The 111,965-nt window shown below is 70.7% G+C and carries 109 protein-coding genes and 5 pseudogenes (2 of these 114 running past the window's edge); 56 read left to right on the forward strand and 58 right to left on the reverse strand.

Annotated features, from left to right (window positions below):
* The 4 genes in view from FHS34_RS10970 to glyA are tightly spaced (at most 10 nt apart) and all read right to left on the reverse strand, a layout consistent with a single transcriptional unit that may run on beyond the window.
* Positions 1 to 1,687 carry the 5' portion of a sarcosine oxidase subunit alpha family protein gene (locus FHS34_RS10970; protein ID WP_184963682.1) on the reverse strand. Its footprint begins 1,175 nt before the window's first position, so the window shows 1,687 of its 2,862 coding nt (coding positions 1–1,687); it begins with the start codon at positions 1,685 to 1,687; its stop codon lies beyond the left edge, outside the window.
* Positions 1,684 to 1,980 carry a sarcosine oxidase subunit delta gene (locus tag FHS34_RS10975; RefSeq protein WP_184963684.1) on the reverse strand — a complete coding sequence of 99 codons (297 nt, stop codon included), beginning with the start codon at positions 1,978 to 1,980 and terminating at the stop codon, positions 1,684 to 1,686. The genes FHS34_RS10970 and FHS34_RS10975 overlap by 4 nt, the downstream gene beginning before the upstream one ends.
* A 10-nt stretch (positions 1,981 to 1,990) precedes the next feature.
* Positions 1,991 to 3,211 carry a sarcosine oxidase subunit beta family protein gene (locus FHS34_RS10980; RefSeq protein WP_184963686.1) on the reverse strand — a complete coding sequence of 407 codons (1,221 nt, stop codon included), beginning with the start codon at positions 3,209 to 3,211 and terminating at the stop codon, positions 1,991 to 1,993.
* Positions 3,208 to 4,533, reverse strand: coding sequence for a serine hydroxymethyltransferase (gene glyA / locus FHS34_RS10985; RefSeq protein ID WP_184963688.1), 1,326 nt, complete (start codon positions 4,531 to 4,533; stop codon positions 3,208 to 3,210). Before glyA ends, FHS34_RS10980 begins: the two co-directional genes overlap by 4 nt.
* A 95-nt stretch (positions 4,534 to 4,628) precedes the next feature.
* Here glyA and FHS34_RS10990 point away from each other — a divergent pair, with 95 nt between their 5' ends.
* Positions 4,629 to 5,288 (forward strand): GntR family transcriptional regulator, encoded by a 660-nt coding sequence (locus FHS34_RS10990; protein ID WP_184963690.1) that lies wholly within the window; start codon positions 4,629 to 4,631, stop codon positions 5,286 to 5,288.
* 73 nt (positions 5,289 to 5,361) lie between these two features.
* On the opposite strand, the gene FHS34_RS10995 is transcribed toward FHS34_RS10990, so the two are convergent.
* From FHS34_RS10995 to FHS34_RS11015, 5 genes are all read right to left on the reverse strand, one after another.
* Positions 5,362 to 5,871: a DUF3592 domain-containing protein gene (locus FHS34_RS10995; protein ID WP_184963692.1), complete on the reverse strand. Its 510-nt coding sequence runs from the start codon at positions 5,869 to 5,871 to the stop codon at positions 5,362 to 5,364.
* A 197-nt stretch (positions 5,872 to 6,068) separates the two neighbouring features.
* A complete protein-coding gene (locus tag FHS34_RS11000; RefSeq protein WP_184963694.1) occupies positions 6,069 to 7,304 on the reverse strand; it encodes an MFS transporter in 1,236 nt (411 codons plus the stop codon).
* A gap of 134 nt (positions 7,305 to 7,438) precedes the next feature.
* Positions 7,439 to 8,617, reverse strand: a complete 1,179-nt coding sequence (locus FHS34_RS11005; RefSeq protein ID WP_184963696.1) for a hypothetical protein — start codon at positions 8,615 to 8,617, stop codon at positions 7,439 to 7,441.
* A 265-nt stretch (positions 8,618 to 8,882) separates the two neighbouring features.
* Positions 8,883 to 9,473 carry a cysteine hydrolase family protein gene (locus FHS34_RS11010; protein WP_184963698.1) on the reverse strand — a complete coding sequence of 197 codons (591 nt, stop codon included), beginning with the start codon at positions 9,471 to 9,473 and terminating at the stop codon, positions 8,883 to 8,885.
* Positions 9,474 to 9,723: 250 nt separating this feature from the next.
* Positions 9,724 to 10,131 (reverse strand): hypothetical protein, encoded by a 408-nt coding sequence (locus FHS34_RS11015; RefSeq protein ID WP_184963700.1) that lies wholly within the window; start codon positions 10,129 to 10,131, stop codon positions 9,724 to 9,726.
* 174 nt (positions 10,132 to 10,305) lie between these two features.
* Between FHS34_RS11015 and FHS34_RS44370 the strand changes: the two genes are divergently transcribed.
* The 7 genes from FHS34_RS44370 to FHS34_RS11050 all read left to right on the forward strand — a co-directional run bounded on the left by FHS34_RS44370 (position 10,306) and on the right by FHS34_RS11050 (position 19,518).
* Positions 10,306 to 10,527, forward strand: a complete 222-nt coding sequence (locus FHS34_RS44370; RefSeq protein ID WP_425579029.1) for an Lsr2 family DNA-binding protein — start codon at positions 10,306 to 10,308, stop codon at positions 10,525 to 10,527.
* Between the two features lie 169 nt (positions 10,528 to 10,696).
* Positions 10,697 to 11,143 (forward strand): winged helix DNA-binding protein, encoded by a 447-nt coding sequence (locus tag FHS34_RS11025; protein WP_184963703.1) that lies wholly within the window; start codon positions 10,697 to 10,699, stop codon positions 11,141 to 11,143.
* Positions 11,144 to 11,276: 133 nt separating this feature from the next.
* Positions 11,277 to 11,777, forward strand: coding sequence for a GNAT family N-acetyltransferase (locus FHS34_RS11030; protein ID WP_184963705.1), 501 nt, complete (start codon positions 11,277 to 11,279; stop codon positions 11,775 to 11,777).
* Between the two features lie 480 nt (positions 11,778 to 12,257).
* A complete protein-coding gene (locus FHS34_RS11035) occupies positions 12,258 to 12,914 on the forward strand; it encodes a histidine phosphatase family protein (protein ID WP_225817338.1) in 657 nt (218 codons plus the stop codon).
* 211 nt (positions 12,915 to 13,125) lie between these two features.
* Positions 13,126 to 13,779, forward strand: a complete 654-nt coding sequence (locus FHS34_RS11040; protein WP_184963707.1) for a response regulator — start codon at positions 13,126 to 13,128, stop codon at positions 13,777 to 13,779.
* Positions 13,776 to 14,873 (forward strand): sensor histidine kinase, encoded by a 1,098-nt coding sequence (locus FHS34_RS11045; protein WP_184963709.1) that lies wholly within the window; start codon positions 13,776 to 13,778, stop codon positions 14,871 to 14,873. The genes FHS34_RS11040 and FHS34_RS11045 overlap by 4 nt, the downstream gene beginning before the upstream one ends.
* 376 nt (positions 14,874 to 15,249) lie before the next feature.
* Positions 15,250 to 19,518 carry a discoidin domain-containing protein gene (locus FHS34_RS11050; protein WP_184963711.1) on the forward strand — a complete coding sequence of 1,423 codons (4,269 nt, stop codon included), beginning with the start codon at positions 15,250 to 15,252 and terminating at the stop codon, positions 19,516 to 19,518.
* A gap of 174 nt (positions 19,519 to 19,692) precedes the next feature.
* Here the strand turns inward: FHS34_RS11050 and FHS34_RS11055 are convergent, their stop codons facing one another.
* Complete coding sequence (locus tag FHS34_RS11055) at positions 19,693 to 20,295, reverse strand: TetR/AcrR family transcriptional regulator (protein WP_184963713.1); 603 nt, start codon at positions 20,293 to 20,295, stop codon at positions 19,693 to 19,695.
* Positions 20,296 to 20,445: 150 nt separating this feature from the next.
* Here FHS34_RS11055 and FHS34_RS11060 point away from each other — a divergent pair, with 150 nt between their 5' ends.
* The 3 genes from FHS34_RS11060 to FHS34_RS11070 all read left to right on the forward strand — a co-directional run bounded on the left by FHS34_RS11060 (position 20,446) and on the right by FHS34_RS11070 (position 23,406).
* Entirely contained in the window at positions 20,446 to 21,540 is a 1,095-nt protein-coding gene (locus FHS34_RS11060; protein WP_184963715.1) for an NAD(P)/FAD-dependent oxidoreductase, read from the forward strand.
* A 15-nt stretch (positions 21,541 to 21,555) separates the two neighbouring features.
* Positions 21,556 to 22,548, forward strand: a complete 993-nt coding sequence (locus tag FHS34_RS11065; protein ID WP_184963717.1) for an aldo/keto reductase — start codon at positions 21,556 to 21,558, stop codon at positions 22,546 to 22,548.
* Between the two features lie 261 nt (positions 22,549 to 22,809).
* Positions 22,810 to 23,406 (forward strand): class I SAM-dependent methyltransferase, encoded by a 597-nt coding sequence (locus FHS34_RS11070; RefSeq protein ID WP_184963719.1) that lies wholly within the window; start codon positions 22,810 to 22,812, stop codon positions 23,404 to 23,406.
* A 112-nt stretch (positions 23,407 to 23,518) separates the two neighbouring features.
* Here the strand turns inward: FHS34_RS11070 and FHS34_RS11075 are convergent, their stop codons facing one another.
* The 3 genes from FHS34_RS11075 to FHS34_RS11085 form a co-directional block, all read right to left on the reverse strand.
* Positions 23,519 to 23,920: a YunG family protein gene (locus tag FHS34_RS11075; protein WP_184963721.1), complete on the reverse strand. Its 402-nt coding sequence runs from the start codon at positions 23,918 to 23,920 to the stop codon at positions 23,519 to 23,521.
* A gap of 98 nt (positions 23,921 to 24,018) precedes the next feature.
* The gene (locus FHS34_RS11080) at positions 24,019 to 24,675 is read right to left on the reverse strand and encodes an HD domain-containing protein (protein ID WP_184963723.1); all 657 of its coding nucleotides are present in this window, start codon (positions 24,673 to 24,675) and stop codon (positions 24,019 to 24,021) included.
* Between the two features lie 165 nt (positions 24,676 to 24,840).
* The gene (locus FHS34_RS11085) at positions 24,841 to 25,209 is read right to left on the reverse strand and encodes a nuclear transport factor 2 family protein (protein ID WP_184963725.1); all 369 of its coding nucleotides are present in this window, start codon (positions 25,207 to 25,209) and stop codon (positions 24,841 to 24,843) included.
* A 279-nt stretch (positions 25,210 to 25,488) separates the two neighbouring features.
* On the opposite strand from FHS34_RS11085, the gene FHS34_RS11090 reads away from it, so the two are divergent.
* Complete coding sequence (locus tag FHS34_RS11090) at positions 25,489 to 25,773, forward strand: hypothetical protein (RefSeq protein WP_184963727.1); 285 nt, start codon at positions 25,489 to 25,491, stop codon at positions 25,771 to 25,773.
* A gap of 83 nt (positions 25,774 to 25,856) precedes the next feature.
* On the opposite strand, the gene FHS34_RS11095 is transcribed toward FHS34_RS11090, so the two are convergent.
* The gene (locus FHS34_RS11095; protein ID WP_184963729.1) at positions 25,857 to 26,975 is read right to left on the reverse strand and encodes a hypothetical protein; all 1,119 of its coding nucleotides are present in this window, start codon (positions 26,973 to 26,975) and stop codon (positions 25,857 to 25,859) included.
* Positions 26,976 to 27,180: 205 nt separating this feature from the next.
* Positions 27,181 to 27,549, reverse strand: a complete 369-nt coding sequence (locus FHS34_RS11100; RefSeq protein ID WP_184963731.1) for a hypothetical protein — start codon at positions 27,547 to 27,549, stop codon at positions 27,181 to 27,183.
* Positions 27,550 to 27,805: 256 nt separating this feature from the next.
* On the opposite strand from FHS34_RS11100, the gene FHS34_RS11105 reads away from it, so the two are divergent.
* Positions 27,806 to 29,497, forward strand: coding sequence for a tetratricopeptide repeat protein (locus FHS34_RS11105; protein ID WP_184963733.1), 1,692 nt, complete (start codon positions 27,806 to 27,808; stop codon positions 29,495 to 29,497).
* A 69-nt stretch (positions 29,498 to 29,566) separates the two neighbouring features.
* The gene (locus FHS34_RS11110; RefSeq protein ID WP_184963735.1) at positions 29,567 to 30,115 is read left to right on the forward strand and encodes a putative immunity protein; all 549 of its coding nucleotides are present in this window, start codon (positions 29,567 to 29,569) and stop codon (positions 30,113 to 30,115) included.
* Between the two features lie 3 nt (positions 30,116 to 30,118).
* Here FHS34_RS11110 and FHS34_RS42485 read toward each other — a convergent pair.
* Positions 30,119 to 30,247: pseudogene (locus FHS34_RS42485) on the reverse strand (endonuclease/exonuclease/phosphatase family protein); the annotation flags it as partial.
* A gap of 295 nt (positions 30,248 to 30,542) precedes the next feature.
* On the reverse strand, positions 30,543 to 31,118 hold the full coding sequence (locus tag FHS34_RS11115; protein ID WP_184963737.1) for an AMIN-like domain-containing (lipo)protein: 576 nt from the start codon (positions 31,116 to 31,118) through the stop codon (positions 30,543 to 30,545).
* Positions 31,119 to 31,342: 224 nt separating this feature from the next.
* On the opposite strand from FHS34_RS11115, the gene FHS34_RS11120 reads away from it, so the two are divergent.
* The gene (locus tag FHS34_RS11120) at positions 31,343 to 32,923 is read left to right on the forward strand and encodes a hypothetical protein (RefSeq protein ID WP_184963739.1); all 1,581 of its coding nucleotides are present in this window, start codon (positions 31,343 to 31,345) and stop codon (positions 32,921 to 32,923) included.
* A gap of 74 nt (positions 32,924 to 32,997) precedes the next feature.
* On the opposite strand, the gene FHS34_RS11125 is transcribed toward FHS34_RS11120, so the two are convergent.
* Both FHS34_RS11125 and FHS34_RS11130 read right to left on the reverse strand, forming a co-directional pair.
* On the reverse strand, positions 32,998 to 33,627 hold the full coding sequence (locus FHS34_RS11125; protein ID WP_184963741.1) for a TetR/AcrR family transcriptional regulator: 630 nt from the start codon (positions 33,625 to 33,627) through the stop codon (positions 32,998 to 33,000).
* A 30-nt stretch (positions 33,628 to 33,657) separates the two neighbouring features.
* Positions 33,658 to 34,104 (reverse strand): MarR family winged helix-turn-helix transcriptional regulator, encoded by a 447-nt coding sequence (locus FHS34_RS11130; RefSeq protein ID WP_184963743.1) that lies wholly within the window; start codon positions 34,102 to 34,104, stop codon positions 33,658 to 33,660.
* 83 nt (positions 34,105 to 34,187) lie between these two features.
* Here FHS34_RS11130 and FHS34_RS11135 point away from each other — a divergent pair, with 83 nt between their 5' ends.
* Positions 34,188 to 34,871, forward strand: coding sequence for a hemerythrin domain-containing protein (locus tag FHS34_RS11135; RefSeq protein ID WP_184963745.1), 684 nt, complete (start codon positions 34,188 to 34,190; stop codon positions 34,869 to 34,871).
* Between the two features lie 782 nt (positions 34,872 to 35,653).
* On the opposite strand, the gene FHS34_RS11145 is transcribed toward FHS34_RS11135, so the two are convergent.
* Positions 35,654 to 36,307 carry a hypothetical protein gene (locus FHS34_RS11145; RefSeq protein WP_184963749.1) on the reverse strand — a complete coding sequence of 218 codons (654 nt, stop codon included), beginning with the start codon at positions 36,305 to 36,307 and terminating at the stop codon, positions 35,654 to 35,656.
* Positions 36,308 to 37,130: 823 nt separating this feature from the next.
* Here FHS34_RS11145 and FHS34_RS11150 point away from each other — a divergent pair.
* A complete protein-coding gene (locus FHS34_RS11150) occupies positions 37,131 to 37,604 on the forward strand; it encodes a VOC family protein (RefSeq protein WP_184963751.1) in 474 nt (157 codons plus the stop codon).
* Between the two features lie 34 nt (positions 37,605 to 37,638).
* Here FHS34_RS11150 and FHS34_RS11155 read toward each other — a convergent pair whose 3' ends face one another.
* The 3 genes and pseudogenes from FHS34_RS11155 to FHS34_RS11165 form a co-directional block, all read right to left on the reverse strand.
* Positions 37,639 to 38,574: a DUF5996 family protein gene (locus FHS34_RS11155; RefSeq protein ID WP_184963753.1), complete on the reverse strand. Its 936-nt coding sequence runs from the start codon at positions 38,572 to 38,574 to the stop codon at positions 37,639 to 37,641.
* 401 nt (positions 38,575 to 38,975) lie between these two features.
* Positions 38,976 to 40,389: pseudogene (locus FHS34_RS11160) on the reverse strand (PHP domain-containing protein); the annotation flags it as partial.
* 140 nt (positions 40,390 to 40,529) lie between these two features.
* On the reverse strand, positions 40,530 to 40,961 hold the full coding sequence (locus FHS34_RS11165) for a LysR family transcriptional regulator (protein ID WP_184963754.1): 432 nt from the start codon (positions 40,959 to 40,961) through the stop codon (positions 40,530 to 40,532).
* A gap of 140 nt (positions 40,962 to 41,101) precedes the next feature.
* Here FHS34_RS11165 and FHS34_RS11170 point away from each other — a divergent pair, with 140 nt between their 5' ends.
* The gene (locus FHS34_RS11170; protein ID WP_184963756.1) at positions 41,102 to 41,890 is read left to right on the forward strand and encodes an alpha/beta fold hydrolase; all 789 of its coding nucleotides are present in this window, start codon (positions 41,102 to 41,104) and stop codon (positions 41,888 to 41,890) included.
* 17 nt (positions 41,891 to 41,907) lie between these two features.
* Here the strand turns inward: FHS34_RS11170 and FHS34_RS11175 are convergent, their stop codons facing one another.
* Positions 41,908 to 42,204, reverse strand: a complete 297-nt coding sequence (locus FHS34_RS11175) for a hypothetical protein (RefSeq protein WP_184964286.1) — start codon at positions 42,202 to 42,204, stop codon at positions 41,908 to 41,910.
* A 125-nt stretch (positions 42,205 to 42,329) separates the two neighbouring features.
* On the opposite strand from FHS34_RS11175, the gene FHS34_RS11180 reads away from it, so the two are divergent.
* Positions 42,330 to 42,932, forward strand: a complete 603-nt coding sequence (locus FHS34_RS11180; RefSeq protein ID WP_184963758.1) for an O-methyltransferase — start codon at positions 42,330 to 42,332, stop codon at positions 42,930 to 42,932.
* A 458-nt stretch (positions 42,933 to 43,390) separates the two neighbouring features.
* Entirely contained in the window at positions 43,391 to 44,371 is a 981-nt protein-coding gene (locus FHS34_RS11185; RefSeq protein WP_184963760.1) for a polyprenyl synthetase family protein, read from the forward strand.
* A 27-nt stretch (positions 44,372 to 44,398) separates the two neighbouring features.
* Here the strand turns inward: FHS34_RS11185 and FHS34_RS11190 are convergent, their stop codons facing one another.
* Entirely contained in the window at positions 44,399 to 45,190 is a 792-nt protein-coding gene (locus FHS34_RS11190) for an SDR family NAD(P)-dependent oxidoreductase (protein ID WP_184963762.1), read from the reverse strand.
* Positions 45,191 to 45,368: 178 nt separating this feature from the next.
* Here FHS34_RS11190 and FHS34_RS11195 point away from each other — a divergent pair, with 178 nt between their 5' ends.
* Positions 45,369 to 45,968, forward strand: coding sequence for a TetR/AcrR family transcriptional regulator (locus FHS34_RS11195; RefSeq protein ID WP_184963764.1), 600 nt, complete (start codon positions 45,369 to 45,371; stop codon positions 45,966 to 45,968).
* 123 nt (positions 45,969 to 46,091) lie between these two features.
* Here FHS34_RS11195 and FHS34_RS11200 read toward each other — a convergent pair whose 3' ends face one another.
* From FHS34_RS11200 to pdxR, 5 genes are all read right to left on the reverse strand, one after another.
* Positions 46,092 to 47,042 (reverse strand): NmrA/HSCARG family protein, encoded by a 951-nt coding sequence (locus FHS34_RS11200; protein ID WP_184963766.1) that lies wholly within the window; start codon positions 47,040 to 47,042, stop codon positions 46,092 to 46,094.
* 174 nt (positions 47,043 to 47,216) lie between these two features.
* Positions 47,217 to 47,681: a MarR family winged helix-turn-helix transcriptional regulator gene (locus FHS34_RS11205; RefSeq protein WP_184963768.1), complete on the reverse strand. Its 465-nt coding sequence runs from the start codon at positions 47,679 to 47,681 to the stop codon at positions 47,217 to 47,219.
* 86 nt (positions 47,682 to 47,767) lie between these two features.
* Positions 47,768 to 50,890 carry an amidohydrolase family protein gene (locus tag FHS34_RS11210; RefSeq protein ID WP_225817339.1) on the reverse strand — a complete coding sequence of 1,041 codons (3,123 nt, stop codon included), beginning with the start codon at positions 50,888 to 50,890 and terminating at the stop codon, positions 47,768 to 47,770.
* Positions 50,891 to 51,041: 151 nt separating this feature from the next.
* Positions 51,042 to 51,983, reverse strand: a complete 942-nt coding sequence (locus FHS34_RS11215) for a DUF6924 domain-containing protein (RefSeq protein WP_184963772.1) — start codon at positions 51,981 to 51,983, stop codon at positions 51,042 to 51,044.
* Positions 51,984 to 52,092: 109 nt separating this feature from the next.
* Positions 52,093 to 53,502: a MocR-like pyridoxine biosynthesis transcription factor PdxR gene (gene pdxR / locus FHS34_RS11220; RefSeq protein ID WP_184963774.1), complete on the reverse strand. Its 1,410-nt coding sequence runs from the start codon at positions 53,500 to 53,502 to the stop codon at positions 52,093 to 52,095.
* Between the two features lie 46 nt (positions 53,503 to 53,548).
* Here pdxR and FHS34_RS11225 point away from each other — a divergent pair, with 46 nt between their 5' ends.
* Complete coding sequence (locus tag FHS34_RS11225) at positions 53,549 to 54,763, forward strand: MFS transporter (RefSeq protein ID WP_225817340.1); 1,215 nt, start codon at positions 53,549 to 53,551, stop codon at positions 54,761 to 54,763.
* A 65-nt stretch (positions 54,764 to 54,828) separates the two neighbouring features.
* Here the strand turns inward: FHS34_RS11225 and FHS34_RS11230 are convergent, their stop codons facing one another.
* Positions 54,829 to 55,176: a YciI family protein gene (locus FHS34_RS11230; protein WP_184964290.1), complete on the reverse strand. Its 348-nt coding sequence runs from the start codon at positions 55,174 to 55,176 to the stop codon at positions 54,829 to 54,831.
* A gap of 103 nt (positions 55,177 to 55,279) precedes the next feature.
* Between FHS34_RS11230 and FHS34_RS11235 the strand changes: the two genes are divergently transcribed.
* The 3 genes from FHS34_RS11235 to FHS34_RS11245 all read left to right on the forward strand — a co-directional run bounded on the left by FHS34_RS11235 (position 55,280) and on the right by FHS34_RS11245 (position 57,241).
* Positions 55,280 to 56,149, forward strand: a complete 870-nt coding sequence (locus FHS34_RS11235) for a LysR family transcriptional regulator (RefSeq protein WP_184963776.1) — start codon at positions 55,280 to 55,282, stop codon at positions 56,147 to 56,149.
* A gap of 96 nt (positions 56,150 to 56,245) precedes the next feature.
* Positions 56,246 to 56,446, forward strand: a complete 201-nt coding sequence (locus FHS34_RS11240; protein ID WP_184963778.1) for a hypothetical protein — start codon at positions 56,246 to 56,248, stop codon at positions 56,444 to 56,446.
* Positions 56,447 to 56,728: 282 nt separating this feature from the next.
* Positions 56,729 to 57,241 carry a GNAT family N-acetyltransferase gene (locus FHS34_RS11245; RefSeq protein WP_184963780.1) on the forward strand — a complete coding sequence of 171 codons (513 nt, stop codon included), beginning with the start codon at positions 56,729 to 56,731 and terminating at the stop codon, positions 57,239 to 57,241.
* Here the strand turns inward: FHS34_RS11245 and FHS34_RS11250 are convergent.
* The 3 genes from FHS34_RS11250 to FHS34_RS11260 all read right to left on the reverse strand — a co-directional run bounded on the left by FHS34_RS11250 (position 57,174) and on the right by FHS34_RS11260 (position 60,593).
* Positions 57,174 to 57,626, reverse strand: a complete 453-nt coding sequence (locus FHS34_RS11250) for an ATP-binding cassette domain-containing protein (protein ID WP_372478549.1) — start codon at positions 57,624 to 57,626, stop codon at positions 57,174 to 57,176. The two genes, FHS34_RS11245 and FHS34_RS11250, sit on opposite strands and share 68 nt — an antisense overlap.
* 73 nt (positions 57,627 to 57,699) lie before the next feature.
* Positions 57,700 to 58,092, reverse strand: coding sequence for a hypothetical protein (locus tag FHS34_RS11255; RefSeq protein ID WP_184963781.1), 393 nt, complete (start codon positions 58,090 to 58,092; stop codon positions 57,700 to 57,702).
* The gene (locus tag FHS34_RS11260) at positions 58,092 to 60,593 is read right to left on the reverse strand and encodes a DUF4132 domain-containing protein (RefSeq protein WP_184963783.1); all 2,502 of its coding nucleotides are present in this window, start codon (positions 60,591 to 60,593) and stop codon (positions 58,092 to 58,094) included. The genes FHS34_RS11255 and FHS34_RS11260 overlap by 1 nt, the downstream gene beginning before the upstream one ends.
* Before the next feature lie 273 nt (positions 60,594 to 60,866).
* On the opposite strand from FHS34_RS11260, the gene FHS34_RS11265 reads away from it, so the two are divergent.
* Positions 60,867 to 61,589, forward strand: coding sequence for a DinB family protein (locus FHS34_RS11265; RefSeq protein WP_372478550.1), 723 nt, complete (start codon positions 60,867 to 60,869; stop codon positions 61,587 to 61,589).
* Between the two features lie 174 nt (positions 61,590 to 61,763).
* Positions 61,764 to 61,946, forward strand: a complete 183-nt coding sequence (locus FHS34_RS11270) for a hypothetical protein (protein ID WP_184963787.1) — start codon at positions 61,764 to 61,766, stop codon at positions 61,944 to 61,946.
* A gap of 24 nt (positions 61,947 to 61,970) precedes the next feature.
* On the opposite strand, the gene FHS34_RS11275 is transcribed toward FHS34_RS11270, so the two are convergent.
* Positions 61,971 to 62,471: a DUF3566 domain-containing protein gene (locus FHS34_RS11275; protein ID WP_225817342.1), complete on the reverse strand. Its 501-nt coding sequence runs from the start codon at positions 62,469 to 62,471 to the stop codon at positions 61,971 to 61,973.
* A 756-nt stretch (positions 62,472 to 63,227) separates the two neighbouring features.
* Here FHS34_RS11275 and FHS34_RS11280 point away from each other — a divergent pair.
* Positions 63,228 to 63,392: pseudogene (locus FHS34_RS11280) on the forward strand (sigma factor); the annotation flags it as partial.
* 108 nt (positions 63,393 to 63,500) lie between these two features.
* Here the strand turns inward: FHS34_RS11280 and FHS34_RS11285 are convergent.
* A pseudogene (locus FHS34_RS11285) lies at positions 63,501 to 64,175 on the reverse strand (SDR family oxidoreductase); the annotation flags it as partial.
* Positions 64,176 to 64,205: 30 nt separating this feature from the next.
* On the reverse strand, positions 64,206 to 65,435 hold the full coding sequence (locus FHS34_RS11290; protein WP_184963791.1) for an RCC1-like domain-containing protein: 1,230 nt from the start codon (positions 65,433 to 65,435) through the stop codon (positions 64,206 to 64,208).
* A gap of 347 nt (positions 65,436 to 65,782) precedes the next feature.
* Between FHS34_RS11290 and FHS34_RS11295 the strand changes: the two genes are divergently transcribed.
* From FHS34_RS11295 to FHS34_RS11305, 3 genes are all read left to right on the forward strand, one after another.
* Positions 65,783 to 66,652: an alpha/beta hydrolase family protein gene (locus tag FHS34_RS11295; protein ID WP_184963793.1), complete on the forward strand. Its 870-nt coding sequence runs from the start codon at positions 65,783 to 65,785 to the stop codon at positions 66,650 to 66,652.
* Between the two features lie 533 nt (positions 66,653 to 67,185).
* Positions 67,186 to 67,926: a class I SAM-dependent methyltransferase gene (locus tag FHS34_RS11300; protein WP_184963795.1), complete on the forward strand. Its 741-nt coding sequence runs from the start codon at positions 67,186 to 67,188 to the stop codon at positions 67,924 to 67,926.
* A 174-nt stretch (positions 67,927 to 68,100) separates the two neighbouring features.
* Positions 68,101 to 68,472 (forward strand): peptidase inhibitor family I36 protein, encoded by a 372-nt coding sequence (locus FHS34_RS11305; RefSeq protein WP_184963797.1) that lies wholly within the window; start codon positions 68,101 to 68,103, stop codon positions 68,470 to 68,472.
* Between the two features lie 27 nt (positions 68,473 to 68,499).
* Here FHS34_RS11305 and FHS34_RS11310 read toward each other — a convergent pair whose 3' ends face one another.
* The 3 genes from FHS34_RS11310 to FHS34_RS11320 form a co-directional block, all read right to left on the reverse strand.
* Positions 68,500 to 69,540, reverse strand: coding sequence for a LacI family DNA-binding transcriptional regulator (locus FHS34_RS11310; RefSeq protein ID WP_184963799.1), 1,041 nt, complete (start codon positions 69,538 to 69,540; stop codon positions 68,500 to 68,502).
* 173 nt (positions 69,541 to 69,713) lie between these two features.
* Entirely contained in the window at positions 69,714 to 71,471 is a 1,758-nt protein-coding gene (locus FHS34_RS11315; protein ID WP_184963800.1) for a discoidin domain-containing protein, read from the reverse strand.
* Positions 71,472 to 71,515: 44 nt separating this feature from the next.
* Complete coding sequence (locus FHS34_RS11320; protein WP_184963802.1) at positions 71,516 to 72,589, reverse strand: DUF1996 domain-containing protein; 1,074 nt, start codon at positions 72,587 to 72,589, stop codon at positions 71,516 to 71,518.
* Between the two features lie 296 nt (positions 72,590 to 72,885).
* On the opposite strand from FHS34_RS11320, the gene FHS34_RS11325 reads away from it, so the two are divergent.
* A complete protein-coding gene (locus FHS34_RS11325) occupies positions 72,886 to 74,688 on the forward strand; it encodes a pectate lyase-like domain-containing protein (protein ID WP_184963804.1) in 1,803 nt (600 codons plus the stop codon).
* A gap of 165 nt (positions 74,689 to 74,853) precedes the next feature.
* On the opposite strand, the gene FHS34_RS11330 is transcribed toward FHS34_RS11325, so the two are convergent.
* On the reverse strand, positions 74,854 to 75,384 hold the full coding sequence (locus FHS34_RS11330) for a tetratricopeptide repeat protein (protein ID WP_225817343.1): 531 nt from the start codon (positions 75,382 to 75,384) through the stop codon (positions 74,854 to 74,856).
* A 152-nt stretch (positions 75,385 to 75,536) separates the two neighbouring features.
* Between FHS34_RS11330 and FHS34_RS11335 the strand changes: the two genes are divergently transcribed.
* From FHS34_RS11335 to FHS34_RS11345, 3 genes are all read left to right on the forward strand, one after another.
* A complete protein-coding gene (locus FHS34_RS11335) occupies positions 75,537 to 75,908 on the forward strand; it encodes an ArsR/SmtB family transcription factor (protein ID WP_184963809.1) in 372 nt (123 codons plus the stop codon).
* Between the two features lie 416 nt (positions 75,909 to 76,324).
* Entirely contained in the window at positions 76,325 to 77,017 is a 693-nt protein-coding gene (snpA, locus tag FHS34_RS11340; protein WP_184963811.1) for a snapalysin, read from the forward strand.
* A 164-nt stretch (positions 77,018 to 77,181) separates the two neighbouring features.
* Positions 77,182 to 77,433, forward strand: coding sequence for a hypothetical protein (locus tag FHS34_RS11345; protein ID WP_372478551.1), 252 nt, complete (start codon positions 77,182 to 77,184; stop codon positions 77,431 to 77,433).
* A 30-nt stretch (positions 77,434 to 77,463) separates the two neighbouring features.
* On the opposite strand, the gene FHS34_RS11350 is transcribed toward FHS34_RS11345, so the two are convergent.
* Both FHS34_RS11350 and FHS34_RS11355 read right to left on the reverse strand, forming a co-directional pair.
* Positions 77,464 to 77,820 carry a hypothetical protein gene (locus FHS34_RS11350; protein ID WP_225817344.1) on the reverse strand — a complete coding sequence of 119 codons (357 nt, stop codon included), beginning with the start codon at positions 77,818 to 77,820 and terminating at the stop codon, positions 77,464 to 77,466.
* 117 nt (positions 77,821 to 77,937) lie between these two features.
* Positions 77,938 to 78,552, reverse strand: coding sequence for a TetR/AcrR family transcriptional regulator (locus FHS34_RS11355; protein WP_184963813.1), 615 nt, complete (start codon positions 78,550 to 78,552; stop codon positions 77,938 to 77,940).
* 104 nt (positions 78,553 to 78,656) lie between these two features.
* Here FHS34_RS11355 and FHS34_RS11360 point away from each other — a divergent pair, with 104 nt between their 5' ends.
* Complete coding sequence (locus FHS34_RS11360) at positions 78,657 to 79,601, forward strand: beta-ketoacyl-ACP synthase III (protein WP_184964296.1); 945 nt, start codon at positions 78,657 to 78,659, stop codon at positions 79,599 to 79,601.
* Between the two features lie 73 nt (positions 79,602 to 79,674).
* Here the strand turns inward: FHS34_RS11360 and FHS34_RS11365 are convergent, their stop codons facing one another.
* A complete protein-coding gene (locus FHS34_RS11365; RefSeq protein WP_184963815.1) occupies positions 79,675 to 80,259 on the reverse strand; it encodes a hypothetical protein in 585 nt (194 codons plus the stop codon).
* 844 nt (positions 80,260 to 81,103) lie between these two features.
* On the opposite strand from FHS34_RS11365, the gene FHS34_RS11370 reads away from it, so the two are divergent.
* Positions 81,104 to 82,063: an N-acetylmuramoyl-L-alanine amidase gene (locus FHS34_RS11370; RefSeq protein ID WP_184963817.1), complete on the forward strand. Its 960-nt coding sequence runs from the start codon at positions 81,104 to 81,106 to the stop codon at positions 82,061 to 82,063.
* Positions 82,064 to 82,199: 136 nt separating this feature from the next.
* Here FHS34_RS11370 and FHS34_RS11375 read toward each other — a convergent pair whose 3' ends face one another.
* The 4 genes from FHS34_RS11375 to FHS34_RS11390 form a co-directional block, all read right to left on the reverse strand.
* Positions 82,200 to 82,796: an HD domain-containing protein gene (locus tag FHS34_RS11375; RefSeq protein ID WP_184963819.1), complete on the reverse strand. Its 597-nt coding sequence runs from the start codon at positions 82,794 to 82,796 to the stop codon at positions 82,200 to 82,202.
* A 229-nt stretch (positions 82,797 to 83,025) separates the two neighbouring features.
* Positions 83,026 to 85,374, reverse strand: coding sequence for an ABC transporter permease (locus tag FHS34_RS11380; protein WP_184963821.1), 2,349 nt, complete (start codon positions 85,372 to 85,374; stop codon positions 83,026 to 83,028).
* A complete protein-coding gene (locus FHS34_RS11385) occupies positions 85,371 to 86,063 on the reverse strand; it encodes an ABC transporter ATP-binding protein (protein ID WP_184963823.1) in 693 nt (230 codons plus the stop codon). Before FHS34_RS11385 ends, FHS34_RS11380 begins: the two co-directional genes overlap by 4 nt.
* Complete coding sequence (locus FHS34_RS11390) at positions 86,060 to 86,584, reverse strand: PadR family transcriptional regulator (protein ID WP_184963825.1); 525 nt, start codon at positions 86,582 to 86,584, stop codon at positions 86,060 to 86,062. Before FHS34_RS11390 ends, FHS34_RS11385 begins: the two co-directional genes overlap by 4 nt.
* A 261-nt stretch (positions 86,585 to 86,845) precedes the next feature.
* Between FHS34_RS11390 and FHS34_RS11395 the strand changes: the two genes are divergently transcribed.
* The 5 genes from FHS34_RS11395 to FHS34_RS11420 all read left to right on the forward strand — a co-directional run bounded on the left by FHS34_RS11395 (position 86,846) and on the right by FHS34_RS11420 (position 92,443).
* Positions 86,846 to 87,490, forward strand: a complete 645-nt coding sequence (locus FHS34_RS11395; protein WP_184963827.1) for a dihydrofolate reductase family protein — start codon at positions 86,846 to 86,848, stop codon at positions 87,488 to 87,490.
* A gap of 245 nt (positions 87,491 to 87,735) precedes the next feature.
* A complete protein-coding gene (locus FHS34_RS11400; RefSeq protein WP_184963829.1) occupies positions 87,736 to 87,978 on the forward strand; it encodes a hypothetical protein in 243 nt (80 codons plus the stop codon).
* Between the two features lie 99 nt (positions 87,979 to 88,077).
* The gene (locus tag FHS34_RS11405; protein WP_184963831.1) at positions 88,078 to 88,641 is read left to right on the forward strand and encodes a GNAT family N-acetyltransferase; all 564 of its coding nucleotides are present in this window, start codon (positions 88,078 to 88,080) and stop codon (positions 88,639 to 88,641) included.
* A 68-nt stretch (positions 88,642 to 88,709) separates the two neighbouring features.
* On the forward strand, positions 88,710 to 89,600 hold the full coding sequence (locus tag FHS34_RS11410) for a S41 family peptidase (RefSeq protein ID WP_184963833.1): 891 nt from the start codon (positions 88,710 to 88,712) through the stop codon (positions 89,598 to 89,600).
* A 425-nt stretch (positions 89,601 to 90,025) separates the two neighbouring features.
* The gene (locus tag FHS34_RS11420) at positions 90,026 to 92,443 is read left to right on the forward strand and encodes a macro domain-containing protein (RefSeq protein ID WP_225817345.1); all 2,418 of its coding nucleotides are present in this window, start codon (positions 90,026 to 90,028) and stop codon (positions 92,441 to 92,443) included.
* Between the two features lie 55 nt (positions 92,444 to 92,498).
* Here the strand turns inward: FHS34_RS11420 and FHS34_RS11425 are convergent, their stop codons facing one another.
* Together FHS34_RS11425 and FHS34_RS44155 are read right to left on the reverse strand one after the other, a co-directional pair.
* Positions 92,499 to 92,666, reverse strand: a complete 168-nt coding sequence (locus tag FHS34_RS11425; RefSeq protein ID WP_221508777.1) for a hypothetical protein — start codon at positions 92,664 to 92,666, stop codon at positions 92,499 to 92,501.
* Between the two features lie 253 nt (positions 92,667 to 92,919).
* Positions 92,920 to 93,348, reverse strand: a pseudogene (locus FHS34_RS44155) (SAVMC3_10250 family protein); the annotation flags it as partial.
* A 313-nt stretch (positions 93,349 to 93,661) separates the two neighbouring features.
* Here FHS34_RS44155 and FHS34_RS11430 point away from each other — a divergent pair.
* The 3 genes from FHS34_RS11430 to FHS34_RS43425 all read left to right on the forward strand — a co-directional run bounded on the left by FHS34_RS11430 (position 93,662) and on the right by FHS34_RS43425 (position 95,175).
* Positions 93,662 to 93,814: a hypothetical protein gene (locus FHS34_RS11430; protein WP_221508778.1), complete on the forward strand. Its 153-nt coding sequence runs from the start codon at positions 93,662 to 93,664 to the stop codon at positions 93,812 to 93,814.
* Positions 93,815 to 94,342: 528 nt separating this feature from the next.
* Positions 94,343 to 95,044 (forward strand): bleomycin resistance protein, encoded by a 702-nt coding sequence (locus FHS34_RS11435; RefSeq protein WP_184963839.1) that lies wholly within the window; start codon positions 94,343 to 94,345, stop codon positions 95,042 to 95,044.
* Positions 95,041 to 95,175, forward strand: coding sequence for a hypothetical protein (locus tag FHS34_RS43425; RefSeq protein WP_263978355.1), 135 nt, complete (start codon positions 95,041 to 95,043; stop codon positions 95,173 to 95,175). Before FHS34_RS11435 ends, FHS34_RS43425 begins: the two co-directional genes overlap by 4 nt.
* Positions 95,176 to 95,394: 219 nt before the next feature.
* Here the strand turns inward: FHS34_RS43425 and FHS34_RS11440 are convergent, their stop codons facing one another.
* From FHS34_RS11440 to FHS34_RS11450, 3 genes are all read right to left on the reverse strand, one after another.
* Positions 95,395 to 96,198: a hypothetical protein gene (locus tag FHS34_RS11440; RefSeq protein WP_221508780.1), complete on the reverse strand. Its 804-nt coding sequence runs from the start codon at positions 96,196 to 96,198 to the stop codon at positions 95,395 to 95,397.
* 91 nt (positions 96,199 to 96,289) lie between these two features.
* Complete coding sequence (locus FHS34_RS11445) at positions 96,290 to 96,745, reverse strand: hypothetical protein (protein ID WP_225817346.1); 456 nt, start codon at positions 96,743 to 96,745, stop codon at positions 96,290 to 96,292.
* Between the two features lie 76 nt (positions 96,746 to 96,821).
* Positions 96,822 to 97,385: a dihydrofolate reductase family protein gene (locus tag FHS34_RS11450; protein ID WP_184963841.1), complete on the reverse strand. Its 564-nt coding sequence runs from the start codon at positions 97,383 to 97,385 to the stop codon at positions 96,822 to 96,824.
* Positions 97,386 to 97,786: 401 nt separating this feature from the next.
* Here FHS34_RS11450 and FHS34_RS11455 point away from each other — a divergent pair, with 401 nt between their 5' ends.
* Positions 97,787 to 98,149 carry a hypothetical protein gene (locus tag FHS34_RS11455; RefSeq protein ID WP_184964365.1) on the forward strand — a complete coding sequence of 121 codons (363 nt, stop codon included), beginning with the start codon at positions 97,787 to 97,789 and terminating at the stop codon, positions 98,147 to 98,149.
* Between the two features lie 412 nt (positions 98,150 to 98,561).
* On the opposite strand, the gene FHS34_RS11460 is transcribed toward FHS34_RS11455, so the two are convergent.
* From FHS34_RS11460 to FHS34_RS11470, 3 genes are all read right to left on the reverse strand, one after another.
* Positions 98,562 to 99,119, reverse strand: a complete 558-nt coding sequence (locus tag FHS34_RS11460) for a DUF4232 domain-containing protein (RefSeq protein WP_225817347.1) — start codon at positions 99,117 to 99,119, stop codon at positions 98,562 to 98,564.
* Positions 99,120 to 99,700: 581 nt separating this feature from the next.
* Positions 99,701 to 100,801, reverse strand: coding sequence for a M23 family metallopeptidase (locus FHS34_RS11465; protein WP_184963843.1), 1,101 nt, complete (start codon positions 100,799 to 100,801; stop codon positions 99,701 to 99,703).
* A gap of 275 nt (positions 100,802 to 101,076) precedes the next feature.
* Positions 101,077 to 101,826, reverse strand: a complete 750-nt coding sequence (locus FHS34_RS11470; protein WP_184963845.1) for a hypothetical protein — start codon at positions 101,824 to 101,826, stop codon at positions 101,077 to 101,079.
* 373 nt (positions 101,827 to 102,199) lie between these two features.
* On the opposite strand from FHS34_RS11470, the gene FHS34_RS11475 reads away from it, so the two are divergent.
* The 4 genes from FHS34_RS11475 (at position 102,200) to infA (ending at position 105,464) form a co-directional block, all read left to right on the forward strand.
* Complete coding sequence (locus FHS34_RS11475; protein ID WP_184963847.1) at positions 102,200 to 103,021, forward strand: peptidoglycan-binding protein; 822 nt, start codon at positions 102,200 to 102,202, stop codon at positions 103,019 to 103,021.
* 109 nt (positions 103,022 to 103,130) lie between these two features.
* Positions 103,131 to 104,063 (forward strand): hypothetical protein, encoded by a 933-nt coding sequence (locus tag FHS34_RS11480; protein ID WP_184963850.1) that lies wholly within the window; start codon positions 103,131 to 103,133, stop codon positions 104,061 to 104,063.
* A 388-nt stretch (positions 104,064 to 104,451) separates the two neighbouring features.
* On the forward strand, positions 104,452 to 105,243 hold the full coding sequence (locus tag FHS34_RS11485) for a GNAT family N-acetyltransferase (protein WP_184963852.1): 792 nt from the start codon (positions 104,452 to 104,454) through the stop codon (positions 105,241 to 105,243).
* On the forward strand, positions 105,240 to 105,464 hold the full coding sequence (gene infA / locus FHS34_RS11490; RefSeq protein ID WP_031047878.1) for a translation initiation factor IF-1: 225 nt from the start codon (positions 105,240 to 105,242) through the stop codon (positions 105,462 to 105,464). The genes FHS34_RS11485 and infA overlap by 4 nt, the downstream gene beginning before the upstream one ends.
* 150 nt (positions 105,465 to 105,614) lie before the next feature.
* On the opposite strand, the gene FHS34_RS11495 is transcribed toward infA, so the two are convergent.
* Both FHS34_RS11495 and FHS34_RS11500 read right to left on the reverse strand, forming a co-directional pair.
* A complete protein-coding gene (locus FHS34_RS11495; protein ID WP_184963854.1) occupies positions 105,615 to 106,322 on the reverse strand; it encodes a DUF4232 domain-containing protein in 708 nt (235 codons plus the stop codon).
* Between the two features lie 377 nt (positions 106,323 to 106,699).
* Positions 106,700 to 107,257, reverse strand: a complete 558-nt coding sequence (locus FHS34_RS11500; RefSeq protein ID WP_184963857.1) for a hypothetical protein — start codon at positions 107,255 to 107,257, stop codon at positions 106,700 to 106,702.
* A 310-nt stretch (positions 107,258 to 107,567) separates the two neighbouring features.
* Between FHS34_RS11500 and pyrE the strand changes: the two genes are divergently transcribed.
* The 6 genes from pyrE to FHS34_RS11530 all read left to right on the forward strand — a co-directional run.
* Positions 107,568 to 108,095 (forward strand): orotate phosphoribosyltransferase, encoded by a 528-nt coding sequence (pyrE, locus tag FHS34_RS11505; protein WP_184963859.1) that lies wholly within the window; start codon positions 107,568 to 107,570, stop codon positions 108,093 to 108,095.
* Positions 108,096 to 108,442: 347 nt separating this feature from the next.
* Positions 108,443 to 109,516: an iron-containing redox enzyme family protein gene (locus tag FHS34_RS43780; RefSeq protein WP_184963861.1), complete on the forward strand. Its 1,074-nt coding sequence runs from the start codon at positions 108,443 to 108,445 to the stop codon at positions 109,514 to 109,516.
* Positions 109,517 to 109,649: 133 nt separating this feature from the next.
* A complete protein-coding gene (locus FHS34_RS11515) occupies positions 109,650 to 110,219 on the forward strand; it encodes an SMI1/KNR4 family protein (protein WP_225817348.1) in 570 nt (189 codons plus the stop codon).
* A 160-nt stretch (positions 110,220 to 110,379) separates the two neighbouring features.
* On the forward strand, positions 110,380 to 111,066 hold the full coding sequence (locus tag FHS34_RS11520; RefSeq protein WP_184963862.1) for an esterase/lipase family protein: 687 nt from the start codon (positions 110,380 to 110,382) through the stop codon (positions 111,064 to 111,066).
* Between the two features lie 168 nt (positions 111,067 to 111,234).
* Complete coding sequence (locus FHS34_RS11525; protein WP_225817349.1) at positions 111,235 to 111,558, forward strand: hypothetical protein; 324 nt, start codon at positions 111,235 to 111,237, stop codon at positions 111,556 to 111,558.
* A gap of 212 nt (positions 111,559 to 111,770) precedes the next feature.
* A protein-coding gene (locus FHS34_RS11530; protein ID WP_225817350.1) for a hypothetical protein crosses the window boundary here: on the forward strand, positions 111,771 to 111,965 show its start. 495 nt of this gene lie beyond the right edge of the window; the window shows 195 of its 690 coding nt (coding positions 1–195); its start codon is at positions 111,771 to 111,773; its stop codon lies beyond the right edge, outside the window.

Consider the following 111,965-nt stretch of genomic DNA (forward strand, 5'->3'; position numbering starts at 1 on the left):
CCCTGCGCTCCGGGTCGAAGAGGTCGCCTCGCTCCCGTCCGGCGAGGGCCGCGAAGGCGATCGGTGTGTACGGCGCCCGGTACGCCGTCGTGCCGATCTCCGCCGGCGAACCGCCGAGGGCCTCGGCGATCACGCCGATCGCGTTGACTCCGGAGGTCTTGCCCTGGTCGTTCGCCGTGCCGAGGGAGGTGTAGCGCTTGACGTGTTCGACGCCGCGCATGCCGGCGCCGGTGGAGCGCCAGACGTCGGCCACGGTGACGTCGCGCTGGAGGTCGACGAAGTGGGTGTCCCAGGCGGCGGGTTCGCCGTCGGGGGCGGGCACCAGCCACAGGGCACGCGTCGGCGCGACGGCGGACCGCGCGTCGGGGGCCGGCGGTACGGCCACCGGGAACCCGGCCTCCGTGGCGGCCCGCGCACCCGCCCGCGCCCCTTCGGCCAGACAGCCGTCGAGGTCGTACGTCCCCCGGGCCGCACCGACGACCCGCTGGTCGCGTACGGCGCCGTCGGGGACGAAGGCGACCAGGTCCTCGTCCCAGCGCAGCCGGCCCTGCCGCTGGCTGTGCAGGTGCACCACCGGGCTCCAGCCGCCCGAGACGGCGAGCAGGTCGCAGTCGAACGACCGTGGGGCGCCGGTGAGCCGACCGTCCGCGTCGAGCGCCTGGACGGTGACGCCGCTGAGCCGGCCCTCTCCCTCGGTGCCGACCACCGCGCTGCCGGTCCGCACCGGTACGCCGGTCACGGCGGCGACCTCGGCGGCCCGGGGAGACAGCCCGGGGCGTGCGTCCACGACCGCGGCGATGTCGATGCCGGCGGCGTGCAGGTCGGCGACGGTGTCGTAGGCGCTGTCGTTGTTCGTGCCGACCACGGCCCGCGAACCCGGCGCCACCGCGTACCGGTTGAGGTACGTGCGCACGGCCCCGGCGAGCATCACGCCGGGCCGGTCGTTGCCGGCGAAGACCAGGGGACGCTCGTGCGCGCCGGTCGCCAGAATCACCTGGCGGGCGCGGATGTGCCACAGGCGCTGGCGTGAGACGCCCGCTGGGGCCTCGGGGCCGAGGTGGTCGGTGCGCCGTTGCAGGGCGAGCACGTAGTTGTCGTCGTACGAGCCGAAGGCCGTGGTGCGCGGCAGGACGACGGCCTCGGGGGCGGCGTCGAGCGCCGCGCGGAACCCGGCGGCCCGTTCGAGGTCGTCCCGCGTGCCGGAGAGCAGTGAACCGCCGGGTTCGGGCTGGTCGTCGACGAGGATCACGCGGGCGCCGGAGCGGGCGGCCCCGGCCGCGGCAGCGAGTCCGGCCGGGCCGGCGCCGACCACGAGGACGTCGGTGTGGACGTACTTCTTGTCGTAGACGGCGGGGTCGGGGGCCGGGTCGAGCCGTCCCATCCCGGACAGCGTGGTGGCGGACAGGCCGTCGTACAGCTCCACCGTCGTGGCCGGCAGCATGCCCTCCGAGCACGGGCCGTCGAGCTGCACCAGGGCATTGGGCTCCTCGACGCCCGCGGCGACGACGCCTCGCGGGCGGCCGCGGTAGAGCGACGGGGCGGCCTGGACGAGCCCGTTGGCCAGCATGGCCGAGGCGACGGTGTCGCCGGGGTGTCCGGTCAGCTCCCGCCCGTCGACGGTGAACCGCAGCACGGTGCCGCGGTCGACGCGGCCGCCGTGCCGGAGCCGGAACTGCTGGTCGGTCATCGGTTCCCTCCGGCCTGTGGCGGTGCGGGGCGGGGCCCGTCGAGCCGGTAGACGGCGAGCACCTCGTGGGTGGCGGTGTCGCGCAGGACGTTGAACCAGCGGCGGCAGCCGGTGCTGTGCACCCAGCGCTCGGCGAAGGGGCCCTTGGAGTTGTCGCGGTAGAAGACGTATGCGGCCCACTGCTCGTCGGAGAGGTCCGCGGGGCTCTCGGGGTGGGGAACGTGGGCCTGTCCCCCGTAGTGGTACTCGGTCTCGTCACGCGGACCGCACCACGGGCAGCTGATCAGCAACACGGTGTCCTCCTCAGTGGGCCACGGCCGCCGCGCCGTGTTCGTCGATCAGGGCGCCCGTCGTGAAGCGGTCGAGGGCGAAGGGCGCGTTCAGCGGATGCGGCTCGCCCGTGGCGACGGTGTGCGCGAAGGTCCAGCCGGCGGCCGGGGTGGCCTTGAACCCGCCGGTGCCCCACCCGCAGTTGACGAAGAGGTTCTCGACGGGGGTGGTGCCGATGATCGGGGAGGCGTCCGGGGTGACGTCGACGATGCCGCCCCAGGTGCGCAGCACGTGCGCGCGGGCGAAGACGGGGAACAGTTCGACGGCGGCGGCCATCTGCTGCTCGATCACGTGGAAGGAGCCGCGCTGTCCGTAGCCGTTGTAGGCGTCGACTCCCGCGCCCATCACCAGCTCGCCCTTGTGCGCCTGGGAGACGTAGACGTGCACGTGGTTCGACATGACCACGGTGGGGTGTACCGGCTCGTGCAGTTCGGAGACCAGGGCCTGCAGCGGATGGGACTGCACCGGCAGCCGGAACCCGGCCCGCTCGGCGAGAACGCTGCTGTGTCCGGCGGCCGCGAGTCCGACCCGGCCGGCGAGGACGCGGCCGCGGTTGGTCTCGACGCCCACGACCCGGTTGCCGTCCTTGAGGAAGCCGGTGACCTCGCAGCCCTGGATCAGGTCCACGCCCATCTCGTCGGCGCGGTGGGCCAGCGCCCAGGCGACGTGGTCGTGCTTGGCGATGCCGGCCCGCGGCTGGAAGGTGCCGCCGAGGACCGGGTACCGGGTGCGGGGCGAGATGTTGAGGATGGGACAGACCTCGGCGACCTCGTCCGGTTCGAGCCACTCGGCGTCGACTCCGTTGAGGCGGTTGGCTCCCACGCGGCGCACGCCCTCGCGGACGTCCTGGAGGGTGTGGGCGAGGTTGAGGACGCCGCGCTGGCTGAACAGGAAGTCGTAGTCCAGCTCCGCCGGGAGCCCCTCCCACAGTTTGAGGGCGTGCTCGTAGATCGCCGCGCTCTCGTCCCAGAGGTAGTTGGAGCGGATGATCGTGGTGTTGCGCGCCATGTTGCCGCCGGCCAGCCAGCCCCTCTCCAGGACGGCGACGTCGGTGATGCCGTGGTTCTTGGCGAGGTAGTAGGCGGTCGCCAGCCCGTGGCCTCCGGCACCGACGATGACGACGTCGTAGGAGGAGCGCGGCTCGGGGTTGCGCCAGAAGAAGTCCGGGTGCTCCGGCAGCGGCTGGGCGATCATGCCGCGTCTCCGTTCGGGCGGGACAGGTGGGGGTAGAGGGGGAAGGCGGCGGCGAGCTTCTCGACGCGGTCTCGCAACAGCCCCGCCCGCTCGTCGTCGAGCCGCTCGGCCTTCAGTGCCTGGGCGACGACGTCGGCGGCCTCCCGGAACTCCGTCGCGCCGAAACCGCGGGTGGCCAGGGCCGGGGTGCCGATCCGCAGACCGGAGGAGATCATCGGCGGGCGCGGGTCGAAGGGCACCGCGTTGCGGTTGACGGTGATGCCGACGCGGTGCAGCCGGTCCTCGGCCTGCCTCCCGTCGAGCGCGGAGTTCCGCAGGTCGACGAGGACCAGGTGCACCTCGGTGCCACCGGTCAGCACCGTGATCCCGGCCTCGGCCACGTCGTCGGCCAGCAGCCGGCCGGCGAGGATGCGGGCGCCCTCCAGGGTCCGCCGCTGGCGCTCCTTGAAGTCCTCGCTCGCCGCCATCTTGAAGGCGACCGCCTTCGCGGCGACGACATGCTCCAGCGGTCCGCCCTGCTGCCCCGGGAAGACCGCGGAGTCGATCTTCTTGGCCAGGCCGGCACGGCTGAGGATCACGCCTCCGCGCGGGCCGCCGAGGGTCTTGTGCGTGGTCGTCGTGACGACGTCGGCGTACGGCACCGGGTTCGGGTGGAGGCCCGCGACCACCAGCCCGGCGAAGTGGGCCATGTCCACCATCAGGTAGGCGCCCACCGCGTCGGCGATCCGCCGGAACGCGGCGAAGTCCAGCTGCCGGGGGTAGGCCGACCAGCCGGCCACGATCAGCTTGGGCCGGTGCGCGAGAGCGAGCTGTTCGACCTCGTCCATGTCGATGCGCATGTCGGACTCGCGCACGTGATAGGGGACGACGTCGTACAGCTTGCCGGAGTAGTTGACGCGCATCCCGTGGGTCAGGTGCCCGCCGTGCGCGAGGTCGAGGCCGAGGATCGTGTCCCCCGGCTCCAGCAGCGCGAACATCGCGGCCGCGTTGGCCTGGGCGCCCGAGTGCGGCTGCACGTTCGCGGCCTCGGCGCCGAACAGGTCCTTCACCCGGGCCACGGCCAACCGCTCGACGGCGTCGACGTGTTCGCAGCCACCGTAGTACCGGCGGCCCGGGTAGCCCTCGGCGTACTTGTTGGTCAGCACCGAGCCCTGGGCCTCCATGACCGCGGCCGGGGTGAAGTTCTCCGAGGCGATCATCTCCAGCGTCGACTGCTGACGGCGCAGCTCGGCGTCCACCGCGGCGGAGACGTCCGGGTCGACCGCGTGGAGCGGGAGGGAGAGAGGGGAGGCGAGAGTGCTGATCGACGGGGTGGTCGCCATCTGTGCACCATCCTGAGAGCCGTCTAATGGGCAACTGATATATCAGCCTGTGCGGTAAGGTATGGGAGCTCGACGGCCAGGTCAAGGGGGCATCCATGATGGCAACCGTGCCCGGAGGTGAGGAGCTCTCCCTCGCCGAGCGCGCCTACCGCGCCATCCGCGACCGGCTCGTCATGCTCGAGATCCGCCCCGGCGCGCCGATCAACGAGGAGCAGCTGGCCCAGTCCCTCGGCGTCGGACGGACCCCGGTCCGCGAGGCGCTGAAGCGGCTGCAGTACGAGCGCATGATCACCACCTATCCCCGGCGCGGCACCTTCGCCACCGACGTCAACATCACCGACCTGGCCCACATCTCCGAGGTACGGCAGGAGCTGGAGCCGCTGGCCGCCGCCCAGGCGGCGCGACGGGCGACGGCCACGGACCGCGCGGCCCTGACCGCGCTGCACCAGGAGCTGGACGGCGCGGGGGCCTCCGGTCAGCACCCCGCCGAGCTGATGCACCTGGACCTGCAGGTCCACCGCGCCATCTACGCCGCCACGCACAACCCGTATCTGGAGGACACCCTCGTCCGCCACGACAACCTGGCGACCCGCATCTGGTGCCTGTTCGTCGACCGGCTCTCCGACATGGCCGGCCATGTCGAGGAGCACGGACCGTTGATCGAGGCGATCGTCGCCGGTGACCCGGACCGCGCGGCGCGGCTCGCCCGCAGCCACGTCGAGGGCTTCGAACGGGCCGTTCGCGCGGCCATCTGAGACATGGCCTACGGGGTGGTGACGGCCGCCGGCAGCCGGTCGTGACGCGCGCCGACGGTCGCGCCTCCCCCGCTCACCGGCCCAGCGCCGGGGACGGCCCCGCCGAGCGGGAGCGCCGTCGCGTCACCAGCGCCATGACCGTCCCGACCCCCGCGATCACGAGCCCGATCCCACCGAAGAGGAGGGGCAGCAGCCACAGCGAGGCGAACCCGTCGATGCGCGCGTCCCCGGGGGACTCCGCGCGGTAGAGCACCTCGACCCGGTCACCCTTCTCGTACGACGGCGGGTTGGTGCCCGTGGAGCTCCGGAACGTCCTCGGCGTGCCGTCCGCGGAGGTGAACTCGACCACCGGGTACGCCACGGGCCCGTCGTGCGTCCGCTTCCCGTGGGACATGCCGTGGTCGTCGTCGCGCCACTCCAGGGCCACCACAGTGCCCCGGGCGCGTTCCGCGTCGGCCAGGAACGAGATCGTCGTCCCCGCGAGGACCAGCCCGATGACCAGGAACACCGCCCCGAACGCGATCAACCCGAAGGTGATCCACCGGCGGGCACGCCGCCCCCGCACCTGCACCTGAACCCGCACGCCGTCCCTCTCACTCGACCGGGTGAGACAGTATCCCAGGTGTCCCGTCACCGTGCCGTCGCCCCGGGCGGCACCGCCCCGTTCACCGGGCCACCGCTCAACCCCCCTGACCGCAGGGCGGGTTCCGAGGAGGACCGCGCAAGGACCCGGCTCTCACGGGCGTGCTCCCGCCGCGGTACTCGACGGAGGCCCGCGTCTCAGCGGGCGCCGACGAAGCCGGGGCGGCCGGCGACGAGACCGACCAGCAGTTCGGGCACGGTGCACGCGATCAGGAGCAGGATCGGCGTGTTCCAGCTGCCGGTGAGCGTGTGCAGGAGGCCGAAGGCCGCGGGGCCGCATCCGGCGAGGAGGTACCCACCGGTCTGCGCCATGGCCGACAGGCGTGCCGCCGTGGCCGGGTCGGGTGAGCGGAGACCCAGGAGGGTCATGGCGAGGGGGAAGCCGGCGCCGATGCCGGCACCGAGGACGCCGGTCCACGCCCATGCGTCCTGGGGTGCGAGGAGGATGCCGGTGAGCCCGGCGGCTTTGAGGGCGATCACCGTGACGACGAGGGGGCGTTGATCGGCGGCCCTGGCCGCGGCGACGGGAACGGCCAGGCCGAAGGGGATGCCGATGGTGAGCATGACGGATGTCATCGCCCCGGCCACGGCCGTGGGGTAGCCCTCGTCGCTCATGATCTGGGGTGTCCACGCCACCAGGACGTAGAAGCACAGGGAGACAAGGCCGAGTAAGGCGGAGACGGCCCATGCGAGCGGGGAGTGCAGTACGGACGTCTGAGGCACCGGCGGCACCGTGGCGAGCGGGGTCGTGGCCGGCGGCTGCCGGCGGATACGGCGGGCCGCGAGAAGAGCCCAGGTGAGGGCCGCGGCCAGGGCGGGCGCGGCCCAGACGGCGAGGGCCGGGCGCCACCCGGTGGCGGTGCTGAGGGGCACGGCGAGGCCCGCGGCGAGGGCGCCGGTGGCGGCCATCAGGGTCATCGCGAGGCCGGTCATGGTGCCGACGCTGTCGCGGAAGTCGCGCTTGATGACCGCCGGCATCAGCACGTTGCCCAGTGCGATGCCCGCGCCGACGAGAAGGGTGCCGGTGAACAGCGCGACCGGGGTGGGCACGGTGCGGACGAGGACGCCCGCGAGGACGAGCGCGAGGGCGCCGGCCAGGACGGCCTCCGTGCCGGCGCGCCGGGCCAGAGAGGGGGCGACGGGGGCGAAGACGCCGAGGCACAGCACGGGAAGCGTGGTGAGGATTCCGGCCTGGGTGCCGGTCAGGTGGAGCGCGGCCTGGAGGGTGGTGAGGACGGGCGGGATGCCGGTGATCGCCGCGCGTAGATTCAGGGCCAGGAGGATGAGGCCTAGAAGGGTGAGGGCGTCGGCGCGGCGGCCGGGGCGCGGGTCCGGGGCGGTGCGGGTGCGTCTGGTCCTGGTGGTGGACGGCACGGGTCTTTCCCTGGGGTGAGGTGCTGCGCTGATCGGTCAGTGACATCGAGAAACGGCTCCCTCCGGGGCGCCGGTGCGGTGTGTGGTCCGCGTCGGTGTCCGGAGGGAGCCGTGACGGGGGTGCGGCTGTCGGGTCAGACTCCGACGGCGGCCTTCTGGGCCTGGTGCCAGGGGCAGGCGTCCTTGCCGGCCGCGAGCGCGGCGGCCGTGGCCGCCGTGGCGGCGGTGCCCTTGTAGGAGGCGGGGTTGGTGGTGCCGTTGGCACCGATCTGGTTGAGGATCTCCTCGGAGAGGAGGTCCTGGCGGCCCTTGAGGGCGGTGGCGATCTCGGCGTCGCTCGCGAAGACCATCTCGGCGGCGATGTTGTCCTGGACGATCCGGGCGAGGTTGTCCCGGGCGACGGCGATGGGATCGCTGAGCATCTCGGCGGTGGGCACGTCGATCAGGTGCGAGTCGACCTTGGACTGGTCCATGCACCGCTTGATGATGATGGACGCCTGGTTCAGGACGCTGGTGGTCCAGATGGAGAACACGACCACGTACAGCTCGCTCCAGGCGGCTTCCCCGAGCTTGGTGCGCCACTTCTTCAACTGGCCTTCGATGCCGTCGATCTGGGCCTTCGCCGAGAAGACCATGTTGGTGCGGATCTTCGGGTAGACCCTGCCGGAGAAGACGTCGTAGCCGGGGATGTCGAACGTCTGGTCGTGCAGGACGCCGTCTATGTAGTGGATCGCCTCGTCCAGGATGAACTTGCAGCTGTCGTGCAGGTCCTTGGGGAGGCCCGCGGCGGTGAGCTTGTCACGGGCCGTGGTGAGGGTGGTCCTGAAGTTGGTGAGCGGGGTGACCCAGGAGTGGTCCGACTGCCCCTTGGCGGCGACCATGTCGAGGTCGTGGGCGTCGATGCGGTCCCGGTTGGGGACGTTGGGGACCTGGTCGCTGAGGTACTGGGCGAGGATGGAGTAGATGCCCAGCGGAACGTGCGCGATGGACTTGGCCAGCTCGAAGTACTCGGGAACCGGCTGCACGGTGTCCGTCGTGCCGTTGTACAGGAGCGTGAACTGGCCGCCGGTGGCGGTGTTCGTGACGACGATCATCGGCGACAGCCGCTTGGACAGATCGGCCTTGAGCGCGGCGTAGTTGCTGCGCATGTCGGCGTTGACCTTGCGTATCGCGTCGCGGGCATCCTTCTGGGCCGCGCTCGACGTCGTGGGAGTGCCGAACTCGTCGGCCGCCAAGGCCTGGCCGGCGGTGCCGAAGGCGGCTGCAGCGCCGACGGCGGTCGCACCGGCGAGAACGGTTCTTCGTGTGGTCACGTGAGGTGTGTTCCTTCTGTTTCGAGGGGGCGCGGACCGACCCGCGCCCGCCACCACGTGACCGTATTTGTACGGGAGTTGACCGGGCTATTAGTGGATCACACGGTAGTTCCCGCCACACACTGTGTGATCACCGCTCATTTTTCACGAATGGAAGTTCCGCTTTCGTTACAGGCAAACGGAACATTACGTACCGATGGCCGCCGCGGGGACCGCGCACCGACGGCACGCGACGCCGGCCCCCGCGGCGGCGGTTCGACGTGCGTCAGCCGAGCTGGGCCGCCGACGGCACGACGACGCCGTACAGGTCGGCGATCGTGGCGAGCGCACCGAGGTGCACCGCCTCGGCGGACACCTCGGCCACGGAGGTCGGCAGCGGCCGGGTGGCGGAGGCGTCCGCCACCACGGTCGGCTGGTTGCCGCGCAGGAACGCGCCCTGAGCGGTGAAGGCAACGCACATGTGGGTCATGAACCCGGCGATCACCACGTCCTTGTTCCCGGCCTCGTCGACCAGATCGCCGAGTTCGGTGTCGAGGAACGCGTTCGGCTTGGTCTTCACCACGGTGACCTCGCCGTCGACCGGCGCGACCTTCGGGTGGATCTGGCCGATCTCCGCGCGGATGTCGTACGGGGTGCCCTCGCCACCGTCGTTGATGACGTGGATGACCTTCGCACCGGCCGCGCGGGCCTCGGCGAGCAGCTTGGCGCCGGCGTCGAGAGCGGCCTCCCAGCCGGTCAGCTCCATGACGCCCTGGGTGTAGGTGTTCTGGTAGTCGATCAGGATCACCGTGGCGGAGGCGAGCGACGCGGGAGTGTCATCGAACGAGTTGAGCTGGCGCAGGGTGGTCGTAGGCATGGCTGTACCTCAAGTCATATGTCTCGTGAAGGTCTTGGGCCAGGCGATCGCGGCCCGACAAGAACGCTACGCGGACGCACGATGCGTCAGCAATGCCGTCCAACTTGCAGAAACAGACATCGGTACGGGCGGGGGTACGGGTGGGGACCGTGCGGGAGCCGCGGTCACGCCGCGTCCGGTCCCGGCGTCGCCGGGACCGGACCGGTTCTTCCTGAGGCGGCCGAATGAGCGCGCAGCCGACAGGTACGCCTCAGGACACCGTCAGCGTGCACTCGTTCTCGGCCATGGCCCAGCCGGTCCGGTCGGCCACATGAAGGGTGACCGTGGTGGTCTGGGTGTGCGAGCGGGGGTGACCGGAAGGGCGGGGCCCCCTGCTCAGGACCTCGCGGGTGGACCACGCGCCCCTGGCGCCGGCCTTCCGCTTCACGTCACCGGTGCCGGCGGCACTGCCCAGACCGTACGGACCCTCGCCGGTGACCTCGTCCGGACCGTACTCGTCGACGACGCTGACATCGATCCGCGTGGTCACCGTCGCCCCGGGGGCATGTCCGGTGCTTCCCGCGGTGTACTCCACGCGCCAGGTGTCCGGGTCACACGCGAGCTTGAGCCGCGCCTTGACCGGCCCGGGGGCCGCCGAGGCCGTCCCAGCCGGCACCAAGGCGAAAACGGTCCCGAGAACAACGGGTCCCACGCCGAAACCGATCCGACGGAGCGGGGAAAGAGTCATGTTCCTCAGCGTATGAAGCAAGATCGTTCACCGGGTACCACCTGACGGGTGATAAACGGCAACCGCCCACCCGATCGGCTCCGCCGCACCGACGACCACGGCCCCGTGCCCCCTGATCACCGCCGTCGACCGGACCTCCCCCAGTGTCCGCCCTGTGAACTCCCCCGATGCCCCCGACGCCTTTACAAGCGGCTCTGTGACACGTACGGGCCCGACGTCAACGCCATCCGCACCTGGGCCCGCGCCAACGGGTACGACGTGCCGCCGCGCTGCCGTCTCCCCGCAAAGGTCAGGGCGGCCTGGGAGCGGGGGCACCCCGACGGATGAACGCGCCCCCGGTCGGCCGGTCCGCCGGTCCGCCGGTCCGCCGCAGCGGCGCGGCTGCGGGAGCGCGCCGGCTCCGTTGCCGATCACCCGACTCGAAATCTAGTAGCCATGTACATAGTAGCCATGTACTGTATGGCTTGTGAGCTTCGGAGAACGAGAAGGAGCAGCCATGACCACCACCGCACCCCACGTCAACGGCCGAGTCGTCGCCCTGGCGCACTACGCCTCGCGCGCGCTCCTGGAGGATGCCCTGACCCGGCACGGGGCCACGTTCAACCAGAGTGTGACGCTCCGCGTCGTCGCGGTCGCGGGCGGAGCCGTCGGCCGCGACGCGCTCGTCGCGGACGTCATCGGCTCGCTGAAGACCGACGAGTCGGTCGTGCACGGCGTCATCGCGGAGCTGACGGCCGCGAAGCTGCTGGAGGAGGACCCGGCGGAAGCGTCCGGGATACGGCTCACGGACGCCGGACGAGCGCTGTACGAAAGCACCGCCACCGAGTCCGCCGAGATCGCGGCCCGGCTGTACGCCGACATCCCGGCCGAGGACCTGGCGATCGCCGGCCGCGTGCTGACCCTGGTCACGGAACGGGCGAACGCCGAGCTGACCGAGGCATGAGGTGGTGTCACCGCTTGCCGCCGGTGCGGCGGTGCCGCACCAGCCGTCCTCGGCCCCTCTCCCGGCCCTGAGGGCGCCTCCCGGCGGCAGAAATCGGCGTGATCCCGGCATCCCGTCCGGGTAGAGTCGGGCGGTGCCCGAGCTGAAGCGGCTGCATGCCAGCCATGCCGAGGCGGTCCTGGCGTTCGAGCTGGCGAACCGCACCTATTTCGCCGCCTCGGTCCCCGACCGCGGTGAGGAATTCTTCGACCGGTTCACCGACCGGTTCAACGCCCTGCTGGCCGAGCAGAAGGCCGGCGTCTGCGCCTTCTACGTACTCGTCGCCGACGACGGCTCGATACTCGGCAGGTTCAACCTGGTCGACATCGAGCACCGCACCGCGCAACTCGGCTACCGGGTCGCGCAGCAGGTCACCGGCCGCGGCGTGGCCACCGCCACCGTCCGGGAGCTGTGCCGTCTGGCGGCGGACCGGCACGGACTGCGCACGGTGCGGGCGGCCACCGCCCACGACAACGCGGCCTCCCACCGGGTGCTGACCAAGGCCGGATTCGTCCCGATCGGCCCGGCCGACCCCGCCGACCTCGGCGGCAAGCGAGGCACCTGGTACCAGTGCGACCTCGCGTTCCTGCCGTAGCCCGCCGGGCGTCGCCGTTCGGCCGGCCTTTCCGGCCTCGGCGGCGGCGAGGCCGTGCGGCCGCCGTCCGCCGACGGCACGCTTCTCACCGGAACCGCGGCTGTCCGGCCCGGCCGCCGGGACGGTCCGGCACCCCACGTCGGAGCATCCGAAAAGTGGACGGTCCTACCACCTGGGGATACGCATCCCCCCCGCCTGGCGGGGGTACTCCGGCCACATGCCGGATGGTTGAACCACCATCGTTCCTGGAGGGTGGTGGTCAATGGGACAGTTCCCGGCTCAGGCCGGAGCCGTCCACGACGGAACTCCACTCGCCGTCACCAGCCGCGCGCGGGGGCGCAGCGGGACCGTCAGGTAAAGGGCCGTGTTCCCCAAGGGGTCGTCCGTACGCCGGGCGCCCTCCGGCGGGGACGCCGAAGTACCTGCCCCAGAGCCTGAACGGGGGCGATGTGCCGTCCCACCGGAGAAGGAGGTCGGATCGTGAGGGTGCGACTGACGATGCTGTGCGCGACCGCCACGGAAGGCAGCCGGGACCAGGTCTTCGGGGACGGTGCCCTGAGCGAGCACGACCGGCACGAGCTCGCGGCCGCGCGTGCGGCGCTTCCGCCGTACGCACGGGCCGTGCGGACGCCCTCGGTCCGCTGCGCGCAACTCGCCGAGGCGCTCGCCGTCGAAGCCACGCCCGAGAGTGCCTTGCGCGATCTCGACTACGGCGCATGGGACGGCCGCCCGCTCGAAGAGATCGCGGCCGAGGACCCCTACGGCCTGTCCTCCTGGCTGACCGATCCCGACGCCGCGCCGCACGGGGGCGAGTCCGTCCGCGAGCTCTGCCGTCGGACGGCGACGTGGCTGGACATGCTGCGCGGGGACACGGGCTCCGTGCTCGCGATCACCGAGTCCACCGTCGTCCGCGCCGCTCTGGTCCATGTCCTGTCCGCACCCGCCCGCGCCTTCTGGCATCTGGACGTGCCGTCCTTCTCCGCGGTGACGCTGACCATGCGCGACGGCGGCTGGAACGCCCGGTTCGGCCGCCTGGAGGTCCCGCAGCAGCGGCCGCCGGCCGATGGCTCTCCCCATGTCGCGGTGCTGACGATCCGCTCCACTCGACGCCACATGTGCCTCACCAGCCGACCCTGACCTCGCAAGGCGCTCTCGTCCCGGCCGCGCGCTCACAGCGGCGAAGTGATCAGCGCCGAGAGAGCCGAACGCACCGATACTGAGGACACGGAATCCACGCCGCCCACCCCGCGCCGGCCGTGTTCGTGCCGGTGCCGGGCGGTGCCCAGCGGCGCAGCCGCCCCCGGCGTGGTACGAATCGGACCAGGGTCCGACAGAGGCTGGAGCGCACGTGATCCGGGTACTGGTGGTCGACGACGAAGCCCTGATCCGAACGGGCTTCGGGCGTATCCTCGACGCCGCCGACGGGATCGAGGTCGTCGGGGCGGTGTCCGGCGGTGAGGCCCTTCGGACGGTGCGCGAGACGCACCCCGACGTCGTTCTGCTGGACATCCGCATGCCGGACGTCGACGGGCTCACCGTACTGGGCGAGATCCGCCGGCTGCCGGAGCCTCCCGTGGTGGCCATGCTGACCACGTTCGACATGGACGACTACGTGGAGACGGCACTGCGCTCAGGCGCCGCCGGCTTCCTCCTCAAGGACACGGATCCCGAGGCGCTGCCGCTGGCGGTGCAGAGCCTCGCCCACGGCGGCACGGTGCTGTCGCCCAAGGTCACACGCACGGTGGTGGACGGCTACCTGAGCGCGGGACCGCAGGAGCGCCGGCCGAAGTCGCTGGAAAGGCTGACCGACCGCGAGCGTGAGGTCCTCGTCCTCGTCGCCGAGGGCCTGTCGAACGCCGATATCGCGACCCGGATGCACCTGAGCACCGGCACGGTGAAGGACCACGTCAGCGCGATCCTCACCAAGCTGGAGGTGAGCGGCCGGGTCCAGGCCGCCCTCTTCGCCCAGCGGGCCGGACTCCTCGCGGAGGGAACAGGATGAACCGCCCGTCCCCGCTGCTCCTGGACGGCGTGGCGGTGGCCATGGCCCTCCTCGACGTGTGGGCTCACTGGGACATCAACGAGCCGTTGCGGATGGCCTGTGGCCTGGGCGCCGCCCTCGCCCTGCTGCTGCGCCGGCGCCACCCGCTGCTGACCTTCTTCCTCACGCTCCCGTCCGTGCTGCTGTCCGACGCGGTCTTCGCCTGCCTGGCCGCGCTGTACACGCTCGCTTCCCTGGGCCGCCCCCGGACGCTGCTGGTCGTGGGTGCCCTGGCCTTCGCCTTCAGTGACATCACGGCGCTGCCGTCGGCGAACCTGGACCTGACGCGTAAGTCGGCGCTCATCGCGTTCGGCTACAGCGCCGCCACGGCCGCCGCCGCCGTCTTCCTCGGGCAGCTCGTGCAGACCCGCCGCGACCTGTCACTGAGACTGGCCGAGATCTCCGAGGCGCGTGACCACCAGCAGCTGCTGACCGCCCAGGCCGCCCTGGCCAAGGAACGCGCGCAGCTCGCGCGGGAGATGCACGACGTCGTCTCCCACCAGGTCAGCCTGATCGCCGTGCGTGCCGGAGCCTTGCAGGTGGGCACGGGCGACCCGGACACCAAGGAGGCCGCGGCCACGATCCGCCGGCTGAGCGTGCAGACGCTGGACGAGCTGCGCCACATGGTCGGGGTGCTGCGCGCCTCCGGTGGGAACCCCACGGACCTGACGCCGCAGCCCGCGCTCACCGACATCCAGCGGCTGGCCGACAACTGCGGCATCGAGACCGAGCTGAGGATGGCCCTGCCCGAGGGACTCCCCCCCACCGTCCAGCGCGCGGTCTACCGCACCGTCCAGGAGGCGCTGACCAACACCCGCAAGCACGCTCCCGGGGCCACCGCGCGCATCGACCTGTTCCAGACCAACGGTTCCGTGCACGTCAGGGTCACCAACACCGCACCGACCCAGCCGCCCCTCCCGCTGCCCGGTGCGCACCACGGTCTGATCGGTCTCCGCCAGCGCGCCGAGCTCCTCGGCGGAACGATGACCTCCGGACCGACCGGCGACGGCGGCTACGAAGTCCGCGTGGTGCTGCCGGCCGAAGCGGCGGGGTGAGGCCGGCGGGGATCCGCCGACTGCAAGTCATCGCGTCACGATGCATGCGAACGCAAAAAGCTAGCCGAATGACGCAATTTCTCGATCTCCTTGTAGGGCACGGAATCCGGCGTGACCTGAGCCGGTTCACGGACGGGCGACGCTTCCGCCTCCTCTCGCGGCGGTGACACAGGGGTACCGGGCGAAACTTCTCCCGTCGCGACCGTGGACGTACGCGCGAGTGGTCTGCAATATTTCGATGAACTAATGCAAGAAGCTGCGCAGAGTTGATTCCTGTGCCCGCCGGCCTGACGCACCGCGCCACCGCTCCGCCCCGAAACGAGCCGCCCTCGCGTGCCGCAGCGGTACGTGAGCCCGCCGCAGGGAGTGACCCCGCATGACCCGATACAAACCCAGCTCGTGGAGAGTGCGCACAGCCACCGCCGCACTGACCTCCACCCTCATGGTTCTGGGGCTGCCCGCCCTCGACGCACACGCGGCCGGCGGCCCGGATGCCGCCGCCGGTGCGACGGCCCGGGCCGGCAGCGCCCTCGGCACGCACCCGGCCGCCAACGTCGACGACGGCGATGCCGGCACCTACTGGCAGGCCGGGACGAAGTCGGCCCAGTGGGTGCAGACCGACCTCGGGCGCTCCCGGCGCGTCCGGCAGGTCGTGCTGCGTCTGCCCGCCCACTGGGGGACCCGCAGGCAGACCCTCGCCCTCCAGGGCAGCGCCGACGGCAAGAGCTTCGCGACCCTCACGTCCTCGGCGACGTACGACTTCGGCCCCGGCAACGGCAACACGGTGAAGATCTCCTTCCCCGCCACCCTCGCCCGCTACGTACGGGCCGACTTCAGCGGCAACTCGGTCGGCGGCACCGCGCAGCTCGCCGAGATGCAGGTGCTCACGACGGACGCCTCGTCGCCGAACCTCGCCCTGGGAAAGCCCTTCACCGAGAGCGGGCACGCCGACGTGTACGGCGCCGCCAACGCCGGTGACGGCAACCGCTCGACGTACTGGGAGAGCAAGAACAACGCCTTCCCGCAATGGGTGCAGGTCGATCTCGGCTCCTCGGTCAAGGTCGACCAGGTGACACTGCGGCTGCCGAGCGGATGGCCGAGCCGCAGTCAGACACTCAAGATCCAGGGTTCGACCGACGACCGGAACTTCACCGACCTGACCGCGTCGAAGCCGTACACCTTCGACAGCGGTGACGACCAGTCGACGACCATCGGCTTCGACACCACCACGACGCGGTACGTGCGTGTGCTCTTCACCGCCAACACGGGCTGGCCCGCCGGACAGGTGTCCGAGCTGGAGGTGTACGGACCGGCGACCGGCGACACCCAGGCCCCCACCGCGCCGTCGAACCTCGGCTACACCGAACCCGGCACCGGGCAGATCAAGCTCACCTGGAGCGCGGCCGCCGACGACACGGGCGTCACCGGTTACGACATCTATGCCAACGGCGAACTCCGGGCGAGTGTGGCCGGGAACGTGCTGACGTACACCGACACCCAGCCCGCCGGCAGCGACATCACCTACTTCGTCCGTGCGAAGGACGCGGCGGGCAACGTCTCCTCCGACAGCAACAGCGTCACCCGCAAGGGGTCCGGCGGCGACACCCAGGCCCCCACCGCACCCGGCGCCCTCGACTACACGCAGTCCGGCGGCGACGTGTCGCTCACGTGGCAGGCGTCGAGCGACAACGTCAAGGTCACGGGCTACGACGTCTACGCCGACAACCGGCTCGTGAAGTCCGTCGCGGGGGACGTCACGACGTACACCGACAGCCCACCGGCGACCTCCACCGTCACCTACTACGTGAGGGCCAGGGACGCGGCCGGCAACATATCCGCGCCGAGCAACAGCGTCACCCGGCCCGGGTCGTCCGGCGGCAACCTCGCCCAGGGCAAGCCCATCGAGGCGTCGTCGGACGTCTTCACCTACCTCGCCGCCAACGCCAACGACGGCCTCACCAGCACCTACTGGGAGAGCGCGGGCGGTGCCTACCCCGCCACCCTCACCACCAGGCTGGGCGCCAACGCCGACCTCAGCAGAATCGTCGTCAAGCTCAGCCCGGACACGGCCTGGTCCACGCGCACCCAGAACATCCAGGTCCTCGGCCGCGACCAGGACGCGACCACCTTCACGACCCTGGCGGCGGCGAAGGACTACACCTTCTCCCCCGGCACCGGCAACACGGTGACCATCCCGGTCTCCGGCTCGGCCGCCGACATCCAGCTGAAGTTCACCGCGAACTCCGGCGCACCCGGCGCGCAGGTCGCCGAGTTCCAGGTGATCGGGACGCCGTCCGCCAACCCGGACCTCAAGGTCACCGGCATCACCAGCACGCCGGCCGCCCCGGTCGAGTCGGACGCCGTGAGCCTCACGGCGACCGTCATCAACAGCGGCAGCAAAGCGGCGAAGGCCACCGACCTGAACTTCACGCTCGGCGGCACGAAGGTCGCCACCACGGACGTCCCGGCCCTCGCGGCCGGTGAGTCAAGGACCGTCACGGCGGGCATCGGGGCCCGGGACGCGGGCAGCTACTCCGTCGGCGCCCAGGTGGACCCGTCCGACAAGGTGATCGAACAGGACGAGGCGAACAACGCCTTCACCCGGTCCGACGCCCTCGTCGTCAAGCCCGTGTCCAGCTCCGACCTGCTCGCCGCGCCGGTCTCCTGGACCCCGTCCAGCGCCTCGGCCGGCGACGAGGTCAAGTTCACCGTCGCGATCAGGAACCAGGGCACGACGGACTCGGCTTCCGGCACCCACAACGTGACCCTCGCGATCCTGGACGCCAAGGGCGCCACCGTGAAGACCCTCAGCGGGTCCTACGACGGCACCATCGCGGCGGGGCGGACGACCGCACCGGTCGCCCTCGGTTCCTGGACGGCCGGCAACGGCAAGTACACCGTCAGGACGGTCATCGCCGACGACGCCAACGAACTGCCGGTCAAGCGGGCCAACAACACCACGGTCCAGCCACTGTTCGTCGGCCGCGGAGCGGACATGCCGTACGACAGGTACGAGGCCGAGGACGGCACGCTCGGGGGCGGCGCCAAGATCGTCGGTCCGAACCGTACCGTCGGCGACCTCGCCGGCGAGGCGAGCGGCCGCAAGGCCGTGACCCTCACGGGCACCGGCCAGTACGTCGAGTGGACCACCCGCGCGGCGACCAACACCCTGGTCACCCGCTTCTCGGTCCCGGACGGCACCACCACGACGCTCGACGTCTACGTGGACGGTCAGTTCCTCAAGGCGATCGATCTCACCTCGAAGTACGCCTGGCTCTACGGCAACGAGACCTCGCCCGGGAACTCGCCCGGCTCCGGCGCGCCGCGGCACATCTACGACGAGGCGAACGTGCTGCTGGGCAGGACGGTCCCGGCCGGTTCGAAGATCCGGCTGCAGAAGGACGCGGCCAACACCTCCGGCTACGCCATCGACTTCGTCGACACCGAGCAGGCGACAGAGGCTCCGAACCCCGACCCGGCCGGCTACGCGGTGCCGGCGGGCTTCTCGCACCAGGACGTGCAGAACGCCCTCGACAAGGTCCGCATGGACACCACGGGCAAGCTGGTCGGCGTCTACCTGCCCGCCGGCGACTACGAGACCTCCGGCAAGTTCCAGGTCTACGGCAAGGCGGTCAAGGTCATCGGCGCCGGGCCGTGGTTCACCCGCTTCCACGCACCCTCGTCGCAGGAGAACACCGATGTGGGCTTCCGGGCCGAGGCCGGCGCCAAGGGCTCGACGTTCGCCGGGTTCGCCTACTTCGGCAACTACACCTCCCGCATCGACGGTCCGGGCAAGGTGTTCGACTTCTCGAACGTCTCTGACATCACCATCGACAACGTGTGGGCCGAGCACATGGTGTGCCTCTACTGGGGCGCCAACACCGACCACATGACCATCAGCAACTCCCGCATCCGGGACACGTTCGCCGACGGCATCAACATGACCAACGGCTCCACGGACAACCACGTCGTCAACAACGACGCCCGGGCGACGGGTGACGACAGCTTCGCCCTCTTCTCGGCCATCGACGCGGGCGGCGCCGACGAGAAGAACAACCTCTACGAGAACCTCACCTCGACCCTGACCTGGCGAGCGGCCGGCGTGGCCGTGTACGGCGGCTACAACAACACCTTCCGTAACATGCGCATCGCCGACACCCTGGTGTACTCCGGGATCACGATCTCCTCGCTGGACTTCGGCTACCCGATGAACGGCTTCGGGACCGATCCCACGACGATCGAGAACGTCTCCCTGGAACGGACGGGCGGCCACTTCTGGGGCTCGCAGGTCTTCCCGGCCGTCTGGGCCTTCTCCGCCTCCAAGGTCTTCCAGGGAATCCGCGTCAACGACGTCGACATCGACGACTCCACCTACGGAGGCGTCATGTTCCAGACCAACTACGTCGGCGGCCGGCCGCAGTTCCCGGTGAAGGACACGATCTTCACCGACATCTCCATCACCGGATCCAAGAAGAGCGGAGACGCCTTCGACGCCAAGTCCGGCTTCGGGATCTGGGCCAACGAACTGCCGGAACCCGGCCAGGGCCCGGCGGTCGGCGAGGCCACCTTCCGCAACCTGCGGATGAGCGGCAACGCCGAGGACATCCGCAACAGGACCAGCACATTCAAGATCAACATCGAGTAGCGCCGGCCAAGCCGGGTGGGGCGGGCCGTGTCCACGGCCCGCCCCCACGGGTTTTCCGCACGGGGCGTACGCATGGTGCGCCGGGCCACGTCGGGCTCCTCTCCGTACGGACGGAGCCGGGCCGACCCTCGATCGTGCCGGCCGGCCGCCTCTCCGCCCGGCTCGTGCGGAGGCCTACTTCTGTGGCGGCGCCGCCGTGGGCCGTTGTGGCCGGACGCTGAGGACCGCGTCGACGAGCTGGTCGGCGTACTCGCGGGTGACGGGTTCCCCGGAGACCAGAAGTCGGTACCACGGCGGCGAGATGAGGAGTTCCTCGAGCAGAGTCGGGTCCATGGCGGGGAGTTCACCGGCGTCCTGGGCGGCGATGATCCGCTGCCGGTTGCCGGCTTGGAGCGGCCGCTGGACCTTCTCCCGGAGCACGGTGGCGAGTTCGGTGTCGGTCTGGGCGGCGCCCAGCAGTCCGACCAGGAGCTGTCGGGCGTGCGGGTCGGTGAACAGGTCGGCGAAGCCACGGATCCATGTACGCAGGTCACGGACCATGTCCCCGGTGTCGGGGAGTTCGATGGCGGGCTCGACGAGCTTGTCGAGGACCACGTCGAGGAAGACCGCCCCCTTCGAAGGCCACCAGCGGTACAACGTCGGCTTCCCCACGCGGGCCCGGGTGGCGATCGCCTCCATCGTCACGGCGGCATAGCCCTGTTCCCTGCACAGGTCGCTGGCGGCTTGGAGGATCGCGTCGCGAGAGCGCGGCCCCCGGTCGGTTCGTGTGGCGGTCACTTCGCCAGTGTAACGCGAAACGTAACGTTCAGTTTTGACAGCACCCTTCGCGGCCGGTACAGTCCCGGCTTGAAACGTAACGTTACGTTTCAAATGCGGGGGGCGGCTCTGCCATAGCCCCCGGACACCATTCACTCGGGGAGGGCACACATGCGTCGGACAGTCGCGATCGTGGGCGGGGGCTACGGGGGCGCCGCAGTCGCCAAAGCGCTGGAGACGGAGGCCGACATCGTCCTCATCGACCCCCGGGAGGCGTTCGTCAACGCGGCGGCATCACTCAGGGCGCTGACCCGCCCCGACTGGGCGAGCAGCATGTTCTTCCCGTACTCCACGCTCATCGGCCGTGGCAGGGTGATCCGGGATCGCGCGGTCTCGGTGGACCCGCACGGTGTCACCCTGGCCTCGGGCGAACGGGTGGCGGCGGACTACCTGGTCCTGGCCACCGGATCCGGCTACGCCTACCCCGCCAAGCCGGTCTCCGACTCCATCGCCGAGGCCCTGGACGACCTTCGCCGGACGCACAAGGAACTGCGTGGAGCCGGCCGGGTGCTCATCCTCGGCGCCGGCCCGGTCGGCCTGGAACTCGCCGGAGAGATCAAGGACGTCTGGCCCGGCAAACACGTGGTCGTCGTCGATCCGGCCCGGGAACTGCTCCCGGGATTCGAGCCGGACATGGTCGACGACCTGCGCGGCCAGTTCGACGCCCTGGGCGTCGAACTGCGCCTCGGCACTGCACTGCGGACACCGCCGCACACCCGACCCGGCGAGGCCGCCGCGTTCACCGTGGCCACCGGTGAGGGGGAGGACATCACCGCCGACATCTGGTTCCGCGCCCACGGTACGAGCACGAACAGCGACTACCTCGCCGACGGCAGGCTCACGCGCCTCGACCGGCAGGGGCGGGTCCCCGTCACCGAGCTCCTCAACGTCGAGGGCCACTCCCACGTGTACGCGGTCGGCGACCTCACCGACGTCGCGGAGGCCAAGATGGCCGGCTACGCGATGCAGCACGCCGAGGTCGTCGCCAAGAACATCACCGCCCAGCTGAGCGGTGAACGCCCCACGGCCACCTACCGGCCGCTGCCCTTCCCCATGATCCTCCTCCCCCTCGGACCGACCGGCGGCGTCGGACAACTCCCCTCCGCCGACGGTCCGTTCACCGTCCCCCGGTCGACGGTCTCCGAGTACAAGGGCGCGGACCTGTTCACCGGCCGGTTCGTCGAGCAGTTCGGCCCCACCGCCTGAAAGGCTGACACACACATGGAATACACCCGCCTCGGCCGCAGCGGTCTCACGGTGTCCCGGCTGGTCCTGGGAACCATGAACTTCGGGCCGCAGACGCCGGAATCCGACAGTCACGCGATCATGGACCGGGCCCACGAGCACGGCATCAACTTCTTCGACACCGCGAACGTGTACGGCGTCACGCCGGGGGACGGCGTGACCGAAGAGATCATCGGAAGGTGGTTCGCCACCGGCGGCGGGCGACGCGACAAGACCGTGCTGGCCACCAAGGCGTACCTGCCGACGGGCGACGGTCCCAACGAGTCGTTCCTGTCCGCACTGCACATCCGGCGCGCGTGCGAAGCCTCGCTGCGGCGGCTCGGGACCGAGTTCATCGACCTCTACCAGATGCACCACATCGACCGGAACACTCCGTGGGAGGAGATCTGGGAGGCGTTCAGCGTGCTGCGCCAGCAGGGCAAAGTGCTGTACTTCGGCTCGTCCAATTTCGCCGGCTGGCACATCGCTCAGGCGCAGGAGGCCGCGCGGTCCCGCCACTTCCTCGGACTGGTGAGCGAACAGTCGCGGTACAACCTGATGACGCGCTGGGCCGAACTCGAGGTGCTGCCCGCGGCCCGTGCCTACGGCCTCGGCGTGATCCCATGGGGGCCACTGAACGGCGGCGTGCTCGGCGGCGTCCTCGCCAAGCGGAACCAGGGCGGCTCCCCGCGTGGCGGCTCGGGGCGCGCCGCCGAAACGCTGGGCCGGCACCGGGAGACCATCGAGGCGTACGAGAAACTCTGCGCCGGGATCGGGGAGCACCCGGCCCATGTCGGACTGGCCTGGCTGCTGGCGCAGGACGGTGTGACGGGCCCGGTCATCGGCCCGCGCACCACCGGACATCTCGACGGCTCGTTGCGCTCCCTCCGGTTGACGCTGGACGACGGCATCCTGGCCGAGCTGGACCGCCTGTTCCCGCCTCCGGCACCGAACGGAGCCAAGCCCGCCCCCGAGGCATACGCCTGGTGACCACGCCGCACGGCGCCGACGGATGAGGGACGCGCCGACGGGCTTCGCGGGTCGCGGCGAGTCGCGGCGAGTCGCGGCGAGTCGCGCCCACGTTCCCCAGGTTCTTCGCGTTGTATCCCACAGCACTCGCCTCTCCCGCGCTCATGCGGATGACCCGGGTCCCGCCCCGAGCATGAGAAGCAGCGCCTGCGAGACGAGCGCTGCCGCATCGGCAGTACGGCAGGGGCGACCACCACAACCGACACGACGAGGAGCAGTCACGTGGGCTACGTCCGCCGGGACGAGTGGGACCGGCACTACGCGCGGGACCGGGGCTTCCGCAAGGTCGGCCCGGACGAGAAGGCCCTGCTGGCCGAGCACGTTCCCGCCCCGGCCGACGGGCGGGCGCTGGACGTGGGGTGCGGTACCGGTGAACTCGCCGCCTGCCTCGCCGGACTCGGCTACCTTGTCGATGCCGTCGACTTCGCCGACAGTGCTCTCGTCCGCGCCCGAGCCGAGTGGGCGGATGCGAAGGACGTGCGCTGGCTGTGCCTGGACATCGCCCGCGACGACCCGGCCGAGCTGCGCGACGACGGATACGACCTGATCACCCTGCGCCTGGTCTACCCCTTCCTCGGTGACCGGCACCGGGTCCTGCACGCGCTCGCACGTCGACTGCGTCCGGGCGGCGCGATCGTGGTGATCACTCCCCTGGCCGCCACCACACCTGCCGAACGGCGCGGGATCGCCCTGGACGAGGACGAGATCGGACTGCTGGCCCAGGGGTGGCGGACCATGGAGCGGTTCGACACCGAGGGCCTGGCGGTCCTCGTCCTGCGTGATGCGCTGCGGGCGTTCACCGCGCACCGCACAGCATGAGGAGATCGTTCAGCTCCGCGGGTCCGCCGCCGGAGCAAGCCGGGTGAGCCTCCTCCCCGCACCGCGGACCACAGTGATCGCGACGTGCAGTCGACGCACGATCTCCGCTCGGTCAGGCGGCCGGCTCCGGCAGGTGACCGAGGTGCTTGACGACGCGTTCACGCAGAAGGAGGTACTCCTCCCCGCGACGGGGCAGGGGCCCCGTAGGGCGTTGGACCACGCGAGCTGCACTGACAGTCTGACCATGCTGGAACTGCTCGTGCGTCAGATCGAGTTCGACGCCCCTGGGCAGCCGATTCCACCAATGAAAGCCGCGCTGGTCCCCGTTGAGGTGGACCTCGCCAACCATGAGAACGCCGCCGAAGATGTCATTGACGATCAAGGCCGTGATGTCGCAGTGGCCCCAAGCCGGGTTGCTGGGCTGCCAGTCGGCCTGGTCGTCGGGCGAGCATGTGTCAGCAGCCCAACTGGCGCGCAGAGCTTTGTCGAGGACGAGCAGGTTCCAAGGGATCATGCCGGAAGCATCGCAGCCACCTCTGACAATGCGATCTCACGAGCACCGCAGGCCAGTGATCCGTGCCACGCACGCTCCCCGCGCCCGGGCGCCGCCCGTCACGCCGAGGATGGGCCGCCTCTCGACCAGCCGCGTGTCTCCCCCTCGTCGATGAGACGTCGTCCGGCCCGCCACAGCGAGGCGGACGCCTCCCCGATCACCGCCTTGCGGGCTCGGACGTCGTCGGCGGTGACGCCCGGGGTCCGCCATGTGCCGCCGCGGGCCATCCAGTTGAGGAGAAGCGGCTGCAGCCGGTCCATCGCCTTGGCGAATCTGGCCTCCGGAGTGCGGCGTTCCTCGAATTCGTCCCACAGAGCCCGCATGCGCCGGCCCTGGTCCGCCGGAAGCAGGCCGAAGAGCTCGTCGGCCGCGGCGACTTCCCGCTCATGCTGGTCGATCCCCGCGGCGGAGTCGTACAGCGGAGTGTCACCGGCGTAGATCTCCACCAGATCGTGCAGCAGGACGAGCTGAATCGTGTGCCCCACGTCGATGGGCTCGTCGGAGTGTTCGGCGAGGATCACGACCATCATCGCCAGATGCCATGAATGCTCCGCGTCGTTCTCACGGCGGTCCGCCGCCGCCAGAGGCGATTGGCGGAGGATCGTCTTGAGCTGGTCCACCTCCACGAGAAAGGTGAGCTGGGCGCGCAGCCTTTCGTCGAGGTCGTCGGGAAAAGGTGTCTTCTCCGCGAGCAGGTTCCGGCGTTCATCGCTCATGCGTTCATCGTGACACGCACCGGACGCCCGCCACCGCTCGGTGGCCACCGCGGTCCCCGCTCCGGCGCAGGGTGCGCCGTGCGTCGCGCTGCCCTGGGCGGGGCGTGCCCGGCAGCGCGACGGCGTCAGGGGTCGCGGTATCCGCACTCCGCCGGTGGCGAAGGTTCACGCCTCGGGGAGCCGGTCGAGGAAGCCGAGGACGGAGGTGATCCGCCCGTCCTCGCTCAGGGTGATCACATCCGACCCGGCGACCGGCGCGGAGCCGTCGGCGGTGGACACCAGCTCCCAGCTGAAGCGGGCGATGTGGTGGTTGCCGTCCGCATCCCCGGTCTGCCTGAACTCGAAGCCGGGGAACTGCTCGTGCGCGGCCTGGACGACCGCGGCGATCTGCTCGTGACCGCGCACGTCGGCCAGCGGGTCGGTGTAGGTGCCGTCCTCGGTCCACGCCGCGGCGACCGCCTTGGCGAGCGCGTCGGGGTCGGTGGCGTTCCACGCCTCGAAGTAGCGGGCGACGGCGGTGGTGTAGATCGACATGGTGGTACTCCGGTTCCTGTTGAAGTGCGTGGGGTTTCACATCACTTGGTCCAGGTCTTCGGGCCGGAGTGCGCCGGCCCGAGGACCCGATGGCTTCACCTTGCCCTGGGCCGCCCGGCGGCGCGATTACCAGCCAGGTAATGAGGATCCCGGCCGGGGAACGCGCGTGCGGAAACCCGGTTGGCCACCTGGCAACGTTCCTAGGTGCGCCACCACGGCCCGGGCCGTGCGCTACGGTGACATCCGGGAGACACGAGATCTGCGCGGCCGGAGGCGATCATGAGCGAGCAGCCGTGGACCATCGAACGCATCTGCGAAACCCTCGGCAATCCCGCCCTCGCCCAGCGCTTCCTCGGCCAGATCAACCGCGCACCGGCCCATGAACTCCTCACCGTTTTCGCGCGGTGGGAGCGCATCGCCAAGGACACCCTTGCCACCGCGCGGCGGGGTCACGGGATGGCAGAGGCCGAGTCCCACGGCGAGGACCCGGCAGCGGACTGGAACGACGCCACCGACCGGGTACTCGCCGAGGCCGACCGCATCCGCTCCCGCGGCGCAGCCTGATCTGCCGACGACCGCCGAGAAGCGGTTGATCTCGAGAACCCTTGACGCACGGTCGCACCCCCCTCCCCGGCCACCCCGCACGTCTAGGGTGCCTCGGTGAGCGTCGCGGACGGTTCCTCGCCGTTCTGAGCCTGACGCGCGCGCTCGGTCACCATGCGGGCGATACCGGACAGGACGGCCGAGTCGAGCTTGTCGTAACCGCCGCCGTAGGTGACCCGGATCACCACAGTCCCGGCACGGACAACCGTCGCCATCGCGTACGTGTATTCCGAGCCGGTGTACTCCTGGCGGGAGAAGGCGACGCTCTTGTCACCGAGTTGCTCCAAGGACATCGACGCGACGCTGTCACCGGAGCCGACGTTGTCGGCGCGCTGCTCGTAGCCCGTGGCCGCAGTGTCGACGGTCTCATACGCCTCGACCTGGATGGACGCCTGGTCGGAGGTGCCGGACACCGCGTACGTGACCTCGCCCTCGCTGAGCAACCCCCCGCAGTCGCCCGAGCAGCTGTCCGAGGTCACTGTCTGAGTCTCCGCCTTCTCCGCCAAGGACCACCCGGCCGGCATGCTGCGCAGATCGGGCAGGATGGCCTTGGCAAGCTGAAGATCTCTGACAGGTGCGTCCTTCCAGCCGCCTTCTCCCCCGGCCGCTTCGTTCCCCGTCCACGGGACGTCCGATCCGTCGCTGTCCGTGGCCCCGGTCTGCCCGCCGGACGCCGTGCCATGAGCCCCGGAACGGCTGTCGCCGCTCAGCGCCTGCACGAGACCATAGACGGCGAACCCGAGGACCAGCGCCACGACCAGCAGGAGCGCCGTCACGGTGATCGGCGCCCGGTCCTTGCGAAGGGTCAGCGGACCGAACGCGATCGTGTTGTTCTTCGCCCGCTCGCCGACGGAGGCCTGGTATATGTCCCGCCCGGCGTACGGCGCCGCCGAAGGCTGCCGCTGTGCCGCCTCGTGCAACCGCTCCAACCTGCCGGCGAACCCCGGGTCCGCGTTGAGCACGGCGGTGACCTGCCTCGCCGCTTCGTCAGGGTCACCGTTCTCCGGATCAAGGGCCGCGCGCCCTTCTGAGGAGGACCCCAGTCGCTCCCTCACCAGACGCGATGCTTCGGCTCCGGCCGCCCCGCCGATGGCACCCGCCGCCCCGTTCGATGCCTGGGTCAGCAATGTCATGACCCAGGCCGTCAATTCGGATGCTTCCATGACGCGAGTATCGCCGTGGCCATGACTGACCGATCGTCTCTTTCCGGCCCTTCGATCCAGCCAACCACCACAGCACCGGAAATCCGGGCGCGCACACTCAGCACGTGCCGTGGGCCGACGGCCGGGCTGGGCACGGCCGCCATGCACGAGTCGTAGATCCGCCGTTCGTGGCCCTTCCGGCGTTCCGCGCTGTCGTCGAGAGTACCTAGACGTCGTTCCAACAGGTCATGGCCGACCAGCCCCAGCGATTGTCCACTTTCGAGAGGATGTGGATCCAGCCGTTGGCGTTGGTGTGCCCGCACGCGTCGTACCGGCCGCCCAGTTTGACGCTGTCGAAATAGCAGTAACGCCAGTCGCGCGCCGCGACTCTCTCCAGGACAGGAGCGGTTGTCTTCGGCTCGGTCCTGACGTTCACGGAGGCGACGGCCACCACCTCACCCGTGGGGCAACCACTGGTGAACGAGGCGGACTTGGCGGGCCGGCTCGCGGCTTCGGCCGTACCCGGAACGGCGAGGCCGATGGCGGCGAGGGCCATCACCGTGGCGACGTGCCTGAATCTCGGAGACTTTCTCACAGGATCCCCCTCCTGCTTCTCGTCGTGCCGCGGACTCTAGCAGCGCGTCGTGAAGCGGAGGCAAGGCGACACCTGGTGAAAATCCCGTGCAGGCTTCCCCGCTTCGCCGTTCGACAGGGATGCGCGGTCCCACTCGGGTGATTTCCCGCGTAGTCAGGACGGTACCGGCGTCGCCCTTCGCTAGCGTCGGGGCACCGGCCACGTCGTGCCGCCCCAGGGTCCGGGCGCGGCCGGCCGTCAGCCCTGAGGAGCTTGTATGCACTACTACGACCTCGGCAGCCACGGCCGGCGTGTGACGACGTCGTCCCCCGAGGCGCAGACGTGGTTCGACCGCGGGCTGGTCTGGACGTACGCCTTCAACCACGAGGAGGCCGTCCGCTGCTTCGAGGCCGCCGCCGCGGCGGATCCCGGCTGTGCCATGGCCGACTGGGGCCAGGCCTATGCGCTCGGTCCCAACTACAACAAGCCGTGGGAGGCCTTCGACGAACAGGAGCTGGGACGGGCGGTGGAGCGTGCGCATGCCGCCGTGCGGCGGGCACACGCGAAGGCGGCCGGGGCCACTCCCGTCGAACAGGCGCTCATCGGTGCCCTGGCCGCCCGCTATCCGCGCGCCGGGACCCCGGACGCCGAGGACTGTGGCGTGTGGAACGCCGCCTACGCCGACAGCATGCGGGCCGTCCACCGGCTGGCGGCCGACGACCTCGATGTCGCCACCCTGTACGCCGACGCGCTGATGAACCTCACGCCCTGGCAGCTGTGGGACATCACCACGGGCCGGCCGGCCGCGGGCGCGCGCACCTCCGAGGCCAAGTCGGTACTGGAACGGGCGATGGCCACGGAGGAGGGCGCACGGCATCCGGGCCTGCTCCACATGTACGTCCACCTGATGGAGATGTCCCCGACTCCCGAGGCCGCCCTGCCCATCGGTGACCGGCTGCGCGGTCTGGTGCCGGACGCGGGCCACCTCCAGCACATGCCCTCGCACCTCGAAGTGCTCTGCGGTGACTATCGTCGCGTGATCTCCGACAACACGGACGCGATCGCCGCCGACGAGAAGTTCCACGCCAGGGCCGGGGCGATGAACTTCTACACCCTCTACCGCTGCCACAACTACCACTTCAAGATCTACGGTGCGATGTTCCTCGGCCGCTACCAGGTCGCGATCGAAACGGCGGACCGGCTGGAAGCCGCCGTACCCGAGGAGCTGCTGCGCGTGGAGAGCCCGCCCATGGCGGACTGGCTGGAGGGCTTCCTCGCGATGCGGGTCCACGTGCTCATCCGCTTCGGCCGCTGGCACGACATCCTGAACCTGCCGCTGCCCGCCGACGCACAGCTGTACTGCGTCACCACGGCCATGCTGCGCTACGCGCGCGGCGTCGCCCTCTCGGCCACCGGGCGGATCGACGAGGCGGAGAGGGAACGAGAACTCTTCCGCGAGGCGGTCGGCCGGGTGCCGGTGACGCGGACGCTGTTCAACAACACCTGCGCGGACATCCTGGCGATCGCGGCGCGGATGCTGGACGGAGAGCTGGACTACCGCAAGGGCGAGTACGACGCGGCGTTCGCGGCACTGCGCCGGTCGATCGAGCTGGACGACGGCCTTCCGTACGACGAGCCGTGGGGGTGGATGCAGCCCACCCGGCACGCGTACGGCGCGCTGCTCCTGGAACAGGGCCTGGTGGCGGAGGCCGAGGCCGTCTACCGGGCCGACCTCGGCCTCGACGACACACTGCCACGCCCCCAGCAGCACCCGGGCAACGTGTGGGCCCTGCACGGCTTCCACGAGTGCCTCGTACGGCTCGGCAAGGAGGAAGAGGCCCACATCGTGGCGCAGCAGCTGAAGATCGCCGTCGCGATGGCGGACGTACCCGTCGAAGCGTCGTGTTTCTGCCGTCTGGACAGCGCCGGCCGCGCCGATTCCCACGGCTGCTGTACCGAGGACGACTGAGGGTCCGGGGCCCGGAGTCGCCCTGTCGCCCTTGCTGCCGAGCACAATCATCGAAGGTGGAACCGAACCATGGCAGGAGAAGCGAGCGAGGTCGTGCTGAGCAAGCAGGACCTCCGTGAGGTCACCGCATTCGCCGCGGCATGCGCGGAGGTGGTGCTGGAGATCTTCGAGGCCGATCAGCCGGACGATTCCCGGCCCCGCGAAGCCATCGGTGCGGCGCGGGAGTTCGCTCAGGGTGGTGAGCGCGGGAAATCCCTGCGGGATACGGCGTCGGCGGCCCTCAAGGCAGCCAGGAGCGCGGACACTGCGGCTGCGCGCGAGGCGGCGTGGGCAGCGATGTCCGCGGCAGGCGCCGCCTACCTGCATCCGCTGGCCCAGGCCACCCAGGTCAAGCACATCCTCGGAGCCGGCGCCTACGCGGCCAGAGCGGCCGAACTCGTCGCCGACGACGATCGGAGCGTGGGTGCCGCACACCTCAGGCGGACGCTGGGTCGTGCCACACCGGCCGTGGTCGACGTGCTCAGACGTTTCCCGACCGCGCCGGGTGGCGGCGGACGGGTCGGAGAGCTGATCCGCCTGCTGGACGCCGACCTTCGTTCACTCCCCCGCACCGAGTGACCTGCCGTGGGCCCACACCTCCTGCAGGCCGACGCCATCCGGACGGAGATCCTCAAGCACCGCCAGGACGGCCTTGCGCCGTTCACCCCGGGGGCCGAAGCGCTACCACAGGTTCCACGTCAGCACGCGCATCACTGTCGCCCCTTCGTTCCGCCTCGCGGGATCATCCCCGACCGTGCCGGGCGTTGGCCATCCATCGAGGGCAGGGCCGTGCGAGCGGGCGGCGCGGCACATGGCGCGGTGGCCGCCGTCACCTCCGGGGGCGGCGGCCGCGCGGGAGGCCGCAGGTCTTCAGTGGTGCACGTGCGTGGCTTCAGTGGTGCACGTGCGTGCTCGGCGCGGGCGCGGACCTCAGGGTGCGCTTGGTCGGTCCGCGCCCTGGGCCGACGGCACCGGCGGGTGCCGACGCCCTCACGTACGCGGGTGGTCAGCGGCTGCCCGTCCAGTTGTGCGCGACGTCGACCACGAGGCGGCCGGGCAGCTGGGTCACCCGGAACGGCAGGCGGGCGCGGACGCCGAGGCCGATCTGTGTCTCCCCTTCGAAACTGCCGGCGTAGCGGGTGTCCTTGAAGGTGCGGTACCCGCTGACGTTCACGCCCGGAAGCGTGCGGCCCACCCGTCCGGGGTACGTGGGTGTGCCGGTCTCCGGGTCGTAGGCGGGCGCGCCGACTCGCACGTCGAGTACGGCTCCGCCGCCCACCGGGATGTAACGGCCGGTGGCGGTCTGGGTGAGCCGGGCGACGTACCTGACGTAGTAACCGACGGATCCGCCGCCGGGAACGTCGAAGACCATGCGGTCGAAGCAGTCGTGCCGACCGGTCCTGACGTTCTCGAGCGGAACGGCTCCCGTCGTGGCGCCGCCCTTGGCCCCACTGCCCCAGCCGGTCGGACAGGCCGTGACCCGGGCCGCGGCCGGCGTTGCGGCGTCCGCGGCGGTCGCCGCCATGACCGACCCGGCGCCCGTCAGGACGAGCGCCGCCATGGTCGCCCCTATTCGTCGCATGATGTCCCCCTTCATAGAGCGTCATGCTGCTATGGGATGAGACACGCGGGTTGCGCGGATGGTTGCACGCCGGTACCGGCCGGCTTCGCATCGGTGCGCCCGTAGCCGCCCCGCCCTGTCGTTGCGGAATCATGAACAATCCTCAGGTTTCCATGGACTCTTCGGCTGGGCGCTCCTAGGGTCGCGGCGGCGCGACGACCGATGTACGCATCCCGAGGAGCCGCATGTCCCGCAGGACACTCAGCCGGGCCCTGGCCTTCGTCCTGGCCCTGGCCGCCGGTACGGCCATTGCCGGGCCTTCCCCCGCGCTGGCCGACCCGATCCCCAAGGCACCCGGCCACCGGCTGGTCGACGCCTACTCCGGCGCCCCGGCCAGCGCACGGCCGCTGCCGGGCGCACAGCCTCCGCAGCACCCGTACCTCGCGCCGAACGGCCGCTCCGGCATGCACGCCGACGGCTGGGGCAGCGCCACCTACCCCTGGTCCGGTCCGCTCGGTGATCACCCCCAGGTCGGCAGCGAGCGGATGGCACCGCTGGGCGGGGAATGCGCCAACGTGACCTTCGACCGGGCCGGGCGGATCGTCACCGTGTGCGGCACGTTCACCGGGTTCCTGGTCAAGCTGCTCGATCCGCAGAGCCTCACCACCCTGGCCGAGTACAAGCTGCCGCAACGTCCGTCCACCGTGGAGGCGATCACCCGGCTGGACTTCTCGCGCATCTTCAAGGACACCTCCGGCGGGGCGTACTCGTACCTCGACGACGAGGACCGTCTGGTGCTCGCGGACTCCCGGCAGCACATCCTCCGCCTCGCCCATGCGCAGCGGCCGGACGGCAGCTGGGAGTTCACCGTCGCCGACGACTGGGATCTGACCGCGCACGTTCCCCACGACTGCGTGACCTGGACCAATCTCCATCCCAGCGGGACGTGTGATCCCGTGACCTCCGTCGTGCCGGACTGGCAGGGCCGGATCTGGTGGGTCACCCGGCAGGGCCGTGTCGGCACCGTCGATCCCGCCACCGGGACCGTCCGCTCCGTGCGGCTTCCCGGTGAGGAGATCCAGAACTCGTTCTCCGTCGCCGCGGACGGCGTGTCGATCGTCTCCGACCACGCGCTGTACGAATTCACGGCGACGGCGGACGGCACCCCCCTCGCGGTGTGGCGGCAGGAGTACGACCGGGGCAGCGGCACCAAGCCCGGGTCGGTCAACCAGGGTTCGGGCACGACCCCGGACATCTTCGGTGAGGGCGGCCGGTACGTCGCGATCACCGACAACGCCGACGACCGCATGCACGTGCTCGTCTACCGGCGCGACGCGGACGTCCCGGCCGGCCGGCGTCTCGTGTGCGAGATCCCCGTCTTCGGGGCGGGCGCGTCCACGACGGACAACTCGCTGATCAGCTGGGGCGACACCCTCGTGGTCGAGAACAACTACGGCTACGAGAACATCACTTCGCTCACCTTCGGGCGGAGCGTCGTCGGCGGGGTCACGCGGATCGACGTCCGCCGGGACGGCAGCGGCTGCGACACCGTGTGGGTGAGCGACGAACGGTCGCCGTCCGTCGTACCCAAGCTGTCCACGGGCAACGGGCTGATCTACCTGTACACGAAGGACCCCAACTCCCTGGGCATCGACGCCTGGTACCTGACCGCCGTGGACTTCCGCACGGGGCGGACCCGGTGGAAGCAGCTCCTGGGCACCGGCATCGGGTACGACAACAACTGGGCACCGATCACCCTGGGACCGGACGGCACCGCCTACATCGGCGTGTTCAACGGCCTGGCCGCGGTCCGGGACGGCGACTGACCCGGCATACGCGTGCGCCCCGCACGACCCCCGGAGCAGTGCCGCTGTCCGGGGTACCGCGGCGGTGGGCGCCGTCAGTCCAGCCGTACGTCCATGAGCTCCAGCCGTCCCCCGGCCAGCGCCACGGTCGCCGAGACCAGCGCGTTCAGACCGACACGTTCGGCGGCCTCGTCCGGCACACACAGCACCTGCAGCATCAGCCCGTCGAAACTGGCGACGAAGAAGCGGGCGACCGTCTCCGCCGGCTGGACGAGCCGATACCCGGTCCGCTCCGCCGCCTCCGTCACCAGCCGGGCCGTCACCTCGATCACTCCGCGGTAGTGGCCCTGGCGAGCCGCCTCCAGGCTCGGCGTGCGCAGAGCGAGCATGGTCAGCTCGATCAGGAGCTGCCGACCGCTGGCCGGCTCACGCACGGCACGCCACAGAGCGCCCGCCAGCGCCGCGATCGTCTCCTCGAAACCGGCGTCCTTCGGCGCCGCTCGCTCCACCTGCGCGATCAGTTCCGCGGTCAGGTGCTCCATGACCTCTCGGTACAGGTCCTCCTTCGTGCCGAAGGTGTAGTGGACCGTGGCCTGCGCGACGCCGAGTTCGGCCGCGATGGCGCGCGTGCTCCCCGCCGTCGCGCGCGTTCCCGCACCGGCCCGTCCGGCAGCCGCCCGCCGTCGACCGGATCGCCGCCCCGCCCCGACCGGAGCACGGGGCACGCGGCCGACGCCGACGCCGACGGGTAGCGGCTACCGCTTGCCTGTCGTTCCTTCGTGCCGGTCGAGTTCGGTCAGCAGCCGGCGCAGTGATGCCCTGGTGGCGCGGATCTCCTCGTCGGAGATGGCCGCGAAGAGGGTGCGATGGATGTCCTCCGCCCGGGCCGTGACGCGGGCGAGCGACTCCTGCCCGCGAGACGTCATCGTCAGCAGGGGTGAGCCGCGGTGATCGGGGTTGGGCGCGAGGGCGGCGAGCTGGAGAGCCACGAGGTCGTTGGCGACCCGCTGGATGTTCTGCCGGCTGACGCCGAGGCGGCGCGCGGCCTGAGGGACGGTGAGAGGCTCCTCGGACACGGCGCTGAGCACCTGCCAGCGGGCCTGGGTGAGCCCCTCCGCGCCGGCCGTCTCCTCGCCCAGGCGGCGCAGGGCCCCAGCGACCTCGAACACATCGGCGATCAGCAGGGCCGCCTCGTCGGACATCGCACACCTCTCCCCTTGACAACACATTGCTAGAGCGACAACATGTTGTCATCCTACTCGACCAGTCACCTCAAGGACAGGCCATGCCCAAGATCGACCTCTACCGGAATGTTCACATGGGACAGCGCGCGCGACTGTTCTCGCTCGCCACCGAGCTCGGCGCCTCGGACATCACCCGGAGCGGCGCCGCCACCGAGCAGGCGGATCGCTGCCTGGCCATGACGCGGGAACTGCGCGAGCACGCCGACCACGAGGACACCTTCATCCACCAGCTCCTCCGGGAGCGGGCACCGGAGGCGGCCGACGCACTGGATGCCGAGCACATACGCCTGGACGCGGCCTTCGCGGCGCTCGACGAACGCGCGCGTGCGTTGCCCGCCACCTCTGCCGAGGCCCTGCCGGAGGCCCAGCACGCGCTCTACCTGGCACTGAACGAAGTGATCAGCGCGTATCTGGCGCACCTCCACCTGGAGGAGACGGTCGCGATGCCGGCACTGTGGCAGTACGCGAGCGAGCAGGAACTGGCCGCCGTGTTCACCGCCTTCCGTGCCTCCCGCACCCAGGAGGAGGCCCTCACCGACCTCCACAGGATGCTGCCCGCCCTGCCGCCCGCGTCCCGCGCCGCGATCGTGCGCGGCGTCGTCGACGCCGTACCCGGCCGGGCGGACGGCACCCTCGCCACCGTCTCCAGCACCCTCGACCCCGACCAGCGCCACCGCCTGTACGAGGACCTGGGCGTACCGGAGGCGTGGGCCTTCCTGGCCTAGGATTTCGTCGGTCTGCGAGCCGCTCATCACAGCCTCAGAGTTCGCCGCGTCGCCACTGGCCGTGTTCGTCGGCGAGGAACCACTTGCCCGTTGCCGTTCGTCCAGGAGTGAGCGAACCGGGCCCAGGAGAGTCGGTCCTTCGCATCGCATGCAAGGGGGCGACGCGTCCAGCCTGAGGTGGATCTCCTCGATGCCGGCCCCCGTATCGTTCACGTGACACCGTGCCATGCGTCGGGTCCGAACGATCCCTTGATGTCGGAGGCGATCGTGGTGGCGTTCACGGTGGCCGGCAGACGGTAGCCGATCGTCTTCTGCAGCAAGATCCACCTCAGTGCGGACGGTCACTGCCGCCCGCTGCCGCTGATCCTCACACCGGGCCAGCGGGCGGACTGCACGCAGTTCATATTCGTGGTAGAGAAGATCCGCGTCCGCGGTCCGGTCCGGGCCGGCCCCGCAAGACACCTGGGAGTCTGGCTGCCGACAAGGCCTACAGCAACGGTCTCTGCCGCGACTACCTGCGCAGACGCGGTATTCGGCACACGATCCCGGAGAAGACCGACAGCCGGGCCGCTCGCCTGCGCAAGGGCTCGCGCGGCGGGCGACCACCGGGCTTCGACGAGGAGCGGTACAAGCAGCGCAACACCGTCGAACGGGCCTTCAACAAGCTCAAGCACTCCAGAGCGGTGGCCACCCGCTACGACAAACGCGGCTACGTTTACCTCGGCACCATCACCGCGGCAGCACTCGCCATCTGGCTCCGCACGTGATCAACCGGACAAGGCCTAGTGCTGAGGTTCGTCCGGGCCGCGCGGGTTGGTGGTCCCGCTCGCGTCCGCCTCCGGGTCGTCTTGCTCGTCCTCGAAGAGCTGCTCACGCCTGGCTTGCCCCCAGGTCACATACTGAAACCACATAAGTGCCACCAGGGCGGCGACGCCTACCACCACGCCTGTGGCGAACCCAGCGACCGCCGAGTGACCAGCGACGATGGTGCCCAGCAGGCCAGCCGCAGAACCGGTCAGGACCGCAGTGACCACGCCGATCATTCCGGCGACCGTCCGGAAGACCTGGGTGTATCCGCCGTGCAAACCATGCATGGCCAGCCGCCGCGAGGGCCGGACGCTGGCCAGGTAACGGGTCAACTCGGGCGCGAAATCAAAGTAGTAAGCACGGAGCCGCGCGATCCGTTGCGCGTACTGAAGATCTTCGATCCCGGATTGGAGAACCCGGTCGAAGGTAACGAAGCCGACAAAGGCAAGCGTCGAGAGCAAGATCAGGCCGAAGGCGTAGAACGCGGTGCTGATTTTGGTCGCTGAGACGACCAGCCCGAGGGCGACCATTCCGGCCGACACCGCACCGATGAAGATCGTTGCCCGGCCGGTTGATTCGGAGCTTGCCTCGGTCCTTGCTCCCTGGAGGGTGAAATGCTCGGTGGTCACGAACGAGACGGCGGCCGACCGCGGATCCGTGTCGCGTGCCTCCGTTCCCGCGTCCTCGTCGCTGCTCGTAGTCCCACCAGCTTCCGTATATGGGTCCGGATGTGACTTTACGACAGGAGCAGCCACAGGGCTGATGTAGACACTCCGTACACGGCCCACCCTGCCGGAGGATGAGACCGGGCACGTCCCCCGCCGCGCAGGTGCCGAGCGTCTCACCCAGGGCGTTCTTCTCCGCCTCAATGGTGCTGAGTCCGTAGATCTACGCTGCCGAATTACTGGGGATTGTTGGCACCGTCGTACAGGTCGATGCCCCGCCGGTGCGTGGTCCGGCCGCTCTACCTGCGTGAGCCGGGACACGATAGTTGGAACCCGCACCGCGTGGTGACCTGGCAGTTCTGACCCAGCGGGACACTGTTGTTGGAACCATCTGGTCACGCTTCTTGCAACCTGCGCTGGATTGCCATTCATGTTGCAGCCAGTTCCGAACATCCCTGGCTGGCGGCGTCCACCGCCGCTCTCCGGGAAGACACGGAACTGAGCGAGCGCCGGATGATTGGCAAGACTCAGGGAGTCACCTGCGGGCTGGTCGCCAGCATGCGGCTCCCTGGCCCATCCCTCGACAGCTGCGGGTCTTTGCCGTCAACGAAGCCGCAGGTTGTTTTCGGCAGGAACGGAGGCCACTCCGCCAACGGCAACGAGAGCCACGATGGGGTGGACCAGTAGATTGGCGGCGTTTGACTTGCCCGCTGTGCCGGCCGGCCGTGCCCGGCGGGCTCTGCCGGATGGGAATGCCGGGCGGGGGCTCCCGCCCTACTCTTGCCATATGTCCGATTTCATCGCCGCCGGCGCCTCAGCCGACGACCTTCCCGCACCGGCCGAGGGTCTGCTGCTGACGCACTTTCTCACGGTCGGTGACGTCCCTCGCTCGCGGGCGTTCTATGCCGATGTGCTGGGCGGGCAGGTGGTGCTCAAGGAGAACCCCTGCATCATCAAGGTCGCCAACAGCTGGATCATCATGAACCCCGGCGGTGGGCCCACGGATGACAAACCCGACGTCATACTGCGCCCACCGGAGGACCGCCACACCGCCTCCAGCTTCCTGAACGTACGGGTGGCGGACATCCACGGCTTCTACGCGGCAGCCCGCGCCAAGGGAGCCGAGTTCCTCACCCCGCCCATCGACCGGCGCGCCGAGCTGCGCTGCTACATGCGCGACCCGGATGGCTACCTCATCGAGGTCGGCCAGTCCACGGGCCTGCTCAAGGGCATCCTGGCGCGCACCGACACCGAAGCCTGACCACTGCACCGCGCTGCGCTGCTGACCGAATTCGTCAGATGCGACGGACCGGGTCCGTGATTCCGCCGGGGCACGCAAGCGCCGCGATGTCCCATCCGGCGCGTCCGGCCCCGGCCTGGTAGGCGCTTTCGTAGAAGGCGAGCACGGCGGCACGTGGATCGGCCTCGGCGCGGGCCGCGTCGTAGCGCAGCACGGCCAGGTGGCTGTCGCCGCGCGCGACCCACTGCGCGGACGCCGGGCTGAGTGGCGCTTCGGCCAGACCGGCGGGCTCGGGGGCGGTGTACGAGTAGAACGCGGGCTCGGCAAAAGTGTCGTCGCCGAACCAGAAGCCGAAGCTGATCACTTCCGAGGAGTACGCCTCCCGGGTGACGGGGTCGGCCTGCCTGGGCTGGTCGACCCGGCGCCCGGAGAACCGGCTGTGGGCGATGTCGAAGGTGTGCCAGAAGTGGTGCACCGGGCTGGCCTTTCCCGAGAAGCCCGCCGCGAACTCCTCCAGCACGGACGCCACCTGGCTCAGCACCCGCCAGTAGCGGTTTGCGGCTACCGGGTCGTAGGTCGCGTGCTCGGTGTCCTCGGCGAACGGCCGGTCGGCGTCGGGTAGATCGAAGGGCCTGGGAATAGCGATGTTCACCCGGACGCCCAGCGCGGCCAGAGCGGCCAGGGTCTGGTCGTAGAAGGACGCGACGGACTGGCCCGAAAGCGGAAAGGACCGCTCTTCGCCGTCCAGCGTCATGACGGCGAGCCGGTGGTCGACGAAGTCGAAGTCGACCGTGAAGATCGGATTTCCGTCGACCTGACCCATCGGACGGGCGGTGATGCCGCGCCCAGTGACATGGAACGGGACGTTCCACCAGTGGTTGCGCCGAGCGCTCGCGGCCAAGCGGATCTTGCCGACAACCTGCGCGAAGCGGTGCAGCGTCTCCTTCGTGTCCCGCCACTCCGGCAGCGGCGCCGGCGGGAACAGCTCCATCGCCTGCCCCTTCCCGCCCGGCGCTCCCGCGGCGGCCGGGCCGTCTCATCATGACCCCGCCGGGGACATCCCGCACGCCGCCGAGGGAGCGGTCCAGCCCAGCCGCCGCACGGGCCGCCGCCCAGGTCCCGCCGTCCTCCGGCCAACGGCGGGAAACTGGCGGGCCACGTCATAGACAGCCACGGGCTCATCCAACCCGACGCCAGTGACACCCAGCTCCCCCGAAGCCAAGGGCCCTGGTTCCACCATGCGTGGCCAGGTTCCACCTATCGCGTCCCGGCTCACTGCGGCTTCCGGAGCAGAGCGATCTTGGTGCCAACTATCCCGCTTTTGTGCCAACTGAAGAGCCTCTTCACATGGCGGGTGGACTGATCGGAAGTCACATGATCGGCCGGACAAGTCCTAGCGGTGTCGATGACCTTCTTCACGTCCGGCTCGTTCTCGTACATCTGCCGGATCTCGCCGGCCTCGCCGTAGCGCGGGTGCTCCGGGTCGAAGATGCCGTCGAGCGGGATCGACTTGCCCATGATGTCCGGCGGCAGCGCCTTCGTGATGCGCTCACCGTGGGAGAAGGGGTAGCCGAGGATCCGGGAGGAGTTCCGGCGGGTTGATGCGTTCTGGATTGAGCAACCGTTCGAACAGGAGGCCGTGCTCCAGGGGGCACAGCTCGGTGATCCTGGTCGCGTACGCGACGATCGAACCGGTGGCCGAACCACGGCCCGGCCCCACCGGGACGCCGTTGTCACGGGCGTACTTGCAGATGTCGGCCACGACCAGGAAGTAGGAGGAGAACCCCATCGGGCCGATGACCGACATCTCGGTCTCGAAACGCTCCAGCACCTCCGCGGGGATCGGGGCGCCGTAGCGCATGGTGAGTCCCTGGTGAACCTCCTTGCGCAGCCAGGACTCCTGCGTCTCCCCCTCCGGCACGTCAGGGAACTGGGGCATCTCGTCGACGTAGTCGAAGACCTCGTCGTACGAGCCGACCCGCTCGGCGATCAGCAGCGTGTTGTCGCACGCCTGTGGCAGCTCCGCGAACAGGGACCGCATCTCCTGCGCGGTCTTCAGGTAGTAGCCGCTGCCCTGGAACCGGAACCGCTTCTCGTCCGCCTTGTTCTTGCCGACGCCGAGGCACAGCAGGTTGTCGTGCGCGTCGGCCTGGTCCTGGTGGACGTAGTGCGCGTCGTTCGTCGCCAGGAGGGGGATGTTCAGCTCCTTGGCCAGCCGCAGCAGCCCGTCCCGGACCTCCCGCCCGATGGACAGCCCGTGGTCCATCAGCTTCAGGAAGTAGTTCTCCTTGCCGAAGACGTCCTGGCAGGCAGCGGCGACCCCGCGCGCCTCGTCGTACTGGTTCAGCCGCAGGCGGGTCTGGATCGCGCCGGACGGGCATCCGGTCGTCGCGATGACGCCCGCGGCGTGCTCGCTGATCAGCTCCATGTCCATGCGGGGTTTGCCTGCCGGGAACTGGCCCGTGTAGCTGGCCTCGGTCGAGAGGTGGAAGAGGTTGCGCAGGCCCTGCGCACCCGTCGCCCACATCGTCATGTGAGTGAAGCGGCCACCTCCGGAGACGTCCTTCGAGCCCTCACCCTCGTCGGACATGGCACGCTGCCCGCCCGGCCCCCAGAACTCCTGCTTCCGGTTGCGGCGCGACGTCGGGGCGACGTACGCCTCGATCCCGATGACCGACTTGACGTTCTCGAAGCCCTTGGCCGCCTGCTGGAACTCGTACGCGCCGAACATGTTGCCGTGGTCACTCATTGCACGGGTGTTGCTGCTGTGGGGGCGCCGTCCCGCCGACCCGAACCGCTGGCACAGCTCCGCCGGCCCGGAGACCCTGCTCAAGGTACGAGCCCTTCTCGGCGGCTACTGAGTGTCCCGGTCGCGGTCCGGCAGGAGCGGGTGGGCGCGTATGTGCGGGGGCGGCGCGAGCGGCGTGCCCCGGGACGCGACGACGGTCAGGTCCAGGCGCCCCGCACTGATCCCGTCCGCTCCGCGTCCGGACGCCACGTCCACGACGGAGACGTCGGCGTCGGATGGCGGTGCCGCAGAGCCGTCAGGGCGGGTGGCAGCAGGTGCAGGGCGGCTGCCTTGAACGTTCCGATCCACAGCCGTAGGGCGAGGTGGCCGAGCAGTGCGGCCAGTTCCGCCTCGGCCTTGCCGGATGCCTCCTCCACGGTTCTGCCGTGGGAGGCGAGCAGCGCACGGGCCGCGGTGAGCGTCGCTCCGCGAGGGCCAAGGACGGCCAGGGGCACCTGCCAGCCGCGCTCGGCCCTGGCCACCTGCTGTGTGACCGCCGCGGGTGTGAGCCGGAGTGCGTGAGCCGCCGCCGTCAGGGAGCCGTGCCGCTCGATCAACGCGAGAAGCCGGAGCCGCCCTGGGTCCACCACCCTTCACGAAGCCTGATGCTGCACCCCTCTCTTCTGACTTCTCTTATGAGCGCGGGAGAGGAAGCCTGGTGCTCCACCGCCCAGTCGGGCCAGAAGTCCACACGGGCGCTTCGCCCGCCGACACGAGAACATGGAAGCCGATGACGTACGCGATCACACCGGACGGAACCCGCATCGCCTACCAGCTCCAGGGCCGGGGGGCGCCGCTGGTGCTGCTGGCGGGGCAGGCCAACAACCACCACTGGTGGGACAGGGTTCGCGCTGACTTCCATCCCGCTCGAAGCACCCTCACGCTCGACTACCGCGGCACCGGCGACAGCGACAAGCCCGACCTCCCCTACAGCACCGAACTGTTCGCCCAGGACGTAGTCGCCGTCCTCGACGAACTGGGCATCGACCGGGCGGACGTCTACGGCACGTCCATGGGCGGACGGGTGGCCCAGCAGCTCGCGGCCCGCCATCCGCACCGGGTGGGCGCCCTGGTTCTCGGCTGCACCTCACCCGGCGGCCCGCACGGCGTCGAACGCGGCAACGACGTCCGCCGAGCCCTGGCGCAGAGTCGGCCCGGAGCCGCGCGACAGGCCCTGCTGGAGCTGATGTACACCCCCCGATGGCTCGCCTCCCATCCCGGCCCGCACCACACGCTCGGCGACCCCGATATGCCTGCCCACGCCCGGCGCCACCACCTCGCGGCCAGCAACCGGCACAACGCCTGGGACCTCCTGCCGGACATCAGCGCACCCACCCTGGTCGTCCATGGAACCGACGACCTGCTCAATCCCACCGCCAACGCACCCCTGCTCGCCGACCGCATCCCCGGCGCCCGACTGCACCTGATCCCCGAGGGCCGGCACGCCTACTTCGAGGAGTTCCGCACCCACGCCGGCCCCCTCGTCCTGGACTTCCTCACCAGCGCGCACACGCGGTAGGAACTCCAGGGCCGGCCTCAGGGTGTGTCACCCGAGTAGTGGAAGCGGCACGCCACACCGGGGCCCGGTGTGCGCGGTTCGCCGAGACGCGGGCCGTACAGGGCGCGGCCACCCGGCCACCGCGACAGCTCGGTGGGCAGGGCGACACCGTCGTCGACCTCCTCCGGGGGCCAGCCCGTGATGTCCAGCAGCAGACCGTCCAGGGGCCCGCCTATGAGCGTGGCGTAGGTCCGGTGCGGCAGCGGGCCGGGATCCGGGTCGTCGTGGTCGCGGCCGTAGACCCGGCCACGCATCAACTGCTCATCACCGTTCATACGGACCAGCCTCCCAGCCACCACCGACAACGCGGTCTCGGCCGGCGCGGCCTCGAGTCCGCCCACGCCGCTCTCCCCCGCCGACACCGAGCCGACCGGACGGCCGTGCGGCCACACTGCTCGACATGTCATTTGACGGAACGAACGCCTACCAGGCCGCCGACTCACTGCCCCCACTGGTCCAGCGGGCCGTCGCGGCGGCGCGCGCGCACGGTTTTCCCTTCTCTTGCAGGCCCGAACAGGGGCGCCTGCTCCAGGTGTTGGCCGCGGGAGCGGCGCGCGGCATCGCCGAGACGGGAACGGGCTGCGGTGTCGGCCTGGCCTGGCTGGCCTCGGGCGCGTCTCCACGCACCCGGGTGCTCAGCGTCGAGCGCGATGCGGAACGGGCCCGTATCGCCGCGGACGTCTTCCGGGGCTGCGGCCATGTCGAGGTCCTGCACGGCGACTGGCGGCGCATCGAGGAGTACGGCCCCTACGACCTGCTCGTGCTCGATGGCGGAGGGCAGGGCAAGGGTGATGGCGCCGCGGACCCCGCTCGGCTGCTCACCGCGGGCGGCACGGTCGTGATCGACGACTTCACGCCGGCCACGACATGGCCCCCTCTGTTCAACGGCGCACCCGACCGACCCCGTATGCACTGGCTCGAACACCCCGAGCTCCGGGCTACCGAACTCCGCCTCGCCGCGGACCTCAGTGTGATCGTCGGCACCCGCCTGCCGAGCGGCTGAGGCCACCGCACCCGCGAGGGGCAGCGAACGACGGCGTGCCTGCGCGGACCGTACGGATACGGTGCCGTCGGGGCGAGCGGTCGGGCCCGTCACCACGGGGGAAAGCGACGGGCCCGGCCAGTCACCACAGTCCCACATCTGCCCAGACGCGCGCATTCGATCGCCGAAGTTGGCGCGGATGAACCACACGCCACACGGGCACGGCGTAAGGACCACGGACGGTGCCACGGTCACGGCGCGGAGCGTACACACCGACTGGCCGATAGTGCTTCGTCCCGACGCCCCGAGAGCAGCAGACCCTCCCGACCGGTTCTCCCACGCGGCCCGGCATGAGCGGGGTGACCGGCCGGCCCGACCGTGCCGCCGGGTGAATCGGCCATGGCGGGAATCCGGTCTGGCCTCTCACTGCACGGGGTGATCGAATCGGACCATTGCACTGGGCGGTGGCGAGGGGAATCATGACGGCGGCGACGTACGAGGACATGTACCGGCGGACGGCCGCGGCGATCGAAGCGGAGCGGGATGCCGCGCTCGACCTGCTGGGTCCGTCGGCCCCCGAGGTCCGGGCGGTGGTCGCCGAGCTATTGAAGCACCGTAGCTTCAAGTACCCGTTGTCGGTGCTGCCGATGATCGTCCATGCCGTCGAGACGGGAGCCGTGGAACCTGCGCTCCCCCTGGCCGTCGTCCATGAGCTGTGGTGGACGTCGGCCTGCTGCCTGGACGATCTCGCGGACTCCCACGGCACCTACCGGTCAGGCGACCTGGACGAGAGCACCGCACTGCTCGCCACCGTCATCGCGGGCACCCCTCTTCCCCTTCTCGTCGTCCAGTCCGAGCGCATTCCGGAGCCGGTCCGCGGCACGCTGTCCGCCGAGATAGTGCGGTGCTGGACCCTTGCGACCGAGGGGCAGCTGAGGGACCTTCGGGGACGGGCCGCGACAGCCACTCGCGCGTCGGTGGTCACGGCGTACCTGGGCAAGTCCGGCGCCCCGTTCAGCATGATCACCGCGATGGCCGCCGAGCTGGCGGGCGCTCGGCAGCCGCGCGTGGAGTTGTGGCGCGAGTTCGGAAACGTCTTCGGAGTGCTGTGGCAGCTCTTCAACGACCAGGAGGACATCCTGTCCGGCCGTGACGAGGATCTGCGGAACGGCACGGTGACCTACTTGCTCGCCTGTGCCCTGGAGGAGGCTGCGCCTGACTCGACGGAGCGTGTTCTGGCGCTGCACGCCGGCGCGAGGCACTCCGCGCGCTTCCGTGCGGACCTCACCGAGCTGCTGCTCGCGCCCGCGGTGCTGGGCTCCTTCGAGAAGGCGATCGACGAGTTCCGTGACCGCGCCCATCGCATCCTCGACGAACTCGGCGGTCACGCCGCGTACGTGCCGGTGCTGCGGGACCTCGTCGACCGGGCGTCCCCCGTGCTCCTCCGACAGCGCGCCTGAGCTCCGGCCGCGTGCTCTCCCTCTGGGTCAGCGGCTCGCCCGCTGTGACGCCACGATGGCGTTCATGGTCTTCTCCGCGCCGGCGCGCCGCTGGACCCGTTCGGCGAAGCCGGGGAACTGGGAGGCGATCTTGGTGAGGAAGCGCAGTTCGAGGGGGGCGACGTTGATCTCGGCGATGTCGCGTTCGATCGCCCTCGTGACGCCCTTGACGACCTGTTGCGGTGCGACGGTACGGACTCCCCCGGGCGTGGGCGAACCGGTGTTGGCGAACATGCCGAGGTCGCGCACGAAACCGGGCTGGACGATGGAGACGCCGACACCGGTGCCGTGCAGATCCTGGCGGAAGGCGAGGGAGAGGCCGCGGAGCCCGAACTTCGTCGCGTTGTAGAGGGATGACGACTTGGTGGCGGCCATGCCCGACAGGGATCCCACGAAACAGATGTGGCCGCGGCCGCGGGTCACCATGTCGGGTGCGAGCAGCCGCGCGAGCATCGCGGGCGCGCGCAGGTTCACCGCGAGCGCCCGGTCGATCTGCGCCGGCGTGTAGTCGAGCAGGTCGCCGCTGGAGGGCAGGGCCGCGTTGGCGATGACGATGTCGGTACCGGCGGCCTCTTCGGCGAGGCGCCTGACGTCCTCGTCGTCCGCGAGATCGGCGAGGATCGTCCGCGCACCGTATCGGTCGGCGAGGGGTGCCAGCGCCTCGCGCCGCCGGCCGGTGAGGATCAGATGCGCGCCCTGTGCCGCCATTCCCGCGGCGATCGCGCCGCCGATGCCGCCCGTGACTCCGGTGAGCAGAACAGTTGTCCCTGCGATCTGCACGACTACCCTCCGATGCTGTTCGTTCGAACGAACAATAGGGACGGCGGGGACTCCTGTCCACCGGCACCCGTCAGGTCCAGCAGCCGGCCCGAGGGTTTGACCGGGCGTCAACCTGTCGGCCGCCATGGGGCCCGGACGCGGTCCGGGGTGGCAGGCGATTGATGGAACAATGCGTGACATGCCGAACGCCGCATCCTCCGCCTCGACGCGCCAGCGCATCATCACCGCCGTCCTGCAGATCATCGGCGAGGACGGGGTCGCCGCGGTCACCAACCGGCGGATCGCCCGGCAGGCGGGAGTGTCGCTGGGTTCGGTGACGTACCACTTCGAGACCCAGCACGATCTGCTGCGCGAGAGCCTGCTGCACTTCGTGCGCGAGGAGGCCCGGCACTTCACCGAGCTGGCGGACCAGTGCCGGACCGACGGCATCGGCATGGAGGAGGCCGCGTCCCTGGCCGGCCAGGTCGCGTGCGGCACGGCGCTGGACAGCGCCCATCTCGCTCCGTTCGAGCTGTACATCCACGCGGGGCGCGACGAGCGGCTGCGGGAGGCGGCGGCGGAGGCGTTCAGGGCCTACGACCGGCTCGCCGCCAGGATCCTCACCGCTCTGGGCGTTCCCGGCGCGGAGCACCTGGCGGCCACCACGGTCGCCGTCGTGATGGGCCTGCAGCTACGGCGCCTGGCCACCGGAAGCCCCGCGGAGGACCTGGTCGACGCCCTCCTGCTGCTCGCGCGAGGGGCGGCCGCCCAGCAGGCGGAGCAGGACCAGCCGGCGTGAGACCTTCGGCCGGGGTGCCCCTCGGGGGCCTGGCCCGTGTCCACTTGGCGCACCGCACCGGCCCTGCCGCACGGCACGGACGCCCTCACACCTGGCGGTTCACCCCGTGTCCGGCACGGTCGTTCAGCTCACTTCGATCTTCGAGGCGTTCTCGGCCAGCCAGTCGTCGAAGCTCTTGAGGGCCGGGTTGATCTCGCGCAGCCGTGCGAGGTCGCGAGCGCCGGTGAACTCCCGGTCGAAGTCGCCGTAGTACTGGAACATGTTGGCGATCTCCTCGGCCGCCGGGACGTCGAGGGCGCGGAAGGCGTCGTACGGAATGGACCGGAAGCGCACCGGCTCGCCGAGCGCGGCCGCCAGCTTCTCGGCGTACTGCGCGCCGGTGAGGTGGTCGCCCGCCAGGCCGATGGTGCGGCCGATGAACCGCTCGCCGCCCTTGAGGAGGGCGAGCGTGATGCGGCCGATGTCCGCCACGTCCACCCCGGAGAGCAGCTTTCCGTCCTCGAACGGCATGGTCAGCGTCAGCACGCCGTCCTCGGCGCGCCGGGGAGCGAACGGACCGAGAAAGCCCTGGAAGAAGTAGGTGGTGTTCAGGAAGATCGTGGGCACCCCGGCCTCCGTGAACAGCCGGTTGCTCTCGCCCTTGGCGTCGAAGTGGGGCACGTTGTACTCGTCCTGCAGGACCGGCATCCGGGGGTCGTCCAACGGGAGCAGCTCGCGGGTGTCCTCCAGGGTCGACCAGACCACGTGGCGCAGACCGGTCGCCTCGGCGGCCCGGACCAGGACCCTGATCTCCTCCTTCTCCTTCACCGCGGAGCCGTGCGCCCAGAAGTTGGTGACGAGGAAGGCTCCGTACGCTCCCTGGAACGCCTTGTGCACGGTCGGCTCGTCGTGGAAGTCCGCCCGTACGACCTCGGCTCCGAGCTCGGCGAGTTCCCGGGCGGCTACCGAATCCGGGTTCCGGGTGAGCGCGCGGACCGCGAATCCCGAGTCGGGGTCGGCGAGGATCGCCCGTGCGACACCCCCGCCCTGCGAGCCCGTGGCGCCGGTCACCGCGATGATCTTCTTGTCGCTCATGGCAGTCATCCTTGTCCGAGACGAGGGACGTCGAGTTGACGCATCACGACGCTAGGGCGGGCTGGTTGACGCGTCAACTTCCTATGGTGGTGAACAGGCCAGATCCACTCCGACGGCGTACGCCATGCCACGCGCGCCGCGGGCCGGCTCGGCCGGCACCGAGGTCCGGTCGGCTCAGGATTCCTCGTCGAGCTTCGCGACGACGCGCTCGGAGACCTCCCCCAGCGTCCGGAGCTCCGCCGGCGTGACATGGTCCAGGAACAGCGAACGAACCGCCGCCACATGGAGCGGAGCCGCCGCCTCGACGGCCGCCCGGCCCGCCTCCGTGATCACCACGAACGCGCCCCGGCCGTCCTCGGAGCACTCCTGCCGCACCACCAGGCCCCGTCCGGCCATGCGCGCGACGTGGTGGGACATCCGGCTCTTCTCCCACTCCAGCGTCCGCGCCAGACCCTGCTGGCGCTGCCGCCCCTCCGGCACGTCGGCCAGATGGACCAGGACGGCGAAGTCCGCCGCGGAGAGATCGGACTCCGCCTGCAACAGGCGTGCCAGGCGGCCGCCGAGCCGCTCATGCAACCGGACGAAGCCCCGCCACGCCCGCTGCTCCTCCGCCGTCAACCAGTCAGCTGATTCCGCCACGAGGACGAGTGTACCCAGGTGGTTGATACGTCACCCATGCCCCGGCCTCCGCCCGGCCCGGCCGAAGTCCGTCCCGGGCCCCCAGGTCATGACGTCCCGAGGCGCTTCGGGTGCTCCGTCGTCGCCGGCGCGCGTCGGAGGGGCGGCGGGTCGGCGGTCGTCTGCGCGGCGTGCACCAGATCGGTCTGATGGTGGGCGGTGCCGGCGCGGAGGACCAGTGGGGTGCGTACGAGGTGGCTGAAGTCGGTGAAGGGATCGCCGTCGACGACGGTGAGGTCGGCGATCTTTCCGGGCTGGACCGTGCCGAGGTCGCCCTCGACTCCGAACAGCCGCGCTGGGGTTGCGGTGGCGCACAGCAGCGCCTGGCCGGGCGAGAAGCCGTGGGCGTGCAGGGCGCGCAGGGCCAGGTGGAGCGAGAGGCCGGCCGGGACCAGTGGAGCGTCGGTGCCCAGGGCGAGCAGGGCGCCGTGTGCGGCGAGGCCGAGGTAGTCGGCCATCTCGGTGGCGAGGGCCTGTCGTTGGCGGTCGGTGGGCGGTGTGTGGGCGCGTTCGCGGACGGCGGCGGTGTCCCAGGGCGGCATGAGGGTGAGCACGCGGGGGTCGTCGGCGAGGCCGGGGTCGGCGCCGAGCAGGAACTGCGCACTGAAGGGGGTCATGATCATGGCGAAGCCGCCATCGGTGTACTGCTGGACGAGGTCCTGGTGGATGCGGCCCATGGGGGTGGTGGCGTGACCGTACGGCAGCCGCTGGGTCGCCTGCAGGTGGGTGGTGAGGTCCTGTCCGGCCGCGCGGCCCGGTGCGCACAAGTGGCTGCCGCTGGGGACTCCGAGCAGGTGAGCGGTGTCGGCGGCCTGGGCCATGATCTCACCGGAGGCGCGGACGTAGGTCTTCACGAAGTCGACCTTCAGGGCGGTGGCCCGCTCCAGGGTGCGCCGTACGCCGGCGGGGGTGCGGTGAGCGCGGCCCATAAAGTAGGCCGTGCGGGCTCCGTCGATCAATTCGGCGCAAGCCAGGAGCCGCGGGCCGGTGCTGTGGCCGGAGGCCAGGGACTCGCGCAGCCGGACCGCCTCGTACAAGGGGGCGCCCAGGCAGGCTGTGGTGGTGATGCCGTAGGCGAGCGCGGTGAGGCTGTGCCGGGCGCCGTAGGTGGCGCTGTAGGGGTGGGTGTGGGCGTCGAACAGGCCGGGCAGCACGGTGTGTTGCGAGGCGTCGACGGTGCGGTGTCCGGGCCGGCGCGGACGGTGTGGTTCGACCGCGACGACACGGCCGCCGTCGATGAGGATGTCCACGTCCTCGCGCGGTGCGCTGCCGGTGCCGTCCCACAACTGGCCGGCGTGGACGCGGAGTCGTTCGCGGCCGCGGGCCGGCCGGTGGCTGATCGGTACGGCGAGTGTGCGGGGGCCGGCCAGCGCCGGGGCGGCGGTGAGGTCGAGGAGGCGGAGCCGGCCCGAGGACAGGTAGAGCAGGGTGTTGGTCTTCCGTGCCCAGGTGGGGTGGTCGGCCGGTTCGTCGGTGAGCCGGCGGGCGGGGCCGGTCGGGGTGCCGTCGGCGGCGACGGGCAGCAGCCACAGCGCCGACTCGGCGACCAGTGCCATCCAGCGGCCGTCGGGCGACCACGCGGGCCCTGCGGCGGCGCGGTCGGACAGGGACTGGTGAGCGGCGGGCAGATGGCGCTTCTCGGTGCCGGTACGGGTGTCGACGACGCGGATGAGGTGATAGCCCTCCCGGAAGCGGCGGTTGAGCCGGTTGCGGTCGCAGAAGGCCAGGTACCGGCCGTCGGGCGACCATGTCGGAGCGCCCGGCGGGCCGTCGGTGGCCAGTGGCCGGGCCAGCACCCGCTCCTCGCCACCGACCGGGTCGCACAGCAGCAGGTTGCCGGTGACGTCCTGGCAGGCGAGGCGGGAGCCGTCCGGGGACAGCGCCGGATTCAGCCGGCCGGGACCGGTGACCGGCTCGTCGTGACCGCTGTCGAGGCGCAGTCGGCGTACGGCCGTCAGTCCGTCCCGGTCGCTGCAGTACAGCAGGCTCCGTCCGTCCGGTGCCCAGGCGGGCATCTGCACGTGGTGGACGGCGGCGGCCTGTGCCACCTTGCGGGGCATGCCGTCGACGGGCAGCACCCAGAGGGCGTTCAGCGCCACGAACGCCACGCTGCTGCCGTCCGGGGACAGGGCCGGCAGGTGGATGCCGCGCACGGGCCCGGCAGCCTCCCACGAGGACGGCTTGCGGCGCCGGCGGGGTCGCGGGACCGGCATCCGGGCGCTGAAGGGAATGTCCCGCACCGAGCCGGACGCGTCGAGGGTGCGGATGCGGAGCCGGCCGTCGGCGACGTAGAGGAGCCGGCCGTCCCCGAGCCAGCACGGCGGTGCCGCCGCCAGATCCTCGTCCTCGGTCACGACCCGGCCGTCGACCATGAGCGTTGCCCGCGCGGCCGGCAGCGACGGGGAACCCGTGATGCCGGACAGGTGCAGCCAGGCGACACGGCCTGAGGGCGACACGGCCGGGCACAGCAGCCGGCCCTCCCGCACCTTCCGGATCACGTGCTCGGGACCGCCCATGAGGGGCACCCGGACCAGTGACAGGCCCCCGTCGGTGCCGCCGTCGGCCGTGTGGGCGGCGCGGACACACACCACGGAGCGCCCGTCCGGCCACCAGACCGGGTCGAAGTCCTCGTGGTTCCCGCCGGTCAGCCGGACGGGGCGGCCGCCGTCCGCGCCCATGGTCCACAGTCCGAACGGTGCCCCGGCCACCGCGTCGCCCCCGCGCTCGGAGGAGAGGACGAGGCGGGTGCCGTCGGGTGACCAGGCCACGCCTCGGTCGTCCCAGGGGCCGTCGGTGATTTGGCGCAGCCCGGTTCCGTCGGTCCGCAGCGTCCACAGATGGAACCCGCCGCCCCGGTAGCCGCCCACCGCCAGCCGTCCGGCGTCGGGCGACAGAACCGGACGAGTTGCCTCCAGTTCCCAGTCGGTGATCCGCTCCGCCACCCCGCCCTCCGGCGGCACGCGCCACAGGACGCCCTGCACTTCGGCGATCAGCACGGAGCCGTCCCGCGAAGCGGTCACCGAACCGCCGGTCAGTTCCCGGTAGTGCAGCAACCGCTGGCCTACGGCGGTGGGCGCCGCCGCGACCGCGAGTGCTGCCGGGGACGCGGCCACCAGTCCGGCGGCGGACGCCCGCAGGAGGCCACGGCGGCTGAGAGGGCCGTCGCTCATCGTCATCGGTCTCCTCACCACCGGCAGTTGGCGGATCCATGGTGTCGACCGACGGAGCCGAGTGCCCGACGACGCGCCCGCACCGCGTCGAATCGCCGTCACGGCCATGCGCCAGGACGAAGCCCCGGCTCGGCGAAGGCATGCCGCCCTGTCAGCCCTCCCACCACGGCTTCGCGTCGTCCACGGCGACGAACTCGTGGAAGTCCATGTTGCTGATCTCCAGGTTGCACGCCATCGACCCGACCTCGCGGCAGGGAAGGACGGTGGACTGCCCCGGAGTGTCGTACAGGTCGACGACGGTCAGGGGCCGGCCGGGCTCGGCGAAGGTCCTGGCGTCGGCGAGTACGACCAGCGTGGTGTGCTCCTCGGGTGGGACCAGCGCCGGTACAGGGCCCGGCCCGAGGCCCTCGAAGGCCCGGTCGTCCACGACCAGCGCCTCCAACGGGTAGTGCTCCGGGTCGATCTCGTCGGGGTCGAGGCCGGTGCCGACCCAGCCGTCCTCGTCCGCCCCGCCCAACTCGCCGAGCAGGGCGCGCCAGCCGTCCTCGTCGTCGAAGGAGGTGCGGACCAGCAGGGCCGCGGTGGAGGAGGGCAGCGGCGGGAAGGGCCGGTTCGGCGGCGCGGTCGGCGTGGGGAACGCGGGCCGGCCGCCGTCGCCCTGGTACACGCCGTAGTGGTCCATGCCGCGCACCAGGTCGTCGAACGTGAGCGTCCCGCCCAGCAGGGCGGCCAGGATGCCGCCGAGCCGGGCCGACGGGGCGCGGACGCCGCGCCCCGGTATCGCCGCCAGGTCCACCAGCAACGGCCCGGCACCGCCGTAGACCATGGAGATGTCCGCCAGCACGACGACCGGAGCCCCGGGACCGCCGTCCGGGACCAGCGCCGGTACGTTGCCGCCGTGCAGCTGGTCCCAGCCAAGGCCTTCGACCGGGTGGAGCCGTACTCCACCGTCCCCGAGGACGAGTACGTCGTCCTCCCGGCGGCCTCCGATCCGGTCGAGCAGTCCGCCCCACAGCGCCCTGCCCTCCTCGTAGCACGTGCAGAGCAACAGCACCGCACCGGGCGCGGGCTGGGGAAGCGCGGGAAAGGACATGACGCTCCTTCGACGGACTGGCGTGGGATTCAGGACACGGGCCGAGCGGTCCGGAGGCCGGGCACTTCCCGTCGCCCCGCGCACCGAGCGGAGTTCGCGGTCAGGCCCGTCACGGCCGGCCGGTGAGCAGGTGGCCGATGGCCGCGATGCCTTCGGCGACGGCTCGTTCGCCGACGTTGCCGAAGCCGAGGACGATGTGGGCGGGTGCGGCCGCGTTGGAGGCGCGGCAGGTACTCATGCCGTAAATGCCGACGGACCGCTCGCGGGCGGCGGAGACGACATGGTGTTCGTCGGCGTCCGCGGGCAGGTGGGCCACCGCGTGGAAGCCGGCCGCGAGTCCGGTGACCGGCAGCCCGGGGGCGTGTTCGGCGAGCGCCGCGAGCAGGGCGGTACGACGGGTGGCGTAGGTGGCGCGCATGCGGCGCAGGTGGCGGTCGAAGCGTCCGGACTCGATCAGCCGGGCCAGGGCGAGCTGGTCGAGCGTGGGCGTGCCGCGGTCACTGCGGTTCTTGTGCTCGGCGAGCACGTCGGTCAGGGCGGGCGGACAGATCATCCAGCCGATCCGCAGGGCGGGCGCGAGGGATTTGCTGACGGTGCCGAGGGAGATGACCCGGTCGGGCGCCAGGCCCTGAAGCGCGCCGACGGGTTCGCGGTCGTAGCGGAATTCGGCGTCGTAGTCGTCCTCGATGATGACCGCGTCCTGGTCCCTGGCCCATTCGACGAGGGCGAGCCGGCGTTTCGGGGCGAGGGCGACGCCGGTCGGCCACTGGTGGGCGGGGGTGACCACGACGGCGCGGGCGCCGGTCGCCGCCAGTGCCCGTACGTCGATGCCGTGCTCGTCGACGGGCACGGGAACCGCACGCAGCCCCGCGGCCGTGGCGCACGCGCGGACGGTGGCGGGTGAGCCGGGGTCCTCGAAGGCCACCGTCCCCGCACCACCGGCGGCGAGGACGTGGAGGGCGAGGCCGACACCCTGCGCGTAGCCGTTGCAGACGAGGATGTGTTCCGGGTCGGCCGCCGCGGCACGGACCCGGCGCAGGTAGCCGGCGAGGACCTCGCGGAGGGCCCGACTGCCGCGCGGATCACCGTAGTCGAGGTCCGCGCTCGGCATGGCGCGTGCCGCCTCACGCGTGGCCCAGAGCCAGTCCTGGAGGGGGAAGCCGGCCAAGTCCGGTACGCCCCAGCGGAAGTCGGCCACCAGGCGGGACGCGGTCCGCTGCGGCTGCGTGGACGCGGGCGGTGCCGCGGCGCCGGCCGCCACGCGGGTGGCGGAGCCGGCACGCGTCACCAGGTAGCCCTCCGCCTGGAGTTGGGCGTAGCACTCCTGCACCAGCCCGCGTGAGACGCCGAGCGTGCGGGCCAGCTCCCGGGAGGAGGGCAGCCGCTCGCCGACCCGCACGCGGGCGGTGCGGATGGCGTCCCGCAGGCCGTGCTCCACCTGTGCGCGCAGGGGCAGGGCGCTGCTCCGGTCGACGACCAGCAGCAGCTCGGGCGGGCAACTGGACCACTCCGGCGGCATGGAACCGGAGCTTACCGCGATCCGGTCGGCCGCTTAGCGTCGTCCCGTGACCGATACTCCCGACGTGAAGTCGACGGCACCACTTCCGCGCCCACCGCTGCTGACCCGGCCGCTGCTGCTGCGTTTCGTCTCCGTACTGGGCACCTCGACCAGCTTCTACCTGCTGCTGTCGGTCGTCCCGGCCTATGCCACGACCGGCGGCGCAGGCGACGGCGCGGCCGGACTGGCCACCGGCGCGCTGATGCTGACGACGGTGGTGGGCGAACTCGCGACACCCGCTCTGGTCGGCCGCTACGGATACCGCGTGCTGCTGATCGGCGGCCTGGTCCTGCTGGGCGCACCGGCGCTGGCGCTGACGGTCTCCCGGGACCTGTGGTGGATCGTGGGTGTCTGTCTGGTGCGCGGACTGGGGTTCGCTTTCACGGTGGTCGCGGGAGGTGCGCTGACCGCATCGCTCATCCCGGCCGAACGGCGTGGCGAGGGCCTGGCCCTGGTGGGCATCGTCGGCGGGCTGCCGTCGCTGGTGGCGCTGCCGCTGGGGGTGTGGCTGGCCGAGCACGCGGGCTACGGGGTGGTGTTCGCGGCGGGGGCCGTCGCCGCGCTGGCCGCGATCCTGGCGGTGCCCGGACTGCCCGACCGGATCGAGGCGTCGGGGCGGCCCGTCGGCATGACCGAAGGGCTGCGCACGGCCGGACTCCGGCGCCCCGCGACGGTGTTCGCGGCGACGGCCGTCGCGGCCGGGATCGTCGTCACCTTCCTGCCGCTCGCCGTGCCCGGCTCGGCCACGGTCGCCGTGGCCCTGCTCGTGCAGCCCGCGACGACCACGCTCGCCCGCTGGGTCGCCGGCCGGCGGGGGGACCGGCACGGCGCCGGCGGGCTGGTGCTGCCCGGGCTGCTGCTGTCGGCCGCCGGCACGCTGATGATGGCCCTGACCGGCAGCGCGGTGGCCGTCGTCGTCGCGGTCGGGGTGTTCGGGGTGGGCTTCGGCATCGCGCAGAACGCCACCTTGACGCTGATGTACGCGCGGGTCCCGGCGGCCGGCTACGGCACCGTCAGCGCGCTGTGGAACTTCGCGTACGACGCCGGCATGGGCACCGGCGCCGTCGCGTTCGGCTGGCTCGCGGCGGGAACCGGTTACCCCTGGGCGTTCGCCCTGACCGGCGTCGCGATGCTGACCGCCGTGCTACCGGCACGGCACACCCACCGCGCCCCCACCCAGGTTGACGCCCCGCGGACAAGCGCCCCCGCGCCGCTCAAGTGAGGGGCGACAGGCGGCCAGGTTCACGGCGCCGCCTCGGTGTGGTCACGGCAGGGGGGAGCTGAGGGTCAGTTGCTCGGCCGGGGGTGAAGGCCGTACGGGGAGATCGCGGCGGCGGCCGGGGCCACGCTGGTGGCCGGCGTGGAGGGCGGATCCTTCGGGGGCCAGGTCGGATTGAACTGGAGGATTTCCGCGGTGGCGACGCCGGCGGTGATGAACGGGTCGGAGGCGAGAGCGGACTCGACGGCCGACCGGTCGCCCTCCGCTATGACCAGTCCGCCCGTACGGGGCTCCAGAGGGCCCGCGAGACGTGCCAGCCCTGTGGCGAACACTCCGTGCGGGTTGGCGTAGTGGGCGTCCCTGAGCGCGTCGATGCTCTCCAACGGCGCGCGGTACCTGAACACGATCACGAACATGCCTTCAGTCAAGGGCATGCGGGTCCGTGAGCGCCAAGACCGGTCCATGACTGCGGCCATAGGCTGGAGCCTATGGCCGCGGATGGGAGTCGGTGAATCGGGCATGGACGAGATCCCGGGCGTGGAGCTGCGTCATCTGCGGTACTTCGCCGCCGTCGCCGAGGCCGGCACCGTCACCGAGGCGGCCAGGCGCCTGCGGATCGCGCAGCCGAGCCTCAGCCAGCAGATCCGGCTGCTGGAACAGCGCATCGGCACACCGCTGTTCCGCCGGCTGCCGCAGGGCATGGAACTCACCGAAGGAGGGCGTCTGCTGCTCGACGGCGTCAACCGGGCGCTGGGCGAACTGAGTTCGTCCGTCGCGGCGGCGCGCGCCGCGGTTCCGGTGGCGACCGTCGGCGTGTGCCGAGGGGTGGCGCAGTCGGTGCTGGCCCGGGCGGAGCAGATCATCACCCGCGCGGGCCGCCACCGGATCTCCTACCGACAGGCCGACTCCCGCAGCCAGGTGCATCAGCTACGGGCCGGCACGCTGGCCTTCGGCCTCCTGCGCGCACCCGTGGACCCCACCGGCCTGGAGGCTCGCACGATCAACGACGAGCCTCTGGGTCTCGTCCTGCACCCTCGCCACCCGCTCGCCCACCGGCCCCGGCTGACCTGGCCGGACCTCACCGGACAGCGGTTGCTGTGGTTTCCGCCGGAACGTGCCCCCGGTTACGCGGCCGCCGTCCTCGCGCACCTGCGTGACCGGGGCTGGAGCCCCGAGACCGTCCCGGAGGACCACGGCGGTCACACCCTGTTCCGCCACCGGCTCATCGGAGAGGACGACCTGGTCGCGCTGCGGCCCTTGAGCAGTTCGCAGGGTGACCCGGATCTCGTGTGGCGCCCGGTCGGCCCGGAGCCACCGCACGAACAGCTGCTCCTGGTCGCCTCCGCCCGCACTTCCTGGGGCTCCTGTCTGAGGAACAGCGGCCGGTGACGGCGACGTACCGAGCCCCGACGCCCCTGGCCCACCCCGTGGCCGGTTCGACCCCGACCACGTTCGGTCGCGGCTTCCGCAGGGCAGCATCGTTCCATGGTCGACTACATACCCTCCCCCGACGAGGTGACCGCCGCGCAGACCCCCGACGGCGGCTGGACGAAGAAGCAGCTCGCGCAATGGGGGGTGCCCTGGCCGCCACCGTCGGGCTGGCGCAAGCACCTCGCGGCGAAGTGGAGGGGTGAGGACGTGGGCCCGCTGACTGCGGAGGAACCGGACCAGGACACCCTGTTCTGACGCACTCGGCGTTCCGCGTCCGGCGTCGTACCGGGGCGGCCGGCACCGCTCGCGCCGCTCGCAGCGGCGCAAGCGGTGTACCCTTGGTGTGTTCGTGCTTGATCAGGAGCTGTCGAGGAAGAGGGAGGTGAGGTTGATGACCGCGCTCAAGGCCACCGTGCGCAGTGCCCGAGTCTCCCTCACGTCCCGGGCCGTGGCCTGATCCCTCCTGTCCGCCTCCGCCGAGAGCGTGAGCTCGCGGGGCTCTCACACGAACACCGTCCGAAACGGATCCTCATCATCATGGGCAACACCTGGATCACGCGCGCCGAGACCAGCGCCGACATCCCCGCCATTCGCGACATCATCGTCGCCGCCTTCCCCACCCCTGCGGAGGCCGACCTCGTCGACGCCCTGCGCGCCGACCCGACCGCCTGGATCGAGGTCCTCTCCCTCGTCGCGGCGGACGAGTCCGGCCGCCCGGTGGGTCACGCGCTGCTGACCCGCTGCCACATCGGCGACATCCCGGCCCTGTGCCTGGCCCCATGCGCCGTGCGCCCGGAGCAGCAGCGGACCGGCGCGGGCAGCGCGGCCGTCCGCGCGGCGCTGTCCGCGGCGAGGTCACTGGGCGAGCACCACGTGGTGGTGCTCGGGCATCCGTCCTACTACCCCCGGTTCGGATTCCACCGCGCCTCGGAGTACGGCATCGTCCTGTCCATCGACGTTCCCGACGAGGCCTTGATGGCACTCAGCCTCGACGCCGGCCATCCGCTCCCCGGCGGAACCGTCCGCTACGCCGCTCCGTTCGGCATCTGAGCCGACCCGTTGCCGCGCGGGGGCGTACTGCACGCCCCCGCGCGGCCGTGGGTGGCCCCGCGTCGCCGGTTGCCGAGGGCAGGCGGCGCGAACCCGGCCCGGCTGCGCCGCAGTTCCGCCAGGCGCCGCTCGGGCAGCCAGGACACCTCGGTGCCGCCCCACCAGAGGAGCCCCGGGTGGGCCGGTCCATCCCGGCGAGGCAGTGCAGCAAGGTGGTCTTGCCGGAACCGGACGGTCCCATCACCGCCGTGAACGTCCCCGGCGCGAGGGCCACCGACACCCCGCGCAACGCCCGCACGGCGGCGGCGCCTCGTCCGTACTGCCGGTGCAGGTCTTGCGCCCTGGCGGCGGTTCCCGTCCCGGTGTCCGTCGTCATCTCAGCCATGCCCTCGTCCTCGGCGGGCGGCGCGCGGGGGGACAGATCCCGTCCGCCCGCCGAGGAGCCGGTGGCACGGGGCTCAACCGCCGGCGAGGGCGACGAGCTTGATGAAGACCAGGTCGGGGTCCGTGGCCAGGTCCACGACTTCGTCGAGGTCCTCGACCTGACGTTCGCCGGCCAGTATGAAGAATCCGTTGGTCAGGAAGGCCTGTTCGGCGACCCGGGCCTGACGCTCCCAGTCGATGCGGCGCGGTTCGCGGAGCCGGTGGCCGTTCAGCTCCGTCTCGGCGTCGTCCGGGCGGACGAGGCCGTTGAACCGGGTGTCCGGGCGGGCGTTGTGCCGGGCGACCTCCTCCCGGACCCGGAGCCTGATCAGCTCCCGTACGGTCATCCGTTCCGGCAGACCGGACACCTCCCACTCCCTGAACGGCTTGCCCGCCACGGTCTCGTCCCGGAATGTCACGGTGGCCATCAGGCACCTCGCTCGATCTGCGTCAGGATGGATTCGTCGGTGATCTCGGTGTCGGCGGCGAGCAGGAACGCCTTGCTGAGGATCAGGGAGAGCCGTTCGTCCTCGAACGGCAGGAAGACCTTCCCGTTCGGCCTGCCGCGGGAGGGGACGATGCACAGGTAGGCGTCGTCCGGTTCCATCAGGATGTTGGCCGAGCCGAGATGGATCCTGTACGTGCGCAGGTCCCCGCGGACGATCAGGAAGCGGCCGTCGAGCGTGCACCGGTCGGCGATCCTCAGCCGCGGCAGGATCCGTGCGAGGGCCTCGCGGCGGACTTCGGCGCTTGCCGTCAGCTCACCGAAGGTGGCCGTCCGCCAGTACCCGGCGTAGCGGTCCTCACCCCGGTCGGTCCAGTCGGGGTCTGCGGCGATCGAGGTCACGCCGACGAACAGGTCGACGTCCCGCATCGCCTCGCTGAAGACCGGCGGGGGCACCTCCGCCAGGGGAACCTCCCGCCAGCGCCGGCCGTCCCGCCGCTCGAAGCGGACCTGGTCCGTCGCGGCGTGCTCGGGCGAGTAGCGGTCGTGGTCTTCCGCGGCGGGCTCGTGGTGGAAGAAGGCCCGCCATGCGCCGTCGCCGAACTCGGCCCGTGCCCGGCCGTCGTAGCCGCCGTCGTACGAGCCGAGGAAGTTGGCCTGCCAGCCGCGTTCCTTGAACAGTGCGTAGAGCTGCCGGTAGTGGACGATATGCGCGGCGAACCGGTTGGAGTAGACGCCCGTCTCCCGCTCCGCCGGGGTGAGCAGGTAGATCTCCCGGAAGGCCTGTTTGAACGGCTGCCGCAGTTTTGTGGTGAGGAGCCGCTCCCGCCAGGAACCGATCTCGTCGGCCGACGCCCGGATCGGATGCCACAGCCGGACGCGCTCGGGCCGGCCGTCCGGTGCGGCCGTCGGCACCACCGCCGCCCACCGGCCGTTCGCGTCCTGGAACTCCCAGATCAGGCCGCGGGCGAGGGTGCCGGTGACCGGATGGTCGCGGTAGTGACGGCACCACTCGTCGTACGGCCATTCGCGCCCGGCCGACATCAGCGCCTCCAGGCGCGCGCGTTCCGCCGACAGCGTCCCCCGCACCTCCTTGGCCAGGGCCTTCAACTCCCGCAGCTCGTCCGGGAAGCCGTCCTTCAGTGCGGCCGGTGCGGTGCGCGAGGTCGTCCCGTCGGGGCGTGTGAAGGTGAGCCGTACGGTCGCCGCCTCCTCGATCGCCACCCGTACCCGGTGTTCGCCCACCTGCCGCTCCAACGAGCCGTCCGGCGCCAGGCCGTGGTCCGGCACACTGCGCTCGATGAGCTGCTGGGCCGTGATCCCCTGCTTTTCGGCCGCCGTGGTCAGCGCGGTGTCGAGCTGCTTGCGCAGCGCCCGGTGCCTGATCCGGGAGCGCAACCGCCACAGGGCCTCCAGGGCGGACGGGTCGCCGGTCTCGGCGAGCGCGTTGACCGCCGCGCCCGCGAGTTTGGGATTCTCGGTCACTTCCCTGCCCGCACCGCCGGTGCGCAGGGTCAGCGTGCCCAGGTGCCGCACCGCGCCCGGGCCGTCGGTCAGTGCGGCCGCCCAGACGGCGCCGCGCGCCAGGTCGCCGTCGTTCTGGTGGACGAGGTAGTGGTAGTGGAAGTCGCCGTGGATCCAGTCGGTGTGCGCGCCGCTTCCCCTGCTGCACAGTGGATCGCCCTCGGCCAGTGCGCGCAGGACGTCGGCGACAAGGTCCCGTGCCGACGCCGCGTCCGCGAGTTCGAGGCAAGTCCGTCGCCACCGCTGCGTGGGACGCGGCCCCGCGAGGCCCGTCAAGTGGCGCACGAAACGGGCGAGTTCCGGCGTCGGTGCGGTCTTCGCGCGGTCCCTGAGCGGGGCTGCCCAGGGGGCGTGGGCGGGGATCAGGCCCTCGGGGATGTGTGCCTCGTCCGCGCTCGCGAGCAGCGTGCGGAGGCGGCGGGCGAGGGAAGCGCGCCGGTGCGCCTCGACGGTGAGGTCCATGAGGCGGGTGTGTGCGTGGCGCAGCCAGGGCAGGACCGCGCGGCAACCGTCGGGGTCCAGTCGGTCGGCGGCGTTCAGCACCATTTCCAGGGAGTCGGCGAACCGATGGCCCTTGTCGTGCTCGATGGCGCGGAGCAGCATCACCGCGACCTCGTCGGGTGTCCAGCCACGGACCCGTGAGAGGAGGGGCTCGAGTTCGTCGTCGTACTGGCGGAGGCCGGCGCCGTCGAAGCCGGCGGCCAGCACGAGGCACAGGGCCGCGGCTCGGCCCTCCTCGTCCGTGCAGGCCGTGAGCCGCTCGTCGATCTCGGCCCGGGCCGCCGCGTCCGTCGCCGTCGATCGCCGGTGCCCGTGCCCGTGCCCCAGGGTCCGCCGGAGCTCGGTCCCCTGACGCTCCAGGAGGTCGACGAGCCAGCGGGCGCGGTCGAACGCCTCGGACCTGACGTCGTCGAGCGAGTCCTGCCGGCGGGATTCGGTGATCAGGGCGTCGTACAGCATGGCGGGATGATGGCAGGGGGGACTGACAATGCCATCGGGTTCGGCCTCGTCGGCGGACCGCCGGGCGGTCACGGTGCCTGGACGGCGGTCCGGGCCCGCGGGGTTCGACCCCCGCGAGCGGGCCGCCAAGCTGAGGGTGAAGCGGGAAGACCTCCGCTGTGCGGTCCCCGTGACCGCGGAAATGGGTCGCGGCCCTGTGGACGAGTCGTTAACCTCCGCCTGGACGTGGCCAGTTGGGTGACCCGAAGGGAGCCGGGCATGGGTGGTGCACGCATGCGATCCGACCGTCTGGGCTTGCTGCTCGACCAGTTCGACTGTGCCAGGGAGCGCGCCCAGGTGCGGCTGGCGGGGCTCGGCGACGAGGAGTACCTGTGGGAGCCGGTACCCGGTTGCTGGTCGATCCGGCCCCGGGCCGAGGCGACGACGCCCCGGGCGTTCGGGCCGGGCGACTGGGTGCTCGACCAGGGCGCCCCGGAGATCCCGGCGAGCGAGTACGCGGAAGTCGCCCGTCAGGCGGCGGACGGCATGACGGTCGCGAAGATCGCCGACGACTGGGGCGTGAGCGTCGAGCGGGTCGAGCAGATCCTCGGTGACAGCAACCCGCCGGAGCCCGACGCGTCCCCGGTCACGACGATCGCGTGGCGGCTGGGACACCTGCACGTCGACTTCGCGGGCCGGTGGGAGTGGACCTTCGGTGAACGGCGGCAGGACCCTCGTCAGCTGGTCGACTTCACCCCGGACGCCGCCCTGGCGGCCGACCGGTTCTGGGCGCTGATCGACCGCTGGCGCGACAGCGTCGCCACCGTGACCGACGAGCAACTCGACACGGTCGGGTTCTCGCAGTATCCGTACGGCTCCGACCCGGACGATCCGTTCTTCGACGCGTTGTGGGGGACCAACCTCGAGTTCATCCACCACATGTCCGAGATCGCACTGCTCCGCGACCTCTGGCGGGCCCGCTTCTCCCCTCAGGGGCAGGGCCCGTTTGAAGGGTAGGGCCCGTTTCCCTGGGCACCGGCTCGTCGAGAACCTGGAGAAGACGTTCACCGCGGGCCGGGAGGCGTTCCACGCGGACACCCGCATCACCGGTGAGCGCCTGCACGCCGAGATCAAGGCCATCGCGGCCGGAACGCGCTGGGGCCTCGGTGCCACGTCGGCCGTCTGGCCGGAGTGGGACCGACCGCGGACGCCGCCTGTGCGCCCGCGGGTTCCTTCCTCTGCCCCTGCTACCACAAACCCCTTCGCCGCACGGTCGACGGAGGGTGGCAGGCCCACTGGATTCTGGAGATCCATCTGGTCGACGGGGACCGGGACTTCGGCGGCTCGTACACGGGCCTGCTGAACCTGGCGTGACACCGGCCGCCGCCCGGTCGGCGGTCAGGCCGTGTCGGAGACCTCCCCCGGCGCGTCGAGGCCCTCGCCCGGCCTTCCCGGGCCGTCGGCCTCCGGATGGGCCCGCGCGGTCCGGGCGCGCCCGGCGGGCGTCCCGGCGTCACCGCCCACGAGCAGGCGCCGTACGGCGCCGGACCCCCAGGGCGGGACGCGGGTGCGCAGATACCGGCGGACGCGGACGCGCGCGCGGGCCAGGCGCGGCAGGGACCGGGGGGCGGGCGGAGCGGGGCCGTCGGGGCCGTCCGTCACGGCTATCTCGACACCGCCGCTGTACAGCGCCGACAGGTTGTAGAGGAAGGCGCACAACGTCGCGAGGCCGGTGCCCAGCACGACTTCCAGAGCGACGACTCCGCCCGCGATCGACAGAACGGTGGTCAGGGCGGGCAGCGCCTCCGGGATCATGGCGTCGACCATGACCCAGACGACGCAGGCCGTGACGACGGCGATCAGGCCCAGTCCCGCCAGCAGCACGGAGCTCGTCACCATCACCGACCAGGGGTCGGCCTCCGCCAGCCGCAGCCGTATCGTCCGACGGCCGGCCGTGGCGGGCCCGGGGGACGGTGCCGGACGTCTCCTGGCGCCGGATATCAGGCCGGACCGGCGGGCGCCGACAGGTCCGAACGGGTGAACGGCGCTGGGGACGGGCCCGGGACGGAGAGGGCGCCCTGGCGCGGGCCCCGCGGGCCCCGCGGAGTCGTGCCGGCCGGGCGGCTCCGAGGGTATGTGGTCCCGCTCGGGGACCGTACCGGGTGCGGGCCGGGCCCTGGCTCCATCGGGGGGACGTACTCGCTGGTGTCCGGCGGGCCCTGGGTTCGGAGCCGTGCCGGAGCCGCCGTCCTGCTCCAGGACCGACCGTTCGCCGGGGGTGTCGCGGGGCCTGCGTTTGGCTCGGCTCATGCCTGTCTCCCTGACTGGCCCGGCAGCCGGCCATGCCCTCCACCAACGAACGGGCCTCCGTCGACCGCCAGGCGGCCTCTGGGGCCTGCTGGTCCGTGAAACCGACGGTATCGGCCCTTTTGTGAGCATGCATGGCGAAAGGTGTCCGGCCCCGGTCGTCGTGGCCGGGCCGCGCGGCTCGTGCGGTCCGGCCGGGAGGCCCGGGGGCCTGCTCGGTTCTCCGCCGCCGCCTCCATAGCATCATGGCGAGCAGGCACTGCCGTACCGAGGCACGCCTGTGCAAGGGAACGCGCCCCTCGGAGGCATCGGCACACGGACCCGCCACAACCCTCCCCCGACGACTCGCTGAGCGCGGCGGCGGAGGCGTTCGAGCGGCTGCGTCCACGGCTGTTCGGAATCGCGTACCGCGTCCTGGGCAGCGTGTCCGAGGCCGAGGACGTGGTGCAGGACGTGTGGGAGCGCTGGCAGGGCGCCGACCGCGGTGCGGTCAGGGATTCCGGCGCGTTCCTCGAGACGCTGGATCTCGGGGCCCGCGATGCTGCGTACGCCGTTCGACGGCTCGCCCTGGGCCGCCTCGGCGACGGCGGAGGCGACGTCGGCGGCGGCGATGGGGCGCAGCCGCGTGGACGGCATCCGCACCTGCCCGCCCTCGGTCGACATGTCCATCACGGGAGCGATGAACTCGAAGAACTGCGTCGCGCGCACGATGCTGTAGGGGACGCCACTGTCACGGACGGCTTCCTCCTGGGCGACCTTGGCCCGGTAGTAGCCGTAGCCGGGCACCTGATCGACGCCGGCGATGGAGAGCGTGACAGGGTGCCGTACGCCCGCCTCCTTCTCGGCCTCGGTCATGTGCCGCGCCGATCGGGTGAAGAAGTCCAGGGCCGGTTCGGCGTCGAAGGACGGGGAGTTCGACACGTCGACGACCACGTCCGCGCCCTTGAGGGCCTCTGCCAGGCCCTGCCCGGTGAGGGTGTCGACGCCCGTGGACGGGGATGCCGCCACGGCCTCGTGACCGCGGGCCCGCACCAGCGCGACCACCTGGGAGCCGATGAGCCCCGTGCCGCCGATGACCACGATCTTCATACTGTCTCCGTTGTGCTGATTCGCTTGGTGGCGGACACCGGCGGACGCCCCGCCGGACCCGGTGCGCAGAGCCGCACACCAGAGAGACAGGGCAGCGGCCGACTCTGTGACAGCCAGGGTGGAACCCGCCCCCAGTCGGGACAGCGGGCCGGCCCCGGTCCCCGCTGACCCGGAGTACGGGACGCCGCAAGACGACGGCGGCGGCATCCGCACGGGGCGGGGAGCTGCTCGTGGAGCTCAGTAGGCGTAACTGGTGTTGCCGCCGAGGGAGACGGCCGCGCTCTTGATGGCGGAGACTTCCTGGGCGATTCTCACGTCCCGGAAGCGGGACTCGGTGGTGCCGTTGCCGAGCTGGCCCTCACCGTTGTGACCCCAGGTCAGGACGTCACCGTCGGCCGACACGGCGACTCCGTGCCTGGCACCGGCGGCGAGGTCCAGTGCCCCCAGAAGACGTGGGATCTCCACGGGCGCCGTCCGGTTGACGCCGAGGACGGTGGCGCCGGAGGAATCGTCCTCTTCGAGGAGCTGGCCGTACTGGTTGTTGCCCCAGCCCCAGACGTGGCCGTCCTTGGTCTGGGCGTAGTTGTGGTACGCGCCGGCCTCGATGTCGGTGACCTCCCGGAGCCGGTCGACGTCCACGGGGCGCGTCGAGGACCTGATGCTGGAGTCGCCGAGCTGGCCGTAGAGGTTGTCGCCCCAGGACTTCACGGTGCCGTCGGCGGTGAGCGCGAGGGCGTGGTGGCAGCCCGCGTCGATCCTGACGATGTCCTTCAGGCCGACGACCTGCCGGGGCACGGAGCTGGTGGCACGGTCTCCGGTGCCCAACTGGCCCAGGTTCCCCCGGCCCCAGGCGTAGACCTCACCGTTCTCCAGCAGGGCGAGGCTGAAGTCGCAGCCCGCGGAGATCTGCCTGGCCCCGGGCATGCCCGCGACCCGGTCGGGCAGCGTGCGGCTGTCGCCGGTGCGGTTGTCACCGAGCTGGCCGTAGCGGTTGTCGCCCCAGGAATACACCCGGCCACCGGTGTCGAGGGCGAGGGCATGCCTGCCGCCGGCGGCGATGTCCTTGATGTTCGCCAGGCGTGGCACGGCGGCCGGCACGGTGTGGTTGCCGTGGTCGCCGGTACCCAGTTGGCCGGCGGAGTTGCGGCCCCACGCCGTGACGGTCCCGCCGGCGCGGGCGAGCGCGAAGGAGTCGGCCGAGGCGGTTCCGCCGGCCGAGATCTGCTCCACCCGGGCCCGCGGCAGACCGGTCACCGAGGTCGGGGAGAGGCTGTCGGTGAGAGTGCCGTTGCCGAGCTGGCCGGTGCGGCCGGATCCCCAGCTCATGACGGTGGGGGCGCCGTCCCGGACGACGGCGGCGGGGGGACCTGAACCCGGCGCGGCGGCGGGGGGACCGGAGGCGAGCGCGGCGGCGGCGCCGGCCAGCAGCGCCAGATGACGGAGCGCGCGCCGAGGTGATCGGGTCATGTCTGCCTTTCGTGACGAGCGGCGAAAGGACCGGCGCGCCGTCGGTCGCGCGTGTCCCGGGCAACCAGGAGCCGGCCTCCCGGGGGCGGGCCTGCGCATCCCGCACTACGGGCACGAAAGAACGTAACCACCGGGCGGCCGACGACACGTGTCCCTCGCCCGTTCGACCCAGTGCACAAAATCATTCCACCCGCTCGTGTGACATGTCGCGTCCAGAACGGCCGGCGGTGCGTCAGCTGAGCTCGTCCGTACGGGAGCGGACGGTTCGGCTCGACGCACTTCGGCATCGCCTTGCGGTCGGGCGGCCGCCGCCCGTCCGTTCGCGGCGCTCACCGTACGATGCCGCCATGACGATCTCCGAGCGGGACGAGCCGCTGATACGGGTCCTCCACGACGAGTCCCGCGCCGACCTGCACGCACCGGATCGTCCGCGCCCCATCCGCGTCTATCTGTGGGAGCCCCGCCACCCGTCGCCCGCGCCCGCTCCGCTCGTCGTCGTCTCGCACGGCACCGGCGGCTCGGGCAGTGCCATGGGCTGGCTGGTGCGTCCGCTGTGCGAGGCGGGCTTCCGGGTGGTGGCCCTGGACCATCACGGCAACAACTTCATCGACGGTTACGAGCCGGAAGGCTTCCTGCACGTCTGGGAGCGCCCCCGGGATGTGTCCTTCGTCCTCGACACGCTCGCCCGGGAACAGCCCCTCGGTCCGGTCGGCGCGGCGGGTTTCTCCCTCGGTGCCTACGCGTCGGTGGCGCTCGCCGGGGCGCGTCTGGACCCGCGCACCCTGATGGCCGTGCTGACCGGGGCGGTGCCCCTGCCGGAGATCCCCGAGTTCCCCGATGTCCTGGAGGCGCTGCGGAAGAAGCATCCGGACGACGACTCGTCACGGCGTGCTTTGGACCGCGCGGGAGCGGACCACTCGGACGCCCGCATACGCGCGGTCTTCCAAGTGGCGCCAGGTGTCGGCGCGTTGGTGACGCCGGAGAGTCTGGCAACCGTGCGGGTGCCGGTGGAGATCCGCTGGGGTGGTGCCGACACGATCGCTCCCTACGACCTCGACACCAGGCCCTACCTGGACCACATCCCCACGGCGCGTGGCCGCTCGGCCGGCCCCGACGTCCGCCACGACGACTTCTTCGCGGTGATCCCGGCCGATCCCGCCGTCCGCGTCCGGGTGGGCGAGGAGGCGGCCGCCTTCTTCCTCCAGCACCTGGGCTGACTCCGCCCGCACCCGGCTTCCTCCGTTCGCACGGACCACGACCACGCGCATCGAGCCGGGACGGGCTGAGCCCCGGCCATCGCACCTGGTCGGGCTTCGACCGGGCGCCCGACCACAACGCACGCTCCTTCACCGCCGACGGCTACCTCCGCACCGGCCACCTCGCGCGGCGCACGCCGGACGGCAACCCGGTGGTGACCGGCCACCTCGCGGAGGTCCCCTCGCGGGCCGATCCCGAAACTCCGTCCTGCCGGTGACCGGCACGGATCCGCACGCCGCCCCCGCCCACCTGCCTGTCCGCAACTCTTCCGGGACGGCCGGGGCCCGGCCCGATCTCCGCCGCCGCGCCCGTCACGGCTTCGGCACGGCGGGCGGCGCCCGCCGTACGAGGGCCCGTCAACCTCCTCATGCCGGGTACGCCGTCGAGGGAATCCTCCGGTGCCGCCCCGTGCCCGCCTCCGTCATGTGCCAGGCTGCCGCCGATGGCCCCGCTTCCACCCTCCGGGCCCGGTTCAGTGCAGGAGGCAACGCCCTTGACCGCCGCCGAAAACCCCCTCGACTGGGACACCTCCGCCGCGGCCGACGCCTACCGGGACCGCGACATGCGGCTGGCCGAACAGCTGATCTTCCCCGGTGTGCTGCGACGGCTGGCGGGCGGCGCGGGGCCCGGCCGGCTGGCCCTGGACATCGGGTGCGGCACCGGCGCGGTCGCGGCGCAGCTCGCGCACATCGGGGAGTGGATGGTCCAGGCCCTGGATCCGTCGGCCGACATGCTGGGCATCGCCCGCTCCGACCGGCCCCACCCGCGCATCTCCTACCGGCTGTTCGACGGGCGCGCCCTGGACTGGCTCGGTGACGACAGCGTCGACGCCGCCGTGTGCTGCCTGGTGTACTGCACCGACCCCGACGACGAACGGCTGGCCGGACTCACCGCCGAGATCCGCCGTGTGCTGCGTCCCGGCGCCCCGTACCTCCTGGCCGACCTCAATCCGGCGGCGACCGGCGTGGCCTTCTCCACCTTGCGCCACGGCGAGCCGGAGGCCGTCTACGGCGACGGAGACCCGGTGCCCACGCTGCTGCGCCTGCGTGACGGCACGATGATGACCAGCGCCACCTACTACCGCTCCCTCGACCGGTACCGGTCCCTGCTGACCGGAGCCGGTTTCCCCTCCCCCACCGTCGAGCTGCCCACGCTCCCGGCCGGCGGCACCGCCGCGGAGACCCCGGCGGAGACCCGGACGGCGCCGTACATGATCTTGACGACTCACGCCTGAGCGGGCCGCACGCCCCCGCCGCACCACGACGCGCCCCGCCCCCTGGCGAGCGTTCCGGAACGGCAGTTGGTGATCACTCCAATGGCGGATGCAGCGGACGGTGGCCAAGTGGTGAGGTGAGCAGGCAAGTTGATCATTCCGGCCCCCGGGCCACTCGACGGGAGAACCGCGACCATGAAGCGCCTCACGACCCTCCTCACCGCGACCCTGATCACCGCCGGTGCCGTCTTCGCCACATCGGCCGGCGCACAGGCGGCGGACTGCCGTTCGGGATACTTCTGCGTCTGGACGGACGTGAACTTCGACGGCCTGAAGATCGAGCACAGCGGCGACGACCACTGGTGGGAGGGCGACATGTTCAAGCACGACTCCTCGTGGGCGAACCACGGCCTCTCCGGCCCCGGGGTGAAGGATCACGTCAAGGTGTACGAGGGCCGCGAGCTGCTGGGCCGGGTCACCCTCTGTCTGGCCCCGGGCCAGGAGGTCGGCTACGACGGGGGCGCCAACGACCAAGGCGGTTCCCACACCTGGTCCACGGGCTGCTGACGCGTCGGCCGGCGCCGACGGCGGGTGTCAGGCCGACTCCCGCACGACCAGCTCCGGGTCGAACACGACCGATGTGGGCCGGGTCCGGGTGCCGTGGATGTGTTCGTCGAGGAGGCGGGCCATCTCGGCGGCCATGTCCTCCACCGGCTGGCGCACGGTGGTCAGGTGGGGCCGGCGGGCGACGGCGACGGTGGAGTCGTCGAAGCCGACGACCGCCACGTCCTGCGGTACGCGTCGGCCGTGGTCCCGCAGCACCTGGCAGGCACCGCGGGCCATGAGGTCGTTGGCCGCGAACACCCCGTCCACGTCGGGGTGTTCGGCGAGGAGGCCGGTCATGGCGGCGAGGCCGCTGTCCAGGGTGAAACCGCCCTCGGCGACCGGGACACAGGGAAGGCCTCGGCGCGCGAGGGTGTCACGGAAGCCGGCCAGCCGCTCCTGGCCGGCGGCGACCGCCAGCGGCCCGCAGATCGTGGCCGGTCTGCGGCAGCCGCGAGCGAGCAGGTGCTCGGCGGCGAGCCGGCCGCCGTCCCGGTGGGCCAGGTCGACGTAGCTGAGCGGGACGGCGCGGGCGGGCCGGGCGAAGAGGACCGCGGGCAGCCGGGCCTCGGCGAGGAGCGCCGGCAGCGGGTCGTCGGCGTGGCTGGAGACCACCAGCGCTCCGTCGGCCCGTCCCTGACGCAGGTAGGTCACCACTTCACGGCGGGAGGCGGCCGACTCGGCGAACATCAGCACGGGGTGGACGGAACGGGGGCGGAGGTAGCCGACGATCCCGGCGACGACCCGCCCGAAGAAGGGGTCGGCGAACACCCGGGCGGCGAAGGCGGCCTGTGCCTCGTCTGAGGCGTCCCCCGCGCCGGACACGACCAGTGCGACGGTCTCGGCCCGCCGGGTGACGAGGGAGCGGGCGGCGCGGTTGGGGGCGTAGCCGGTGCGTTCGATGGCCTGGCGGACCAGCTCCTGGATCGCCGGGTCCACATTGCGTACGCCGTTGACGACCCGGGAGACGGTGGCCCGGGAGACGCCGGCCTCCCGGGCGACGTCCTCCAGGGTCGGGGCCTGTCTGCTCATGCCCGGCACCCTAACGGCCGGGTGGTCCGCGCGGACAGAGCGCTCTCCGGGCGGGGCGTCTGCAGGCCTCCCCGTTCACCAGGACGTCGAGGATCAGGGGCAGTTCGCCCGCCGAGCGGCCGGCCGAGGTCGTCCTCGTCGGTCATCCCCACCCCCGCATGCGTCGACGGTCGTCAGTTGTAGACGCCGAACTCGTACAGCGAGTAGCCCCAGCCCGTGCCGCGGGCGGTGCCGTTGATCCGGACGTACCGGCCGGTCCCGGTGACGTCGTAGTCGTCGACGCCGCCGTTTCCGTCCGTCACGGTGCGCACGGTCTGCCAGGTCCGGCCGTCGTCGGAGGTCTGCACGGTGTACGCCTTGGCGTAGGACGCCTCCCACAGCAGCTGGACGTGGCGGAAGGTGGTGCGGGTGCCGAGGTCGACCTGGATCCACTGGGGGTCGCTCCAGTCACTGGCCCAGCGCGTGTTCCGGTTCCCGTCGACGGCGTTGGCGGCGGGGCACGGGCAGTCGCCGTAGCCCGGCTGGTAGGAGGAGGCGGTGGCGGGCTTGCCGAGAGCTATGTCGGTGCCGTTCACCACGGGCGGAACGACCCTGACGGAGCGGGTCTCCACGCCGACGTTTCCATGGCCGTCGGTCACCTTGACGTAGACCTTCCACACGCCCGGCCGGTCCGGTGCCGTGATCTTCAGCCGGCCGCCGCCGAGGTCGGTGAACGGCAGCGGGCCGAGGTTCTTGCTCTGGTCGATGTACATGCTGTTGTCGAGGACCTCGTGGGCGAGGGGGTCCCCGTCGGGGTCGGTGGCCCTGACCGCGAGGACCAGGTCCTGGCCCGCCTGGACGGTGCCCGGGTCGCCCTCGACGGTCAGGCCGGAGACGACGGGCGGTGTGTTGTCGTGCGAGGTGTCCCCGCCGTAGGCGCGCTTGACCGCGTAGTACGAGAGTCGTCTCTGGCCGGCGGGCAGCAGGTTGAACCAGATGCCGCCGAAGTCGTACTCGGTGCCGTAGTGGAACATCGTGGCGCCCAGCGCGACGCCCTTGTGGGCGGTGACGCAGCCCCAGGCGCGGGTGTAGCCGTCGGCCTTGGCCGCGTCGCTCGGCTCCAGTGGCACGCCGTTGGCGTCGTCGGGTACCTCCCACTCGCCCGCCGGCCCCGTCTCGGTGACGATGTACGGCTTGCTGTAACCACCCTGCTGCCAGGCGGACTTGATGTCGCAGACGGCGTTGTAGGAGTTGACGGCGTACAGGTCGAGGTCGGGGGCGTTCTTCTTGAAGTAGGGCCAGGCGCCGACCCAGGCGTCCGTGGAGGTGACCGGGTGGCCGGGGTCGACGGCGTGGACCCTCTTCGTGATGTCGTTGACGAGGGTGGTGTAGGCGTCGCGCTGGCGTTCCAGCTCGGTGCCGCCGTAGCAGTTCTGCAGTCCGAGGACCGACTCGTTGCCGACGTCCCACATCAGCACGCCGGGGTTGTCCTTGTAGGTCTGGACCCACCGGGGGAACTCGTCGAGCACCTGGTTCCTGTAGGCGGTGTCCGTCACGTAGTTGACGCAGCCGCCGCTGCCGGGACCGCCGCCGGGCTGGAGCCAGAATCCCGCGATGACCTTGATTCCGTGCGCGGCGGCGGAGTCGAACAGCGGTTTGCTGGTGGCGTCGGTGCCCCAGGTCCGGATGGTGTTGACGCCCATGGACTTCAGGTCGGGCAGGTACCTGTCGGCGTCGGCTGTGGACGGGCCCCAGGTCAGGCCCTTGATCTGGTACGGCTTTCCGTCCACGGTGAGCTGCCAGTCGCCCTGGGTGCCGGTGACCTTGACGACGCCGCCGGCCGCGTGGGCCCGGGCGGCCGGCAGGGCGGTGAGGGCGCCGAGGGTGAGGACGCCGGCGGCGAGGGGCGCGGAGAGGCGGCGCGCGCGGGTGCGGGGTGGTGGTGGGGTCATGGTGGTCCGGATCTCCGTGGGGAGTGGGGGTGTGGTGGGGGCCGTCAGGGCAGGCGGTAGTCGGAGTTCAGGGCGGCGCCCGCCTCGGGGTGGGTCTCGTCGTAGCCGCGGGCGTCGCACTGCAGTCCGCCGACGATGCAGTGGTCGACCAGGGCCTGGAGCGTGCGGTCGTCCCAGGCGTTGAAGAAGTCGTAGTGGAAGCTGTGACCGGTGCCGCTGGCCAGCCGTACCCGTGACAGGTCGCCGTTGACGGGGAACGCCATCTTGAACTCGATCATCGGCAGCGCGACGGGGTGGTCGGTGGGGCAGACGTTGTCGTTGGTGCCGGGTTTGACGACGGGGTAGGCCATGTGGCTCTTGTGGTCGGGGGTGTCCAGGTACTTGCCGTCCCAGCAACTGGGGGCCTGGAAGCGGATGTTGAGCTGGACGTCGGCGCGGTTCGGGCAGGTCGCCGGGAACTCGGTGTTGAAGTAGCTGTCACCGCACTCCCAGCCCTCGACGAAGCCGGGGTGGTGGCGGAACTCGTCGGCGCTCTGCATCGGGCTGCCGACGACGAACCGCAGGCCCTTGGGGAAGGGCCGGACGCCGGTGTAGTCGGTGACGCCGGTCTTGTAATAGATGACCTGCGGGCCGAGGGGCAGGATCGGCTTGTCCCCGTTGTACAGGGTGGGCATCCAGTAGCCGGACAGGTCTCCGGGGGCCTTGCAGGTGGTGGTGCCGGCACTCAGTGAGGCGGTCGTGCTCCCGGCGTAGGTGGTGGTGTTGCCCATGAACGTGTGGTCGTGGGACTTGCCGGGCTGCTGTGGATAGACGATCGGGTCGTCGGGCTTGGTGTGGCTGACCGCGCAGTTGGCCTGGAACTCGTGGAAGTAGCGGTGCGGCGGGTTCTGTGTGGACGGGGTGACGCCGGTGACGGGCGGGTTGGCGGGGATGTAGCCGTCGCCGTCGGGGTCCTCGGGTGAGGCGGCCGTCGACAGGGCCATGGTGTGGCCGGGGTGCGCGGCCGGCACCGTGGCGCCGGGCGTGGACGAGGCGGCGACCGAGGTGACACCGAACGAGGCGAGCACCAGGGCGGAGGTGATCAGCGCGCCTGAGAGGAACTTGGATCTCCGTGACATGGGGGCTCCTCGACGGGAGGGGAAGGAGAAGTCGTACGGAGTTGGGAGAGCGCTCTCCACCGCTGGAGTGTTGGGGCGGCGACGGGAGGGTGTCAAGGGAAACCGACAAACAATCAGGGGACGACCTTCGCTCACTTCTCGAAGGCGCGGCAGACGAAATGACGGCCAATCAGGCGTCGGGGCGCGGGAATTCGGTCGCAACTCTTGACGCGTCGTTCACGCCAATGAAGCATCCAACGTCAAGAGAGCGCTCCCTCACCCCACTTCGTTCATTTACTGAACAAGGAGAGCCGCGCATGCCCCCCGCCTCCCCCACCTCCCCAGAGTCCTCCTCTTCGCCGTCCGTCGGCCGCCGGACCGTTCTCGGTGCGGCGGCCGCCGCGGTGCCCGTGCTGGCCGGTGCGGCCGCGCCCGCCCGCGCGGCCGGGGCCGCGCGCAGGTCCCCCCGCGCCCTGCCCGGCGGCGGCGACCTCGGCCCGAACGTCCTCGTGTTCGACCCGTCCACGCCCGGTATCCAGGCCGCACTGGACCAGGTCTTCCATCAGCAGGAGTCGGCGCAGTTCGGCACCGGCCGCTACGCCCTGCTGTTCAAACCCGGCACCTACCACGGACTGAACGCCCAGATCGGCTTCTACACCTCTATCGCGGGCCTCGGGCTGTCCCCCGACGACACCACGATCAACGGGGACGTCACGGTCGACGCCGGCTGGTTCAACGGCAACGCCACCCAGAACTTCTGGCGTTCCGCGGAGAACCTCGCCCTCGTCCCGGTCAACGGAACCAACCGGTGGGCGGTGGCACAGGCGGCCCCGTTCCGCCGGATGCACGTGCGCGGCGGGCTCAACCTCGCGCCGTCCGGCTACGGTTGGGCCAGCGGCGGCTATCTCGCGGACTGCCGGATCGACGGCCAGGTCGGCCCCTACTCGCAGCAGCAGTGGTACACCCGGGACAGCTCCGTCGGCAGCTGGCTCAACGGCGTGTGGAACATGGTGTTCTCCGGCGTTCAGGGAGCCCCCGCGCAGAGCTTCCCCAACCCTCCCTACACCACCCTCGACACCACGCCCGTCTCCCGCGAGAAGCCGTTCCTGTACCTCAACGGCGGCGAGTTCCGTGTCTTCCTGCCGGAGAAGCGGACCAACGCCCGCGGGGTCACCTGGGGCGGCGGCACACCGCGGGGCACGTCCCTGCCACTGTCGCAGTTCTACGTCGCCAGGCCGGGCGTCAGCGCGGCCACCCTCAACCAGGCGCTGGCACAGGGACTTCACCTGCTACTGACGCCGGGCATCTACCACGTGGACCGGCCCATACAGGTCAACCGCGCCAACACCGTCGTACTGGGCCTCGGTTACGCGACCCTCGTGCCCGACAACGGCAGCACGGTACTGAAGGTCGCCGATGTCGACGGGGTACGGCTCGCCGGCTTCCTCGTCGACGCCGGCCCTGTCAACTCCGCGACGCTGCTGGAGATCGGTCCGGCGGGCGCGTCGGCGGACCACTCGGCCAACCCGACGACCGTGCAGGACGTCTTCGTCCGGATCGGCGGCGCGGGCGCCGGCAAGGCCACCACCAGCATGGTGATCAACAGCCGGCACACCATCGTCGACCACACCTGGATCTGGCGCGCCGACCACGGCACGGGCGTCGGCTGGGAGACCAACCGCGCCGACCACGGACTCGTGGTCAACGGCGACGACGTCCTGTGCACCGGCCTGTTCGTGGAGCACTTCAACAAGTACGACGTGCAGTGGAACGGCCAGCGGGGCCGCACGATCTTCTTCCAGAACGAGAAGGCGTACGACGCCCCGAACCAGGCCGCGATCCAGAACGGCTCGGTCAAGGGCTACGCCGCCTACAAGGTCGGGGACGACGTCACCGCCCACGAGGGGTGGGGGCTGGGCAGCTACTGCTACTACAACGTCGCCCCGTCCATCGTCCAGCACCACGGCTTCGCCGCGCCCAACCGGCCGGGTGTGAGGTTCCACGGCCTGCTGGTCGTCTCGCTCGGCGGCAACGGCCAGTACGAACACGTGATCAACGAGACGGGATCGCCGACCTCGGGGACGTCCACGACGCCCTCCACGGTACCGGCGTACCCCTGACAGGCGGTCGGGCTCGGCCCCGGGCAGCCGGGCCGAGCCCTTGCCCCCCGTCAGCGGCCCGGCGGCCCGGCGGTTCGGGGCACCCGGCACCGTGGCTACTCGGCGGAGGGGTGCCCGTCAATGTCCCGGAGCGACGACAGCATTGCGGAGGTCTCTGAGCGGTCGTCATCCTCGTGACCTGCGCCCATGCATCCGTGCCCGCCGCTTGCCCACCCGGGCTCGGGCGGCGCCGAGAGTCATCCGCGTCAGGACGGTGCTCAACTTGCCCAAGCGCCATGCCTTCCCGTACTGGACGGCCAGGAAGACGCGAGTCGCGAACGTGTCAGGGTCGTCGAGGCCCCGCGTCCGCTCGGCGGCGTCGGCGACCCGCTCCAACAGGGCGATCGCTTCCGCGCGGCGGCCCGTCCTCCCGTAGATCCCGGCCAGGGCGAAGCACACATCCATCGTGCCGGGGTGGTCAGGACCCACCGTCCGCCCGGCGACGGCGCCTTCCAGCAGGGCGGTCGCTTCCTCGGCGCGCCCTGTCCTCTCGTAGGCGAAGGCTTGGTCGGCGCGGGCCATCAGGGTTTCGGGATGGTCCGGGCCCAGGGTCCGCTCGTAGCCGGCCACGACGTGGTCCAGCAGCGCGGTCGCCTCATCGAGACGCCCTGTCTCCGCGCAGGCGATCCTTTTGGCACTGCCACGACGCCCGGCCACCGCACCGGCCCGAACCGGCCGCGCACGGCACGGCGTCGGCGTCGGCGTCGGCGTCGGCGTCGGCGTCGGCGTCGGCGTCGGCGTCCACGGGACGCGAGAGCCGGTCGGGCGACCGGGGAGGGAAAGTATGAATGTCGCGGTACCGTGGAAATATGAGCCGCCACCCGGACCGCGACCAGATCCGGATCGAGAGCGTCCTGTCCGCGCTGGGCAGCCCCGTACGACTCTCCGTCATCCGTGTGCTCGACGCGGGCGGGGAGCACAACTGCGGCAGCGTACTGGGAATCCTGGGGATCACCGCCAAGTCGACCATGACACATCACTGGCGCGTCCTGCGCGAGAGCGGCGTCATCTGGCAGCACCCGTCCGGCAGGGAGAACCTGCTCTCCCTGCGGCGCGACGACCTCGACGCGCGCTACCCGGGACTCCTGGACGCGATCCTGACGGGGGTCGTCGACGACGAAGCGCTGGAAAAGGGGTCGCCTTCCCCGTCCGCCGGCGTCCGGGCCCGCTCCGACAGCTGACCCGCGCGACGAGGAACGGCGGGGTTCGGACGAGAGGCACCGAGGAAAGTCTCGCCGTCACCCCGGAGTTCCGCACGCGCCTGCCCGCCGTCTCCGCGTCGGCACTCCTCCTTCCGCCTCCGGGACGGAACCGCGGCTCCGCGCCGCCGCCGCACTGCGCGACGAGCCGCTGACACTCCACGCGGTCGTTCCGTGCCCTGAGGGATCCGCGGCACGCCAGCCCATTTCCGCACAATCAGACGGCCACGCAAGCCGCCTCCGGCCGTCGAGGCGGCAAGCTCCTCGCGGAGCAGGCCGGTTGGCCGCCGATAGTTCCGCGCTATCCCCGAATGCCATCATCCGCTGACCCGTTGGCCTGCCCGAGACTCACTGGCAACCGATCGTTCAACCCCACAGGACGAGAAGGAGCCACCCCCATGGCGTCGTTCCGCAGCAACACCGGGTCGCGGTACTCCAGAAGACTTCCGGCCCTCGCGCTCGGTCTCGGTCTGGCCACCGCCGCACTGGGCACCGCGAGCCCCGCGACCGCCCAGAACCCCACCGCGGCCCCCACCCACACCAGCACCGCGGCCGCTTACACAGGCTCGTCCGAGAGCTCCGGCAACAAGGCGTTCTACGACGCCGTGCTGAAGTCGGTCGCCGAGCGGCAGGCCGCCCATCCCTCCCTGAAGGTGGTGACCGTCTACTACAACGCCTCCTCGGCCCCCAGCTTCCGCTCCCAGATATCGAGCTCGGCCTCGATATGGAACAGCTCCGTGTCGAACGTAAAGCTCCAGGCGACCTCGGGCACGGGTGACTTCGCCTACTACGAGGGCAACGACTCGCGCGGGTCCTACGCCTCCACCAACGGGCACGGCCGCGGCTACATCTTCCTGGACTACGCGCAGAACCAGCAGTACGACTCCGTCCGGGTCGCCGCCCACGAGACCGGACACGTGCTGGGCCTGCCCGACCACTACAGCGGACCGTGCAGCGAACTGATGTCCGGTGGCGGGCCCGGCACGTCCTGCACCAACCGGTACCCGAACGCCACCGAGCGCGCCCGGGTCAACCAGCTGTGGGTCAACGGCCTGGCCAAGGCGCTCGCGCAGGTGAGCAAGGCGGGCTGACGCCGGTGGGCACGACAGGCTGAGCTCCCCCACGGCCGGCCCGTCACCACGGTACGGACCGCGGCGCGCCGATCCGCGGTCCGTACCACCTCCGGGCAGGACGGCACGGCGCCGGAACCGGCCCGGGGTACCTCGGCGGCCCCGCCGCCGATAGGCTCGGCGTCGTGACGGGCACACGAGAGCAGACCCCGCCGGCGACGGACGCGGGGACCGCGGCCTGCGCGGCGGCGTTCCTGAAGGGCCAGGAGATCACGACAACGGGCTGCGGGCGCTGCGGTACGGAGATCTCCGGGGTGAACGGCCGCTACGCGTGCGGGAACTGCGGGTGGGTCAACCACTGGTCCGAGGGACACACGGAGCTGCCGGCCTACGATCCGGTCGGTGACTTCCCGATGGACGAGCCCCCGAGTACGTGACGTTCGGCGGGCGTTGTCAGGCCCGTCGGTTCACTCCGGATGCGCCACCGCGTCCTTCTGCAGCTGAACGGCCGCTATCAGGCTCAGCCGCGGCTCCGCCCGGCGCAGCGCCTTCAGTGCCGCGATCGAGGCGATGTCGCCGGTGAAGCCGACGGCGGACAGCTGGGACCGCACCCAGCTCGCCCGCACCTGGGTCTCGGTGGCGGCGGCCGTGGACTCGACAAGGGCGAGGGCACGTTCGAGGCCCGGGCGTTCCTCCGGCGTGGTGTCGGCCAGCGCCTGACGAAGAGCCGACGTGACCAGATCCGCATCCCGGATGAGCAGTACGGCGTCGTGCTTCCCGGCCAGTCCCGCGATTGCCTTCATGCGGATCACTATGGTCGTCATGATCCCTTGCGGCCAAGGAATTTGAGGAGTCTCAGAGACTCCGTGCCTGGCCAGGCCTTCGCCCGATACCCCTCAGTCCCCATGGGATTTCGGACAACTCCGTTCCGGTGCGCGCTTTCATGCCCGGTGTGGACCGAGCAGGCGGTCGAGAGCCCGCCGGGCACGGTCGACGGCGTCCGGGGCCGCGAAGAGCTGGATCTCCTGGTTCAGCGCCATGAACAGGCCGATCAGCTCGAACACCGTCTGCTCCGGGTCGCTGCCCGCCGGCAGGTCGCCCGCCGCCACGGCCGTACGCACCTCGGCGGCAAGGCGGCGCCGCCAGGCCCGGTACATCCGGGCCACGGATTCGCGGACGGGGCCGCCGCGGGCGTCGAACTCGACGGAAGCCGTGGTGAAGAAGCATCCGCCGGGGAAGACGTCGCGCGCGGTGTCCAGGTAGGCGATCCAGGCGTCGCAGACGGCCCGCAGGCGGGGCAGGCCCGGCTCCCTGTCCGCAGCGGGCTCCCACACCAGCCGGGAGAACGCCGCGGCGGCTCCGTCCAGCGTCGCCAGCTGGAGTGTCTCCTTGGTGCCGAAGTGCCCGAGGACCCCCGCCTTGCTCATCCCGAGGTCGGCGGCCAGGCGCCCGATGGTGAGCCCTTCGAGGCCGTCGCTCGACGCGAGGGCGATGCCGCGCTCGACGATGCGCTCCCGCGTTCTGCGGGCTTCGGCTGCGGAGTTACGAGGGCTCATGCCCTCATCGTAGCGAGTGGCCCACCATTTAGCTTCCGACCGATCGGTTGCTATATTCCGGGGCACCTGATGCCGAGCCGAGGAGAGCAGCTGTGCGTTCCGCCATGCCGGGAAGCCGTATCACCGCCCTGGGCCACCACCAGCCGACACGTGTCCTCACCAATGACGACCTGGCCACCATGGTCGACACCAGCGACGAGTGGATCCGGCGCCGGACCGGGATCGCCACCCGCCGCATCGCCGCCCCCGACGAGTCCGTCACCGACATGGCGGCGGCCGCCGCGGGCAAGGCGCTGGCCGCGTCGGGGCTGGAGCCCGCCGACATCGGACTGATCACCGTGGCGACCTGCACGGCCGTCGACCGCTGCCCCTCGATCGCCGCCCAAGTCGCCGAGCGCCTCGGCCTGCCCTCCCCCGTGGCCTTCGACCTCAACAACGGATGCGCCGGCTTCTGCACCGCGCTCGCCTGCGCGGACCACTCGATCCGGGCGGGTGCCGCCCGGCACGCCCTGGTCATCGGCGCCGAGAAGATGTCCGACGTCACCGACTGGACCGACCGCCGCAGCTGCGTCCTGCTCGGCGACGGAGCGGGCGCCGCCGTGCTCAGCGCCTCCGCCGACGCCGGGATCGGCCCGGTCTGCTGGGGCTCGGACCCCACCCGCGGCGATGCCGTCCGCCTCGTCGACGACTGGCACCCGCGGTTCGCCCAGGAGGGCCAGACGGTCTTCCGCTGGGCCACCGGCGAACTCCCCGCGATCGCCCGGGAAGCCTGCGCACGGGCCGGCCTGGAACCGGCCGAACTGGCCGGTGTGGTCACCCACCAGGCGAACCTGCGCATCATCGACGCCGTCGTACGGCAACTCGGTCTCGCCGAGAGCGCGGTGATCGCCCACGACGTCGTCGAGTCGGGCAACACGTCCGCCGCGTCCGTACCGCTCGCCCTGTCCAAGCTCACCGAACGCGGTGAACTCCGCACCGGCGCCCCGGTCCTGCTCCTCGCCTTCGGCGGCGGACTGTCCTGGGCCGGCCAGGTCATCACCTGCCCCTGACGCGGTACCGGCGGGTCAGGGGTACGGCCGCCCCGGCCCCCGCGCGGCGACGGGGTCCAGGGGCGGCGCCTCGTCACCGCAGCGTCTTCGCCCCGCTCGGAGGACGGGCCGCACGGTGGTTCAGCGAGCGGTTCAGCAGGACCCGGGCCCGTTCGAACGCCCGGGAGCGCATGCGCCTCCAGTCCGCGAGTTCGACGCGGTGCATGCGGCGCACGGAAGCCAGCTCGACCCCGCGGTAGGTGGCTTCGGGTTCGAGGTTGCCGACGATCGTCGAGACACGGAACCAGGCCCGCTGATCGCCGTAGAGGGTGCGCTGGGCGGCGGCGAGGCAGCCGTCCGTGTGCGCGCGTACCCGGTACCCGGTGGGCAGCGAGACCGACAGCTCGGCGGGGCCGGCGCCGAAGAGCGCCTCGCCGACCCGGCGCTGCTCGGCCTCGCCGCGCTGTCGCCCGCCGGGGCGCGGCGGTGTCAGTCCCTGGCGTTCGAGGCACCGGTCGGTGAGGTAGAGCTGCGCGGCCTTGATGGTGTCGTCCGCGGACAGCTCGATCCGGCCGGTCCGGTCGGTTCGGCCGGCACACCCGGACACCCAGCCCAGCAGACAGAGTGCGACGAGCACCGCGGGTACCGGCCGCAGCGGACGGGCAGGACGGGACGGCATCGGGGCGTCACCCACGTCCGTCGCCCGTCCCGGTGGCCCGGGCCGCGCCGAGGTCCGCCGCCCGGGCTGACCGGTGCTGGGTACTGGTGCATCGCATGGCGGGAGTCCCTGGGTGGTCGGTCGGGCCGAGGCAAGATCAACGTCCCACAGCCACGCTCCACCCCGGGCACCGCACCACCCGAAACGGTGATAAGTCGTACCGAAGGACCGCGAGCCGGCGGTCCGGCGGTCCGGCGGTCCGGCGGTCCGGCGGTCCGGCGGTCCGGCGGTCCGGGGCCGGGTACATGGAGGCTGCCCCGGCCCGCGTGGTGCGGTCCCACCTCGTGCACGGTGAGGGTGGACAGGTGTCCGGTGACGGGGAACGGGGGCTGTTCGGTGGCGTAGGAGTAGGTGCCGACGGTGTGGTCGCGATGGTGCCGCCGTCCTGGTTCGTCAGGCGACGGACCCGGCCGCCCTCGCCGAGTTCGCTCTCGGGCCGCCGGACGACGCACACTGACGGCCCCGGTTGAGCCCGTTTGGCGGGGCGCCGCCCGAGGTCGTCCGGCGGGGCACCCGTCCCAGTCCGTCCGATGGGGCACCCGCCCGGGCGGACGCCGTCCAGGATCTCGCCGCGCGGGCATACCGGATCCTCCGGTCGGCCCGTCACATCGGCGTGACTGCGAGGCATGAAAGTGATGCCTCCTTCCGGCGGTCGCCTCGTGACCGCGCGCCTCGGCCAGCGGGTCGGTGTAGGTGCCGTCCTCGGACCACGTGGCGGTACTCGGCGACGCCGTTCGGCTGATCGGCCGCGGTCCGTGCGGCAAGGCCGCCGTCCGCGACGGAGCCCGGACCTTACGGTGGCGGCGTGTCGTATCTGGACCCGGAGTTCGAATCCCCCGAGCGGCGTTCCGCCCGGCGCGGCCCGCTGCTCATGGCACTCGCCGCGCTGGTGCCCGGCGCGCTGCTCGGCTGGATGGTGTACGAAGCGGTGGGCGGAGGTGGTTCGGGCGGCTCGCCACGCGCGAGCGTCCCCGCCTCGGCGGTGTCGCGGACGTCCGCAGCGGCCTCCTGGCCGGCGCGGTCCGCGTCGGCGCCGCCCTTCGCCTCGCCCGGCGACGACGCCAAGGCGGCCGCGACGGCGGGGTCCGGCCCGCTCGCGGGGAAGGTGATCGTCATCGACCCCGGACACAACCCGGGCAACTTCCAGCACCCGACCGAGATCAATCGTCAGGTGGACATCGGAACGAACTGGAAGGAGTGCGACACCACAGGGACGTCCACGAAAGCCGGTTACACCGAGGCCGACTTCACCCTCGACGTGGCGCACCGGCTGGGCACCCTGCTGGAGCAGCAAGGTGCCACGGTGAAACTGACCCGCGACGGGGACGCACCCCCTTGGGGGCCGTGCGTGACCGAGCGGGCGCAGATCGGCAACGAGGCACACGCCGATGCCGCCATCTCCATCCACGCCGACGACTCGGCCGAGGGCGACCGCGGCTTCCACGTGATCCTCCCGGGAACGGTGCACGCCGGAGCCGCCGACACCCGCCCGATCGTCGGCCCGTCCCACGACCTCGGCGCCCGCGTCGCCGACTTCTTCCTGCGCGAGACCCGCCAGCCCGCGTCCAACTACGTCGGCGAGGGCACCGGGCTCGTGACGCGCACGGATCTCGGCGGCCTCAACTTGTCCACGGTCCCGAAGGTGTTCATCGAGTGCGGCAACATGCGTGACAGCAAGGACTCGGCGCTGCTGACCTACGGCGCCTGGCGGCAGAAGGCGGCGCAGGGGCTCTTCGAGGGCATCGCGGACTTCCTGAACCGATAGCCACCCGCGCGAGGGCTGTCAGGGAGGTGCGCAGGTTGATCTCATTGGCCAAGTCCGCCTCCTTCCACGTGCCGGCATGCCGCACCGGTGTGGGGGTCGCGGCCTGGGCGCGCCTTCCGCTCGATGCCCGGAGCTACTACTCCATCGCGTGACCGTAATGCGCGGCCAGTGCCGTCAAGTTCGGTTCGCCAAATTCTGCGCGCAGGGTGTTGAATGCTTCGGCTTTCTCATCACCAAATCGCCGGACGAACTGGGCGTAGGCGGGCGCGGACAAGAATTTTGGCGGTGTGGTCTTGCTGTGGAATTTATCGGCATACATGACCAGCCTCTCCTCCGCGGTCTCGGCAAGATAATCGCACGGGGGCAGCGGAAGGCCTTGCGAGATGATGTCATGCTTCGTGAGACCTACGCCGGTATGGCAGGAGCAGAAGCGGCAGAGATGTTCGGGGTATTTCTCATTGCTGAGGATCTCATGACCGAGGATGCCGTGACGGATGTAGTTTCCGTGGTCGATGCGTCCGTCAACGTCGTAGAGGGAGTAGACCCCGATGTCATGAAGGAGGCAGCCCGCTCTCACCTGCGCTGGATCTACCTGCAAAGACGAACGAGCGATGAGCTGCTCGGCGATGGTCCAGACGATCTCACAATGGGTGAAGACGAGATCGAGCGCCTCTTGCGTCGGCGCGTACTTCTCATGCAGGGCGCGGATTTCTTCAACACTGGGAAGGGACACGCCCGGAGCGTAGCAAGGGCTGTTCGGACGGCGGCGGTCTCCACTGCTCCTGAAGACGGGAGCTCCCGGCAGGTCAACCACTACGGGGCTACGGCCACACGGCCATTGCCTGGTGCTGTGCGCTGAGATTGCCCTGACGGTGACGGTGGTGATACCGACCGGGCTTTTCTGTGTGCGAGGGTGGGCTCCTCCTGGCAGGAGGAGCCCACCGCGGGGTTGTGTGATGGGGTTATTCCGTGCGCAGGCCTTCCGGGCGCATCATCCGCAGCAGCGGCGGCAGGCTGAGCAGCGTGACCACGCCGACCACGGCCGCGCCCACCCCGGTCATGGTCAGGACGCTCGCCCAGTCCATGGCCACCGGTGTACGGGTCATCTTCAGCAGCACCGAGCCGAGGGTGATACCCACCGTCGTGGCCAGCACGAGGCCGAGTCCGACCGGGAGGGCCGTCTGCCACAGCACCGACAGGCTCAGCGTGCGGCGCCGGGTACCGAAGGCGACCAGAGCGGAGAGCAGCTTCCTGCGCTCGCGCAGCTGCTCCAGCTGGGAGACCAGCAGACTCGCACCGATCAGTGCCAGCACGAAGGCGGAACCGACGAGCAGGCCGGTGCGGATGGAGGTGTACTTCACATCCTCCTCGGTCGCCGACCAGCTGTAGGCGCGTGCCAGAGGGTCGATCCGGGCAACGACGTTGCGTATGTGCTCCCTTGAGTCCGGCACCGAGGGGTCCAGACGCAGGTAGACGCCGTCCGAGAACAACGCGGGCACGGCCTTGGCGGGCAGGGCGGCGGGGGTGACCAGCAGACTGTTGGCGTCCTGCAGTGAGTCCTCGCGCGCGTCCACCACCCGCACGTTCGCCGGCACGGTCCACGGCGCCTCGATGCCGCGTTCGGTGGCGTCGTCGTACGACGGGTCGATGTAGAGCTTCCGGCCGGGCTTGAGCACGGCGATCTCGTCGGCATTGCTGGAGGAGGTGTAGTGGCTCCTGGTTCGCGTGACGAACACGTCGCCGTCCTTGCAGGAGGGCAGCGTGGCGAGTTCGCGGAGGGCGGTGCAGCCACCCACGGTCAGGCCGTTGCTGTTCTCCGGGTTGCGCCGCGCGTCTCCGTACTCCGAGATGGCCAGGGCGACCGCGGCTCGTACCCCCTTGGTGCCGGTGAATTCGCGCTCGACACCGGACAGCGGCTTGCGGTCGCTGAAGTCGACCTGCATCTGGACCCGGCCGGGGTCCTTGCCGGTGGCCTTGGTGTACTGGCTCTGCGTTCCCGTGAACAGCATCTGCAGGGCGATGGCTCCGGCCACGGCGACGGCGATGCCGTTGACCATGCGGGCGGCCGTTCCGCTGCTCAGCTGCAGCCGCCGTACCGCGAGCTGCCAGGACAGCGCGCCCTTGCCGAGGCGGACGACGACCGCCTCCACCACCCAGGGGAGCAGCGCGGTGATGCCGATCAGCAGCAGCAGCACGCCGCCGATGACGAGGTACTGGTTGAAGTCGCCGTTCTCGTGGCCCTTGCCGATCATCGGGTAGAGCATCGTGAGGCCGGCCAGCGGTGGCAGGAGCCGCCACCACAGCCGGCGGCGTCGCTGCTTGGCCGCGCGCACGACGCCGAGCGGTTCCACCACGACGCCGCGCATCGCGAGCAGCGTGACGAGTACGGCGGCGATCGGGATCGCCACCGCGACCAGCGCGGCGAGCCCCGGGGAGGGATCGAGGTAGCTGGGCCAGACGCTCACGCCCAGCAACTCGGTGGAGCCCAGCGTCTGACGGCCGAGGAGGAAGAAGCCGCTGCCGATGACCAGGCCGAGCAGGGCTCCGGCGAGTGCCTCGCCCGCCGCGATCCGCCGGGTCATGTGGCTGTCCGAGCCGACCAGGCGCAGCGCGGCCAGCCGGCGGTCGCGGCGCTCGCCGCCGAAGCGGACGGCAGCGGCGATGAACACGGCGACCGGGGTCAGCAGCACCACGAACACGACCAGGACCATGAGCAGCAGCACCGGGTCGGTCTTCTCGGGTGTCGCGTCCGGCTTGCCGTACCCGGTCAGCCGGTGCACCGGGGAGGAGTCCGTGAGTTTCAGCCCCGAGGCGCCCGCGTAGTAGGCCAGTTCGTGGGAGCCGATGAGTCCGCTCTCGCCGATCGTGCCGGTGATCTTGTAGGGCAGCCGCTCCCGCAGCAGCTTGGCGCCGTCCGAGGCGAGCAGCTCCTTGAGCGCGGGTGAGACCACCATCTCGCCCTTGCCCGGGAAGCTGTCGACCCCCGGGGGCAGCGGTGCCCGCTTGCCCTCGGGCTCGACGAGCCGGCCGCGGACGTCGACGTCGTGCCAGACGGTGTCGGTGGCGGCGATCAGGAAGGTGTCGTCGGCCTTCGGCGGGACCTTGTCGGAGTACGTGTAGTCGTACCGGGCGTCCTCCACCTTGTGGCGGGCGGCGAACACGTTGGGCAGGGCGGTGCACAGCAGGAGCAGTGCCACCCCGAGGCCGACGCCGACGGCGGTGAGCGTCATCCGGACCCAGCCCTCGCGTCCGCCGGTGACGGCGAAGCGGGCCCCCACGGCCAGGTCCCTGGCCCACTGCCTGGTGTTCATATGGCGCGCTCCACGTCGCGGGACTTGCCGTCGCGGACGACGATCTCGCGGTCGGAGTAGGCGGCCACGCGTGCCTCGTGGGTGACGAGGACGACGGCGGCGTTGGTGGAGCGGGCCGCGTCGGTCAGCAGTTCCATCACGCGTTCGCCGTTGAGGGAGTCCAGCGCGCCGGTGGGCTCGTCGGCGAACAGCAGGCGCGGCCCGGTGACCAGCGCGCGGGCTACGGCGACGCGCTGACCCTGGCCGCCGGAGACCTCGCCGGGCCGCTTGGCCTTGAGGTCGTCCACCTCCAGGCGCTCCATCCAGCCGAGCGCGGTCCGCTCGGCGTCCTTGCGGGAGGCGCCGTTCAGCCGCAGCGGCAGGGCCACGTTCTCCACACAGGTCAGCTCGGGCACCAGCTGGCCGAACTGGAACACGAACCCGAACTCGGAGCGGCGCAGCGCGCTGCGCTGGGCATCGCTCATCTTCGTCAGTTCACGCCCGTCGTAGGTGATCGACCCGGAGTCGGGCGGCACGATGCCCGCGAGACAGTGCAGGAGCGTCGACTTGCCGGAGCCGGAGGGGCCCATGATGGCGACGACCTCGCCCGAGTGGATGGAGAACTCGGCGCCGTCCAGCGCGTGGGTCGGGCCGTACGCCTTGCGCAGGTCGTGCGCGGTGAGCAGGGAACCGGGGTGAGAAGTCGTCATCGGGTCACAGCCTCACTGAGTTTGTCGAGTCGCGCGGCGGTCAGCTCCAGCCAGCGCAGGTCGGCTTCAAGGTGGAACAGGGCGTGGTCGCAGATCAGCTGGTCCGCCAGGTCGCCCTTGCGCTTGCGGTCGGTCAGGATCCGCATGCTGCGCAGGTGCTCGGCCCGCTGGGTGTCGAGGATCTCGGCGGCGTCGCGCCGGGTGAGCAGGGCGAGGACGACCTTGGTGTAGAGGGTCGACTGGAGGTATTCCTCCGGCTTCTCCGGCGTCGCCAGCCACCGCTGTACGTCGGTGATGCCGGCGTCGGTGATCGCGTAGCGTTTGCGCTCGGGACCCCCGCCCGCCTCGATCCCGTCGACCTCGACGAGCCCGTGCTTCAGCAGCCGGGACATCGTCGAGTAGACCTGGCCGTAGTGCAGCGGCCGGTCGTGACCGAACTTCTCGTCGAAGGCCCGCTTCAGGTCGTAGCCGTGGCGCGGGCCGGACTCCAGGAGCCCTAGGAGGGTGTGACCGATGGACATGCGAGCACTCTACACACCGTGTATACCCTCTGTGTATACACACTGCGTTTAGGACGTGGCGGGAGGGAGGGCTGTGCGGGTGAGGGAGCCGGGAGTGCCGATCGTCACGGTTCGGAAAACAGACGGACGCCGGGGGCAGCAGCTTCCTGACGCGTCTTGGAAAAAAGTTGTGGGCCGTTGTCGAATCGGCCGCGTCCCGTTCGACGTCATGATGTGCGGCGGCTCGCCGCACGGTGACGCGACAACGTGACGAGGAACCACGTGGATCAACTGCTGAAAGTCATGAACTTCAACGTCTCGAGCGACGGAATCGGTGCCGGCGAGCACCAGAGTTTCGAGACTCCGTTCGGCCTCGAGCATCCCGAGAGGCTGTTCGCCTGGGCCGGAGCCACGGCGAGCTGGCCCATGCGCACCGACCCAGGAGGGAGCCGGGGCCTCGACGACTACTTCACGCGGGACTTCGCACGCAACATCGGTGCCGAGATCATGGGCCGCAACAAATTCGGCCCCCAGCGCGGGCCCTGGCAGGACCATGAGTGGCGCGGCTGGTGGGGAGAGGAGCCCCCGTTCCGCACACCGGTGTTCGTCATGACCCACCACACGCGTCCGTCGTTCACGCTCTCCGACACCACGTTCCACTTCGTCGACGGCGACCCGGCGACGGTCCTCGAACAGGCGAGGGAAGCGGCGCAGGGCAAGGACGTCCGACTCGGCGGCGGGGTCAGCACCGTCCGGCAGTTCCTCGACGCCGACCTCGTCGACACCATGCACGTGGCGGTCTCGCCGATAAAGCTCGGATCTGGACTACGACTCTGGGAGTCCCCCGACGAGCTGCTGGACCGGTTCCATCTGGAGGCCGTGCCCAGCCCGAGCGGCGTGACGCACCACTTGTTCTGGCGACGGTGACGCACGGACCCACTCTGGGTCGGCTGAAAAAGCCTGGTCAGGCACTCGCCGAGGACCAGCCCTTCAGCCGATGCACCCTGATCAAGGGTTGAAGGCGAATTCTGACGCCTACAGTCCCGCCTCGATGGCCCGCCGCCCGCACGGACGGCGGGCCATCGAGTCACGCCCCCGTAGCGGCTGGGAGAGGTGCTGCCCCGACTCTTCCAGCCGTGCTCATACTCGGACCGTAGCCCTCCCAAACGTCCATGCTGGGGCACACGGGCGAGTCCGTCGGTCGCGCCCTCGGCCGCATCACGCTCTTCCGGTGGGCCGGCTGGCTCAGGCACCTGGGCGTGGAGGTACCGAACTCGCGCGTCTGGACGAGACTGGAACTCCCCGAGGACCTCTCCGAAGAGGCTCGCCTCGCCGTGATCGACCTCGACCCGACCGCCGACGAGGTCCGTGGACGACTCCTGCACTGGGACGAGACCACGAAGACATGGAGGTAGCAGCCCCAGCCTGGGGGGCCTGACCTTGCCGACCGCGATTCGGCCGTAGCCGAGAAAAAAAGTTGGGCTGCACCAGCCTGGTGCAGGCATGATCGACGCGTGGACATCTACCTGCAGACCGAGCGTCTGACCCTTCGCCGCTTCACCGCTGACGACGCGGACCTGCTGATCGAGCTGGACAGCGACCCGGCGGTGATGCGGTACCTGACCGGCGGCAGTCCGACCGCGCCGGAGATCGTCCGCGAGCGTCAACTGCCGAACATACTCGCCGGCTACGAGAAGTGGGGCGGTGACCTCGGACTGTTCGCCGCGCACGAGAAGGAGGGCGGCGCGTTCATCGGCTGGTTCATCCTGCGTCCCGAGCCGGACGGCCCGCTGGACGAGGTCGAACTCGGCTACCGGCTCCGGCAGGCGGCTTGGGGCAAGGGCTATGCCACCGAGGGCTCCCGGGCCCTGCTGGTCAAGGCCTTCACAGGACTCGGTGTGCGCATGGTCTGGGCTGAGACGATGTCCGTGAACCTCGGTTCGCGCAACATCATGGAGAAGCTCGGAATGACGCTCGCGGACACCATTCCCACTCCCCCGGACATGGAGATGATCGAAGGCTCCGAGTTCGGAGGCGTGCGGTACGAGATCACCAAGCAGCAGTGGGAGCAGCAGTAGCCTCTGCGGCAACGGGCGACCGAGGGCCCCGTTGGGTGCGCGTTCAACCCGGGCCTACCATCGCGCACATGACGACTCAACACGAGATACTCGAAGCCGCGCTGGCCCAGATCACCGCCGGTTATGTGTTCCCCGAAAAGACGGCCGCCATCGACGCGGCGATCCGGCGTCGGCTGGACGAAGGCGCATATCGGGATCTGGACGTGCGGGAGTTGTGCGAGCGAGTCACGGACGACCTCCAGAAGGTCTGTCCGGACAGACATCTGCGGCTGTTGTGGACCGAGGAACCACAGTCGATGAACGAGGAGCCGGAGGCCGTCGCTCACGCTCGGTTCGCGCGGTACGCCAGGGAGAGCAACTACGGCATCCGGCGAGTGGAGCAGCTCGACGACAACATCGGCTACCTCGACCTGCGCATGGTCGCCCCTGCCGATCTGGGTGGTCCCGCGATCGCTGCCGCCATGCAACTCCTCGCTCCCACCGAGGCACTGGTCATCGACCTGCGGCAGTGCCGGGGCGGTTCACCGGAAGGCGTGCAGTTGTGGTGCAGCTACTTCTTCGCTGACGACGGGGTACACCTGAACGACATCTACCAGCGGGCCACTGACTCGACCCGCCAGTACTGGACCCTCGGGCACCTCGCCGCACCGCGCTACCTGGACCGCCCGGTCACCGTGCTGACCAGCGACCTCACCTTCTCCGGCGGAGAGGAGCTGGCGTACAACCTGAAGGTGCTGGGGCGCGCCACCCTGATCGGCCAGACCACCCGCGGTGGCGCCCACCCCACGGACCGTATTCCCGTCGCCCCGCACGTCACCGTGGCCGTTCCCGCCGCCCGCTCGATCAACCCGGTCACCGGCACCAACTGGGAAGGCGTCGGTGTCGAGCCCGACCTGGCCGTCGAGGCCGGCGACGCGCTGAAAGCGGCGCTGGAGCACCTGCGCACGCTGATCGGCTGAGCAGCGTTCGACGCTTTGCGGCTATGCGGCGGTGAGGCCGGACGAACCACGCCAGCTGTCCTCCGGTGGTCCGTCCCTGGGGCAGGATGCTGCCCCAGGGGGTCGCGGCTTGGATGACACGACCGAAGGCGGCCCGGCTCAGGATCGTAGGCGCGCCGCCGGGGGCCGTGAGGCGGATCTGAAGGCCGGCCGCGTCGGTGGTGATCCGGGTCATCGCAGCGCCGGGCGCAGGCTCACGGCGACGGCCTGTGCGCCGACATCGTGCGCAACGGGTGCCGGCATACAGCTGTCGGCACTGCAACGTCGGCATTGCAACGTCGGTGGAGCATGACGGCTGGTCAGCGGCTCCTTGTCAGAACTGCGTTGTCAGTGGTGGGCGATACGTTCGAGGTCTTGGAACCGCTGTTGCACGACAGGAGTGGACGATGACCGAGAGCACTGTGCTGCCCGCGCTCAGGGTGGTGCTGACGGACGTCAACGAGCGTGTGGTGGAGGCGTGGCGCGCCGCGTTCGCCGACACCCCCGGCATCGAGATCCGCAAGGGCTCGATCCTCGACGAGGACGTCGACGCCTGGGTCACCCCCACGAACTCCCGGGGCCGGATGGACGGCGGGGTCGACGCCGTCATCAAGCGATACCTGGGGTCCGGCATCCAGGTGCGCGTCCAGCGGGCGATCCGCGACCGGTTCGCCGGCCCCATGCCGGTGGGCAGCGCGGTCTGCGTCCCGTCCGGCGCGACCGTCCCCCGGTACCTGATATCGACGCCGACGATGGTGCGGTCCTCGCAGAACGTGAGCGCCACGCTGAACGTGGCGCTGGCCTGCGCGGCCGCTTTCCAGGCCGTCCACCGGCAGAACCGCAAGAAGCCGGGCAGTATCCGGTCCGTGGCACTGGTCGGCATGGGAGCGCAGACCGGCCAGGTGCCGGCCCGGGTGTGCGCCAATCTGATGTGGACCGGCTACACGCTCTTCCACGACCACTGGTTCGAGGACGACGACGAGCTGCGGTCCACGATCACCTCCCAGCTCCACGGGATCGAGAACGCGCCCGTCGACCAGCGGGTACGCATCGTGCCGCCGGCGGCCGTCACGCCCGTCGCCCCCGCGCCGGCGCCGGCGCCCGAGACTGCCGCTCCCGCTCCCTCCGCCGCCCCCTCCTCTCCTTCTGCCACGACGAGCGAGAGCGCCTCCGCGATGACCGGATCCACGACCGGCGCCCCGGCTCCGGGCCAGCCGCTGCAGCCCCATCCCGATGCGAACGACCCCCTCGCCCTGACCGAGCTCTTCGACGGCGGCGGGGAGGCCTGGCTCCCGCTGCTGAAGCCGGTCATCGAAGCGCAGCCGGACGCCGCACGGTTCATCGGGAAGAGCCGCAGCCATGAGGTGGTCCCGGTCCGCGAGCTGACGTTCCAGGCGCTCAAACCGAACCCGCCGCACAAGTGGAAGGTCGTGGTCTTCGGTCAGAACCCGTACCCGCGGCCGGAGAGCGCCACCGGCATTGCCATGTTCGACAACACATTCAGCGACTGGAAGGACAGCCAGTTCGGCCGGGTAGTCAGCATCCGGTGCCTCATCAAGGCGGCGGCGATGTGGAAGTACGGCATCGCCAAGAAGACCCCGATCGCCGACGTGCGGGCGCTGCTGAAGGAGCGGGACACGGTCCAGCCGCCGGAGTGGTTCCAGGCGATGCTGACGCAGGGTGTGCTCCTGCTGAACGCGTCGCTGACCGCGAGCGGTGACGGGGCGATGGGTGCCGACCAGCACACGGCGTTCTGGCGGCCGGTCGCCGAACGGATCGTCGAGGAGATCCTCAAGGCCAAGCAGGACGCGGCCGAGGAGGACCGCGGGGTGGTGTTCGCGTGGTGGGGGGCGCACGCCCGCAGCCTGAAGCGGGTCGTCCTGCGACTCCAGCAGAAGTACCCGGACGTCGAGGTCCGCCACCTCGACCACGCGAACCCGGCGGCACAGGGCGACATCTTCTGCGAGGGCGACCACTTCGCCCAGGTCAACGACGCCCTGGCCTCACTGGGCGCCGAGCGCATCGACTGGCTGCCGAGCAAGGGGTGGAACGTGCCGGCGGCCGGCTCGGGCGGTGCGGACGGGGGCGTCTCGGCGCGCATGGGCGCTTTCATCGAGTCGACCATGAATCTGCACCAGCTGTACCTGGAGCGCCTCACCAGCGTCAAGGACGAGGGCCTGGTCCTGCCCACGATCACCGGTGTCTTCGACACCCCGCTGATGGACTTCCAGGACGCCGTCGCCCCGGTCTCCGCGGCGCTGTCCGGGCTCACCGGGCACATCCGGCGCTCCCGGGACTTCGGCAAGCTGCGCGCGGACCAGGCGGCCGGCGGCGGCCTGTCCGCCGACGCGATCGCCGCGCTCCACCTCTACACCTGTGAGTCAGCCTTCTACCGCGAGATCAACAGCGTGCTGCGCTCCCCCGACCGCACCAGGGTCACGCCGTACCTGCCGTACCTGCGGCTGCTGTTCTCGGCGGTCTCGGAGCTGCCGGCCTACACGCAGCCGTTGTGGCGTGGGGTGTCGCTGGATCTTCGGGCGCAGTATCCGGTGGGCGGGACGGTGACCTGGTGGGGCGTCTCCTCGTGTACCTCCGAACTGAACGTGGCCAGGTCCTTCTTGGGCAGTCGCGGCAAACGGACCCTCTTCGAGGTGACGCCTGCCCGGGCGGTCGGGATCAAGAGCTTCTCCGCCTTCACCGGCGAGGAGGAATACATCCTCACACCGGGTACCCAGCTCAAGGTGACGGAGGTGAAGAGCGAGCCCCGCGGGCTGTGCACGGTCCGGCTGAGCGAGGTCACGGACGGCGCTCCCGTGGTGTCCTGAACCGCGCCACAGCCGCACTCATCGCGGTGTCCGCGCTCGCACTGACTGGCCCGGTTCAGGGCTGGGGCGCGTACTCCACGTAGAGCGGGGTGGCCGTGACGAGGCGCACCTTCTCCTCTCCGCCGTTGCCGTGCAGGTCCGTCCGGGACGTGATGCGCGCGTAGCCGCGCATCCAGGCGGCGGTCTCCGGGACGAAGGCCTCGTCCAGCAGGCGCACGGTCATCCTCAGCCCTGTGGCGAAGTTGCGGTGCTGGTAGACGATGCGCAACGAGGTGCGGCCCAGTTTTCCGCGACAGCTCGTCGTTGCGCAGGAGGCGGTCACTGAGGTCCGGCAGCAGGCGCTCCACCGTCTGGTCCTCCAGGCTGAAGCTCTGCCCGGCGAGCCGGTACAGGTAGGACGAGTCGGAGGCGACGTGGAACTCCTCCGGTTCGGACCGGTCGAGTTCCGCCTGTACATCCAGCCGGACCGGTGAGGATCCCTCCATGCCGAGCAGGTGTTCCCGGGACCCGTGCAGGAGCAGCCGGACCGAGCCTCCCGTCGGGTAGTGCGGGGACCGTACTCCCGAGTCCAGGAAGAGGACGGCCGATCGGAAGTACTTGTCGTCCATCACCCGGTAGTTCAGGGGTGCCTCGAACAAGGCCCAGGACCCGGCGCCCACGCTGTCGTCGGCGAACCATCCGGCCGCCCGGTCCCCCCGCTCGAACTCGTCGATCACCTCGTCCACGGTGAGCGTCACGGGCCCCGCGGTGGCCTCCCGGCCGGCCACCTTGGCTCGGCCGAAGGGCGGGAACGCCAGTTCGCCCACGAAACCGAGGCGGCGCCGCCAGCGGGGCCGGCCGACATCGCCGTTGGACTCGGTGAATTGCCTGAGCTTCCTCTTCGAGAGGTAGACGAACTCGCGCACCGGCTTCCCCCTGCAAGAAGGTATTCGACAAGCGCCTGTCCGGGCTGACGATGCGACGGACCGCCGGCCTCTCCCCCGGCGAGGCCAAGACCGCAGCCATGAATTGACGAAACGTCAGATCAGTCAAGTCGCAGGTGGGTGCTCGACTTACTGTTGTGGTCACCAGGTGCCGTCGGGTGCCCCGTATGCTTGGCCCTGGTCTTCCGCAACAGAGGTCCACTCGCGCTTCACCACGAGGTGATCGAGAGGTCCCTCGTCGTGGAGGCCTGGTCAGTCGACCGGGTACTCATCGGACACCGCGGAGGACCAGATGATGGGGGAAGTTCCCGCCTCATCGGATGAGACGGACGAGCAGCAGGCCGCCGAGCGGCGCCGGGGACGGCGTCGAAGGCTCGGGCAGGTCCTGCTCGACTGGTCGCCGGTGCTGGCGAAACTCACCACCATCGTGATGCAGCAGCTCTCCTGACGGAGAGAAGTGGAAGCGGGTCGTACGCGTCCGGGCAAGCAGGAAGCCCGGTCGGGATCTAGGCGACCGGGCTTCCTGGTGTATCACGGCGGAGGGCCTCTGACCTGGGTTGCAGCCCGGAGAAGGGGCCCTTTCCACGTGGGCTTGGTGACTACCCACGACACCCCGATCGTACCGTCTCCCGTCGCTTGACCAACAAGCGACGACAAGATGTTGGTTCAGCTATACGAGAGCGTCTTTCGGAATGCAGCTGTACGCGGGTGCTTTCCGAGGTTCCCATACCTTCTCTGGTGGGCGCAGCCCGCACGAGCACGGTCGTGCGGGTACACCCGCGCCCCATGCCCAGGCCGCCGGCGCAGGAGCCGTGCGCATAGGCCTCCGCCAGGCCGTCGTCGTCCTGATCCGCGCCGTCACCGCGCCGCGCACCAACTGACGCGTCATGCGCGCCCCGACGTACGGCGCGTGAACCTGTAAGCGGTCGCTGACACCCCTTCACCATTCTATTCAAGTTTGACTAGAGTGTGCGGTGTGAGCGAGAAGACGATTCCGATCCTGCCGTGTCGGACCATCCAGCCCGTTCTCGACTTCTACATGGCCCTCGGGTTCGAGGTGACCTTCCAGCAGAGGAGCCCCAATCCGTACGCAGCCGTCCAGCGCGGCGGCATCCAGCTCCACTTCTTCGGGATGAGGCACTACGAGCCGGCCGAGTCATTCAGTACGTGCCTCATCCAGACCGACGACGTCGACAAGCTGCACGAGACCTTTCGGACGAGGCTGAAGGCGACGTACGGGCGAGCACCGGTCCGTGGACTGCCGCGCATCGGGCCGCTGAAGAACACGTCACACGGAGTGCGGCAGTTCCTCATGACCGATCCGGGCGGCAACTGCATCCGCATAGGGCAGCAGACGAGCGACGACCAGCATCACCGCCCCGCCCCCAAGGAGACCTTCGCCCGGGCCGTGCACCACGCCTCCCTCCTTGCCGACTCCAAGGAGGACCTGGCGGGCGCCGCGAAGATCATCGATCGGGCGCTGCGCCTACAGGACGAGCGGCCCACGCCTGTGCAGCTGCTTCAGCTTCTCGTACTGCGTGCTGACGTCGCCACTCGTGTCGGCGACGAAGAAGCCGCGAGGTCCGCGATTGCCGCGGCCACCGCAGTCCACCTGACCTCGGAGGAGCGGGAGTCCGTGCACGACGACCTCCAGCGCCTCACGCAGTTGCTGGGGTGAGGGCCGGCAACACGCGGGAAGCGTGCGCGCCGGACCAGCTCAGGCTCAAGGCCGCACCAGGAGCACTGATCGGCGGCTACCTGTTCCGGCGCCGCCTCGTCGCCGCGATGGCCAAGACCGCAGAATGGTGATCGCCCCGGATGTGCTCGGTTCTGCCGACGGCTGACAAGGCCAAGCGGCCAAGAGACCAGCCGGGCTGTCGAGAGGAACTTCGCCTGGCCGCACCCATTCAAGCGGCTTCGGATCCGCTACGAGATACGTGCCGACCTAGCCCTCGTACTGCTCCAACCCGCCTTCGGCATCGACTGCTTGAGACGACTCTGCGACTCGTGCTGACTGACGACGGCACCTCAGTCTGCTCGCGGGGCCAGGCTGAGGAACTTCATGCCGTACGGGTACAGCCAAGGGCTGTGGTCACCGTCTCGGAGTCGGTCGAGCGCGATCAGCGCGTCGGCCGCGGTCTTGCAGCGCGGATGGCGCGTGGCGAAGGTGGCGATGCGGACTCGCTGGGTGGGCAGCCAGGCGGCGATCACCTGGGGGTCGCCGTCGTACCACCACGTGAACCGGAAGTCCTCCCAGAGAAGGTCGGTCGCCCAGTCGAGGGCGAGGCGGACGAGCCCGGCGTCCGCCTCGGGCCCGGCAAGCCCGGCGATGTGCTCCAGCCACGGCTCCATGTCACCCGTCGCGTGAGCGATTCCTTCCAGGAGGTCAGTGACAGCCATAGAGGGCAGACCATCAGTCAGAGCGATCGTCAGCAGTGCTCGTAAGGCCTTTTCGACAACGGCGCGTTCGGGCGCAGGCCAGTCAGCGAGCTTCGCCCCGTGCTGCCCGAGACGACCGATCTCCGCAGACGGGTCGGCGCTGGCACCGTCCGGCCCCCAGTAGCGCAGCGCACGAGGCATGAGACGACGCCAGAGAACGGGGTACTGGTCCGCTTCCCAGTGGCTGACGACCTCACGCATGAAATGCCCGAGGAGATCGTCTGGTACGGCAGCGGGATCGCCACCGAGAATGCGCAGCTCCGACTCCGGGGTGCAGTAAGTGCAGCCGCCCACCGGGCGGTCGAGTTCGGGAGGTGATGAGAAGACCCTGTCAGCCTCGGCCAGCGTGTTCCGCCACATTGTGTACGGGTCGAAGTCAAGACGACCGTTCATGCTACGACCTACCGAGGGGACTCCGCGCAGGGAAACCTGGCGAAGAGAGGGACCCTACCACTCGGCGATGTTGGATTCCCGAGTGCGGCCGTCACCTGTCCGTGTTCGGGGGCGGTGGGGTGACACCCAGTGTCCGTCGGGCGTCCAGCCATACCCTCTCGAACTCCTCGGCCGAGATCGCGTCGGCGCCAAGCGCCTTCTCCCACCCCGTGATCCTGCCCTCGAAGACACGGCCGTACCGCTGCTCGTACCGGCTCACCGTGGGGATGTCAGCGCGCTCCTGAAGCCGGAGAATCTCCTCCAGCGAGGCGGCGAGCACCGGGGTGCCGTCATCGCCTCGCAGGTCCACTTGCCGGAGAACCGACCCCGCCTCATCACCCTCGAAGTGCTGCCACAGGTCTCGGGCCTCGTCATACGTGCGGATCCACATCACCATGGCACCACGCTCCCGCAGGCGATACTGCTCTTCCGGTACGCCACGCGTGCGGCCACGAACGATTTCCGGCCCGGCAACGAACTCGGCATGGCGTGACACGCGGACGTCCATGTCGGCGTGGGTGGAGATGATCTCGGAGAGAGCCTCCTGGTCGACCCGTTCTGCCCGGGGCTGGCAGACGAGCCGGCTAGTGCGCCACGCGGTGGCGGAGGTAGACGACGCCTGAGCCGAAGGTGCGGGTCTCGACGAGTTCGAGGTCCACCCGGCGCTCGTGCTGGGGGAAGAACGGAATGCCGCCGCCGACCAGCACCGGGTAGACCAAGGCCCGGTACTCGTCGATCAGGTCCGATGCGGCTGCCTCGGCGGCGAGGGTCGCGCCGCCGATCGCGATGTCACCCTCCCCCGGCTCGGCTCGCAATCGCTCGATCTCCTCGGCCGGACCGCCGGAAGCCAGGCGGGCATGGCCCTGCACCGCCGACAGCGTGGTGGAGAACACCACCTTGGGGAGCGGTTTCCAGAGCGCGGCCCACTCGAGCATGGAGTCGTCGAGCGATGGATCCTGATCGGCGGTCTCCCAGTACAGCATCGTCTCGTAGAGCCGTCGGCCCAACAGGTGGACGCCGACCTCTCGGATTTCGTCGATCCAGAAGCGAAACACCTCCTCGTCGGGTGCCGTCCAGTCGAAGCCGCCGTCCGGCCCGACGATGTAGCCGTCGAGCGAGACGTTCATCGAATAGGTCACGCTGCGCATGAAGAGGCCTCCTCTGTGGTTCGACAGTACGACCGCCGGACGCCGCGGAACTCATCGCGGCACGCGGAATCCTGGCCGAGTGACCGGGGAGGGCACGGACCGGGGAGGGCCAGTCGTAGCGGCCGTGGTTGGCTGCGGACCATGCCGGATCGTCGCTGCCCCGGTCATGCCGGTGAGCGGGGCGGGGGGGGGCTTGCCGGTTACCGGTTCCGGGCTGGTAGCGGGTGGGGGTGTCGCGGAGGTGGTGATCGGGGCCGCGCAGGAACAGGGCGTCCAGAATTCGGACAGCCCCGGCACGATCATGGACGACAAGTTCGCCTCCACCGACGCCGGTCGTGTCCTGCTGGAAGCCGACCTCCCGCTCAAGCACGACTGCTACAAGGCGATGGATCCCAAGACCGATGTCGGCAAAGCCGCCTGGGACGGCCTGGCCAAGGTCAACGGCTGGCCGTGCCTGCATCACCAAGCCGGAGTACGCCGACCTGCGCCGCGTCTACACCGCCCGTGTCGCCGCGGAATGGATCTGGCAGCAGGACGCCCGGCAGGCCACCGACTACCGCAAGATCATCAACAGCAACGACGTCAAGCGGTGGCCGCTGCGTGCACCCCACCAAGGCTGGAAGAAGACCGACGTCTTCAACAGATACGTCAAGATCTTCAAGGAAGGCGAGTTCAACAGCGCGGGCAAGAGCGACGACGGTGGCGGGACGCCTACCCCGACACCCACCTCGACGCCGACGCCGACTTCGACCGGCGCGGGCTAGCCGAGCCGAGCGACAACCCGTCAACACCGGCACCCAGCCGCTCCCGGACCGTCGGCGGCGACGAGCCCCCCGTCGGCCCGATGGCAGGCATTGCCACCGCGGCGCTCGCCGCCGGCGCGGCCATGGTGTGGTGGGTGCGCCGACGACGCACCAGCAGCAGCTAGCCGGGCCCTGCGCTCACGACAGCGCCTGAGTGAACCGACGGCCCCGCCTCCCCGTCGCCGGGGTGCGGGGCCGTCGCACCGAGCCGTCCCGTGGCGGCCCAGCGGGTCAGTTGGCCTGACGGACAGGTCAAGCCCCTGGTGGGGTGACGAAGGAGCGGTCAAGGCCCGAAGGCCGGAACTCCCCACCTGGGCCGCGCGCCGTCCGGATGCCGAAGCAGGCCTCCAGCCGCTCGCTGTCGCGCTGGACGTCAGTCGAAGAGCGCGTTGTCGATGTTGTCCTGCCAGTAGGTGACCGTTGCGGCGCTGTTGAAGTAGGTTCCGCCCGCGGGCAGTTGCAGCGTCTTCTCGACGCCGACCGAGCCGTTCATCGCCCGGTTGGAGAAGAGCACACCGAGCGTCTTCGCCGTATGGCCTTCGCTGCCCTCGGGCGTGGAGGTCGTGATGCCCGCGTAGGCGGACTCACCCGGAGCGAGGGTGACCACCGCCTGCGGGACGGTGCTGTCGTTCCACGCCACGGCCGCCTGGGCGTCGGCACCGGCCCTGAGGTAGGGGGCGCCGTAGGCATAGCACGGCTGGGTACCCGTGTTGGTGGCCTTGAGCAGCAGGTGGTTGACGGGCCGCGTCACCGGGGTGACCGTCAACCGGGTGTGGGCGGTGGAACAGGTGGTGATCGCGGTGGCCTTGGATGTTTTGGCGGGGGCGCCCGCGGCCGACTGGGCTGCCGCCAGTTGCCCGGTCAGCGCCAGCGCGGCGACGAGCACGGACGGAGCCGCGGCACGGGTGGTGAGGCGATTGAACATGCGCATGGATGAACTGCTTTCTGTGCAGGGGTGTGGAGTGTGTGTGGTGCCCGGCAAGGGATCGCCCGGGATCCGTGGCGCCGGTTCCGCGGAAACGGAGCGGTCCGGGGCGCGTGGTGCCGGATGCACGGACGAGCGTCCTGGGCGGGATCTACGTCCTGGACGAGCCGACCACCGGCGAGGCGTCACCGCGGTGGTGGCGGCCTGACCGGACGGATCAACCCTGCGGCGCCGGTCGTCCCAGCCGCCAGCCCGAGGGGCGTTTCCGGGACGCTGGAACGGTGGAATGGCGCGTGACCTGCGACGACGTATGTCGTCTGGAACGCCGCACGGAATACGGCGCGGAGTGCCGCATGGAATGCCGCACGAAGTAGAACAGCCGCAGGACCGTGTCAGTGGTGAGGGCTCGTTCCGCTGTGGCGCGGAGGCGTCGGGCGGCGAGGGCAGCGTCGCGATCCGTGCCGCCAGTTCCTACCAGGCCACCACCCGGCCCCGCGGCCCGCATGACCGGCGTCGTCCCCGGCCGACGGCACGGTGCGGCGTACCGGCTGCTTCAGGCCGGGGTGGACGGGGTGTCGTCGCCGTGGTCATGGCTGTGCCGGGAAGTCCACCACGCTGAGGTAGAGGGGCATTTCGTTGTTCGCGGACGTGTGTCCGTGCGCGGGTGGGGTGATCTTCGCCGGCTTGCCGCCGAGCACGTCGTCGACGGAGGTGGACAGGGTTCCCCGGAGGGACATCGACGCGAAGACGAAGGGAAGACCGTCGGAGGCGAGCGGGTCGGGGCCGTTCATGACCTGGAAGTGCAGGTGCGGGGCGGTGGTGTTGCCCGAGTTGCCGAGCTCTCCGATCTGCGTTCCGGCCTTCACCTTCTGGCCGGCTTCGACCCTGTGCTTCACGGAGCCGGGGGCGAGATGGGCGTAGAGGACGTACTCGCCGGTCGGCAGCCTTTCGACGACGTGATTTCCGGCGTAGTCGTTCAGGGGCAGGTTCGCCGGGGCCTGGCCCGGGGTGGCGTTGGGCAGGTCGTCGACGACGGAGACGATCTCCCCGTCCGCCGCCGCTCGCACGGGAACGCCGTAGTAGGGGTAGCTGTGCACCCGGTCCGACGGGCCGGTGGACAGGCGCTGCTTCGAGTCGAGGCGGACGAAGTCGATGGCGAACCGCTCCGCGAACCGGGCGGTCCCGTTCAGTGGGGACGACGCGCCGCGGTGCGGCGTGACCTGCGCGCAGCAGCCGTTGCCGTCCAGCCAGCCGGGCCCGGCCAGCGGTGAGCGCAGCGCGACGGGGTGGCGGTCGGGGACCGTAGTGGGCGCGACCGACTCCGTGACCTTGCGGGGGATGACGCTGACGGCCTTGGGATAGGTGACGGAGAGGGAGTGCCGCAGCCTCAGTGGCAGGGAGACGCCGCCGGGGACGGTGGCGTCGATCCAGACCCGGCCCTGTCGACCGGGTGACAGCGTGCTGGTCGCGGGCGCGTCCGCCGGGGAGCCCGAGGGGCGGAAGTGCGACGTGAGCGCGGTGCCGGTGAGTTTCAGCAGCGTGCGCCCGTCGCTCGCGTCCTGGACGGAGACACCGGTCAGGTTGGCCGGCAGCGGGCTCTCGTTGACGAGCGTGAGTTCGTAGGCGAGGTGTGTCTTGCCGTCCGTACCGCGGACGGCGATGGGGGTGGTCGTGGCGGATGCGGTCACCGGCGTGACGGCGTCATGGCCGTCAGGCGCTGTCGCCGTCGGCATCGGATCCCGGGCATCGGTGCCGATGGCCGGCTGCGCCGAGCAGGCGCTCGTTCCCACTGCGAGTACGACGGCCACTGCCGCACCCGTCGATTTGGAGTGGTTTTTTCGCTTCATATATTTATCGAACCTTGTGGGCGATAAATACGCAGCGCTCGTCTCCACGATGATCTGGTTCTTCGCGTTCCCGTACGGTGCTCGACCGCGTCCTGCGGGGCACCGTCAGTCCTTGTTCAGCGGCCGCAGCGTGACGAGTTCTGTGCCGTCGCAGTAGTGCACCGTGCCGCCCACGTGCACGTCGGCGAAGGCCCGGCAGTCGGACCTGCCCTCCCACAGCACCTCGTCGCCGGCGCGAACAGGACCAGGCGGCGGCCGTCCTGCCAGAACCCTGGGCCGACGGATCGCGCCCCGGGGCCCACTCCCTTGGGCCGGACCGTCCGGTCGTCTTCTGGCGCCGCGTCCAGGAGGCGGTCGGCCCGGCCGGGGGTGCGCACGACGGCCCGGGAACCGTCCGGGACGACGTACGCACCGGCCGCCAGCCGTTTCGCCGGCCGCAGCGTGCCGAAGTACGCATCGATCACGAGAGCACCCTTCTGGTCGGGCAGCACCATGCGGTAGTCGACGACCAGGAGGAGGATGCGGTTCCAGCGGCAGCCGGTGTACGGGGCGCGGCGCGCCTGCGGCTGGTCCCACACGAAGGTGCGGGGCCAGGCGCGGTCACCCGCTCCCGCATCCGTGCCCGAGGCGAGCACGGTGGCGCGACAACCGCCCTTCGTGGGCGCGGTGACCAGCACCGTCGGGCCGGCCCTGACGGTGATCCGGTCGACGGTGCCGGCGGGCGGGCGCAGGGCCGGCACCCAGTACGGGCTTCCGTCGTCCGGCTCCACTCGGGCCACGTGGTCCACGGTCACCACGTGCGGCGCGCCGTGGTCGTCGGCCCCGGGTTCCGGGCCGAGGGCGTCGGCCCGGCAGCCGTCCAGCACGCGGACGGGTGCCGGGGCGACGCGCGGTCAGCGCGAACCGTGACCGAGCCCGGTCCAACTGAGCCGAACCCGGACGTGGTGCTGGATGCCTCCGGCGATCAGATGGCGTTCCCAGAACGCAGTTACCGGCGCCCAGCCGTTTTCCCCGCTGCCCAGCCGTTTTCCCCGCTGCGGAGAGCGGAGGAGCCTGGCCGGGGCCCGTCGTACGTCGTCCCCGGCGGGCCGCATACCGTCAGGCGTGAGCTGCGGAGGGGCCGGTCGTTCGAGGTCACGGGCCCCAGGACGGCGCCGGGCTCGCTGGGGTGAACGGCTGCTCCGCATCGGTGTCCGTCCTGCGGATGCCGGTCGGCGCGGTGTGAGACAGGCTGGAAACATGCCTCTTACGTCGAAACTCTTCCGCGATGACCCGGCGCTGCAGAAGTGCCTGGTGTCCGACGCCGCTCATGTGACGCCCGGCTCCCAGGGCGATCACGTCACCAAGATCCAGGCCGCGCTCGTCACGCTGGGCGCGGGGGTGATAGCGCCTGACGAGGTCGAGGGGATGTTCTACGGTCCGACGACGGTGCGGACGGTACTGGCCTTCAAGGGACCGCCGCGCAACATCCTGGGGCCCGGCCAGACGACGCCGGACAACATCGTCGGGAAGAAGACGATCGCCGCGCTCGACAACGAGATCGTGGCGTTCGAGAACCGGCCACCGCCCGCCGTCGTCAGCCTGTTCGTCTCGCTGACCCACGAAGGGTCCCCGCACGACCACAGCACATGCCCGGTGGACACCAGCGGGCGCCTGGTCGACCACATGGCCACGCCGATCAACCCGGGCCTCGGCCGGAAGGTGAACATCGGCGGCGAAGGGGAAACCCGGTACCAGGGCTTCGAGGACTTCGTCACGGACACCGGCGTCGTCGGCGGACCGCCTCGCCCGCTGACCGACACCATCGCGAGCAGCACGGCAACGGACATCGCACTGCGGTCCGCGCCCATCACCCCGCGCGGAGAGAGCGAGATCCGCAGGATCGCGGCGTCCGGCGCGCGCCTGACCATCGCCACGAACTCGTTCACGCTGCCGAAGATGGAGCAGATCGTGCAGCGGCTCGGCGGGGTCGTCATCGAACGCATCTCACTGCCGGACACCTCGGTCCCCGACGGACTCGGCTACCAGGTCCTGGTCGTCGTACTCCCCGTCAAGTTCTGAGGCGGCTGCTCCAGGCGTCGGGGTCCCAGAAGGTCTACGCCCGTTGGGAAGACCTCACGAGCATCGGACAGTTCGTGGACCCCGCCGCAGCCCCGTCTAGGCTCTCGGTATGCAGCGCAGCGACGTCATGCGGGACGACGGCACATGGGTGGGCCTGTCCCTGGACGTACAACACCGCCACCGGCCGGGACTGTGCGTGTTCACCGCCGGACCGCGGCTGCTGGTCTCCCGACTGTCGCGGCCCGTGTTGCTCGCCGTTGTCGAGGAGCAATACCAGGGCGTGGACTTCTGGCGCACCGACGAGTACCCCTCCTTCGTCCCGCCGTTGCGTGCCGATGTGGGGCGAGCCCTGGCAGGCAGCCCGCAACGATGGGCGCACCGCTTCGCGCGGTACCTCATCGACTCGCCGGACAGCCCGTTGCACGAGGGCCGGTGGCTGCTCTCGAGCGAGAGTCCGCTCCGGCGCCGGCGTCATGCCGACGCTTCGCATGCCGAGCACTGGAGCTCGATGCTCGTCGGCGGCCATCCGGACGGATACATCGACTGGTTCGTCCATTCCGGTTCCTGGGAGGTCCTTCCGCTGCGGCCGATGCCCGATGCCGACGACGGCCGGGTCAAGGCGTACCGCAAGCAGGCCCGTGAAGGGACTCTCCCTCCTGTCCTGCTGTGGTGGGTCAGTGGCCTGGACTGCCATCTGATCCTGGACGGTCACGCGCGGCTCGCCGCGGCCATCGCCGAATCCGTCGAGCCTCCGCTGCTCCAGTTGCACCGCACGGTGCCGCGTGATGACCTGGCCGCGCGCATCAATGAGGCCGTGGGCTTCTACGAGTACGAACTGGCACGCTTCGCCGGACTTCGCGCTGTCCACGGCCCCACCGTGCCGGACGGCGCCGCCACCGCGGGCCCACAGCTCGTCCGCCTCCTCCACGACCTGAACACCGCGGAACAGCCCACCTGGGCCTGGCCGCTGCCCGGCGGGGAGGACCAGTGGCGCCGCATCGCACGCGAGGTGACAGGCGATCAGGACTGGCCCCGTTGCTGAGCCCTGCTCCAAACGCTTCCGCTCACCGCTGACCGCCACGTCCGGACACAGGGTGAGTGCTCGGGCGGCCTGATCGCTTCGGCGTAGCAGCGATGCAGTCTGGACAACGGACGGCACGGTGCGCACACGTGGGTGGCGCGGGAACAGCCGGCCGGCTGGTGCAGGCGGTGGCCTCGCACGTGCTCGCGTCACGAGCGCACGGGAAATGACTTGAGCGAGGCGGTGCCCCGGCGGTACTTTCGCGGTGGACCGTGAAGTCGTCGTATGGAGGTGAGACCCGTGAACACAGTTACCCATGGGTGCTCCCTCAACCCGTCACGGTCCGGCGGCTGACGTTCGGTGTCGCCAGGAGCGCCTGAGATCGAGGCACTCCTGGAGGGAGACTCCGATGAATGCAAAGCCTTTCGCATCCGGCCTGAGCGAGAACGCGGTGGTGATCACGCGCGTCGCGGACAGGCAATGGCATGCCCTGGATGACGACCTGGTGGTCGGCCGGGGGCATGCGGAACACCGGCCCGACGGACGCTTGTTCGTCAGTATCGACGCCTGGCACGACGCCGCCTTCGACCGGCTCGCCGAGGTGATGCCGGCTCAGCTGCCGGCGCCGCTGTACACGGTGGTCGACGAAGCCGACGCCGAGCTGACGGCCGGCTGGCGGCGGGCCGGTTTCACGGTCCGGCGCCGTGAGTGGGAGTACGTCGTGCCGACCGACCCGCAGGTCACGGGGCTCGAAGCGGTCCTGCCGCCTTCGGGCGTGACGATCGTGCCCGCCGGCCGGGCGGACGAAGGTCTGCTGCGGGCGGTGGACCGCGCGATCCGTGACGAGGTCGAGGCGAGCGTCGGGTGGCAGTCGATGCCCGCGGAGGTGATTCCCCGCCCCGAGGGCGACACCGTCGTCGACCCGTCGAAGTACGCGGTGGCCGCGGGGCCTCAGGGTTACCTGGGTCTGATCCGGGTGGTGAGGGCGAAGCGGCCACGCATCGGGCTGGTCGCGGTCCGGGCCGGCGAACAGCGCCGCGGCATCGCGCGGGCGCTGCTCGCCCACGCGCTGGGGACGCTGCACCGCTCCGGATGCGCCGCGGCCTGGACCGAAGTGAACGAGTCCAACCAGGCGGCCTCGGCGCTGTTCGAGGGCGTCGGCGCCCGGCCGGTGAGCAGCAATCTGGAGCTGGTGCGATGACGAGGAACAAGAACGTCATCGAAGTCGAGGGCAGGGTCGTCGAGTGCCTGCGCAGCGCCATGTTCACCGTGGAGCTCGAGAACGGCCATCAGGTGCTCGCGCACATCAGCGGGAAGATCCGCAAGAACTACATCAAGATCATGCTGGAGGACCGGGTGCTGGTGGAACTCCCGCCGTACGACCTGACGCGCGGCCGGATCGTCTTCCGGTACCGGAACTAGCGCCGGTCGGCACCTTCCGCGGTTGCTGATCCCGGGCCCCGGTCACGTCGTTCTGGTGACCGGGGCCCCGATGGCGGCTCGCACAGGCAGTCTCCCGGTAGCCGGCGTCGGCTACGGCCACCTCGACCAGCGATACTCACCGACGTGTCGTCAGAAGTCGTACGGCTTTGCGGTGTTCCAGTTCAGCACATCGGCCTCGTTCCAGCTGAACTGCGGCTTCTGGCCCTTGAGGTCGACCGAGTAGAAGGGGCCGGTGCGACCGTCCGCACCACGCAGCGCGAGGGCGAACGACTGCGCCGTGTGGTTCTTGGAGCCGTAGTCGAAGAGGTTCACCGCGCTGTATACCTTGTCTCCGGGTCGGAGCGTGATGTGCTTGTCGCCGCCCGGGTTGTCCTTCTTCGAGTGCGGCAGTGCGGCGCCGTCGACGTCGCCGAGCTTCACGGCCGGGTACGAGGTGACCCAGCACGGCTTGGTGCCCTCGTTCGACGCGGTGATCAGCAGGTGGTCGCCCTGCTGACCGGCGAACCGGTGCACCGCAGTGAGCAGCATCTCGTCTCCGCGGCACTGCTGGGCGTCGGCCGTCGTGCTCGCATTCGCGCCATCGCCCGTCCCTCCCGAGGCGGTCGCCGAGCGCTTCCCCTCCTTGGTGTCACCACCGCTGTCGGCCTGCTTCCCGCTGCTCTTGCCGTCCCCGTGAGACACGGACAGGCTCTGCGCGGTATCGGCGACGCGGTCGCCGCCCGCCGCCTTCGAGTCGTCGTCGGTGCCGCCGCAGGCGGTCAGGCCCAGCGCCAGCGCGGCCGTGACGGCGGCCAGGGCGGCGGAACGGGCGGTACGGCGGGCACGTAACGTGGTCATGATGAAGACTCCCTGAGGGTCCGTCGGGATGCGGCGCCTCCCCCTGTTTCTGTCGGGGCGACCGGCCGCATCGGCTGTTTCACTGCGCTCCATGAGATGGCGCTGCGGTGGGAGTTGTTCCCCCGGGTTTGTCCGCATTCGGTAACAGGGCAACCGCGCGCAGCCGCACCAGTGGTGACACCGTGTCCGTCGGATTTGCGGTACTTCCGGCCGCTGCGGCTCAGGGAAGGGCATCGGGTGCTTCCACCGCCCGCGCCAGGACAAGAGCCCGGCGATGCCATTGCCGACAGAGCGGTGGCCGGCGGCATGGAATGAATATGGCCTGCTGATGCCCGAACAGCGGGTCCGGGTCGGCGGGACTATGACGGTACGGCGCCTCAAGGCCTCCGCACTCGGAGGCGTTCACGGGCGTTCTGGGCCCGCGAGACTGTGCGGCCAGCGGGCTGGTGCCCGACCGTGATCGCCCACCGGACCGTGGACGGTGCGGTCACGCTCACCGATCCCTGCTCTCGCGCGTCCTTCAGGTCCAGCTGGTTGTATGCGCTGCTGACTTCTCCGGCGACGCATTCGAGAGGAAGGCTCAGTCCGACCGGTTTGACCTCGACGGTCAGCTTGCCGTCGCCCAGGCAGTTCACCAGGACGGCAAGCGGGCCGCTTTTGAGGCCCCCTTTGACGTCCATCTCCCGGTTGCCGCTGGCGTTCACGGCCTGAGCGACGACTTCGCCCTCCAAAAGGGCCGGTGCCTTGGTCACTGTTGCACCGGGGATGTGTTCGGCGCGGCCATCGGACGGTGCGTGCGCCGATGAAGACGAGGTGCGAGGTGAGCTCTTGTGCCTGGCGTCGGACGGGTGACCGTCAACGCTGCTGCAGCCGGCAGCGAGAAGTGTCACGGGAATCAAAGCGGTCGCAGATGCGCGCAGACTCAGTTTTCCCACGGGTACCAGCCTACGCGGAAGGGCGAGTAGCTGGTCACGGTGTGCGCTGGTGGGGTGGTGCGGCCGGCGTGATGCCGCCGCCTTTCGGCGGCGTCGGGCCCAGTCGATGTGCCCTCCTGTCCGAGTGCGGCCAGGACCTTGCTCGCCGCGGCCGTGGCCACCCCCCACCGCTGCGTGATGGCCCTGGTCGAGGGCCCGGTGTCGGCTTCGTGCTCAGGGTGTCGCGGTGGGATGCGACGGTCCGTGGAGTTGGGGCTGGATGGGGAGCCGGTGTCGTGGCCGGGACGGTCGGCTGGAAGACTGGACGCCTGTGACACATTCTGATCTCGCTCGCCGTATCCATGCCGCCTCTCATCTGACCGGGCAGTTCACACTCCGGTCCGGACGTACTGCCACGGAGTACTTCGACAAGTACCGGTTCGAGGGCGACCCTGCCCTGCTGGACGAGATCGCCCAGAGGATGGTCCCGCTGGTGCCCCCTGGCACCGAGGTGCTGGCCGGTCTGGAGATGGGCGGTATCCCGGTGGTGACCGCGCTCGGCCGGCACACGGGTCTGCCCTGTGCGTTCGTGCGCAAGCAGGCCAAGCCGTATGGCACCTGCCGTCTCGCCGAAGGCGCCGACGTCGAAGGACGCCGGGTGCTCGTCGTCGAGGACGTGGTCACCAGCGGCGGACAGATCGTGCTGTCGACCGCGGACTTGCGTGCCCTGGGCGCCCAGGTGCAGGAGGCTCTGTGCGTGATTGACCGTGAGCAGGGCGGTGCCGATGCTCTCGCCGCCGAGGGCATCGGTCTGTTGTCGCTGCTGACGGCCGACGACTTGCGGGCCGCTGCCGCCTGATCGACGGGGTCGGCGGTGGCTCCGTCGCGTGCGTCTCGGTGATGGCGAGGCGGGTGAAGGATTCGTCGGCGATGCCCTTCTCCTCGGTGAAGGCGGCGGTGACGGGCTGCCGGACGCTGTCGTCGACCGAGCGGGGCAGGCCGCGGCTGGAGCCGACTGGCCGATCAGCTGGCAACGCCGACGGCCGCACCACCGCCTCGCCTCGATCCGCCGCCGCCGTGTCGTGCGATGTCGGCGCCGTCCGGGTGGTCCGCCGCCCGGCGCGGTGACCGCGCAACCTGCCACGCGTTGGGAATCCGGGGCCGCACGGCACCCGAGGAGCACAAGGACAAGGGCAGGTGACCTGAGTGGCGGATGTCGTGGACGGGTTCGCCGCGCGAGTGCGGCAGCTCGCAGCGCCGGGCGCGGCGGCCGGGCCCGCGTCACGCGAGGTACGGGCCGTATGGGGGCAGATGTGGGACCAGGCGGGCGAGGTAGCCCGCCTCGCGTTCGAGGAGAGGCGTGAGGATGCGCTGCTGGGTGCGCACCAGGCGCTGACATGGCTGTACGACCAGCATCTCCTCACTCCCGACCAGGGGCCGGTGGACGGCCAGTTTCATCCGGGGGTGGTCGGTGTGCAGCAGATACTGGAGGAGAGCTGGGAACGGGCGGAGCAGACCCGGACTCCCTGGCGTGCCGACCAGGTGCCCGTCGAGCCTGAACGATTCATCGCGTGGCTGCAGGAGCTGGTCGCCGGGCATGCGGTGTGCGGGCATCCGCTGTTCGACTTCCTGGGCGAACGCGCCGGCCGCGAGCAGGTGCTGCGCTATATGGAGCTGGACGGGCCGCTCAACGTCCGGTTCTACGAGGTTCTGCTGATGGCGATGGTCGGCGCGCGGGGGCCGATGCGACAGGAGTTGCTGCGCAACCTGGTCGACGAGACCGGGGACGGCGACGAGAGGCGCGGGCACGCGAACCTGTGCCGGGCCGGACTGGAAGCGTTCGGGCTCTCCTACGACCCGGCGTCGACCGCGGAGCTCCACGGCTGGCAGGGCCTGGCCGGGTACAACCATGTGGTCGGCGTGACCCTGCGCCGCCGCCACCACTACCGGATGATCGGCACTCTGGCCGTCACCGAGGTCATGGACCCGCCCAACTACACCAAGCTGCTGGCCGGCTGCACCCGTCTCGGCCTGGCCACCCCCGCCGACAGCAGCCCGGACACGGCCCGGCAGCACTGGGACGGCCCGCTGGCCTTCTACGCTGTCCACATCGTCCAGGAATCCGGGCACGCCAACGGCTGGACGGACAACGTCGTCCTCCCCCAGCTGACCGAACATCCCACGGCCGCGCACGAGATCGCGCTCGGAGCGATCGGTCGGCTCAACACCGCCGCCGACTACTTCGACCACCTCCTCGCCGAATTCACCGCCCAGACCTGAACGGCGACACACGGCCGGCGTCCGGGCAGCGCGCGCTCTTCGGTCCGCCCGCGTGCACGACCGCGGGATGGCTGCCCGCTGTCCTGCCGCCCCACCCACGGAAGACGGCTGGGGTTCCAGTAGCGTCACCTCCATGAGCGCCCTCGATACCCTCGTCCGCCTCTGCCCGCCGTGCGCGGATCCGCCGCCGCCCGAGGTGGACTGGGCGCAGGCCGAGCGCGCCCTGGGTACGGCTCTGCCCGCCGATTACAAGCGGCTCGTCGAGACGTACGGCGATGGCATCTTCGACGACACCATCTGGCTGCTCGTTCCCGGCTCCGCCTACGCCGACTGCGATCTGCACGCGCAGGCGGCGGAGCGCGCGGAGATCCTGGCGGACCTGTGGGAAATGGGCGAGGAGAAGCCCGCCGGCCTGCTGGAGGCTGGGGCGCGTGTTCTGCCGTGGGCGTTCGAGGAGGGTACGGGGGCGTTCTTGTACTGGCTGGCGCGGCCCGGTCAGGAGCCCGACGAGTGGACCGTGCTCTACAACGAGGGTCGTGGCCCGCTGTGGGAGCACCACGACATGGGGTGCTCGGCCTTCCTGCTCGCGGTGCTTGCAGGGACAGCGGAGACGGAGTACTTCGGCTACCTCTACGAGGTCCTGAAGCCGACAGAGCACCGCTTCCTGACGGCCGACCAGACCCTCGGAGAGTCCCGGCGCTGACGCCGGCCGGCGACGCCGGATTGTCCTACCGCACCCGGAGGCGGGGAAACGTTCCTGGAGTGAAGCGAGCGGGCCGGTCGGGTGAGGAACGGCGCGCGCGGCGCTTCCGGCAGAGCTCGTCGGCGCTACAACGCTGCCTGTGAACTTGACCATGCGGACCATGCGGCACACGTACCGGGCGATCGCCCTCGCTTCCCTCGCGCTGCTCCCTCCGGCGGCGGCTGCGCCGGCGCTGGCCGCCCGCGCGGCATCCACGCCCGATCCGATCGTCTTCGTACACGGCTGGAACAGCGACGGCTCGACATGGAACACCATGGCCGAGCGCTTCCGCGCCGACGGCTGGCCGGCCGGCCGCCTCCACCGGTGGAGCTACCCCACCAGCCAGTCCAACGCGACGACCGCCATCCAGCTGGCTCAGGAGATCGACCACGTACTGGCCGCCACCGGCGCCTCCAAGGTCGACCTCGTCACCCACTCCATGGGCGGCCTCTCTTCCCGCTACTACCTCAAGAACATGGCAGGCGACGCCAAAGTCGACGCGTGGGTGTCCTTGGCGGGCCCCAACCACGGCACAGGCGCCGCCTACTTGTGCGGCGGGGCCTCGTGCACCGAGATGCGGCCCGGATCGGCCTTCCTCGACGCGCTCAACGCCGGAGACGAGACCCCCGGAACCACCCGCTACGCCACCTGGCGCTCCCCCTGCGACGGCATCGTCACACCCGCCGACACGGTGGCCCTCGCCGGGGCGCTCAACACCGAGACGGCATGCCTGCAACACACCGCCTTCCCCGCCGATGCGGCCGTCTACCGGGAGGTCAGGGACCATGTCGCGCCAGGAGCCGGGTAGCCGGTCGTGACACGGGGATGCAGGAACACGGGGATATGGGGACTCGTAGCGGCGTACCCGATCCACCGCCGCGCCCGCTCACCCCGCGCGACGAAGGAGTCATCGGGCGGGAACACCCTTTCTCGCCAGTACTCGCCGGTAACGGTACGTGATCCGGCGGGTGCGGGCATGATCGCGGTTGTGTTCCGCGAAGAAATTCCCTGCTGCGTACGGTGGGAGATCCTGATGCACGAACGGTTCAGCGACGTGTGGATCTGCAAAGACTTCGGCCGTGCGACCACCGGTGCGGATCCCGCCGAGCTGGGTCGGGCCGTCCTCGCCGCGTACCTGGCCGGCCGGTCCACCCGGGGCGAAACGTTCCGCGTCGTCGTCCGCGCCGACGACGGCAGCCAGTCCGTCATCACTCCCGGCCAACTCCCGGCCCCCGGCTGGAAAGCCGATCCGGCCGTCTGCCAGGTACTGCCCGCATACCTCCGCAACGCCCTCGCCTAACCCCGGCAGCGCCACCGGCGCGGTCGGACGGCCCCTGGACGGCGGGTCACGGACCGGCAGGGTGTCGGCGGCCTTGCGCTGAGAGGTGTTGCACAAGGCCATGTCGAAGGAACCTGGAGCGGGGCGGACCGAACCGTCGGTACGTTGTCCCTGAAGATCCGGTGATCCCAACCGGCTCATGACCGGCATGACTTGTAGGCAGGAGAAGGAATTTGGCCAAGCGGATGGTAAGTGTGCTCGCTGCCGCGGTCGCCCTGGTGGGCGTGTTCGGCGGTTCGGCGGTGGCCGAGACGGGAGAGGGGTCCGGTGAGGCGCAGGCCGTCAAATCCTGTGCAAACGTGAAGTTGTCCGGTTCGCTGCCTGCGCCGCCCGCGGGGATGGCGGTTCAGCAGCAGGTCACCATCGGT

Source organism: Streptomyces echinatus (assembly GCF_014203595.1).
Taxonomy (GTDB): domain Bacteria; phylum Actinomycetota; class Actinomycetes; order Streptomycetales; family Streptomycetaceae; genus Streptomyces; species Streptomyces echinatus.

Coding starts and splice junctions, on each gene's coding strand:
- FHS34_RS11315 (WP_184963800.1), bottom strand. CDS start 71,471: ATGACCCCACCACCACCCCGCACCCGCGCGCGCCGCCTCTCCGCGCCC.
- FHS34_RS11445 (WP_225817346.1), bottom strand. CDS start 96,745: ATGGACGTCCGCGTGTCACGCCATGCCGAGTTCGTTGCCGGGCCGGAA.
- FHS34_RS11095 (WP_184963729.1), bottom strand. CDS start 26,975: ATGGAAGCATCCGAATTGACGGCCTGGGTCATGACATTGCTGACCCAG.
- FHS34_RS10980 (WP_184963686.1), bottom strand. CDS start 3,211: ATGATCGCCCAGCCGCTGCCGGAGCACCCGGACTTCTTCTGGCGCAAC.
- FHS34_RS11175 (WP_184964286.1), bottom strand. CDS start 42,204: ATGAACGGTGATGAGCAGTTGATGCGTGGCCGGGTCTACGGCCGCGAC.
- snpA (WP_184963811.1), top strand. CDS start 76,325: ATGGCGTCGTTCCGCAGCAACACCGGGTCGCGGTACTCCAGAAGACTT.
- FHS34_RS11075 (WP_184963721.1), bottom strand. CDS start 23,920: ATGATCCCTTGGAACCTGCTCGTCCTCGACAAAGCTCTGCGCGCCAGT.
- FHS34_RS11305 (WP_184963797.1), top strand. CDS start 68,101: ATGAAGCGCCTCACGACCCTCCTCACCGCGACCCTGATCACCGCCGGT.
- FHS34_RS11440 (WP_221508780.1), bottom strand. CDS start 96,198: ATGAACGGTCGTCTTGACTTCGACCCGTACACAATGTGGCGGAACACG.
- FHS34_RS11185 (WP_184963760.1), top strand. CDS start 43,391: ATGACGGCGGCGACGTACGAGGACATGTACCGGCGGACGGCCGCGGCG.
- FHS34_RS11200 (WP_184963766.1), bottom strand. CDS start 47,042: ATGAGCGACAAGAAGATCATCGCGGTGACCGGCGCCACGGGCTCGCAG.
- FHS34_RS11320 (WP_184963802.1), bottom strand. CDS start 72,589: ATGTCACGGAGATCCAAGTTCCTCTCAGGCGCGCTGATCACCTCCGCC.
- FHS34_RS11110 (WP_184963735.1), top strand. CDS start 29,567: ATGGCAGGAGAAGCGAGCGAGGTCGTGCTGAGCAAGCAGGACCTCCGT.
- FHS34_RS11115 (WP_184963737.1), bottom strand. CDS start 31,118: ATGCGACGAATAGGGGCGACCATGGCGGCGCTCGTCCTGACGGGCGCC.
- FHS34_RS11230 (WP_184964290.1), bottom strand. CDS start 55,176: ATGTTCGTGATCGTGTTCAGGTACCGCGCGCCGTTGGAGAGCATCGAC.
- FHS34_RS11515 (WP_225817348.1), top strand. CDS start 109,650: ATGAGCGCCCTCGATACCCTCGTCCGCCTCTGCCCGCCGTGCGCGGAT.
- FHS34_RS11350 (WP_225817344.1), bottom strand. CDS start 77,820: ATGACGACCATAGTGATCCGCATGAAGGCAATCGCGGGACTGGCCGGG.
- FHS34_RS11150 (WP_184963751.1), top strand. CDS start 37,131: ATGTCCGATTTCATCGCCGCCGGCGCCTCAGCCGACGACCTTCCCGCA.
- FHS34_RS11425 (WP_221508777.1), bottom strand. CDS start 92,666: ATGACCGTGCGCCTGCTGGACGAGGCCTTCGTCCCGGAGACCGCCGCC.
- FHS34_RS11485 (WP_184963852.1), top strand. CDS start 104,452: ATGAATGCAAAGCCTTTCGCATCCGGCCTGAGCGAGAACGCGGTGGTG.
- FHS34_RS11050 (WP_184963711.1), top strand. CDS start 15,250: ATGACCCGATACAAACCCAGCTCGTGGAGAGTGCGCACAGCCACCGCC.
- FHS34_RS11460 (WP_225817347.1), bottom strand. CDS start 99,119: ATGCGCATGTTCAATCGCCTCACCACCCGTGCCGCGGCTCCGTCCGTG.
- FHS34_RS11430 (WP_221508778.1), top strand. CDS start 93,662: ATGGGGGAAGTTCCCGCCTCATCGGATGAGACGGACGAGCAGCAGGCC.
- FHS34_RS11025 (WP_184963703.1), top strand. CDS start 10,697: ATGACCACCACCGCACCCCACGTCAACGGCCGAGTCGTCGCCCTGGCG.
- FHS34_RS11275 (WP_225817342.1), bottom strand. CDS start 62,471: ATGGTGACGAGCTCCGTGCTGCTGGCGGGACTGGGCCTGATCGCCGTC.
- FHS34_RS11380 (WP_184963821.1), bottom strand. CDS start 85,374: ATGAACACCAGGCAGTGGGCCAGGGACCTGGCCGTGGGGGCCCGCTTC.
- FHS34_RS11170 (WP_184963756.1), top strand. CDS start 41,102: ATGACGTACGCGATCACACCGGACGGAACCCGCATCGCCTACCAGCTC.
- infA (WP_031047878.1), top strand. CDS start 105,240: ATGACGAGGAACAAGAACGTCATCGAAGTCGAGGGCAGGGTCGTCGAG.
- FHS34_RS11010 (WP_184963698.1), bottom strand. CDS start 9,473: ATGCCTACGACCACCCTGCGCCAGCTCAACTCGTTCGATGACACTCCC.
- FHS34_RS11325 (WP_184963804.1), top strand. CDS start 72,886: ATGCCCCCCGCCTCCCCCACCTCCCCAGAGTCCTCCTCTTCGCCGTCC.
- FHS34_RS11235 (WP_184963776.1), top strand. CDS start 55,280: ATGGACGAGATCCCGGGCGTGGAGCTGCGTCATCTGCGGTACTTCGCC.
- FHS34_RS11480 (WP_184963850.1), top strand. CDS start 103,131: ATGCAGCGCAGCGACGTCATGCGGGACGACGGCACATGGGTGGGCCTG.
- FHS34_RS11210 (WP_225817339.1), bottom strand. CDS start 50,890: ATGAGCGACGGCCCTCTCAGCCGCCGTGGCCTCCTGCGGGCGTCCGCC.
- FHS34_RS11180 (WP_184963758.1), top strand. CDS start 42,330: ATGTCATTTGACGGAACGAACGCCTACCAGGCCGCCGACTCACTGCCC.
- FHS34_RS11410 (WP_184963833.1), top strand. CDS start 88,710: ATGACGACTCAACACGAGATACTCGAAGCCGCGCTGGCCCAGATCACC.
- FHS34_RS11240 (WP_184963778.1), top strand. CDS start 56,246: ATGGTCGACTACATACCCTCCCCCGACGAGGTGACCGCCGCGCAGACC.
- FHS34_RS11260 (WP_184963783.1), bottom strand. CDS start 60,593: ATGCTGTACGACGCCCTGATCACCGAATCCCGCCGGCAGGACTCGCTC.
- FHS34_RS11045 (WP_184963709.1), top strand. CDS start 13,776: ATGAACCGCCCGTCCCCGCTGCTCCTGGACGGCGTGGCGGTGGCCATG.
- FHS34_RS11105 (WP_184963733.1), top strand. CDS start 27,806: ATGCACTACTACGACCTCGGCAGCCACGGCCGGCGTGTGACGACGTCG.
- FHS34_RS11255 (WP_184963781.1), bottom strand. CDS start 58,092: ATGGCCACCGTGACATTCCGGGACGAGACCGTGGCGGGCAAGCCGTTC.
- FHS34_RS10990 (WP_184963690.1), top strand. CDS start 4,629: ATGATGGCAACCGTGCCCGGAGGTGAGGAGCTCTCCCTCGCCGAGCGC.
- FHS34_RS11295 (WP_184963793.1), top strand. CDS start 65,783: ATGACGATCTCCGAGCGGGACGAGCCGCTGATACGGGTCCTCCACGAC.
- FHS34_RS11450 (WP_184963841.1), bottom strand. CDS start 97,385: ATGCGCAGCGTGACCTATTCGATGAACGTCTCGCTCGACGGCTACATC.
- FHS34_RS11355 (WP_184963813.1), bottom strand. CDS start 78,552: ATGAGCCCTCGTAACTCCGCAGCCGAAGCCCGCAGAACGCGGGAGCGC.
- FHS34_RS11135 (WP_184963745.1), top strand. CDS start 34,188: ATGCCCAAGATCGACCTCTACCGGAATGTTCACATGGGACAGCGCGCG.
- FHS34_RS11090 (WP_184963727.1), top strand. CDS start 25,489: ATGAGCGAGCAGCCGTGGACCATCGAACGCATCTGCGAAACCCTCGGC.
- FHS34_RS11360 (WP_184964296.1), top strand. CDS start 78,657: ATGCCGGGAAGCCGTATCACCGCCCTGGGCCACCACCAGCCGACACGT.
- FHS34_RS11310 (WP_184963799.1), bottom strand. CDS start 69,540: ATGAGCAGACAGGCCCCGACCCTGGAGGACGTCGCCCGGGAGGCCGGC.
- FHS34_RS11290 (WP_184963791.1), bottom strand. CDS start 65,435: ATGACCCGATCACCTCGGCGCGCGCTCCGTCATCTGGCGCTGCTGGCC.
- FHS34_RS11390 (WP_184963825.1), bottom strand. CDS start 86,584: ATGTCCATCGGTCACACCCTCCTAGGGCTCCTGGAGTCCGGCCCGCGC.
- FHS34_RS11520 (WP_184963862.1), top strand. CDS start 110,380: ATGCGGCACACGTACCGGGCGATCGCCCTCGCTTCCCTCGCGCTGCTC.
- FHS34_RS11120 (WP_184963739.1), top strand. CDS start 31,343: ATGTCCCGCAGGACACTCAGCCGGGCCCTGGCCTTCGTCCTGGCCCTG.
- FHS34_RS11335 (WP_184963809.1), top strand. CDS start 75,537: ATGAGCCGCCACCCGGACCGCGACCAGATCCGGATCGAGAGCGTCCTG.
- glyA (WP_184963688.1), bottom strand. CDS start 4,533: ATGGCGACCACCCCGTCGATCAGCACTCTCGCCTCCCCTCTCTCCCTC.
- FHS34_RS11525 (WP_225817349.1), top strand. CDS start 111,235: ATGATCGCGGTTGTGTTCCGCGAAGAAATTCCCTGCTGCGTACGGTGG.
- FHS34_RS11130 (WP_184963743.1), bottom strand. CDS start 34,104: ATGTCCGACGAGGCGGCCCTGCTGATCGCCGATGTGTTCGAGGTCGCT.
- FHS34_RS11385 (WP_184963823.1), bottom strand. CDS start 86,063: ATGACGACTTCTCACCCCGGTTCCCTGCTCACCGCGCACGACCTGCGC.
- FHS34_RS11215 (WP_184963772.1), bottom strand. CDS start 51,983: ATGTCCTTTCCCGCGCTTCCCCAGCCCGCGCCCGGTGCGGTGCTGTTG.
- FHS34_RS11085 (WP_184963725.1), bottom strand. CDS start 25,209: ATGTCGATCTACACCACCGCCGTCGCCCGCTACTTCGAGGCGTGGAAC.
- FHS34_RS11420 (WP_225817345.1), top strand. CDS start 90,026: ATGACCGAGAGCACTGTGCTGCCCGCGCTCAGGGTGGTGCTGACGGAC.
- FHS34_RS11495 (WP_184963854.1), bottom strand. CDS start 106,322: ATGACCACGTTACGTGCCCGCCGTACCGCCCGTTCCGCCGCCCTGGCC.
- FHS34_RS11265 (WP_372478550.1), top strand. CDS start 60,867: ATGCGATCCGACCGTCTGGGCTTGCTGCTCGACCAGTTCGACTGTGCC.
- FHS34_RS11250 (WP_372478549.1), bottom strand. CDS start 57,626: ATGGCTGAGATGACGACGGACACCGGGACGGGAACCGCCGCCAGGGCG.
- FHS34_RS11195 (WP_184963764.1), top strand. CDS start 45,369: ATGCCGAACGCCGCATCCTCCGCCTCGACGCGCCAGCGCATCATCACC.
- FHS34_RS11065 (WP_184963717.1), top strand. CDS start 21,556: ATGGAATACACCCGCCTCGGCCGCAGCGGTCTCACGGTGTCCCGGCTG.
- FHS34_RS11455 (WP_184964365.1), top strand. CDS start 97,787: ATGTCGGCAAAGCCGCCTGGGACGGCCTGGCCAAGGTCAACGGCTGGC.
- FHS34_RS11155 (WP_184963753.1), bottom strand. CDS start 38,574: ATGGAGCTGTTCCCGCCGGCGCCGCTGCCGGAGTGGCGGGACACGAAG.
- FHS34_RS11475 (WP_184963847.1), top strand. CDS start 102,200: ATGCCTCTTACGTCGAAACTCTTCCGCGATGACCCGGCGCTGCAGAAG.
- FHS34_RS11080 (WP_184963723.1), bottom strand. CDS start 24,675: ATGAGCGATGAACGCCGGAACCTGCTCGCGGAGAAGACACCTTTTCCC.
- FHS34_RS11245 (WP_184963780.1), top strand. CDS start 56,729: ATGGGCAACACCTGGATCACGCGCGCCGAGACCAGCGCCGACATCCCC.
- FHS34_RS11400 (WP_184963829.1), top strand. CDS start 87,736: ATGCTGGGGCACACGGGCGAGTCCGTCGGTCGCGCCCTCGGCCGCATC.
- FHS34_RS11060 (WP_184963715.1), top strand. CDS start 20,446: ATGCGTCGGACAGTCGCGATCGTGGGCGGGGGCTACGGGGGCGCCGCA.
- pdxR (WP_184963774.1), bottom strand. CDS start 53,502: ATGCCGCCGGAGTGGTCCAGTTGCCCGCCCGAGCTGCTGCTGGTCGTC.
- FHS34_RS11365 (WP_184963815.1), bottom strand. CDS start 80,259: ATGCCGTCCCGTCCTGCCCGTCCGCTGCGGCCGGTACCCGCGGTGCTC.